The sequence below is a fragment of the Streptomyces sp. NPDC001843 genome, from assembly GCF_042891955.1.
GTDB lineage: Bacteria > Actinomycetota > Actinomycetes > Streptomycetales > Streptomycetaceae > Streptomyces.
In genome coordinates this window covers 1-92,196 of record NZ_JBIATQ010000023.1, presented here as the reverse complement: position 1 = coordinate 92,196, position 92,196 = coordinate 1, and the positions used below count along the sequence as shown (strand labels likewise).

The window sequence follows — 92,196 nt, the reverse complement described above, 5'->3', positions numbered from 1 at the left end:
TGGTCACACTGGCGGCGACGCCACCAACACCGAGCCCGGATCAGCCATTACCGCCGCCGCGGCCACCGACCCCCGTAACTGCGGCTGCAGTATTAACCGGTTGAGATATCGAGGCCGGACGGGCAGACGTAGACGCAGAGCCCAGTGGATACCGAAAGGTAAGCACCCGTCGGTCGTTTGGCCGATCCAGGCGTTCGGTCCGCCAAGGACAAAGAGTGCAGGTGAGGTGAAGCGGGCAGATCGGATAGCAGAGTCTGACAGACGGGCCTCCCAAGTAGGGGCCACGCCAGCGGGACAACTCACGCAACGCGTCATTCCGAGCAGTTTCGGAAACCTGAGCGCAGCCGACGAGTAGCACCATCTGACCTGGCGTTTCGCGGAACGTTGTACGTTGACATGGCTCTGGCCTAGCTTTCCAGTCTTTCGGCGCTATTTCTTGTCTGCCGTCGGCGAACCCCTACTTACCGTCTCATGAGGGGTTGATGTGGCACGGACGCGACGCGGGAAAGGCTCGCCGCAGCATCACGACCGTCCTGGGAAACCGAGGGGAATAATTCGCCCGTTTCCACCCACCCAAATGACGAAGTCAGCGACGGCCGGCGTCGACTGGGTCGGTCCGTCACGACGAGGAGAGCAACCCGCGGCAGGGCGGTGCGCCGTTGAACGGCATTTTAGGTGGCGATGCCTCGGAGACGGCGGCCACGGACTGCGGACGAGATTCCCCGTGTGGCTGGGCCGGGCAGCGGGCAGGAACGCTCGGGCCGGCCCCATCTGCCGTGGGGCCGGCCCGTTGTCGTGCCGTGCTTTAGGACGGGGTCACAGATCGAGCAGGAAGTCGAAGTCCGTGTCCTTCGCGCCGAGCAGCCACGCCTTGGCTTCGGCCGGGGTGAAGACCTGGGGCGGACGACCAGGGTTCTGCGAGTCACCGATCAGGACGTACCCGTCCTTGACGGCGACCTGCACGCAGTTCCCGCCGCCGCCGCTGTACTTGGACACCGTCCACTCGACCGACGTGAGGTCGAACGAGGACGGGTCCGGCTTCGCTGTCACTGTTCTAGCTCCTTGATCCTTTTCTTGAGGCGCGTGCGCGTCTCGTCGGGGTCCAGCGCCCGCTCCCACAGGTTGGTGAAAGCCGCGGTGTAGCGCTGCACATCATCTTCCCCGTCGAAGTACAACGAGCTGACCATCGTCTCGACCCACACAACCTGGCGGGCGGCCTCCGGAAAGGCCATCAGGACGAACGGGCCCGCAGACCCCGGGTGCAATCCGACGGCGCCAGGCAGGATACGGATGGTGTTGCGAGGGTCTTGGGACTCCTCCAGAACTCGTTCCAATTGCCGCCTCGCCACGCTGAGGTCGTCGCCGACGATATGGAGCGCATGCTCGTCCACCAGGGCGCGAAACTCGGCGAGTGCACCCCCTCGCACCTGCTGCTGGCGGTCCATGCGGACGTCGACGAGTGCCTTGACCTCGGAGGGACGCAGATCGGGCCGCATCTGGGCGATAACCATGTAGGCGTATTCCTCGACCTGGCAGAGGCCCGGCCAGATGTCCCGTTCATAGTTGGACAGCACAGCGGCCCGGCGCTCCATCTTCAGGAAGCCCTCGAACTGCATCGGTCCCAGCAAGTGTGCGTTGCGTCGCCACAGGGCAGGACGTGGTCGACCGGCCGGAGTGGTGTCCGCCCCCAGTAGTGCCAGGATTTCTGAACTCTCGGAGTCGCTGGCCTGGTAGACCTCAAGCAGCGCTTCGATGAGATCCCGGGCCACACGTCGGCGCTGCCCTCGTTCGAGTCGGCTCAGCCCGCTCTTGTCGATCTTGACTCCGCGCCGGCGCAGCACTTCGTGGCCTGCAACGTCGCCCTGCGTGAGGTCCCGGCGTTCCCGCAAGTCCTCTAGGCGCAGGCCGACTTCACTGAGCGTCAGCGACCACGGCGTCTTCGCTTCTGGCATGGTGGCCAGTCTGACGGCTCGTCGCCCTCCCTACAAGCAATATGGTCGCGCAATTTGCTCGACCATATTGCTAACAGCTTGCCTTTGGGAGCATCCTAGCCAGGGTCACGAAGTGTGCAGCGCCCGTCGCCACGCGTGGAGGTCGCTCCGCTGCTCCGCTGTCCGCACACGCCCAGGGAGGGGCCGCCGCGATGCGTCGGACGCTGTTCAGCCTCCTGTTGAAGAAGCAGAACCTCACCACCTGGGAAGTGTTCTGCGTGCCCTACACGGCCACCGGCCGGGAGCTCGCCCGCGAGACCGGCAACCGCCGTCTCGCCACGGTCAGCCTGGGGCGTACCACGTTCGACCGATGGTCCTCCGGCAGCTGGTACGGCCGGCCCCGCGGTGAAGCGGCGCAGATCTTGGAGCGCATGTTCGGGCACCCCGTTGAGGTTCTGTTCAGCCCGGCACCGGATGCGAGCGAGTCCCGGGTGGCCGTGGGGTCGGTGGCAACGCAGATCGGATCCCGCTGGCCCAGTTCCAGCATGCTGATCCCCGCAGGCGGCCCTGCTGGGACCTGGGAGATCACCGGGCGCCACCGCCTGGACGGGACGAGCGCCGCAGTGCACCTTCTCCCGGTCATCAGGCGGGGCGAGGAAGTGAACCCCGACGACCTTGGCCAAGATGGCCAGCGCGACCTGGAGGGGTTCTTACGGCCGGCGCGCCGCGGATTCATCGTCGGTGTCGAGGAGCGACGTAGCGACCTGGACCTGTACGTCCGCGAAGCCGCGTCCGCCCGCAGGTCGGGCCGACCGGGACCGCAGTCCGCCAGAACCCTGTCAATTCCCTCGGCCTACCTCCTGGACGACCTCACGTACGGCATCATCTGGGCGCTCACTCAACTCGACGACGGCCTCCTGGCCGACGACCAAGTCCTCGACAGCGAGCGGCACCTCATCAGCACCTACCTGTCCTTACCGAGATCAGCGCCCAGCCAGTTGCTCGTAGACCTCACCGCCGCAGGCAGCAGCTGGATGGGGTCGGCATTCTGCGCCCAGCACATCCAGCAGGAGCTGGCCAACGCCACCGAGGTGCCTACCTTCTGGACACGCGAGCAGAGCGGGGAGGAAGCGGCCCCCTGGCTGTTCTTCAAACACAAGCTCGACTACCTCCAGGCGCTCACGCGCTTCCACAGTGCCTCTACGCAGACCGTCCGGGTCTTCTGCCTGCCTGAAGGTGAAGTCGCCCAGTCCGAGCGGTACGAGAGAGTCTTGCTGCTGTTGGCGATCGCGCTCATGGAACGCGTCGGTATCCGGGTGCGGGTAATACCGAAGCCGGAATACTCAGAGGTGGACGGCGTGGCCCTGGTCCCCGGTCAGCAAGCCGTTGTCGCCAACTGGGTGCGGGTTCCCGGCGGGGCGCTCTGGGCCGCCGGCAGCACGTCGACCCGGGGTGACCTACGCACGTACGCGGCAGCGTTCGCCGACGCACAGGGCAACGACGTCCTGTCGGGCGCTGCGGACTCGGCGAGCCGACTGCAGGCGCTCTCCGGCTACTTGGGCCTGGACTGGGACTGGTTGACCTCCCGTTGCCGCTCCCTGGGTGAGTACGGTGTCGCCGGACTCGTTCGACCGCGTAGCCGCCTGCTGACGGTGAACGCGCTGGATGAGACCCTGCTCTTCCTCGGCAAGCTCACGTCCGACCAATGAGACCTGTCCACGCCGCCCCCAGGCATGAAAGGCCCTTCGTGTCCTCTGCTGACCGTGATCCGCACCGCTCCGTTCTCGTCCTGGCCCTCGGCGGCACCATCGCCATGACGCCCACCGCCTCGGCGTCCGGGGTCGCGCCCACTCTGACCGGCTCCGATCTCGTTGCCGCCGTGCCTGGCCTCCAGGACACCGCGGTCACCGCGGAGGACTTCCGGAAACTGCCCGGTGCGTCCCTGACGACCAGCGACATCGTCGACCTGGTGGGCCGGCTGGAGCAGGCCGATCGTGAAGGCGTCGACGGGATCGTGGTCACCCAGGGCACCGACACCCTGGAGGAGACCGCGTTCCTGACCGACCTCTACTACCGGGGCAGCGCGCCGGTGGTCTTCACCGGGGCCATGCGCAGCGCCGCGTCAGCGGGGGCCGATGGTCCGGCGAACCTCCTGGCCGCCGTGCAGACCGCCACGTGTGCAACGGCACGGGAACAAGGCGTCCTTGTCGTCCTGGGTGACGAGATCCATGCCGCCCGGCACGTTCGGAAGATGCACACGACCAGTCCGGCCGCCTTCGGTTCCCCGGCGACCGGCCCGCTCGGCCGTCTGGTGGAGGGAAGAGCGCGGCTCCAGCGCGCCCTGAAGAGGACCGGAGCCGTCCCGCTGCCGCTCGGCGCCCCGGGCACCCCGGCCGAGGTGGAGGTCGTCACCGCGTCCCTGGGCAGCAGCGGGATCCTGCTGGAGGGGCTGGAGGGCAAGGTCTCCGGGCTGGTCGTGGCCGCCTTCGGTGCCGGCCACGTCCCCCGGACGTGGGTTCCCCGGCTGGAAGCGCTGGCGGCTGCGATGCCCGTCGTCCTCGCGTCGCGCATCGGCACCGGGCCCGTCCTTACCTCGACCTACGCCTTCCCCGGCTCCGAGAGCGACCTGTTGGCCCGGGGCCTGGTCTCCGCTGGCACGCTCGACCCGTACAAGGCCCGCCTGCTCCTGGTCGCCCACCTGGCCGCAGGTACACCGCGCTCGGAGATCGCCAAGGTCTTCCTCGACTACTCCTGATCCTGCCCCAACCAGCACGAAGGACGCCCCCGACCATGCGCTTCGCCCAGGTCCATTCCGGTCGGCAGTTTATTCTCGCCCTCGACCATGGGGAGGACCTCCTCGACGGACTCACGCGGTTCTGTGAAGACCAGGACATTCGCTCCGGATACATCCCGACGTTCGTCGGCGGGTTCCGCTCTGCGCGCCTGGTGGGCTCCTGTGAGCCCCTCGCTGACCCCGAGGCCCCCCTGTGGGAGGAGATCACCGTCGAGACGCTCGAGGCGCTCGGTGGCGGGACGCTCGCGTGGGATCTGGAGAATGACTGCCTGGCACCTCATATTCACGTCGCGGCCGGCATCAAGGGCGCGTCGGCCGACGGGCGGGTGTCTCACCTGCTCGGCGCGAAGGTGCAGTTCATCTGCGAGATCCCCATCGTCGAAGTCGTCGGCGACGTGGCGGGCCCGGCGCTGACGCGGCGCCGCGATCCGAACCTGTACGACGTCCCTCTCCTCGGCTTCGGCACGGCCAGCTGAGGGGGTCGTCTGCTGCCGGACCGGCAGCGGGCCCGAGCGCAACAGGCCCTGAAGGTGCTGGACGACGGGATTCCGCCCTACCTCCGCAACGGGGTGCCCTGCTGAACGGGGACGGATGCGCGCCCGCCTCGGCTGGTCACCTCCACGGAGAGGCTGCGGTCCTCGGTAGGGCTCACGGTGCTTCGGATGCGGCGGAAGACCTCCTCGATCACCGTCAGGTCTTTGGTGCACAGGGGCTGGCCGAGAGAGTCAAAGTACCGGCCTACTTGTTGCCGATCGCCCACGCCGACGATCACCACTGCGTTCTGCACCTGGTGAAGGATGAACCGTAAGGCCACCCGCAGCAGGGCATCAGCGGACGAGCCAAACCGCTCGGACAGTACGGCGAGGCCGTGCGTGATAGCCGATGTCTGCGCCTGCGTCCGGTCGTCCGCCAGGCTCTCCGTCCGCGGGCGGCGGCCGGCGAGGACGCCGTTGGCCAGCGGAGAGGCGATCAGCAGGCCGACGCCGCGTCGGGCGGTGAAGGCGCCAAGGTCCTCGCCGTCTCCGAGGTCGGCCAGCGGGAGCAAGCCGCTCGCCTGCGTCCAGACCACGTCGGGGCGGATCTGGTCGAAGAGGTCCAGGAAGCGGCCGATAAGACGGGCCGAGGAGCGGCCATCCGGGCCGCGCAGACCGATCGCTCGTATCTGGCCCAGATCCCGTAGCACGCGCATCTGCTCGACGACGGGGCCGAGGTAGCGGTCGCTGTTGCCGAAGTCGTACGACTCAAGGGTGTAGACGGCGAGTTCGTCGAGGTAGAGGTTCTCTAGAGTCTGTTCGAGCTGGTGCCGCAGGCGAGGACCGGCGTATGGGTGGGGAGCAGAGCCCCGGACTCGGCCGACCGTGCTGGACACCCGCACGTTGTGGCCCGGGTTCTCCTTGAGGATCTTGCCGATGAGCCGCTCGGCGTGGCCGTACCGGTGGCTGTCTGCCGTGTCGATGAGTTCCACACCGGACTCCACGGCGCGGCGCAGCCCGTCGAGCAGTTGCGCGTCGTCCGGCTGAACGGCGGTCGGGGCCCACCGGGAGGTGCCTGTGCCGATGCCCAGAGGGCCCAGGAACAAGTCCCGGGCCACGGGGCGGTGGGTGAGATCGTTCGGCAGCATCAGTATGTGTCACCCGCTCGATGCAGAAAGACCGCGACGACTCGTTTCCCCGCGTCGTCATACTGAACCCGCCAGGCACTTGCCAGTGCGTTCACCAGAAACAAGCCTCTCCCGTTCACATCGTCATCGTCGGCCCGTACCGGATTCCGTGGCACCGCGGCCGTGTCCCGGCCGCCGTCGCGGACCTGGACAACCGTCCCCCACGGGTACAGATCGAGGGAGATGCCGAGAGCCTCTCCGGCGTGCTCGAGGGCGTTGCCCACCAGTTCGTCGGCGACCAGCACCACGTCGTCCTTGTACTCCTCGTCGGGGGTCTCCGTGAGCGCGCTGCGGACTATGCGGCGGGCGGCGCTCTGCGGCGCGTCGAGGCCGCGGAGGTCGAGCGCGGCATGCTTCACGGCGCCGCCGGCGGCGCGACCTCGGCCGCGTGCCAAGGCCGTACTGGTGGGACCAAGCACGGGATCACTCCTCGCTGCGTTCGCGATGCCGGACTGGCAAGTCCTGGTGAATACCGTGGCCCATCACGCAGCGCTGGCGACAGCGAAAACGGCCCCCCACTTCTCCCCACTTCGTCGCCGGGCTCGCGAACTTACCGAGGCGGGACGACAGTCACAGAGAAAAGGATCCGCCCAAAGGATCGGTCTTTACGCAGCTCCCCCGGCACACTGCGACCACGAACAAGGCGCCCTTTGCACCCGATTCCGACCGCGTGCTGACGCCAATAGGAGTGCTGAGAGCGGCTTTTAGCTGCCAGAACGCAAATGGGGGGACCCTTCAGCCCCACTATCCCACCCGCGAGCGCTTTTATCACCGTTCACGCATTTCAGTCAAGCACTTCCAGTGAAGTGGGGTGAAGTGGGGGCGGCGCGGCCGACCTCCAGCGGTGGGCCCTCACACAAGCCTCGACACACTGACTAATGACCGAATTCACCCCTTTTGCCTGCGGGGCCAGTGACGCGTGGGCGAAATCCCGACTGTGTTCGCCGATGTCGAAGTGGGGAGAAGTGGGGGTCCGTTTTCGCTACCGACAACGCCCCCAAGGGGCAACGCTATTCACAGGTTCACGCAACGCCAGGCACACGTAATTCGGCTGGACAGCACCACCTGCCCGCCCGTTGTCTGCCGCGGCGAGGGCTTCCCCCGGCGGCAGCCGATCCCTTCCCTTCTCAACCCCCGTGCCATCCCCACGCAGCACCGCTTCCCCCAAGGATTCGCTATGTGCCAGCACAAGCCCGCCTGCCCCTCCGCCCAGGCCACGGACCGCGAGGCCGCCACCATGGTCTCGGCGCACCCGGACCAGGGCTGGTCGCTTCTGTGCAACGGCGTGGTGCTCTTCGATGACATCGCCGAGATCCTTCCCGACGGGAAGATCGTCGCCCCTCGTCGAGTGACCGGCGCCGTGGCGTGTGCCGCCGCATGACCAGCCATCGGTATATGCAGGGTGGCCTTCCGGTGCCGTACGTGACCGCGTGGACCGCGGAGACGCACACGGTGCCCACCGTGGTCCTGCACCGCACCAGGCAAGGAATCGGCTACGCGGACGAAATGCCGTACGACCGCGACATGGAAGGCGTGCTGTGGATCCGGCAGGCCATCGCTCCGGGGTCTGGCAGGGCATTGTTCCCGACCATCCACGCTCTGCGCCAGCGGCGGGCGATCAGCCGAATGCTGTGTCAGGTGTGCGGCACCGACACCCTGGAGCAGGACCCGGAGCGGCAGTTGTTCCTCCTCAAGGACGTCGGCCGGCCGGTGGGCAAGGGAGAGCTGACCACCGCCGCACCGGTCTGCCCGCCGTGCGCGCTCATCGCGGTCAGGCACTGCCCGCATCTGCGCAAGCACGTCGCGGCCTGGGTCGAGCGGCCGGTGAACTGGGGAGTCACGGGCATTCCGTATGACCGACGCACTCTGCTGCCCGTTCCCGGCGACGACCTCGCCATGGTCGCCTACGACGACCCCGCGATCCGCTGGCTCGTGGCCACACGTCAGGTGCTGTCGCTCGAAGGCTGTACCGCCGTGGACCTGAGTGACCTGAGCGCGACAGGCGGTGCCCGATGACCGAGGTATCGACGTGCCCCTCCCCCGGTATCCGGCTGCGCTCGCCGGGACTTCGGCCCCGTCCGCCCCGTGCACCGCCGTTGGCGTCGGACGAGCCGCACATCACCCCCTGCTACCCACCCGCGCTCCCTGCCCCCGCAGGCATCGGGGCGCCCGCACCTACTGAGACGGATATTCCATGGCTGGGCGTATCGAGGACTACGCACTCATCGGGGACATGCAGACCGCCGCCCTGGTATGTCGGGACGGCAGCGTGGACTGGTTGTGCCTGCCCCGCTTCGACTCCCCGTCGGTCTTCGCCGGGCTGCTCGGCACCACGGAGAACGGCTTCTGGCGTCTGGGACCGGCCTGCGCCGACGGGGTGAAACCGCCGACCGCCGACCGGCGGGACTACGACGGGGACTCGCTGATCCTCCGCTCGGAGTGGGACACCCTCCAGGGCACCGTACGCGTCACGGATTTCATGCCGCCGCGGGACGGCGCCCCTCAGCTGGTCCGGATCGTCGAGGGCCTAAGCGGCCAGGTGAAGATGCGCTCCGCGCTGCGGATGCGGTTCTCCTACGGCCGCGTGACGCCGTGGGTGAACCAAGTCGGTACCCGCACCGCGGCCGTGGCCGGGCCCGACTCGGTCTGGCTCGACGCCTCAGTGGCCTCGCGGGGTGAAGACCGCACGACATATTCCGACTTCAGCGTTCGGGCCGGCGAGCGAATCGCCTTCACCATCAGCTGGCAGCCCTCCCACAAGGGCGAGCCCCCGCTCCCGGAGCCGCATTCGGCGCTGGAGACGACCGCCGAATTCTGGCGCGAGTGGGTCGGCCAGTGCACGTACAGCGGTCCGTACCGCGATGCGGTGGTCCGCTCGCTGATCACACTGAAGGCGCTCACCTACGCCCCGACCGGCGGGATCGTTGCCGCCCCGACCACCTCCCTGCCGGAGGAGATCGGCGGGGTGCGGAACTGGGACTACCGGTACACCTGGCTGCGGGATGCGGCCATCACGCTCTCCTCGATGTTGCGCACCGGCTACCGCGAGGAGGCGCGCGCTTGGCGGGACTGGCTGCTGCGGGCGGTGGCCGGGGACCCGGAGAACCTACAGATCATGTACGGCATCGCCGGCGAGCGCGAGCTCGCCGAGGCGGAGCTGGATTGGCTGAACGGGTACGAGGGCTCTACCCCGGTCCGTATCGGCAACGGAGCTGCCGGCCAACTCCAGTTGGACGTCTACGGCGAGACCGTCGAGGCACTGCACCTGGCCGAGGAGGCAGGGCTGGCGCCGAACGACCACACGGCTGCCCTGCAACTCAAGATGATCGCCTACCTGCAGGACCACTGGAGGGAGCCGGACGAGGGCATCTGGGAGATTCGCGGCCCGCGTCGGCACTTCGTCCACTCCAAGGTGATGGCCTGGGTCGCCGTCGACCGCACCATCAAGCTGATCGAGGCCGGGCGCGCGGTCGGGCCGCTCCAGCAGTGGCGCGAGCTGCGGGATGACATCCACCGGGACGTCTGCGAGAAGGGCTTCGACCAGGAGCGGAACACGTTCACCCAGGCGTACGGCTGCCGCGAGCTGGACGCCTCGTTGTTACTGATCCCCCAGGTCGGCTTCCTGCCGCCCGAGGACAAACGCGTCATCGGCACGGTCGAGGCGATCCAGCGGGAACTGTCGACCAAGGACGGGTTCATCCTGCGGTACCGCACCGCCGGCCCGAAGGCGGGTCTGGACGGGCTGTCCGGTGACGAGGGCGCCTTCCTGGCCTGCTCCTTCTGGATGGCCGACGACCTCGCCATGATCGGCCGCATCGACGAGGCGCAACAGCTGTTCGAGAAGCTCTTGGCCCTGCGCAACGACCTGGGATTGCTCGCCGAGGAGTGGGACCCGCGGCTCAAGCGCCAGGTTGGGAACTTCCCTCAGGCGTTCAGTCACGTGCCGTTGATCGACACGGCGCTGCGGCTTCAGCGCGCCCGTTCTCTTGCGGAGGCGGCATGAACCCGCAAAATCCGAGGGTTTTCGATCTGTTCCGCGCCTGCGCCGGCCCCGAACTGAGGCTGTTCCCCGTGGGTGCCCGCTTCGAGGTCCTCACACTGCCCGAGGGCGCTGTCCGGGCGGTGATCGGAGTGCTGGCCCACCACGAACCGCATCCGGTCGGTGCGGCCATCGCCGCCGACGGCGGGTGGAGCCTGCTGCTCCCGCCCGGCTCCCACTGGGAGGTGTGGCCGCCCGGAGCGAAATACCAGAACACGGGCTCGTTGGTGGTGCCGCCGGTGATCGGAACCCAGAACGGCTCGCCGCGGTGGGCGAGGTTAGGCAACGCGGCCGGACGCGCATTCACGGCCCCGCTCCTTCTGAGTCTGGCACTGGCCGCGATCAGCGCGCGCGAGGAAAACGACAGCGGTCCGGCGACGGTGCCGCCCCGCGTTCCGACACCCGAACTCGTATGAGGACCTCCTGATGACCGCCTCGATACAGGACGCCGCGCTTGCCCTGCTCGCGCCGGGCTTCGTCTGCGCGACCGTTGCCGCCGTCCGCTACCGCCGGACAGCACACAGCCACGGCACCGACAAGACCGAACTGGAGGAGGTCCTCCAACGAGCGCAGAGCCTTTCCGCTCTGCGGGACCAGGAGATACAGCACCTGGCCACGCACAGGCTTCCCGCGCTGGCCGGGGAGCTATGGGGCGGCTCCGGTGGCGACGCTGGGCAGCCGCTCCACCCTGAGCTGGCTGGCACCGTGTTCGCCCAGGCCGAGAAAGAGATCCTTCAATACTTCGGCACCCTTGCGGAGCAGGCGTCCACTCGCGCGGAGCAGGCTGCCCAGGCTGCCGTGCAGTCCGTGACACGAGCGCTCCAGGCGCTGGTGTACGAGCAGCAGCGGGCGATCAGCTCGATGATCGACCATCACGACGACGAGAAGGTCCTGGCCGACGCCTACGAGATCGACCACGCCTGCAGTCAGCTCGCCCGCAAGGCCCAGATCGTCGGTCTCCTGGTCGGCGCGTGGCCGGGACGACAGCGGGACGACACCCCGTTGCTGGACGTCGTGCGCGGGGCCGAGTCGCGCATCAAGGATTACCGCCGGGTGCGGATCACCGGGGAGCCCACTGAGTACGTCGGCAGCACCGTCGTCGAGCCGGTCGTCCTGGCCGTGGCCGAACTCCTGGACAACGCCGCCCGCAACTCGCAGCCGGGAACGACCGTGGAGGTGTACTTCGTCCACGCGCACAACGGCGTCAGCATCGTCATCGACGACGCCGGCATCGGGCTGACCCCGGAAACCCGCGCTGACGCCGCGCGGCTGCTGACCGGGAAGGAACCAGTACGCCTGACGCAGCTGCGCAACCCGCCCCGGCTCGGGTTCCTCGGCATCGGCGCGCTCGCCGAGCGCTACGGCTTCCACGTCTCCGTGGCACAGCAGTCCGACCACGGCGGCGTGCGCGCGATCGTCCACCTCCACCGCGGCCTCCTCGTGCCCGCCCCGGCACCGGCCGCACCGCAAGCGCAACTGCAGACGCCGCAGCCGAACACCGGCTTTGCCCCTTCCGGCTCTTCCCCGCACCCGCCGGAGGCTCCCCAGAACAGCGGCGCGTATCCAGTGGCCCACGACGGCCTGCCCATGCGCCGCCGCGCCAAGCGTGCGCACGGCCAGCCCGCCACCCAGCCTGCCAGCCAGCCGCCAACCGACGGCGGACGCAACCTCGCCGCGTTCATCCGCGGCACACGAGCTCCCCACAAGAACCCCGACGAGGAGAACACCCAGTGAGCGCCACTTCCGCACCCTCCGCTGACCTGAGCTGGATCCTGGACGAGCTCGTCAACGTGCCGCACACCCGGCACGCGGTGCTGCTGTCCGCCGACGGCCTGCTGACCGCCGCCTCCTCCGGCGTCGACCGGGAGTTGGGCGAGACAGTCGCCGCGATCGCCTCGGGCATGCAGTCCCTCAGCCGCGCGGGGGCCGCCTTCGCCAGCGGTGACCCCAACTCACCGTGGGAGCAGACGCTGACGCAGTTCGGTAACTCCTTCCTCGTCCTCATGGCCGCGGGCGACGGCAGTTACCTGGCCGTCGGCGCCGACCGGGACGCGGACATCGCGGATGTCTCCTACCGCATGCTCAAGACGATCGACCGCGTCGGTCAGACCCTGGCAATCGCGCCGCGGCAGGACCGGACCGGCAGCGCGTGAACGGGCCCCGAGCCGGCGGCGGAGACCGGCTGGTCCGGGCCTACGTGGTCACCGGTGGCCGAACCGCCGCCGCGCGCAACCACTTCGACCACATCACCCTGATCAGCCTCTCCGCCTCCTCCCCCCAACTCGACCGCACCCGACTGACCCCCGAGCACCGGGGCGCTCTGGACCTGCTGTCCGTCAGCGCCTACTCGGTCGCCGAACTCGGGGCGCACCTGGTCCTGCCGCTGAGCGTGATACGGATCCTGCTGGCCGACCTCATGGAGTCCGGCCACATCACCACCCAACGACAGATCACCCACACCACTGGGCTCGACATCAAGCTCCTGGAGGACGTCCTTGCCGGGCTCCAACGCCTCTGACACCCGGGTGGCGCCGCCCCTGCGCGGCAACGAGCGCACAGCGAAGCTCCTGATCGCCGGCCACTTCGGCGCGGGCAAGACCACGCTCGTCCAGACCCTCTCCCAGATCACCCCGCTCAGCACCGAGGAGGTGATGACCAGCGCCGGCGTCGGCACCGACCACACCGACCTGCCGGGCAAGACCAAGACAACCGTCGCCATGGACTTCGGCCGGCTCTCGCTCAGCGACGACCTCGTGCTCTACCTGTTCGGCGCCCCCGGCCAGAAGCGGTTCTTCCCTGTCCTGCGGGACCTGTCCTTCGGCTCGCTCGGCGCGCTGGTCCTTACCGACACACGCCGCCTGACCGACACCTACCCGATCCTGGAGCTGATCGAGGGCCTCGCGCTGCCGTACGCCATCGCCGTCAACGCCTTCGACGACGCCCCGGTCCACACCGACGAGCGACTGCGTGAGGTCATGGACCTCGAGCCCTCGACACCGCTGGTGACGTGCGACGCGCGCGACAGACGCAGCTCCACCGACGCACTGATCGTCCTGATGCGCCACCTATTGTCCCTCGCCCCGGAGGCATCCCGTTGACCACGCCCCAGCCCGCATCCGGCCGCTGCCCCGCGCACGCCGGCGAGGCCGCCCGGCCCGACCGCCCCTTCCAGCCGCTGCCGATCTACGGTCCCGAGTTCAACGCCGACCCCCACGCCACCTACGCGCTGCTGCGCGCCCAGGGCCCGATCGCCCCGGTGGAGATCTCCCCCGGCGTGTGGGGCTACCTGACCACCACCTACCGCTCGGCGCTGTACCTCCTGCGCAACACGCCGAACCGGTTCGCGAAGAACCCCCGCCACTGGCAGGCGCTGGCCAATGGCCAGGTCCCGCCCGACAGCCCGGCGCTGATGATGATGCAGCCGCGCGACAACGCGCTGTGGATGGACGGCCATGATCACGCGCGGCTGCGCCACGCGATCACGGGGAGCCTGGCCCGCGTCGACACCCACGCCCTGGCGGCCACCGTCACCCAGATCGCCGACCAGCTCATAGACGCCTTCGCCCCGACCGGTGTCTGCGACCTGGTCGCCCAGTACGCGGACCCGCTGCCGATGCTGACGATGATCGAGGTGTTCGGCAGCCCGCCCGAGATCGGCCGACGCATCACCACCGCCATCGCCCGCCTGTTCGACACTGACCAGGACGCCGCGACGGCCAACGCCGACCTGGAAAACGCCTGCCTGGCCCTAACCCATCTAAAACGCGGAGCACCCCAGCGGGACATCACCAGCTGGCTGATCGAGGCCAGTCTCAGCGACGAGGAGATGGTGCAGACGATCCTGCTGGTCATCGGGGCGGCCACCACCCCGAGCAGCAACCTGATCACGAACGCCGTCCAGCGGATCATCACCAACCCCCGGTTCGCCGGCAGCGTCCACGACGGCGTCCAGCCCGTCTCCGACGCCCTCGACGAAGTCCTGTGGACCGACCCCCCGGTCTCCAACTACAGCCCGCTGTACACGCTGGGCCAACAAACCTTCGAGGGCATGGTGCTCCAGCCCGGTTACCCCATCCTCGTCAGTTTCGCCGCGGCCAACGGCGACCCTTCCCTCAACCTCGCCCCCACCTCCTACGCCGGCAACCGCGGGCACCTCGCCTTCAGCGCCGGCGTCCACGCCTGCCCCGCCCCCGACCTCGCCCGGATCATCGCGGAGACCGCCATCGAGCGCGCGCTCGACCGCCTGCCGCACCTAGCCCTGGCCACCACCCAGTTGATCCGCCGCCCCGGCACATTCCACTCCGGCTTCACCGCTCTGCCCGTCCGCTTCCAGCCCGCAGCAGCCCTCGCCCCGACCGGAAGGTGACCGACATGACCGCGCAGACGCCCGCCCGCTGCCCGTACCGGATCGACGGAGCCGGCACCGACATCCACGCCGAGGCCACCACCCTGCGCGCCCTCGGGCCGGCCACCCACGTCGAACTGCCCGGCGATGTGGCGGCCTGGAGCGTGACCGACCCCGACCTGATCCGACGGCTGCTCACCCACCCCGACATCTCCAAGGACGCCCACCGGCACTGGCCCGCGTTCATCAACGGGGAGATACCCGCCGACTGGCCGCTGCGGGTCTGGGTCGAGGTCCGCAACGCCCTGAGCGCTTACGGCAGCGAGCACACCCGTCTGCGCCGGCCGCTGGCGGCCGCGTTCAACCCGCGCCGGGTCCGCGCCCTTCGCCCGCAGATCACCTCGATCACCCGCCAGCTCCTGGACGAGCTCAGCGACACTGCCCCGGACGAGGTCGTCGACCTGCGGGCCCGCTTCGCCTGGCGGCTGCCGCTGCTCGTCGTCAACGTGATGCTCGGCGTCCCCGAGGAGCTCCACGACGGCTTCCGGGCCGCGATCGGTGCCCTGTTCGACACCTCCCGCAACGAGCAGGAGGCCGCCGCCGCGTATGCGGAGACGTACCGGCTGCTGAACCTGCTGGTGGAGACCAAGGGCAAGCAGCCGGACGACGACGTGACCTCCACGCTGATTGCCAACCATGACAGCGGGACGCTCAGCCGCCAGGAACTCCTGGACAGTCACATGCTGGTCATCGGCGCCGGTCACGAGACCACCGTCAACCTCCTCGACCACGCCGTGGCCAACCTGCTCACCCACCCCGACCAGCACGCCCTGATCGCCTCCGGCAAGGCGGCCTGGGAGCAGGCCATCGAGGAGACGCTGCGGCACCAGGCGCCCATCGCCAGCATCATCATGCGGTTCCCCACCCGCGACATCGAGGACGAGCCGACCGGCCTGACCTTCCGGCAGGGGGACGCCATCGTCATCAACTACGCCGCAGGCGGCCGCGATCCGCATGTCCACGGCGTCAGCGCCGACGCCTTCGACATCACCCGCACCACCGCACGGGAGCACCTGGCGTTCGGCCACGGCCCACACTTCTGCCCCGGCGCGCCGTTGGCCCGGCTGGAGGCCGCCATCGCGCTGCCCATGCTCTTCGACTCCTACCCGGACCTGCGCCTGGCCGTCGATCCGGAGGAGCTGAAGCCGCTGTCCTCCTTCATCTCCAACGGCCACCGGCATCTCCCCGTCCGCCTTCGACCCACGGCCGATTCCTGACCACTCACCCCACCACCACGGCCTGTGGCCGGAAGGGAAGACGCATGGCTGCCACCCTGCGCTCACTAACCGAGTTGACTACCTTGACGCCCACCGAGAGGCGCGTCGCCGAGGAGATCGCGGCCGGTCTCAGCAACCCAGGAGGCCGCCGCCGAACTCGGGATGCAGTCCGGCACCCTGGGCCGGCACGTCATGAGCATCGGCCTCAAGTTCGGCGTCAGCTCCCGTCCGGCCAAGGTCCACGCGGCGCTGGCCAGCGGCCAGGCCCCCGCTCCGGAAGCGCCGGACACCGTCCCGGCCTTCACCGAGGACGAACTGCTCCTGGTCCGCGGGGTCGCCACCAAATCGGATAGCGACGAGATGGCCGCAGCCGCACGCATCGCCCCGGCCTTGGTGACGACCCGCATCCGCCACCTCGCCGTCAAAGCCGGCGCGCTCAACTCCAGCCACCTAGTGGGCATGGCCCACGCCTGGCAGCTCCTGCACTCCGCGACGACCCCCAAGCCGGACACCTCGGCCTCGCCTTCCCCGCCATGCTGCCGGACCATCGCGCCTCCGGAGGTACGCAGTGACGACGCCCGACCAGCACCAGCCGCAGCGGCCCGACCGCGCCCAGACCCTGATCCAGCGCGCTGAGGCCGCCAGTAAGAACCGGCGGACCGCCCGTTCCACCGCCGCGACGCAGCAGGGGCTGGCGGGGGCCGGCGCCGCGATGCTCACGGACCAGGCCAACACCCAGGTGCTTGAGCGGATCGTGGGCGCCCACGGGTGGCCCGGCCGCAGCCTCGTCGGCGAGGAGGCTGCGCGGGCCGCGCTGACGCTCGCGCTGAACGCCGATCAAGACCCCCGTGCCCAGAATGGATTCCTCCGCGCGGTCCATGAGGCCGCCCGGCAACGCGAGGTGAGTGCGAGCCAATGGGCGCGCTTGTACGACCGGTGCCTGGCGCGCGACGGGAAACTGCAGGTCTACGGCACGCAGCACCGCCGTCGGCCCGACGGAGAGCTGGAGCTCTACCCGGTCCAGGACCGCGATCAGCTCGACGTCCGGCGTGCACAGGTCGGGCTGCTTCCCCACGCAGAGCAGTTCCGGCTGCTGCGCGAACGCCTGGCGGGCGGGAGCGGTTCGTTACCGGTCCCGGTACCGGAGCACGACGAGGACCTCGCCTTGGCCGGGAGTAATCCGTGAGCAGGGCCAGCGGCTGCAGCCGACTCGCACGGGCTCCGCCCCAGGGAGCCGCTGAACGCACGGAACCCAGCTGGTACCACTTCGATCTTTTCCCTGACTCCACCGGGATGGGGCGGCGCGATGATGAGTCCGAGATCAGAGAAGGCGGAGCGCAACGAGGTCTTACTCAAGCATCTGGAGACGCTGGACTGGTCGATCAGCGGCTTCGCACGCCGGATCGCCGCACGCTGTGAGGCGATCCGTTTGCCCTACGCAGTGGCCACTAGCACCGTCTCTCGGTGGTGTAAGGGCGCGACGCCCGGCGAGGACCTCGCAGCCGCCGCGTGCCATGTACTGTCGGCAGCGCTGCACCGGGTAGTGACGCCGGAGAGCTTAGGTTGGCCGTCCGACACCGGCCTGGTCGCGGCGCAGTCGTTGGAATACCTGGACGTTCCCAACGCCGTACGCATGCTGTCGAAGCTGTGGGCCCTGGACGCCATGCGCCGGCGCAGCGTGGTCAAGAGCGCGTTCTCACCGAGCGTGTTTGGTCCCGCGTCGCGCGAGGCGCTCGTGATGCCGGCGGACGCCGCCATCGGTGGCCACGGGCAGCACAGGGTCACCGCAGCGGATATCGACCTGCTTGACGAGCAGACTCGGTTGTACGGCAAGCTGGACTCCCAACACGGCGGGGGCAAGTTCCGCAGTGTGTTCGCGTCGATGATGGACACGCACGCAACACCGATGTTGAACGGGAGCTTCTCCGCACGGACCGGTCGCCGACTGTACGGCAGCGTGGTGGACGCGGTTCTTGCGATGGCCTCGATGGCCTACGACGATCAGCTCCCCGGTTTGGCGCAGCGCTACGACCTTCAGGCGATGCGGCTGGCACAGGCGATCGGCGACCGCGCCCGCATCACTCGGGTCCACATCCACCAAGCCCGGCTGGCGGCAACGCAGGGCGGGCAGGCGGATGTGCTCGCTCACGCGCGCAGTGCTGTGCTGGCGGCCGAGGGAGCGCCTCCCCTCGTCAGGGCCTATGCGTGCGTGACCGAAGCTCGAGCATGGGCGCTGAACGGACAGCCGGATCAGGTCGTGGCGGCGGTGAAGCGGGCCCGCGAGTTCTTCGCCCGCGCGCAGAGCAGCACCGGTCCGGCCTGGCTGGAGTGGTTCGACTTCCGTGAGCTGGAGGGACAGACGGCGTGGGCGTTTGCCGTTGCCGGGCTGGCCGAACAGGGGGCGCAGGCCCTGAAGGAGGCGTCGGTCCTTTCATCGGACCGGACACGCGACATGGTGGAGCTCCTGATTACCGAGGCCGAACTGGCGCGGCTGCGCGGCGACTCGGCCGAGCACGCGGCTGTGGCGAAGCGCGCCTCCCAGGCGTCCAAGCATCTGATGAGCCGTCGGCTCTCCGAGCGGCTCGACCGCCTGAAGGCAGGCGAGCCGCTGCGAGGCTTCTGACCACCTCGGCCCGCACTGGAGACACATCCGTACGCCGGGGACCGAGGCCGCCGTGTCGTGGCCCGGCGCTGCTCCGGAGCACGCCGACACAGGACGCTGGACAGCCTGCTGGAAAAAGCTCGTGTCCAGTCCGGATGCCCATGATCTGGCGGTCCGAGGCCAGTTGGGACTACGCGGCGCGGAAGCGCTTAATTACGCTCGTCGTCGGTGGTCTGCGTGACCGCGTGCTGGGGGAAGTCTCAGCCGCCTGCACTGTCGGGCCAGGTGATCTTGGCAGTGATCTCGCACGGCGGCCGTTCAGCGAAAGCGCCGGACGGACACCGGGTACCGACGTACAGCCAGCCCAGAAGCTGCTCCCTGTCGGCGACGCCGAGGTACTTGCGGACCTGGGGCGCCTGGACTGCGGACCCAGTGCGCCAGATCGACGCCCAGCCGTAGCCGTGCAAGAGCAGCGACAGTGTGGTGACCATGCCCGTGGTGGCGGCCAGTTGCTCCCATTCGGGAATTTTCGAATGGTCGGGCACAGGGCAGTGGACGACAGACAGGAGCAACGGGGCGCGCAGGGGCTTCGTGGCGGCACGCCGGGCCTGCTCCGGCGAGGCGGCGGCTTCGGCGAGCACGTCACCGAGTCGGGCCCGCTCGTTCCCGGTCACCGCGACCAGCCTCCGCGGGCGAAGTCGCCCGTGGTCCGGTGCGGTGGCCGCGGCCTGGATGAGTCGCTCCAGGTCGTGGCGGCCAGGCGCGGGCTCGGTCAGTCGGGGGGCGCTGCGCCGGGTGAGGACCGCTTCCAGAACCGGGTTCGGGGGCTGGGTCATCCGGCCACCTCCCGGGTGGGGTCACGCTCGGGATCGTCGTGCGCTCCCGGCGGGGTCATCCTCGGGTCGTCGCTGGCCACGCGCCTGAGTATCGGGGCGGTGGCCGCGGTAGTGATGACGGTCATGACCACCAGGAGGGTGAACAGCGCCTCGCTGATGACACCGCTCTGGAGGCCGATGCCGAGCACGACGAATTCGGTTAGGCCGCGGCAGTTCATGAGCGTGCCAACAGCGGCCGACCAGCGCCAGTCGGAGCCGGTGAGTCGGGCTGCGCCAGCCGTGCCGCCCCACTTGCCGATGACGGCGACCGCGAGGATCGCCGCTCCCCAGCCCCACTGTCCGGCTGGCAGCGTGGAGAAGTCGGTGTGCAGGCCGGTGTCGACGAAGAATAGCGGCAGCAGGAGCGGCAGAAGGACGGCGCGGAAGCGCGCAGCGCTGCGCTCGACGGCCGGGAGTCCACGAGGTGCGGTGACGCCGAACAGGAAGGCGCCGAAGGCGGCGTGCACGCCGATCTGGTCGGTGGTGTAGGCGCTGAGGCACAGTCCGGCGAAGAGCAGGACCAGGACGAGGTCGTCGGAGGTTCGGCTGGCGCGTTCGAGCAGTGCGCGCAGCAGGGGGCGCAGGACGACGGTGAGGCCAGCAGCGAAAATGACGGTCAGGGCGAGGGTGGTCAAAGCCGACAGGACGGTGCCAGAGGTGGACAGGGCGACGACGGTGGTGAGCAGGCACCAGGCGAGGGCGTCGTCGGTGGCGGCGCAGGCCAGAGCGAAGGCGCCCAAGGGCGTGGTCTCCAGGCCGCGGTCGGCGAGGATCCGTGCGAGGACCGGGAATGCGGTAATGCTCAGGGCGACGGCGACGAACAGGGTGAACGGCAGTCGTCCGACGCCGTAGGGCGCGAAGTGCGGGTAGAGGGCGGAGGCCAGCGCGGCGCCGAGGGCCATGGGGAGCAGGACCCCGCTGAGGCTGACTGCGGCAACCGAGCCTCGGGTGGTGCCCAGGCTGCGGAGGTCGAGTTCCAGTCCAATCAGGAAGAGGAACGCCAAGAGGCCGAGGTTGCCCAGGGCGGAGGCGATGGGCAGGACCGAGGGAGGCAGGATGTGGTGCTGGACGCTGGGTGCGAGCCAGCCGAGCAGTGAGGGGCCGAGCAGGATCCCTGCCAGGATTTCGCCGATGACCGGCGGCTGGCCGAGCAGCCTGACGGCGCGCCCGCCTGCCTGGCAGGCGAGGACCACGACCGGGACGGCGAGGAGCACAGGCAGCAGCGGGTCGGACACGGCAGCTCCAGGAGTCGGGGCGGATGGCCGCACCGCGGCCAGGCGGGGAGAGAGCGGATCAGGCGCGGATAAACGGCAGGGTGGTGCAGCGAAGCGAGCCGGGGATCCGGGTGACCTCGGAGTAATCGACGGTGAGGACCTCGAGTCCGCGCGCGGCGAGCTGCGCTGCGATGCGGTCGCTGCCGGCGGCGACGATCACGGTGCCCGGCGCGATCGCCAGGACGTTGGCCTGGACGGCACGGGCCTCGTCGTTGGTGACGTCGATCAGGTCAAAATGCTGCTCGAACCAGTGCAGTTCGGCGGGGGGGAAGACGCTGCGGTGGATAAGCGCGGTGCCGGGAGCGACGATCGTGAAGTGGTCGTCCAGGTGGACGATACCGTTGACGGCGAAGTGCACCGGGCGGACCTCGCGCGCGACCCCGTGGTGGGCCAGCGCCCGCTGCAGCGCCCTCACGCCCGTGGGGGACGTCTCCTCGCTGAGGCCGACCAGGACGGTGCCGGTATGCAGGATGACGTCACCGCCCTCGATGGTGCCCTCGTCCAGGTGGGCAACGTGCGTGGCGTCGTCCAGGAGCGGGGCCAGCGCGTTGGCCTCGGGAACGCGGTGCGCGGAGTTCAGGCGTGCCAGGACGATGACGTGATCGATGACGAAGGCGATGTCGCGGGGGTAGTGCTGGACCGGACAGCCCGGCGACTGGTCGAGGAGGGTCACCTCCGTGCCGCGGCTGCGCAGCAGGCCGATCAGGGTGTCCTGCTGGGTGCGGACGGTGGCCGGGGCGTACGGCCTCCAGGAGCTGGTGGTCTTCTGGCGGGTCAGGACGGGATGGACTTCGGGGCCGTCGAGGTCGGGGGTGACGTCGCCGGCATAGCGCATGGCAACATGGCGCAGGGCGCCGTACTCGCTGGTGGCATGCGGAGTGAGCACGATGAGTTCTCCTGGGCCGGATGCTGGACGGGTCGGACGGCGGAGCCGGACGCGGCGCAGACAGTCCCAGGCAGGACGGGTCCCGGGGGCTGGCAGGTCAGGGCTGCCGGCCCCCGGAGGTCTCGCGGGTGTCAGCCGACGGGGCTGTTCTGAGTGTCCGGGACTTGAGGCAGCCAGTGCACGGCGTCGTCGCGGAAGGACTGGTTCACGGGGACGAGGTCGGCTCCGCTGGTGTCGTCCAGGGCCGTGACGACGATGCCGAGCTCCGGGACGTCGCTGTCGATCGCCGCGAGGCGGCTGCCGCAGTGGGGGCAGAAGCCGCGCTGGGCCTCGCCCTCGAACGTCTCGAACCAGGTCGGCTCGATCCCGTTGGTCCACGTGACATCGTCCGTTGCGAAGCCAGCCCACCACATCATCGGGCCGCCGCCGAGCTTCTGGCAGTGCGGACAGCTGCACGTGTGCGGGTAGACGGCCTTGCCCTTGACGGTGAATCGGATCCGCCCGCACAGGCATCCGCCGGAGCGCTCTTGTACGGCGGCGACGATGTCGGGGGTGGCGTTCATCAGTTCATCTCCCAGGCACGGTGGGTGAGTTGAGCCCACCAGTGTGTCATCCCCTCGGTGATCGTCAGGAAGCCGTCCATCGCCTGGGGCAGCTCGACATGGAAGAGTTCACTCTCCTTGATGAACCGGGCCAGGCCCTCAATGTGTGCGGCCTCGACGCTCAGGCCGCCGACCTGGGCGGCCTCGTGCCCCTCGTCGAGGTGGAGCTCGTAGTAGTAGTGCAGGGCCTTCAGCTCGCTGCCGCTGCCCTGGCCGGTCAGCTCGCCGTAGCGGTTGGTGATGTCCCGCAGGATCTCGGTCTCGGCGATCGCCACGGCCTCGGTCGCGTAGTAGGCGCCGGCGATGAAGCTGGGCATGTGCGAGCCGACCATCCACTGGTGGAGGTTGACCAGCGTCTCGGTCTCGCGGGCGGGCACGTGGCCGTTGACGAGGAGCCCGAGGTCGGACAAAAGCGCGTTGGTGTACAGAACGTAGTGCGCGGGAACCTTGCCGCGCTCGCCGCCCTCCTCCAGGTGGTTGCGGCGCAGCTCGTGCGCGAGCTCGGGGCAGAAGCCCTCCACGCCGGTGGCGGCCGCCTTGAGGAACTGGGCGTTGTAGCGGGCGAACACCGAGAGCTCCTCGATGTACATCCGGGCCTGACGTACGTTGAGGTCGGCGGCGCCGACCTTCTCGGCGATCTTCCCGTAGGCCCAGTCGATCATGGGAGCCAGGTGCGCGGTGACCAGGGCATCGCCGGAGGTGAATTTGCCGAGCAGGGTGCCGTTGACGGCGCTCTGCGTCTCGGGGTTGGCCTTGAGGTAAGCCTGGATGAGGCTGTTGTCGGGGGTCATTTCTCGGTGTCCTCTGTGTCGGCGGGGCGGGGCGTCAAGTGCAGGCCGCCGGTGGCTCCCAGGGTCCGGACGGCCGCGAGTAGTTCCGGGCTGTCGGGCAGGGTGATCGCGGCGCCGTCGTTGAGCGCGGTGACGGTGTCCTGGTCCAGGGCCGCGACGTCGAGGGCGATGCCCGTCTGGTGGCCGCGCAGCAGGACGTGATGGGTGTCGTCGCCGCTGTTGAGGATGGTCACCTGGTAGGGGGCGATCAGGGTGATCTCGGCGCCGGGCGCCACCTGCTGGGGGTCGAAGGCTTCCGCGGCTTCTTGGCGGGCGAGGTCGCCCTCGACCAGTTCCCAGCCGCCGTTGCTGAGCAGTGTGGCCCACCGCTGTTCGGCGTGCTCGCGGGACGCCCCGCGGACGCGGTCGGCGGCGATGTGCAGGAGCTCGCGGCCGACGCCAGCCAGCCGGTCGGTGACGGAGCCGGGACCCGCGGCCACGTCAGCCATCGCGGAGGGTTCATTGAGCGCGTCGTCGGGTCCGTCGCCGGCCAGCTCGGCGAGGACGTCCGGGATGATGCGGCTCTGCAGGATCTGCGCGTATGGGTAGGTGTACAGCGGCATCGCCACCGAAACGGAGAAGGTGTCCTGGGTGCCGACGTGGAAGACCCTGCGGGGCAGGAACAGGGCATCGCCTGGCTCCAGCAGGAAGTGCTCGGCCTCCTCCAGCAGCGCGCGGTAGTCGCCGTAGGTGGGCTGTTTACCGCCGGTGAGCTTCTCGTACTGCTCGGCGGGCCAGCAGTAGAAGTTCTTGGCGTTGGGGCCGAGGTGGACGAGGAAGGCGTCCTCGTAGCCCTCGTGGATCCCGAACGCGGTCCCGCTGTAGTTGCCGACGAAGGCGACTTGTTCAGCGCCGCCCAGCGGCAGGCCCCACCCATCGATGACGCTCTTCAAGAAGGTGCCGAGGCCGGCGGCGAGGGCGGGGCTGACGGTCTCCAGGTTGTTGATGACCAGGGAGAACCGCTCGGCGGCGGCGAGGTCCTGCATCCACGGCACGAAGGCGTCCACGCCCCCGTCCCAGGAAGGGGCGGTCAGCGCCTGGGGCAGGAGGTCGTCGCGTCGTTCCTCGCCGACATAGACACGCGCGTGCGCCTTGATGCCGGTGCCGTCAGCATGGGCCCCGCGGATGGCTTCGAATCCCGCTAGGACGTCGTCCGGGCTGGCCGCGGTGGCGGGGATGATGCCTTTGAAAAGGAAGGGCGTGGTCCGTCCCGTGGTGTGGTCGGGGAAGGTGCCGGTCCAGAATGCCTGGTCGGGCGGCCAGGGGTAGGCAGTGTCCATCAAGAAGCTCCTGACGTCGGGGGCTGTCGTGATCGGGGCGGGAGAAGAGGCTCGGTGACTAGGCGCCAGGGTCAGCTGAGGTAGTCCTCGGGGCCGCCGCGGCGGACGGTGTCCAACGTGAAGCAGTGGAACCCGCCGCCGAACAGGCGCCGGTGGCGGTGGCGGACCGGGACGACGGTGAATCCGTGTCGCTCCAGAACCGTGATCAGCTCCGGGTAAAGGGAGTTGACGACAACCGTGTCCTCGTCAACGGACAGCAGGTTGATGTCCATGTACCGGCTGCCGATGGGGATGACGAAGCCGAGGCCGGTGTAGTCCGGGAAGTTCCTGTCGTCGGTCTCCGGGGCGTAGATCACGTCCCAGGACTGCATTGCCTCGGGCAGGTACTTGAGGTATTCCGGCGAGCGCAGCAGCATCAGGCCGGGGCGTAGCGGGACTAGGACGCTGTCAATGTGGTTGTCGGCCATGGCATCCAGGCGGTGGAACCGCAGGTTGCGGACGTTGTCCCGCAGCCAGCGCAGTGCAAGTTCGTGGTTGTGGTTGGCGACGTTGACCAGGACGTCGCGGCCCAGCCGCATGCACTGCGCGCCGTCGAAGACCATCTCCAGGCCCAGGCCCTCGATGCTGCTGGCCGTCTCGCCGTCGGTGGCACGGCTGACGTCCAGGCCCTGGCGGGTGAAGTAGCTGGTGTCCAGGGAGTCGCTGGCAAGGGCGGGCCGCGGCATGCTCAGCCAGTTCGCTCCGGCCTCGTAGTAGCGGTAGAAGGTTGGCTTGAGCAGGTCGTTCTCGAAGATGCGGGCGCGGATGTGGGGTGCGGTCTCCACGATGGTGTTGCCGAGAATGATGGTCTGGTCGCGGACGTTGAGGGGTGGGGTAGCCCTCGCGTCCCAGTGCGGGGAGCGGATGTCGACGTCCTTGCCCGGGACGGCGGGTCGCAGGACGTTCACCCCGCAGCCGGTCAAGGCGTTGGCCAGGCCGGAGATGTCCTCGCTGAGCTCGTCGGTCAGCTGTGAGGGGATCGGCAGGAGTTCCTCCCCCGAGGGGGTGGTGTGCCGGCCGAAGACGGGGGCGACGTTGTCGTAGAAGAACAGCCGCCACGAGGGTTCCGTGTGGTGGGCGTTGTAGTGGTCGGCGCGGCCGAGGACGACTTCTTCGAGCCGGGTGAACTCGTCGAAGCTGTTCAGGGCCGGCGGCGGGACGGAGGTGGGCTGGGGCATGGTGGGCCGCCTCCTCGGCGGCGGGCGACGGCGCGACCCTGTACTGGCGCGCGCGTGCGTCCCGGAGGGTCGGTGCCGTACGGGCTTGTGTGGGCGTGTTCGGGGCCGGGGTCAAGCGGCCGAGGCGTGCTGGTGCGGGGTGCAGGCGGCTTCGGGTGCGGGATGCAGCCGGGCGATGATGTCCTCAATGACGCACGGCTGGTCGGGAGTGGAGCGCCGGCGGAAGAAGTAGCCGGAGCACCAGGGCACTTCGCCGAAGCGCGACAGACGCTGCGCGGTGAGGGCGCGGGCCGCGGGCAGGCGCCGCCAGGGGATCTGCGGGCACCAGTGGTGGATGGGGTGGAACATGTCGTCGAGGTGGCCGCCGAGCAGGTGCCGGGTGAGCCAGTGTGAGGTCCAGCCGCGGGTTTGCAGGAGGACGTCGTCGTTCTCGATCAGCCCGGCGTGGTTGCCGAGGTCGGTGATCCAGGTGACGACGGGCCGCACCAGGACGAGGGGGAGCAGCCAGTAGAGCAGGAAGTACGGAACGCCGTCCACGGGCCACAGCGCGGCGACGACGCCCGCCCACAGCACGGCCCGGGCGGCCAGGGCCCGCCAGGTCTCCCCCGGTGCGCGGGTGACCAGGGTCAGCACCGCGGTCTTCGGCAGCCTCCACAGGGCGTTGCGCACGATGACCCGCAGGACGAAGGAGCGGCGGCTGGGCGCCTGGCCCGCAGCGCGGATGTTGCCTGCGCGGTAGGACTGAAACATCGGGTCGTCGCCGGAACCAAGCTTGGCGTGGTGCACGTAGTGGCTGCTGCGGTAGGGCTCGAAGCCCTCGCCGAGCAGGCCGGTCAGGATGTAGCCGATGGCCCGGTTGCCGCGGCGGGTGGCCATGAGCTTGGAATGCACGCACTCGTGCCCGAGGTTGGACAGGTGGCGCTGGCGCACCCCGATGTAGCAGACGGCGAGCAGGGGGCCGACGACGTGACCGATGAGGTGGCCGGTGATCGCCGCGGCGGCGATCGCGACGAGGTCCCATGCGACGTCCCACAGACCGATGGTCGGGCGTCCACAGAGCTTCTCCAGGTCGGCGATGAGCTGCTGCCCGAGGGCCTTGCGGACGGGGCCGGAGGCTCCAGTGCCGTTGCGGGTCCTGCTGGCCGCGGGGCTGCCCATCAGGTCCTCCAGTCGGATGCGTTGCGGGTGGGGATGTGCCGGGCTCCGACGCGCCCGCAGTCGGACAGTGCACTGGCGACCTGCCGTGGGCGGGCGCGCCGGAGCCGGACGAGGGGTGGCTCAGCCGCAGGTCAGGCCGCGATGAGGGCGCTGTCGGGGCGCATCCCGGCCTTGAGCACGGGGGCGTCAGGACGCATCCCGAGCTTCAGCTCCGGGGCGTCCGGGCGCATGCCCGACTTCAGCGCGGGGGCGTCGGGACGCATCCCGAGCTTCAGCACGGCCGCGTCGGGACGCATCCCGGCCTTCAGCACGGCCGCGTCGGGACGCATCCCGAGCTTCAGCACGGAGGCGTCCGGGCGCATGCCGGCCTTCAGGCCGGTGTCCGGGGTCATTCCGGCGGTAGCGGTCATCTAGTTCTCCCTCTTCGGTCGCGGGTGATCCGCGAATCCGGGTGATCGGGCTGTGGAACTGCCGGGCCGCGGGTCCGGTGAGGTGCTGAACCATCGGCTCGGCACGCCATTGGCGCAGGCGCACGCCGGTGGAGAAGGTCGCGCCGGAGCACGTCTTGTCCATCTGCGGATGAGCGTTGCGTGGCGCGGTCGCGCTGGGCGCTTGGCCAGTCACGCTAGGGCTGCGCCGAAGAGAGCCGCAACGGCTCTGGGCGTTGCGCCGGTTGCACGGGACCGTTGCGTGCCCGTTGCGCGCACATCCTGCTTGAGCTGCGAAAAAGCCGAAGTCTGGTCCTGAATGGGCGGCAGATCAGCCCTGTTGGACCCGGCAGGGCCGGTGGAAGGGCTTCTACTGCTCGCGTCGGCGCGACTAGTTTGTGGCCCCGCCGAGAAGCCACGCACTAGATCGCCGTGGGCCCGGCTTCCCTCCAACTGCCGTCGGAATAACCGACCTTGAGGAGCGCCCGTGCTCAACCCCGTCGTCATGAAGTCGGACCTGCTGTTCAGCCTGCGGGACACGCTCCGCGCGGCTGCCTTCGTCGAGGTGGTCACCCCGACACTGCGGAGGGCCGACCTCGGCCCGGGGCGTCGTCTACCGGTGCACCATGACGGCGGGCGGTTCCTGCGGGCGATGATCGGCCCGGCACTGCGGGTGAACTTGGAGCACCACCGGCGGGTCTTCGAGATCGGCCCATGCTTCCGGCCCGAGAAGCCGGACGAGCTCCACGCGCCCGAGTTCCAGATGCTCGACCTCTACGCCGCCGACGAGGACTTCGACTTCCTCATGGCGCTCGCCGAGAAGCTGATCGGCCCGCACATCCCCTACACCCCCCAGCGGGTCTCCGTCGCCGGCCACATCCGCGACCACTTCGGCATCGACCTTCGCGGTGAACCCCTCGGTGACCTGCCCGCGCAGATGGCCGCGCACCTGGGCATGGGCAGCGACGTGCCGTTCAAGACAGTGCTCGGGCAGTTCGTGGAGCGCGAGCTGGAGACCCAGAGCACTGGCGCCGCGCTGTTCCTCACCGAGTACCCGGTCGGCGGGGACGAGCCGTGCGCCCGCCTCACACCGGGCACGGCCGCCGTCCTCAACCGCTTCGAGCTCCTGGTCGACGGCGTCGAAGTCGTCCACGGCTACGAGGACGAGCCCGACCGTGCCGAGTTCGTCGAACGGGCCCGTGCGGTCGACCTGTACGACGACGAGCAGGCCCTGGTATGGAAGGCGATCGACGCCGGGCGGGCGCCGGCCAGCAGCGTTGGGCTCGGCATCGGCATCGAGCGGCTTTGCATGGCCGCCTCTGGCATCAAGGACGTCACCGTCTTCCAGCAGTCGTCCCAGTTCTGATCACCGACACGACCGTCCGGAAAGAAGCCGCGATGTCCCTCTCGCTGCACCCGCTCGACGAGAGCGGCTTCGGCGCCGTCGTCGACTGCAACCTCGCGACCGACGCCGAAGACCTCGCGCCCCAGATGGCGCGGGCCCTGCACCAGTACCGGCTGCTGATCGTGCCCCGCCAGCACCTGACCCACGCCGATCTCACGACCGTCGCCTCCTGTTTCGGGGCGGTGGACACCAGCGTCGACCGCCGGTACGCCGTCGGCGGCTTCCCCGGCCTGACCGTCATCAGCAACATCGTCGAGAACGGCGAGCACATCGGCATCTACGACGGGGACAACGAGGAGGAGTGGCACGCCGACAACAGCTTCAAGCCCGAGCTGACCTCCGCTACCCTGCTGTACTCGGTCATCACCCCCGAGCAGAGCGGTGAGACCCGCTTCGCCGACGCGACCCGCGCCTACGCTGCCCTTCCCCCGGCGATGCGGCAGCGGATCGAGGGGATGCGCGCGGTGCACTCCATCGAGCAGCTCCGTGTCCTGCAGAGCCAGGCCAGCGGCGGCCAATCGTCGGTCGCGGCCGGAAGTCTCGCTGGTCACCCGGAGGTTGAGCACCCGCTCGTCCTGACCCACCCGATCACCGGTGCCCGCTCGCTGCTGCTCGGCTCCATGGTGATCAGCGGCATCACCGGACTCCCCGAGAAGGAGAGCCGCACCCTGATCGGAAAACTGCTGGAGCACACGACCAGCGCGCCGTACGTCTACAGCCACCGCTGGAGCCAGGGTGACCTGGTCGTGTGGGACAACCTCGCCACCCTGCACACAGCCTCCCCCTGCGACAGCTCCCGCCAGCGCCGACTGCTGTACCGCGCCGCCGTCCGATAGCCGAAAGCCTCGTGTTCACACCGCCGGATGACCCGCGGCGAGAACACGAGGGATGCCCCCGTAGCCAGCCCTAGGGTTTGCCCATGACCGTGAAGGTTCCCCTGAAAGAGACCGCCCTCAACGCCGAGCGCATCGAACGCATCGGCCGCGAAGTCCATTCGGCCTGCCCCGAGTTCGACGCAGACAGCTTCGTGAAGTCGGTGACGGCCGACCTTCCCCGGCTGGAGCTCAGTGGCCGGATCGCCCGCACCAGCGAGGGCCTGCACGCCCACCTTCCGGTCACCGGCCCCGACGCGCTCGACATCCTGCTGCGCTCCCTCCCCCCGACGCCCGAGGCCGCCGGCGTGACCAACGACTTCGGCCTGCACATCTACTCGCCCCACTCCGACTACGTCTCCCGCTACCTGCGTACCTCTGAGCACCTGGACCAGGCGCTCGCCGCTCTGGCCCGCATGACCGGGTACTTCTCCGCCGAGCTCCCGGTGCGGCACTTTCTCGCCGACTTCCCCGACGAGACAATGAAGGCCGTCGGCGCGTGGACCCGCGACGAGGACTTCCGGGTGCGCAGACTGGCGAGCGAGGCTACCCGGCCCCTGCTGCCCTGGGCCCCACGGATCCAGCTGCCTGTCGACGCGGCACTGCCCGTCCTCGATCAGCTCTACGACGACGCTCACCTCTATGTCCGCACCTCCGTCGCCAACCACCTCAGCGACATCGCCGCTAGCCAGCCCGACCTCGTGCTGACCACCCTTCAGCGGTGGAAGCAGTCGGGCCGACTCGCAGACGAGCACTTCGCCTTCATCGCTCGGGGCGCCCTGCGCAACCGGCTGAAGGAGGGCTGGCCGCCCGCCTACGCCGTCCTCGGCTACGCCCACGACGCGCCCATCGCGGTCACCCCACTCGTCCTGGAGCACACCGAACTCCGCGACGGCGACACCCTGAACTTCTCCGCGGCTCTCACCGCCACCGCCACCGCACCAGTCCACGTGATGATCGTGATCGCCACCACGGGGCAGAACGGCCAGCCGCGGGAGAAGGTCTCCTTCCTTCGCCGTGCCACGGCCGAAGCCGGCCAGGAACTGCAGCTCGCCAGGGCGCACCCGCTGCGCTCGACCGCACGGTGGAAGTTCTCACCGGGCTCCTACTCCCTCGCCCTCCAGGTCAACGGCCGCCGCTTCCCCTCCGTCGCCTTCACCGTCCTCAACACCTGACACCCGCCCGTCTGCTCTGAACACCCACCGCACAGCCGCCGCGAACTTCCGCCGCGGCCAGGTGCGTGCTGTCCGCAACCCCCTGATGGAGTGAACCGCCCTGATCGAACGAGTTTGAGTCGCGACCACCCAGAGCCCGCCCGCCCTGCCCCTGGCATTAGAACTCGGGTTCACCAAATGCCCTCCGATCAGGCCGTGACGGGACCAGGTCCAGCGCGTTTTTAGAGCATCAGTGCCACACCGACGCCCAGACGGAGGAACACGCCATGCATCCCACCCCTGCCCCCTTGCAGCAGCCTCCCGGAATCGAACGGCGACCCGGCGTGATCACGCACAGCGTTGACGACAAGCCCAGCTCAGCACGTCCCGATACGGGGTGGGCGGCATGAGTGAGCCGACCGATGCATCACCCGACAGTGTTCCGGGACCGCGCACCACCCCCGCAGCGTCCCCCTCCGCGCCGTCCGCCAGAACGCGCACACCCTCACCGGCGGGCACTTCGGCCGCGCCAGCTCCCGAGCCGCAGATGCGGTACGTCGACCTCACCGGCAGCCGCGAGGCAGCCGGCCGCTCAATCCGGATGCGCGACATGGCCCACCGCCTGCCGCAACTGGTGCGCCGTTCGCTGGCTCTCGCCTGGCGCGTCGACCGACGAGCGACCGTCGGCCTCCTGCTCTGCCAGACCGTCACCGGCGTGATGCAGGCCCTGGGCCTGGTCGCCATCGCCGGCACCATGACCGCCCTGCTGCGCAGCGGAGACGTCTACCACCGACTCCTTCAGGCGTGGCCCTCCGTCGCCCTGCTCGCCGGTGCCGCCGGCGTGCGCGCGCTCCTCGGAATCACCGTCAACTGGCTGTCCTCCCGGCTGGGCCCACTGATGTCACGCGAGGCCGAGCAGATGCTGCTGACCGGATGCGCCGAGGTCGAGCTGTGCGCGTACGACGACCCCGACTTCAACCGTGACCGGGAAGCCGCCGACCGCGGCGCCCAGGTCACCGGCGACCTGATCAACGAGGGCCAGGACCTGATCGCGTCGGGCGCCAGCTTCCTCGCCGGGGCGATCGTGCTGACCGGCGTGCACTGGCTCCTTCTCCCGCTCCTCGTCGCAGCCAGCCTGCCGCAGGCCCTGGCCCAGGTGAGCGCTGCGCGCGTCCGGTACCTGGCGAACCTCCGCAGCAACGGCGACAACCGCATGCTGTCGGTGCTGCGCTGGCACATCTACACCAAGGACGCCGCCGACCAGATCCGCGCCGGCACCATGGCCGACTTCCTGTCCGGCCGGTACCGGCACACGGTCGCCAGGATCAACCGCGAGGACCGGGCCGCGGCCGACAAGGGCGCCCGGATGTCCCTGGTCGGCGCGGTGTGCGGAGGGCTGGGGTCGGCGGTGGTGTGGGCGGCCGTCGTGTGGCTGCTCGCGACCGGCCGGATCACCGTCGGGCATGCCGGGACAGCCGTCTTCGCCCTGCAGACGGTAGGCATGTCGGTCCGCGGTTTGGTGGCCGTCGGTGCGCGCGCCGTGCGGACCGGGCTGTACATGGACGACTGGAGCGGCTTCCTCGACAAGGCGGGCGGCTTCCGCATGCGCCGGGGTCCGCACCGCCCTGAGCCACCGGAGACGATCGAGGTCAAGTCGGTCACCCACCGGTACGCCGGCAAGGACCGCGACGCGCTGTCCGACGTCTCCCTCACCTTACGTCGGGGCGAGGTCACCGCGCTGGTGGGCTTCAACGGCTCGGGCAAGTCGACGCTGTCGAAGCTGGTCAGCGGCCTCTACCTGCCCACAGGCGGGCAGGTGCTGTGGGACGGCGTCCCCACCGGCGACTGCGACCCGCATGCTCTGTGGCAGCAGGTCGCCCTCGTGCCACAGGACTACGCCCACTGGCCACTGACCGTGCGCGAGAACGTGACCCAGGGACAGCCCACCGCGCGCGGCGACGCGGCGGTCCGCGAGGCGTGCGAGGCGGCCGACGCCGACGAAGTCGTCGACAAGCTCGGCGCCGGCTTGGACACCCTCCTGGCCCGCGAGTGGCTCAACGGAGAGGAATTGAGCGGCGGCCAATGGCAGCGCATCGCCCTGGCGAGGGCGTTCTTCCGCCAAGCCGGTCTGCTGGTCCTCGACGAGCCGACGGCCAACCTCGACCCCCGCGCCGAGTACCGCATCTTCCAGCGGCTGCGCAACCTCGCCCAGGACCGGGCGGTGTTGCTGGTGACCCACCGCATCACCAACGTCGCCATCGCCGACCGCATCGTGGTCCTCGACGACGGCAAAATCGTCCAGGAGGGCACCTACGCCCAGCTCTCCCAACAGCCGGGCCTGTTCCAGCAGTTGCTGTCCTACCAGATCACATCCGAGCCCGACGGCGCGAAGCGCGAGACCCCCGCATGAGCGACCCCGGCGCCACCTCAGTACGCCCCGCCAAAGCAGCCACACCCACTGCCGCGAACGACCCCGCCCTCCCATGCCGTCCCGAGGTGATGACGTGCCACTCACCCGTTCCCACATCCGCGCGACCACCGAGGCGTACCTGGCCCGGCATCCACACGAGCGGGAGTCCCTGGCCGGGCTGTTGTCCCTCCTGGACGGAGCCGACGCCCCGGCCAGCCGTGCCACGCTCCCCGGTCACGTCACCTGCAGCGCGGCGATCATCGACCGGGAACAACGCGTCCTGCACATCGGCCACAAGGCCACGGGGCTGCTCCTCACTCCGGGCGGCCATGTCGAGGACGACCGGACGCTTCTGGCCGCGGCGCTGCGGGAAGTGTGCGAGGAGACCGGCATCCAGCCGGGCGACCTGTGCCTGACCCCGCAGTTCCTCGGCGCTCCGATCGACATCGATGTCCACGACATCGACGCCAACCCCGCCAAGGGCGAAGGCTCCCACCAGCACTTCGACTTCCGCTTCGTCTTCTACCTCGTCCCCGAGCAGCACCCCCAGCTCACCTCGCAGGATGATGAGGTCGCCGGCGCCCGGTGGCTCGAGTTCGCCGACGTCAGGTCCCCGACCTTGCGTGCCAAGCTCCTGGACGCCCAGGCCAAGGGCCTCGACGGGCGGCCAGAGCCCGTCAACGCCTCCGCGCTGATCCACGACGGCCACGGCAGATACCTGCTTCACCTGCGGGACCAGCGTGAAGGCATCTGGGCCCCGGGCACGTTCGCTCTCCTCGGCGGCGGCCGTACGGCGGAGGACATCAGCCTGGAGGCGACCTTGCGGCGGGAGCTCGCCGAAGAGGTCCCGGGCCTGGAGGTGAATGGCCTCACGGCGTATGCCCTGGAGGAGGCGACGAGCGTCGACGGCCTCGCGGTGCCGATCCAGGTCTTCGTGGGCCGCTGGAGCGGTGATCCGGAGACGGTGGATCTGCAAGAAGGCGTGTTGCTGCGGTGGTTCACCCCGGACACGCTGGAGCAGTTGCACCTGAGCCCGGGTCTCGGTGACCTGGTCCGCCGGCACGCGGCAGAGCATCCCGCCAGCAGTCCGCCGGCCACGGCCCGGCTGCTGCGTGACGAAGCGCCGCAGGGGACCGAGCTCCACATCGTGGGTGTCCACCTCTACCTGGAGGACAACCACGGCCGGATCCTCCTCGGTCTGCGCCACCCCGACTCGTCATACGCGGGCAATACGTGGCACTTCCTGGCCGGGCACTGCGAGCGGGAAGAAGCGATCAGCTGCCTGATTCGGGAGGCTCAGGAGGAAGCGGGGCTGATCATCGTGCCAGGCGACGTCGAGCTCGTGCACCTCGTCCACCTCGTGGACTCGCCGTCCGCCCGCCCCCGTATCGGCCTCGTCTTCCGGGCCCGCACCTGGTCCGGCACCCCGGCCGTCCTGGAGCCCGACCGGTGCGTGGAGTGGCGGTGGTGGAATCCCAAGGATCTCCCGGCCGCCGTCGTGCCCTACACCCGCCAGGCGATCGACGGAGTGCTCGCCGGGCGCTTGTACTCGCAGATGGGGTGGGACAGGCGATGATGGCCCTGGACGCGAGCCCAGCCACGGCCGGCCGGACACCAGGGCGAGCAGGATGGCTGGCCGACAGCAACCCACCTTCGGCTGCCGAGGTGAATCCGGTCGACGCGCGGGCAGCGATGGTCGCCGAGCTTGAGAATAAGAACGAGCTACGGCCCGGGCCGGTGCGCGACGCTCTGCTCACGCTGCCCCGCGAGGTACTGATGCCACAGGCGTACGTGCGGCGCAGCACCCCGGGTGAGGAGCCGCCGCGGTGGGACCTGCTGGACTGGTCGGCGCCGCAGGACCGTCCCGAGCTGCTCGGGCTGCTGTACGGCGGGGCCAGTGTGCTCGTCCAGCACGACGGTGAGCCCCTGATGGGCCGGGTGCGCGGGACGCGGTCGGGGGCGTCGATCACGTCGATGTCGACGGTGATGAGTCTGACCGCCTCGCTGCTGGAGGAGCTGGATCTGCACCCGGGTCAGCGGGTGTTGGATGTCGGGACGGGCGCGGGGGTGACCGCCGCGGTGGCCTGCCAGGTCTGCGGCGACCAGGAGGTGGTCACCCTCGACCGGGACCGACACCTCACCGACGCGGCCAGGGTCCGGCTGGCCGACCTGGACTTCCGACCGGAGGTGGTGTGCGGGGCCGGCGAACAGGGTCTACCGGGGCGGAAGTTCGACCGCGTTTTCGTGTCGTACACGGTGGGGCGTGTGCCGGCGGCGCTCGTCAAGCAGCTCGCCCCCGGCGGCAAACTGCTGGCGCACGTCACCAGCGCGTCACCGTCGTGGCCCGCCCTCGCCATCGTGGAGCGCAACGACGGCGGGCAGATCACCGGAGAGCTGCGGGCGGTGGAGTTCGCCCACCGAGCCGGGCACGGCATGGACCGGATCTGGCTCAGCGAGGACTTCCGGCAACGCATCGCCACCGAGCCGGGCACCTGGACACAGCGGAGCATGCTGGCGCCGCCCGCGGACACCGACCGGGGCCTGTGGCTGGCCGCAGACCACCTGCTCGGGGGGCTGGTGCGCGACTTCGGCGCCGAGCACCTGTCCATCGGCGCGCCCGCCTGCGGATCCTGGCTACGGGTGGAGCCGGTGAGGCGCTCTCGTTGGAACGTCACCACCCACGGTCCGCGCGACATCTGGAAGGAACTCCAGGACCTGGCCGTCCGGTGGCAGGCGGCCGGCAGCCCCAGCCGCTACCGCCTCCTCTTCGAGCCGGACGGTGGCCAGCGGGCCGCATCCGCGTGCGGCCGTCTGTCCTGGCGCCTTCCCACCCGCCGTGCGCTCGACGAGGGAGCATCCGCGTGACCTATCCCGACGATCCCTCCCGGCGTCCTGGTGATGCGCGGTGAGCGGCGGGCAGCGGCACACCGAACCGGTGGACGTCCATCTGATCTTGCGGCGGGAGAGCGCGGCAGGTCCGGAGGTTCTGTTGTCGCGGCGGGCCGGCCAGGTGTACGCCGCCGGCCTGTGGCACCTGCCGAGCGTTCACTAGGCAAATCACATGTCGAGTTTTGACTTGTCGAGTTTCGCACCGCGAGCGTACCCGGTTCCTACTTCTGGCAGCAGGAGGCCAGCGTTCCGCAATGGACACCTCTGACGATGTGCTCATGTTGGGCGACGTCCTACTCGGGATGTGGTCCGCCCGGGACCGGCTCCTGAAGGCAGGACTGGCGACAGACAGGGGCGACCCGATCAGCGGCCTGGCACAGTCGCTCACCGCCGCAGCCCTCTGGCCGCGCGAGTCGGTGGCTTCGGCCTACGGCCGAGCTAGAGCGGTGCGTACGGGGTTCGACGAGTCCGGGAAGTTCGGTCCGGCCGTAGGCGGATGGAACGGCACCACGAGCTCGCTGGGCATCGACTTGGCCGTGCCCTGGGCCTCCATCGCTCAGCGAGTGCCAGCCCTTTCTGCGTTCGCACGCCAGCGCCGCGGCGAGCGGTGGGCGTGGAACGCCAACGCCAGCACAGCTCCGTTAGCAGTTGCCGAGGGACCACTGGCGGACCGGTACTCCGGGCTGGCCAGGCTACGAGTCAGGGCTCGCTTCGCTCCTCACGCACCAGACGAGAGTTCCCTGGAGGCCACGAGGTTCAAGGACGTCCGTGGCGAGACGGCTCCCCTGAATGATCTGCACATCTTTGTTCTTTTCGCCCGAGTGGACGAGGAGTACAACGACCTCCGGGACGCCAACTTCGTGTGGACAGCCGTCATCTTCACGGACGAGTGCTTGAACAGCATGGCACGCGAGATCGGCTCAGACGTGCTCCGCTGGCGGCAGATCCACACCCGGTGGGATTGCCTGCCGCGCGGCGCTCACGACGCTACTGGGCTGCTTCGGGCTGTCCGCATTCCCGGCTGGTCAAGAGCGGGTTGAACCCCTGGCGAGCCAACAGCCAGCCGGTATCGGGGGATGTAGCGGCTGGCAGGCCGACGAGGCGCCGTACCGCGGCGAGCCCGTCGGCGGTGCCTTGCCAGTGGTAGGTGAGGGCATCGGCTCCGGCATGGCGGAGACGGAGCGCAGGGCCGTGGCGTCTTCCGTCCACTCGCCGGTGGCGGCCGGGCCTCTTTCAGGGCGCCACAGGTATGCGTTCGGAGTTCGCGCAGCTCAGAAGCAGTCGTGACGACCGTAGCGCGCGCAAACCGACCACCGCTCCTCGTGTCGTTTCCATGCCCTCGCGTCGGGCTTTCCATCGGAACGGTGGATGGGCTCGCACCTGCCCTGGCTGCTGATGTTTCCATGCCCTCGCGTCGGGCTTTCCGTCGGAACGGAGGTATTGGTCTTCAGGGAACAGGAATACCAACAACTGAGTTTCCATGCCCTCGTGCCGGGCTTTCCGCCGGAACAGCGACAATCCGAAGTGCACCGTGTGTCACCGTTTCCATGCCCTCGCGTCGGGCTTTCCGTCGGAACGAGCGCTGGAACAACGTGCCCGACCCCGCCTACGTTTCCATGCCCTCGCGTCGGGCTTTTCAGTGGAACACTACGGCGTCAAGGGCATGAAGTGGGGTGTCCGGTTTCCATGCCCTTACGTCGGGCTTTCTCTCGGAACGCATCGTGGTCTGGAGTGGGAGTACGTTGCAGTTCCTTCATTTCCATGCCCTCGCGTCGGGCCTTCTGTCGGAACAACCTCGCTAGATGCGACGTTGCCTGGCTGTTGCGTTTTCCATGCCCTCGTGTCGGGCTTTCCATCGGAACGAGGGCCGTTCTTCATCTGCTGGATCTCGCGGTGGGAGGGTTTCCATGCCCTTGTGTCGGGCTTTCCGTCGGAACGTGGTGGTTGTAGTCCTATTCCAGTTGTCTGGAATGTTTCCATGCCCTTGTGTCGGGCTTTCCGTCGGAACCCTTCTCTCGCTACAGCGTTCCTGACCTGCGGTGATGATGCCCGTTGCGCGGGATCGGGCGCCAGCGGTTCAGACGAGGTGTGGCGTGGGTCATTCGACCGTCTCGCGTTGTCGTTGGCCTGGTGAAACAGGTTGCGCGGGAATCGGGGTCCGGGGTGGTTGGCGGGTGAGGGCGGTTACGGTCACCTGGGTGTGGCCGCAGCCGTGGGTGGTCTGGGCGCCGATGCCGGCGGTGTGGGCGTAGAGGCTGAGGGCGGTGAAGGTGGCGGTGGTGGCGGGTGGTGGGGTGCCGGTGAGGGTGAAGGTGCTGTGGCCTGTGTAGCCGATCCGGGGGGCGATCGTGGTGAGTTGGACGGGCTGGGTGGCGATGTCGTGGGCGCTGAGGGCGAGATGGTTGCGCATCTCGCGTAGGGCGGTGTCGGGGATGTTCAGATGGGGTGGGGCGTAGGCATTCCAGCGGCGGGCGAGGCTGCCGTAAATGAGGTGGGGGTCGGGGAGGGGGTACTGGGTGCCGTTGCGGGAGAAGTAAGTGGGGGTAACGGCGTGGAGTTCGGCGTGGGTGGCGGGGCCGGTGGCGAGGAGGGCCTCGTAGGGGGCGTGTTCGGCCGCAGCTTCGGCGATGGTGAAGTGCTGGGAGCCGAGGCGGAGTTCGCGTCCTTCGGTGAGAGTTTCGCCGAGGTGGCGTGTGTCGTCGAGCCAGCCGATACGTAGAACGGCGGTCTGTGGTTCGGGGGCCGCGAAGAGCGGGGAGACCGACCAGGGCTTGTTTGCCGCACTGTGGTCGTGTCTCGGTTCCTCCAGCAGGGTGCAGGCCAGGCCGTGGAGTTGGGCGGGGGTGACCTCGCGCCGGGCGGGGCGTGCGGCGCGGAGGGTGAGGTGCCAGAGCGTGGGCATCGGGTTACGTGTCCTGGTCCTGCGGGGAACGGGGGCGGGGAAGGGCGTTGACGGTGGTCTTCAGGTCCTCCATCGCCTGCGTGTTCTGGTGGGAGGTCGCGCTGCGACGGATCGTGTGGAACCACGTGGGGACGGTCGGGTCGTTGTTTCGGAGTTCGAAGATCTTGTCTTGGACGTTTCGGCAGTCGTCCCGGGTGGCCGGATGGCCGGTCACGTGGCTCCGGATGAGTGCCTGGATGGTGTGTTCCAGCTCGTTCTTGTTCTTCCGTGCGGCGCGGTGTGCCTGTGGCAGTTCGGCCAGGTCCAGGAAGGCGGGGACCAGGGGGGCGAAGAGTTGGAGGGCGAAGGCGGTGAGCGAGAGGTCCATTAGGTAGCCCTGCAGGACAGCCAGGGCGATCAGGGCGATGAGCAGCCCGGTGAGGAAGCGCGCGTAGCCCTGGTGGTTCCTGCGTCCCCAGAGGAGATTCTGGGCCTGGCAGGAGAGGGCGTCGACCGGCCAGGGGACGGCGGGGACGTTCTCGTACCACTTGTAGTCGCGGTCGACGCGGGGCCGGGGTGCGGCGGCGTCGATCTCCCGTTGGACCGCTTGCCGGTCTCCGGCCAGGACCGTGTCCCAGGGGAGGTCGAAGAGCTGGGTGTCGTAAAGCTCCTGGTAGGCGGTCGCCTTCGCGCGCAGGGACTTCTCGCGACGCTTGAGGTAGGTGCGCGCGACGATGAGCCAGAGAGCGGCGGCGACGGCGAGGTACAACGCCGCGCCGGGGAGGAGGAGGGTGAACGCGGGGGCCAGGACGGCGAGTCCGATTGTCCCGATGGTGCGGTTCAGGCGGGTGGCGTCGGCTTGGTTGTGGGTGAGGCGGGCTGCCGCGCGCAGTTCGACGAGGTCTTCCTCGTCCTGCCGCTGGGGAATGGGTGAGGGGGCGGGGGACGGTTCGGCGGTGGCCGTCATCGGCGTGTGCCCCTTCCGTACGGGGGCCGCTTCGGGGAGCGGCCCCGGTTGTTCTTCTTCTCGGGGTGGAGGGGAAGCAGGGGGGCGTTCCACAGGGGGAGGCTGCGTCCTCTGCCTGGTTTGATCTCTCTGTCTTCCACTTGTTCGTTGGAGACGAACCAGGCGTAGGACTTCCCCTCGGGGTCCGGGGGCACACCCATAGCGTCACCGTCATACACCCGCGGGTAGTGCACGGCGACCTCCTCATTTCCCTGGGCGACCTTGCGGAACGCCGTGAGATGTTCGCCGGTGCCGGCCTGCGTGACGGCGTCCTCAAAGGCGCGGAAGGCGCGTTCCAGGGCCTCGCCTTGGCCGGTGGGGGTGGTGTCGGCGGCGGGGTCGAGGTCGCGGTAGGTCTCGCTCCACTGGCCCCCGGTGCGCAGGTCGGTGGCGTCGGGTCCGGCGAGTTCCAGGCGGACGCTGCCGAAGCCGAGGGGTTTGCCGTAGCCGAGGCGGTGGTGGTGGCCTTCGGGGAGGCGGAGGAGCCAGAGAAGGGCGCCGAGTTCGGTGTCGGTGAGGTTGGTGACGCCGATGGTGAAGGTGAAGGCAGAGCCGGGCGGGATCCAGCCGCGGATGCTGCGGTTCTGGTTGTCGCGCTGGGGTTTTCCGTCCTTGTCGGGTCGGCGGTACTCCTGGAAGCGGCCGGTCGGGTCTGGGGTCTGTGTGGCGTCCGTGAGGGGGTTGTCCCAGTAGGTGTCCGGGAGGCCGCGGTGATGCCAGTACGCCTTGCGTCCGCGCAGTGTCTGCCCGGGGATGTACCAACGGGCGCGTTCCAGGCGGTCCTGCAGCGCGGCGGGGGCGTCCGTGTGGGTGCCGAGGTAGAAGCGTCCCTGCTGGGGTTTGGGCTGGCCGAGGATCGGAAGGGGAAGACCGGGATCGCCGAAGTCCTCAGGGGTCACACCGCCTTCGGGGGTGACCGGGCCGATGCGGAGCTGGCCTCGATGGGCTCCCGGGCCGGCGGGGGCGACCCAGCCGAAGACGCGGTCGGCCGGGGAAAGGGCGTCACGTGCGGGGGCAGGGCGCAGGGTGGGGTGGAGGAGCTGTTCAGGGTCGGCGGCGAAGAGGTCGCGGGCGATCTGTACGGGGTAGAGGCCCTTGATCCTCGTGCCGTTTTCCACCCAGGCGTAGCACAGGGCCTTCGGTCCCAGTCCGAGGTAGGCGTCGTCGTATTGGTGGGGGCTCCAGGCTGTCTCGCCGATCTTCGGGCCAAGGTATTCGTACGGTTCCGCCTTGTCGCCGCGCTTGTTGCGTCGCTCGTTGATGTCGGCGTGCCGGTGGGCGGCCCGGTAGTCGGCGACGACCTGACGCCACTGGTCGGCGAGTTCGGGCTTGAGAGGGTGGGGGCGGGGGGCCTCGCGGTCGGTGAAGAAGACGCGTTCGTCGTGCTTGTTGTTGATGTTCTGGTTGGTGACGCACACCCAGCCGCGGATCGTCTTCGTCTCGCCGGTGGGCTTGTGTCGGGCCGTTTCCCGCCCGGCGGACGCCGACGTCCGGGTCTGCGGGAGCGGGGTGCCGGCGCGGGCGATCGTGCGAACCTGCCAGAAGTCGAAGTTGTGGCTCCCGTCCTTGGTGAAATGCTCTACGCGTTCGACCAGGGCGGTGACCTCGTCGCCGTGGCACGGTGCTGTCCCGTCGGGGTAGGAGACCGCCGGCGTGAGGTAGCGGGGCAGCCAGGCCGCGTGGAGCGGGCCCGCGGCAAGACTGCCCCCGCTGCCGGGCGGTGTGTCGCCCGGCAGCAGGATCACCTGGGTGCCGTCGTCGGAGATCCGGGCGGGCACCATCTTCTGGCTCGCACTGGCCGGCATGCGGTAGCCGAGGCGGTCGCGGTGGCCGGTGAAGACGCCCATACGGGAGTTGGTGACGGCCTCGTAGGCCGCACGGAGCATGCCCTTGACCGAGGTGGCGGGGAGGTGGACGGTACCGGAGCGCAGCAGGACGGGGTGGCTGAAGTGGTCGTTCGTCCCCGGGACCGGTTCGGCGCGGGAGGGGTCGAGCAGGAGCAGAGGGGTGACGGTGGTGAGGCGTACCCGCAGGGTGCCCGTCCAGTGTCCGGGTCGGAGGCGGTCGTGGCCCGCCGGCGCGCGGTCGCCCAGGTGGGGGTCGACCGTGTTCCGGGGGGTGGCGGGGAGGAAGGTGTAGGGATTGATGAACTGGCGGGGGGCGACCTTCTTCGGCGGGGGTGGTGCCTGGGGTGCTCCATACGGGCGCAGGTCGTGGATCCGGCTCTTGTGCCAGCGGAACTCCACGCGCATGCCGTCGAGTTGCCCAGGCTCGCGGTCGCGGAGTTCCTCGGCCAGGTCGTAGGGGTGTTTCACCGGGCGGCGGCGGCCCTTCTCCTCCTCGACGGTCACCGTCAGTTTGCCGGTGTCGGCGTTCCAGGTGAGGGTTCCGGTGCGGTGCTGTCCCTCAGACATGGTCGTCCTCCTGCATGTCGGACGGGACGGTTTCGATGCGTAGGAGGCGTTCCTCGCTGACGTGGGCGTTGCCGTGGCGGGGGTCGGTGGAGACGTATTCGCGGGTGACGAGACATAGCCGCCGGTCGGCGTCGGGCCGGGGGTGGGGGACGGTGAGGGTGCCGATACGGGGGGTGTGCAGCACCGTCCACTCCTCGTCGCCGCCCGCGGGGCGGCCCCACAGCAGGTAGTGGGCCGCGAGGACGGCCGTGGCGGGCAGGGGGGCGACGGGTTCGGGGAAGGCGTCGGGAAGGAGGGTCTCGTCCTCGGTGAGGAGGACCGCGCGTCCGCGGTCGCCGCTGTCGCACAGCCAGCGCAGTTCCCGTTCGCCGTCGAAGACGCGGGCTTCGAAGACGGTGGACAGGTCGTACGGGTCGGCCTGGAGGGTCCGGCAGCGGCCCTCGGTGACATGGGCGACGGTGTGCGCGTGCGGGGTGGAGAGCAGGGCGACGGCGGTGGGGAAGGCGGTGGCGGTGAGGGCTTCGGCCAGGGTGACGCCCTGGGCGGCGCGGGCGTGGAGCGTGGTCATCACAGCGTTCCGTCGAGGTAGGCGCGCCAGGTGTGGGTGAGGTCCTTGGCGCGGGGGCCGGTGAGGAAGTCGGCGAGTTCCACGGGGTCGGGGTCGGTGGGAAGGGTGAGGGTGATGCGGTGGACGGTGATGTCGCCGAGGCCCCGGTTGGTGGCATAGCCGAGGGAGATACGGCCGGCTTCCAGGTCGCGCAGGAGGAACATGAACAGGGCCTGGGCTGCGTGCTGGTGGTCGGCGTCGCGCAGGGCGAGGCGGTCGAGGTCGACGGTGAGGGTGAGGGGCCGCCAGGTCAGGCCGTGGGGTTCCAGGACGCTGTAGAGGCGCCCGTCTGCGGCGCCTCCGGTCCAGCGGTCGACGGCCACGTGATCAGCGCGTTCCAGGCCGTACGGGAGCAGCGCCGTCAGATGCGCGGTGCTGCCATCCTCGCCAGGTGGGTCGTAGACCCGCTGCCAGTCGGCGGCGGGGATGGTCTGCTCGGTGGTGCAGTCGTCGACGGTCAGCGCGCCGATGCCGCCCGGTCCGGTGTCGGGTGCCGTGCCGAACAGCAGTCGGATCGCGGGGAGTTGGTCGAGCTGCCGGCGGAAGGCGGCAGCGCGGTCGGGGACGCCGGCTCCGGGTTCCGCGGTGGGGGCGTCCAGGGCGCGGGCGGTGCGTTCGATCCGTTCGGCGTGGGAGCGCAAGGCGCCCTTGAGGGCGGAGCCCGGCAGGGCGAGCGCGACCCGGTCGGGTGCGGTGGCCGTGGCCAGGGGGACGGCGTCCACGGTGAACCCGTCGGTGCCGGAGCGCACCATGACGGGGGCGGACGGGCTCCAGTCGACGTGGACGCGCAGCAGCCCGTCGGCCGGTGCCTTCTCCTTCGCCCAGTCGGTGCGGGGCCAGGGGGTGCCGCCTCCCGGGGCGGTCAGGGCCTGGAGGAGACCGTTCGGGGTGGAGAGGTCCTGTTCATGGACGTCGGTGTGGTCCTCGACCAGGGCCAGCTGTCCCAGGCCACGGGTCCTGGCGGCGCCGATCCGCAGCCGTCCCTCACGCAGGAGCGCCAGGAGGTGTCGTACGACCGCCCGGTCGTCGGCCAGCTGTGCTGTGGTGGAGCCGAGGTCCAGCTCCAGGCGCAGGAAGGTCCCCTGGGGAACGACGGTGCGGCTGTGGAGGATGCCGGGGGCGGCGGTGCCGGTGTGGCGGTCGATGCCCACGGAGTGGCGCCGCTCCAGGCGGGCGGTCGGCAGTGGTGCGGCGGTCTGTGCGTCGTCGGTGAGGTCGGTGGTGGTGGCGAGGAGGCTGTCGTGGACGACGAAGCGGCTGACCGTGCCTTCCTGGGTGCCGGGTTCGGCATAGCCCCACAGGCTGTTGGCCCGCTCGCCGCGGGGTCCGCCGTCGGGCCCGGACGCTGGGTGGAGGAGGGTCCGCAGGGCGCCGGCGAGGCTCGTACCGGGAACGTAGGGGCGGCCCTGTCCGTCGATGGCGACCGTGAGAGCGCCGTTGGGGTCGCCTCCGGCGCCGCCCACGTGGAGCGGGGCGAGGGCCTGGAGCCAGCCGCGTACCCGCAGCCGATGGGTCGTCGGCCGGGTCACGCGGGCCCCTCCTTGTCCTCGGTGGCACGGCGGTGGGCGGTGAGGCAGTCCTCCACCAGGGTGCGGACGGCCTCGCCCCACATCCGCTCGCGCAGGGCGGCCGTACGTTCCCCGAGCGCCGCCTGGTCTCTGCGGGCGGTCAGTTCTCCCTCGGGAAGAGCGAGAAGGTCCCAGACGCGGCCGTGGGTGGTCAGGAGCTGTTCGACCGCTTCGGTCACGGCGGGCGGCCAGGGCTTCTTGCGGTCCACTCCGCGCGTCTGCTTCAGCCGTGCGAGCCAGTGCCCCACCCGTACACCGCCGGGCCCGTCGAGGTCGGCTACGAGGGTGAGCAGCGCGCCGAGCTGGGTGGCGGGCACGGAGCCGTGGCCCGCGCCCAGGACGTCCGTACGCCCCTTCGGTTCGGCGGCGAGAGCCTCGCAGTGGCGGCGGATCGCGGCACGCCAGGCGCCTTCCTCGACGACCGCCAGGACCGTGTCGTCCTCGGCCGTGAGCTCGGCGCCCGGAGCGGCCGGGGCGGTCTCGGGTGCGGGGGCCTCGACGTCCACCGTCGGCACGTCCAGAAGCGGGTCCTCGATACGGAGCTGGCCGAAGCCCTCCGCACGGCGCAGCCCGATGCCGGAGAGCTCGACCCGGTGCACGTCCTCGGCAGTGACGGTGCCGGCCGTGATGGTGAAGGTCAGGCAGCTTCCGGCCCTCAGCCCGAGCAGGCTGGCACGCGGCAGTCCCCAGCGGCTGTGCCAGGGGTCGGACCGCTGCGGTTCGGCCGCCCGCTCCTCCGGTACGGGGCGCAGCTCGGCCCCCAGCGCCCGTCCGAGCACGACGGCGAGGTCCGCCGGGTCGGTGCTGGGGCGCAGCCTGCTGTCGGTGACTAGAGCCGGGGAGAGCAGCCACACCCGCAGCCTGCCCTGCGGCACGGGCCGGGGCACGGTTGCCGGGGACATGGTGACGCGATGGGCGGTCACGTCCGTGAGTCCATATCCGTCCTTGCGGGCGCGTCCAAGCCGCCACTCCCCCTCCAGGCGGCGTTCCCAGTCCTGCGGCAGCAGACCGCGCGGCGCACGGACTTCGGCACGCAGCACGGTGCCGGCGGCGATCGCCTCGTACGTGTACAGGCCGCCGACCTCTTCGGTGGGGCGCTGGTGCTCGTCGAGGACGGTGTTGTGGGTGTGCTCGCTGCGAGGGCAGTCGGCAACCGTCAGTGCGGCCCCGGGCGTGTACGGGGCGGCCCAGTCCTCCTCGTACGGGAGGCCGCCCGAGGCTTCCGCGTCGAGGAGACGGTTGGTGGCACAGGTACGGTCGGCTTTGGTATGGGTGAGGACCAAGGGCACCGGCAGACCGCGCTGCCCGGCCACCTCCACAGTGGCGTCCGTGACAACCAGGCTTCCGTCGCGGGCCGCCCGGGCGGGGTGCGGGCCGCCGAGCCGGCGCAGCACCTCGGGCAGCAGAATCCCGCCGGGAATCCAGCCGGAACTGCGCACGCTGTTGCCCACCGTACGGGCGTGGGCGATCAGCGGGCGGCGCAGGACGAGCCGCAGTTCGGCCACCTCCCACGCGGTGACAGCCTCTCGGGCCCCGAGGACGGCCGGGGTGGCCGATTCGGCAGGGCGGGGTGGGAGCGGTGGGCTGGGGTCGCCGAGCAGGCCGAGGCCGACGTCCACTCCGGTGAAGTCGATCCGGCAGCGGCCCGCGCCGCGCCGCCGCTTGCCGCCCAGGCTCTCCACCAGCCGGGCGCCGGCCGCCAGCAGGGCGGCGGCGCAGCCACGCCGGTGTGCGTCCAGGTCCTCGAAGCCGGTGAGCTCGGCCCGGCCCACGAGGCGTACACCGCCACGCGCCACCTCCTCGAAGCGCAGCATCCCCTCCTCCACGCGCCCGGTGCGCGGGTCGACGGCCACACCGGGCTTGAGGAACACCGCCGCCGCGCGCAGCCCGTGACGCTCCGGCCCACGAAGGGCGGCGACGGCGGCGGGCGGATAGTGCAGGCTGTCGACCTGGAGGGCCGCCGGCCGCGGAGCACCCTCACCGGCCGAGGGAAGCACCCCTCGCGCCTCCAGAGCAGGCTGGCTGCCGAAGAGATACTCCACCCACGCGTGCCACGGCCCCGGCATCTCGTTGTCCAGCGCGTGGGCGGCGGCCTCGCAGCCGTCGCGCCAGACACCGGCGAGGGTCTTGGCGGGGATGTACGGCAGATCGTCGGCGTCGCGCTGCACACTGCGGTCGACCAGGCCGTGGCGGCCTGCCCCGGAGCCGATGTGCCAGTCGCCGAGCATGGTCACGGTGACCGTCAGCCCGGTCATCGGCTCACTCCGTGCACGTCGAACGCTCCGGCGGATAGGAAACGCTCGGCATCCATCGCATCCAACAACCCTGTGGTCCAAGGATCTTCCTCGGAAGGGCGCCAGAACAGACTGTCCCGGCCCCCTAGAAGATCCTCGAGTCCCTGGTGGCTGTAGCGGGCACGCAGGTTGCCCAGGCGACCGTCCGCCACCTCACGCCCCTGGAACAGCGCCTCCCGCAGCTCATGGAGCTGAGACACCGGAAGCCGTCGCTCCCCCTCCTCACCCCGGGCCGCCACCGCACCCACCCGACGCAGCAGATCGCCCCAACGGCGGCCCTCCACCCACGCCGGCTCCGCACCGAGGTCGCTGACCACGTACGGTTGGGCGGTTAGACGCACCTTTTCGGGACCGGCGACAGTCTGCAGCAGACGGATACGGGCCAGATCGGCGCCGGAACTGTCGTACAGCACATGGAAGGAGAGCGCCGAGCACGGCACCCCGGGCACCTGGTCCTTGACCTGCTTGGCCTCCTTGGCCATCAGGTCGTAGGCGAGGGTGTGAGCGACGGCGAACGGGAAGTGCGCCTTGACGATCGCCACCCCCGCACAGGCCGACAGCCCCGGGCCCTTTCCCCTGCGTGCCAGCGCGCCGGCGATCTGCGGGGAACCGGCCGTGTGCCGTTCGAACGCGCGTAGGTACGCGGTGGTGAACGGCAGCGCCCACGAGCCCTCGCAGACCGCCACCAGATCGTCACCGCCCAAGATCAACGGCAGCACCGGGACCGGCCCCTCGGCCCCCTGCCCCAGGCCCGCGCCCTGCTCCCGCAGGCCGTCCACCGCCTCCGCGAACGCCGCCCGCGCAGCATCCTGCACGGCTGCCGAGAACGAACGGAGGGTGTCGGCGTAGCAGCGGTTGCCGGGATCTGTGACGCAGGCGTCCAAACGGCCGAACACATCGCCCAGGCCGTTGCCGTCGGTGTAGACGACCCCGACCCACTCCGCCTTCTCCGCCAGATGCTGTACGACACGCTTGAGCGCCCGCGGCTCGGTACCCGCCAACGCCGCAAGCCGACCCAGCCCGTCGCCCTCATCCTCCTTGCCGTACGCCCGCCACTTGGCGAGGCTCTCCGCCGAACGCGGCTCCCGCTCACCAGGATGCAGACGGCTGAGGGACGCGGCGGGCAGACCGGTGGAAGCGCACTCGTCGACCATCGGCAGCCGCAGGAACCGGGCATCCGGACCAGGCAGGGAGGTACGGACCGGCTCCAGCGCACGCTGGGCCTCACGCAACGCCTCGTGCAGCGCACCAGGCGTGACCCAGTCGAAAGGCTCCCCGACCACGCCGGTCACCTCCAGCCCCGGGGCCTGCCGAAGCGCCGCCAACGTCACATCGGTCACCAGAGCGCGAGCCTGCTCCGCGCCCCGCACCAGGACCTTGGCGGTGCCGGCGCCGGTCTCCAGCAACTCGACCGGGTGCGCCTCGATCCGCCACTCCGGGGTGAAACCGGGGTGAAGACGCCCGAGAGCCTCCCCCACCCAGCGACGGTCGAGGTACGTGATCAGCTCGGAGGCACCCGCGATCTCCCGGCGCTTATTGGTCACGGAGAGGAAGCGCGTGATGTTCCACGCCTCCAGCACTACCAAGTGCACGGACGCAGCCTCGGCCATGTGGACGACTCCCCCACCACTCACACACGACGCATCGTCAGATCACACAACTACCCCACGCCCGAGTACGGTTGCAAGCCGACCCGAAGCTCTCGGAGCACGCAGCGCGTGCCGCAGCAGCGACCGCGCCGAACGGACCGTCACCGCTCTTACCCGCGAGATACGCCGATTCCTGTATTCCCGCGCGAGGCGTTGCCGCAGCTCAGCACCCCTACGAGGCCGCCAAGTGATCCACGTCATACTCCTCTCGAACCGCTGGCATCCCATCCTGCGCAACGGGCACCATCGCGGCGGGTCAGGATCCTCCGATTAGGGGAAGGGTTCCGACGGAAAGCCCGACGCGAGGGCATGGAAACACCCCTTTCAAGGGTGTTTGGTGGATCACGAATGTGTTCCGACGGAAAGCCCGACGCGAGGGCATGGATACCGCCAGTTGTGCGGTCACCACCTGCACACGACGAGGTCAACCGGAGAGCCATGGCTGAGCAGGCAGTTGGCGTACTCATGCCAGGGTGCAGAGCTCCAGTACCGCCACGACGTCCTCGACGGCTCACCCGGCCGGCCACGGCCGCCCGGATCCGTCACGAGTTCGCCCACGTCCTGAACGCGCCCGCCGGACGGACCGGTGAACTCGTCGCACTCGCCCAGCTCCTCCAGGTCGCCGGTCGCGGGGGCCACCCGGACCTCGCTCCCCACCTCGCCCGCCACGCCGAGCACCTCACCGGCACCCCCGTCCCCGTACCATGACCGCCCCGGAGGTCCCCGTGCTGCCCAGCCTGCTTGCCGTCTTCGCACACCCGGACGACGAGTCCCTCCTCGCGGGGGGCGTCCTCGCCCAGCATGCCGCGAACGGGGCCCGCACGGCGGTCGTCACCGCCACCTGGGCCCCCGACAGCCGACGAGCTCCCGAACTCGCCGACGCCCTCACCGTCCTGGGCGCCGGCACCCCGCGTCTGCTCGGCTACAACGACGCCCGCAACCCCGAGGCCGCCCCCGGCCGGCCCCGGCTCGTCGACGCTCCCCTCGACGAAGCAGTCGGCCACCTCGTCGCCAACATCCGCGACTTCCGACCCGACATCGTCATCGGACACGACGCCCTCGGTCAACTGACCGGCCACCCCGACCACGTGCGCACCCACCAGATCACCCTGCTTGCCGTCGAAGCCGCTGGCCTCGGCCACCTATATCCCGAAGCGGGACCGCCCTGGCAGCCGACCGCGCTGTACGCCGCCACGCACCCCGAGTCCGGCGTCGGCCTGCTCCGCCCGCTGCTCGAACGGGTGGGCAAGAGCGTCCTTGCCGTACCGGACTCGTACGTGACCACCAGCGTCGACGTCACCCCCTGGGCCGACGTGAAGTGGCGCGCCATCCTCGCGCACCGCGGCGAGGTCGCGCACGAACGGCCCCTGCCCGGCATCCTCGCCCGCCTTCCCGAAGCCGACCGCAGCCGGATCATCCAGACAGAGCATTTCACCCGCCTCACCCCCGGCCCCACGGAGGGCGACCCAGCCCAGCTGACCACCTGAACCCCCCGTGCTCGCTACCCCTTCACCGCCCTCCAGCAAGCACTCACCGATCGGAGAGTGAGCGGCGGGCGATGGTAGCCAGTCCGGCAATGCCGATGGCGTAGAACCCATGCACGGTAAGTGCAGCGTGCTCGTCTCGTCACAGTCACGTAGTCATCGTCAGCCCGCCCCGGACGCCGAGGCGGGCGCACGTCGAGGGCTGAGACCCCTTCAGGACCAGAGCAGTTGACATGCCGAGAGGCCGAACGTCGCGACCCCGAAGCCTGCAGCCAGAGCGATCGTCAACCGTGCCTCACGAGTGGAGTGCCTGAGAGCGGCGTGCGCCAGGACCCCGGCGAGCATGGATGCCAGTGCTATCGACAGGATCCAAGGGGCCTTGTTGCTCATTGCGGTCTACCCTTCGACAGAGGGTGACCGGTGAGGAGCGGGCAGCTCTCAACCGAGCCACCCATACGGATGGAGGTTGAGACCTGCGGAGCAGCGCTCAGTCGGAGAACAGGAATCACCGGCCTCGCCGTCGATCGAGTCCTCGTTGCTCGCGGGGGGAGGCAGGGTTTGCTTTCCGGTCAAGGGCTTACTGCTCCAAGCCCTTGGCCAACGCGGCACTAGGCCGCGCGCATTCCAGGGTGAGCATAGCGCGGTTGGTCCACGACTGTCTCTGTTGCGAAGACCCTGCCTCTCTTGCCGGGGCGAGCCCTCTTGTTGCTCAACTTGATCGTCCAGCAGGCCGAAGAGAGGCGCCTCGTCGATGACGTTGCCGTAGGACACCGCCTGTTTGCCGATCACCACAGCCTCCAGCTCGGGAAACGCTTCTGCGACGGTCTCAGGGACGCAGTTGGCGACACGGAACTCGTATCCGCGTGCAGCACCTCCACCGGGCATAGCCTCACGTTGAGCCGGGCTGTCCCAACGGACATCACCCGCAACGAGTGGGCCCGCCGTTCCTGAGGCTTCGTGACTCCTTACGCGTCCGGCTGGGCTGTCGCGGCTCCGAACGCTTCCGCGGTACCGCCTTCGGCCTGGGACGAGGGAGTGTCGACGAAGCTGTAGGGCGGCAGCGGTCCGTTGACCCGCAGTTCGAGGTGCGGATGCTCCCCGCGGAATTCGTCGACTGCGGCCAGGAATCGCTCCGCTGAACCGTGGTCCACCAGGAAGGAGACGTTGGCCAGCCAGCCTGTGCTCTGCGGACCGGCGCTCACCGCCTCGGCCATCGGCTGAAGCGCCTGCTGAAGCAGCTCCGCGTCCCTCGCCTCGCGTGCCTGGACGGCGGCGGCGATCATCTCCCCGAGCCGGATCTTCTCTTCCTGCGTGCCGCCACCGGCCTCGCGGTTCGCTTCCGCCAGGGACCGGATGTCGTCGTGGTCGGCCATGATCAGGCGGAGCACGGCCTCTTCGTCGTGGTTGGCCTTGATGTTGTACTCCGCTGTGCCGTCCAGTGCCCGCAGCCGCTCGAGGAAGTGCTCCGCTCGTTCGGCGAGCACCCGGGTCACCGTGTCGTTGTCCGGGGAGGCGCTGCCGAAGCGCATCGGCAGGACCACGCCGCCCGCTCCGGCTTCGTGAAGTACGCGCTGGTGGGCGAGCAGATCACGGCGCTTGGGCCGCAGCTGATCGGGGGCGTCACTGACGATCGCGGCCAGCTCGCCCTGGCACAGCACGCGTACCGGCCGCGGAGGGTCTCCGATGCCCTCCAGATCCTGGCGGAGGGGGGAGTGTGAGGCGCGGATGATCCCGTACACGTAGATGCTCATCTCTCATTCCCCTCTCTCGCGCGGGCCCGGTCACCCTGACGCTCGCGGCCCACGTGACGTGCCTGCTGGAAGGCGCCGGAGGTCGTCTCCTCGCCGTCGGGCAGGGCTCCCTTGGTCTTGCCGCGGGCGCCGGACTCCGTGAGCTGTCCCGTGAGCTCGGTGAGCCCGGCCGGCTTGCGCGGCCCCGCTTCCAGGTCGAGGCGGTTGCACGCCTCGGCGAAGCGGAGGTAGGTGTCCACGCTGGCGACGACGATCCGTATGTCGATCTTGAGTATCTCGATACCGAGGAGGGAGACCCGCACGTACGCGTCGATCACCAACCCGCGGTCGAGAATGAGTTCCAGTACGTCGTAGAGGCCGCTGGAACCGCCTCCGCCGCCCTGCTGTGTCGCGACGGTCATCGCGACCAACCCCTTGTTCGTCTGCCTCTGCGCGGTCCCGTCGACGCTGTCCCTCGCTGCGACGCAGGCTTCCGCGGTCGAGTAGCCGCCACCACCTGCGACCAAACGCACGTACCAGCGGGTCAAACCCCGCAGCACCGCGCACCGCGTACTGCGGGCTGCGGGCTGCGGGCTGCGGGCTGCGGGCTGCGGGCTGCGGGCTGCGATCAGACCACGCGGCCCGCCCTGAACGCGTCTGTTGGGGGTACTCGCGCGCCCATCAGATGGTCGGGCACATGAGACAGCCCGGCCTGGAGGAACTCAGAGGGACGGGAGGTGACCGCCGTGTCGAGCACGCAGTCGCACCATGCCGGGCCCGGCCAGAGCACGGACCGCTCCGGCCAGGAGCCGGTGGGCGAGCTGGTGCAGCGCGCCTCGCAGCAGCTGACTGAGCTGGTGCGCGGCGAACTGCGCCTGGCGCAGGCGGAGATGAAGGAGAAGGGCAAGCACTACGGCAAGGGCGGCGGCCTGTTCGGCGGCGCCAGCGTGGTCGGCTACCTGATGGCGCAGGCACTGGTCGCCACCGTGATCGCCGCCCTAGCGGTGGCGCTGCCGGTGTGGGCAGCCGGGCTGATCGTCACCGCGGTGCTGGGTGTGATCGCCGCCGCGATGGCCATGAGTGGAAAGAAGCAGGTCGACCAGGCCGCGCCGCCCACGCCCGAGCAGACGGTCGAGAACGTGAAGGCCGACGTGGCCGAGATCAAGGAGAGCGCACACCGATGACCCAGCCGCCTCACGACGAACCCACCGCCTCCAGCCCCGAGGAACTGCGCGAGCAGGTCGAGCAGACCCGTACCGAGCTTGGAGAGACGGTCGAGGCGCTCGCAGCGAAGACCGACGTCAAGGCGCGCGCCCAGGACAAGGCCGCCGAGGTCAAGGAGCAGGCCACCGCGAAGGCCGGCGAGCTGAAGGAGCAGGCCACGGTCAAGGCCGGGGAACTGAAGGCAAAGGCCACTGACCTGGCACACCAGGCGCAGGACAAGCTGCCCGACCCGGTCAAGGACAAAGCCGCCCAGGCCGCCGAGCAGGCCCGGGCCAAGGTCGCCCAGGCCGGCCAGCTGTGGGAGGAGAAGGCGCCCGAGCCGGTGCGGGAGAAGACCGCCCAGGGGGCGCAGCTGGCGCGTGACAACCGCAAGGTGCTGCTGGCGGCAGCGGGTGTGGCCGTCGTGGTGTGGCTGGCCTGCCGCCGCCGGAAGGGGTGAGCCGGGTGAAGGGATCGAAGATCGCCTACAAGCCAGTCGGACTCGCCCTCGGCGCCGTCAGCGGCATGACCGCGGGAGCGCTGTTCAAGCAGACGTGGAAGATGCTCGGCCACGACGAGGACGCCCCCGACGCCACCGACGAAGAGCGCTCCTGGCGCGAGGTGCTCCTCGCCGCCACGCTCCAGGGCGCGATCTTCGCCGGAGTCAAAGCGGCCGTCGACCGCGCCGGCGCCACCGCCGTCCGCCGCCTGACTGGAACCTGGCCAGGCTGACGCGCATGAGGAGGCGGGAGGGCCGGTAGGACACGAATGCCAGCCCTCTCCTGCCCGGCCAGTACCCGTACAAAGGACACTCACAGTCATGACCGATCAGCATGCGGCTGCCGCGCTGACCGCCGCAGCAGTCATCGCCACGATCTTGGTCGCCCGGGCAGTCGTCCTACACCAGGGCGATCGAAGGCGCGTTGCGCGCGTAGCAAACCTCGTGCGCCCTCGCACCGCACCTCGCGCCGACAAGACCGCGTCGTCTGCGGACGCGCTCTCGGACGCCCCCTCCTGCGCCGTGCGAGCGGCTGAACAGCACGTCCACCACTGCTGGCAGCAACTCCAGACACGCGCCGACCCATCCCAGTGACCCACCGTGGGCGCACTCGGCGCGAGCACGCAGGGGTTGGCGGATGGCGGCACATACGAGCGATAGCGCTGGGCGTGGGCGTACCGGTGTACCGTCAGCGTCAGCTGTCATGGTTCCGAAGTACCGGTCGCCCGTGAGCGTGCGCACGGGCGTTTCCGCTGTTCAGAGTGTCTGAGGACCAAGGCGATCACCTCCGGTTCCCGCGCGGTGCGGGAACCGATTTCCAGTCCCCTTGGAGGGCAGTATGGCCAGCGGAACCGTCAAGTGGTTCAACTCGGAAAAGGGCTTCGGCTTCATCGAGCAGGACGGCGGTGGCCCCGATGTCTTCGCTCACTACTCCAACATCGCCAGTTCCGGCTTCCGTGAGCTCCAGGAAGGCCAGAAGGTGAACTTCGACGTCACCCAGGGCCAGAAGGGCCCGCAGGCAGAGAACATCACCCCCGCCTGAACGGCTTGCGTCTCCACGGCACCCGCCCGCCACCTCGCTGGGCGGTTGCTGTGCGTTTGCGGTGGCCTCTCGGCAGAGCACCAACGGCTCCCCAGGCGGACGGTTGCCGTCGCGCGCTCACCGCGCACGATGGGGCTGCGCCACCGCCCCTACTGGACCCGGCGACGCGGTTACCGGCCCCGCACCTCGGCGAGTCGGTGTGGATCGAGTACGCCTACACCGTCAGCAACACCAAGTGGAGTCTCTGGTTCCAGTTCGCCGTGCACCTGCCCACCGAGCACTTGGAGGTGGACCTGGCCTTCTCGACCGCGCTTGGTCCGGTGGTGTGAAGAGGCGGTGACGTACTACGGCGACTAAAAGATCATTTACCCCATGGTCCGATCACGCCCACGGCCATCTCTCCGAGCAGGGGCGCCATGTATTCGGCTACAGCGAGCAGGGTCTGGTCCGCATAGGTCGGTCCCACGAGCTGGACCCCGATCGGGAGGCCGTTTGCGTTTCGAGCGATGGGTACGACGAGACTGGGCAGGCCCACGTGGCTGGTGAGGTTGGCCCAGCCGGTCTGGTCGAAGAAGCTCCGTTCGACGCCGTCCACTATGAGAGAGCGGCGCCCAGCCGGAATTGCCGCGGTGGGAGCTGCGGGGGTAATGAGGACGTCGTGCCGGGCGTCGGCGAAGAAGCGATGCCACGTCTCACGAAGCCGGAGGCGCTCCTCGTTGGCGCGGAGCCACGCGCGGTGTGTCTGCGTTCGGTGGCGGAGGAAGGCGGCCCGTGGGCTCGCGTCGTCCTTGTGCAGTTCACGTGCCGCCGCGAGTTCGGCAGCGCCAGCGTCGTCGTCGGTGGCGGCCGTCGCCGTTGCGTGGAGGAGCTGCTCGAAGAGGCGGAGAGAATCAGCGAAGCCGACCGGTCCCGCAGTGGGGCGGACGCTCACGCCGGCGGAAGCCAGCGTCCGTTCAAGGGCGACGAGAGCATCGGCGGTGTCGCGGTCGACGGGGCAGCTCGTGTCCTCCGCCCACACCGCCACGCGGAGCTGGTCCGCCTCGCGCCGTGTCGTGGGCAGCGTGACACTCCAGGGGTTGTTCTCCTCGGGTGCCGGTGTCGTCAGCGCGGCGAGGAGCAGGTCGAGATCCCGAGGGTGGCGGGCCAAGGGACCGGGGGTGACCATGTCGCTGCTGGTGATCCACCCCGGCGGGCGCGGGATGTGGCCGCGGGCCGGGACGAGTCCGTGCGTGGGACGCAAGCCGTAGACCCCGCAGTAGTGAGCGGGGAGTCGGAGGGAGCCGGCGAGGTCGCTGCCGAGGTCGGCGGGGGTCAGGTGGGAAGCGACTGCGGCGGCGGGTCCGCCGGAGGAGCCGCCGGCGGTGCGCTGAGGGTTGTGCGGGTTGAGCGTGGAGCCGAACAGGGTGTTGTCGGTGTGCAGGTCCTGGCAGTACGCCGGGGTGTTGGTCTTACCCATGATCACGGCGCCTTGGTGGCGGAGCCGGGCGACCGCGTCGGCGTCGCGTACGGGTACGTGATCCGTCAGCTCTTCGGCACCGCTGGTGGTGCGCAGCCCGGCCGTCTCGAAGCTGTCCTTGATCGTGAGGGGGAGGCCGTCGAGGATGCCCTTCCCCTCCCTACGGGCGCGGCGTTCGTCGGCCGCGTGCGCGGCGGCTCGGGCCGCGCTGTCGTCGCGGGTGACGACGGCGTTCACGTGGCTCGCGTCGATCCGGGCGAGGTGGAGGTCGAGCAGCTCGCGGCTGGAGATCTCGCGGCGGTCCAGGGCCTGGAGTTGGACGTGGGCGGGCTGGTGGGTGAGGTCGGTCGTCATGCGGAGACTCGCTCAGGATGGAGGGCTCGTGTGGGCTGACTGGGCAGGTGGCGCGCGATATCGAGGAGAGCGTCGATGTCGTCCATGGGCCGACTGGTCTGGCGTTCGGAGTCCGCGAATTCGGTGAGTTGGACGGGCGCCGGGCGGGCGCCTTCCGCCCGGGCAGCTATTCCGGCGAGGATCTGGTCGGCCGTGACGGCCGCAGACAGCTCCTGGCCGTGAAGTCCTCGGGCCCGGTGGTGGGCTTCACTGGCCTCGCGGACAGCGGCATGGAGGTATTGGCGGATGACGAACCGGCCATCCCGGATCTCGACTGCTCGGCGGTAGAGCCGGATCGAGATGCGGCGGAAGCGACGCCTCTGGGCCGGGTCGACTCGGTCGATCGGCAGCTCGATCTCGGGCGCTTCGCTGTAGAACGCCAGCCACAGGGGGCGCAGGCCGTAGTAGCTGCGGTACTGCTTGATCCGGTACTGGACGCTCTGAGCTTGGTCGCTGATGGTGGGCACGAGCCAGCCGATAAGCGTGAGCATGGCGCCGACATCGCCGCAGGTCCAGGCGAAACCCTCCCATTCAGCGAGGGAGGCGTCGAAGGCGCTAGCGATCACGTTGCCGATGCGGACCGCGCTGTATCCGAGCGTGACGGTTGCCCCGAGGGCGACGATGCCCAGACCGAGGCGGACGGACCCACGAGCGCTGCGGCGGGCCAGGCGCCAGCAGGCGCGGGCGAGGAACAGCTCCCCGATGGTGTAGGCCGTGACATACAGGGTGAGGTACGCGGCGTACCAGTCGTCATGCGCGTAGTACAGGGTGAAGTCGATCGGATGCGGTGCGCTGGGCGTCAGCAGGGCGAACAGCACCAGCAGCCCTGCGACCACCGCGCAGCCGGCCCCGAGCCACCTGCGACTCCACCGGCGGGCGACTTCGGGCGGGGAACTCCAGTGGGTGAGCACCACCTGTTGGCAGGCCAGGAGCGCGACCACGCAGCCCTGTGCGAGGGGCACGGAGAGGTTGACGGTGCCGAGCACGCGGTCGAGACAGGTCCACATCGGCGTGATGGAGAACAGGAACGACAGCCCTGACAGCAAGAAGACGGCAGCCAGCGCGGTTGAGGCGGGGTCCCTGCGCCGAGTCGGCACGTCACGCAGGAGGCAGAGGAAGCCGAGCGTCGCAACGACGAGGCTGATCGGGTGGAGGAGATCCTTCACTGCCGTGCCTCCCGCCGGCGCAGCAACGTGTGCGTGACCCGGTCCTGGACCGCGTCACCGGAGGACTCGTCGCTCCGCAGCCAGCGGTCGATGATTTGCCGCTGGAGCAGCGAGGCGAGAAGTTCCGTGTCCCGCTCCTCGGCTTCGTCGTACTTGGTGCGTCCCAGCATCATCTGCACCGTGGCTGGGTCCACGCTGGTGATGAAGGCCGGGGCCAGCGCGGACACCGGGCGGCTTTCGTGGTGGCCGAGCAGCAGGTGGCTGAACTCGTGGGCGATGATGTGGTCTTGATGCATAGGGCTGGTCCGCGGGTCGTAGAACACATGGACCGCACTCTCCGTGACAGCACATGCCCCGCACACCGAGGGCGCCTGCTCCCGGGGCTCTAGAACCACCGTCCGCCCCGTGCGGCGAGAGACCTCGTCACATAGATCGCGAATGTTGGTGACTTGCGGAAGGTTGAGCTCGGCCAGGAGGTCAGGCTGGCGCCGCCTGCGTGCAGACCACATTGCATTTCCTTGATCATTTACTGAACTGAAGTCTCTTACGCGCCAGTTGAGGGTGGCAAGCCTTCTGATTTCCGGACGCTCTCGACGACCCCGAGGACGGCATCCTTCCCGTCAGCGGACACGTCGGAGAGACGGAGAAGAACGTTCTTGATCTTCGCGTCGCGAAGCAGGGCGAGCAACTCAAGCTCCTGCACGGTCTTTTCAGCGACCACGTCGTCGAACCAATAGGCAGGATCGACTCCGAAAAAGGCTGCGAGCGCTTCGAGGTGACGCTTCGTCGGATTATCCCGTTGCCCCGTCCGCAGGAGCCACAGGTACTGGCCCGACACGGTACCGAGCCCACGCTTCTCCATCAGCTCGGCCACTTCAGCGTTGCTGTAAGGGCCTCGATCGGGCGGGTGCACCGTGTCGAACAGGCGGTTTAGGCGATCCATGAGCCCCTTGGGGCTCACCTGACCTTCGGTCACTCTTTCATGATCCTTTCCCGGGCGGGCTTCGTCGTCACTTCGACCACCCTACCCCGCCATAAACACCAGTTTGACGTGTCGATCACCTGTGTGGAAAGTTCTTCCCCACCAGCACGTTTCCACCTGGCGCGTACCGCCCGCTTCAGGTCGGCCTGTCCGTTTTACCGGCAGGAGCATGCGGGCGGCGTGGCACAAGCTGCAATCACCCAGCGAGAACGTTACGTCTGGCACATAAGGCTTTGATTTTCGACCGGAAAGCGCGGAGACGACCGTGGAGACCCCTCAACCACATCGCATTTCCGCTGCGAGAAATATCAGACACCCGCTCCAATTCGGACACAATGACACGTTCTCGGCGTTCGAGGCAACCGCGGCAACGGTGCGCATCGATGCGAGGGCGCACCCTGCCAGGTCCTTCATGGACGGCTGTAGCGCACGATCATTCGGTTACTCACTGCAACCAGTACAGAGTTTAAGAACCAAGTCTGGATCTTGACACGGGTCCGTGCGTATGTTCGTCGTCCCCGGGCAGCCCGCCTGCGGCGACGAACGTGAGGAGAGCGCGAGCACAGACCGGACCACGAAGGTCCACAAAACAGCGACGGCGCCCGAGAGCGGTAACTCGCGGACGCCGAACGCTAAGCGGCGTACCCGCCCCGGCAAGGGCGGAGATTGCCCACCATCACCACGCTGAGTCCTTCCGAGGGGCGCGTCAGCGTGACAACACTGCAAAGGGGAGTATCGCATGCCTCCTGCCCTGCGCAAAAGGCCCTTCCGCCTGGCCTGCGCGGCAGCCACCTCTGCCTCGGCGCCTCAGCGCCCCGAGCCGGACCGCACCATCCTGGCCCCGGCGAGCCGCCGGACCCGTCCACTCGTCGGGAGCGGCCGATGAGCAGCGAAGCCCGCGAGTGGGTGTGGGAGCACAGCTCCAGTCGAGGGGCCGCGCGCCTGGTCCTGCTGTCGATCGCCGACCGGGTGGCCGACGATCAGTGCATCTCCTGGGCCTCGCTGTCCAGCCTGGCCAAGCGCACCCGCGCCTCGGTCTCCACGGTCCGCGAAGCCGTCGAGCGCCTGCTCGTGGCCGGCGAGCTGGAACAGCTCGATGACCTCGTAGGGCCGCAGCGCAGCACGGTCTACCGCCTGCCCCTCGCCGCCAAAGCGGTTGCCCAGGCCCAGCGCGAGGAGCAGGAGGACAGCGACACGGCGACGGCAGACGAGCCCGCCGGCCCCGCGAAGCTCCGGCTCTCGGCTCTGCGGCGGTACGGAATCCGCCCGCGTGAGGTGCCGGAATCCCCCGCGAGGGTCCGGAAACCGGCAGTATCGGAAACCGGCAGGTCGAGGCGGAAACCGGCACAGCGACGTACCGGCCACCGGCACAGCGATGTACCGGCTACCGGCACACAGAACCGTAGTGAACCTGATTTGAACCGGAGGTACAGCAGTAGTGGTGCTGCCGTCCTCTCGGCTGCCGAGTGGGAGGTCGACCCCGCCACCCACACCTGGGCCCGCCAGCAGGGACACCTCGACCGCCTCAGCGAGCAGGGTCTGCGGGCGGCCGACGCGAAGTGGCGTGCCCACCGGGCGGGCCATGCTCCGAGGCCGGCGGAAGCCTGGGCTGCCGACTGGCGCTCCTGGGTCGCTCGCGAGCACGCCCCCAGTCGCCCGAACCTCTACGCCGTGCCCGGCAAGAACACCGCCGCATCGGGGGGCATGACGCGGACGGAGGCCCACACCGCCGCCCTGTTGGCCGCCCTCGACGAGCCGACCGGAACGGAGGGCTGACTGTGGACCGCCGCGAAATCGCCGCCCTGCTGGCCTACATCGGCCGACTCGACCCCCGCACCATCCGCACCGACCAGGGGGAGGCGCGCGACCAACTCGCCCAGTGGCACGAGCTGCTCGGCGACGTGCCGATGGCCACCCCGCACGGCTGGGACGTCCGCGTCGCCGCCCGCCAGCACATCCGCACCTCGCCGTACCAGATCCTGCCCGTGGACCTGGCCCGTCCCTGGGAGAGCTACCGGCGCGACCGCCTGGCGAGGCACTCCGACCCCATGCCGTCAGCCGACCCCGACGACCAGACCGCCTGGACCGCCGAGCTGGCCAGCACCCGCCGCGCCGTCGCCGCCGGTACCGCCCAGCCCGCGCAGGCCAGAGCGATCACCAGCGGTCGCGACGGAGTCGACCCGAAACTGGAGGCGCGGCTGCGGGAGATCGGTTCCTGCATACCGCCCGCCGCCCGCGCAGCCCTCACGCCCTACCGGCCCGCCCGCGCAGCCCGTGAGGCCGCTGTCGCGCAGGGACTGCCCGATGCCCTGAGCGTGCGGTGCGAATGGTGCCTGTCCCAGCCTGGCGAGCCGTGCCGCCGCCGGAGGATCAGCCCCGACGGCGGAGCCCGCGCAACCGCCCCGCGTGCCACCCCGCACCCCGGCCGCCTCGACCTCGCCGCCGCCCAGCAGGCCCAGCACACCGAGCAGGTCCAGCAGCCCGCCCCGGCCTGACCGGCGCTCCCGGCGCGTGCACCCCGCCCGCTGCACCGCCACCCGACACCCCCGTCCCGCACCGGCTGCGGCGCACGCCCACGCGCCGCAGTCGGCACCCGACGCCGCACCCGCCGAGCACCGCGCCGCCCGGTCGGCGCGGCAGCACATCGGAGACCCGCCTTGCGCCACATCACCACCCACGACGCGCCGGCCACCGGCCTGCGCGGCATCGGAGACACCAGCTGGCACACCCGCGGAGCGTGCCACGGCATGGACGTCGAGGACGCCGACGCCGTGTTCTTCCCCGGGCCCCGGGATCACGAGGAGATCGCGGAGGCGAAGGAGCTGTGCGGCTGGTGCCCCGTACGCCGCGAGTGCCTGGACTTCGCCCTGGAGAACGTCCTCAAGGAGGGCGTCTGGGGCGGTTTCACCGAAGCCGAGCGGCGCCCGTTGCATGACGGCCTGCACCAGCGCCTGGACTACCGGCGCGTGACCGCCTTCTTCCAGGGGCGCGACGTGCACCTGACCGAGGCCGAGCGGCAGGTCGTCATCGACCACGCCTACGTCCGGGGCTGGCGGCCCGACCGGCTCGCCGCCGCCCTGCAGATCAGCCACAAGCACGCCCGCGACCTGCTCCGGCAGGCCGCCAACAAGGTCCTCGACCGCGACCGCAACTACGGCGTGCCCGGCCCAAGGAAGAAGCGGAAGAAGCCCTCCAAGGCCAAGGGCACGCCCGCGCCCGCAGCTCCCGGCACTCAGCAGCCGGCAGGCCGCCCTGCGGCGTTGGCCCCGGCGCACGCCCCTCTCGGAAAGGCAGCATGACCCGCCCCGTCCCAGCCTTCGGTGCTACTTCGGACCTCCCTCTCCTCCTCGCCGCCGTCGTGCCCGCCGCCCTCGCGCTCGTGCTGACCGCCTGGACCATCCGGCGCAGGGGAACCCGCTCGCAGAAACCGCTCGGCGGCCCGGCGGTCAAGGTCGCCGCCGTCGCCGCCCTCGGCTGCACCGCCTACAGCGCCGACACGAGTTGGCGCTTCGCCGCCGACTACCTCGACATGGCCGGCACCGCCGAGCGAGCCGGAATGTTCGCCGCAGCCGAACTCGCCCTGTTCGCCACCGCGCTGATGGCACGGCAGAACCTCGCCGTCCAGGGCGCTCCCGGCCTGCCGGGCACGCTGGTATGGGTGATCACCACAGTGCAGGTGATCCCCGCCTACGCCGAGAGCGGACCCATCGGCGGCACGGTCCGCGCCTTCGTCGGACCGGTCATGGCGGCGATGCTGTGGCACCTGGCCATGGGCATCGAACTACGCCTGCGCACCCCCGGCGCCGCCTCGAACGGACTGATCGCCGTCCTGGGACGGGAGGCACGCGAACGGCTGCTGTCCCGCCTGGGCATCGCCGCGCGAGACCGCGACGCCGCGCAGATCACCCGGGACCGGGCCACCGCCCGTGCGATCACCCTTGCCGCCTGCCTCGCCGAGCGCACACCCGAACAGCAGCGCAACCGTCGCGGCCGACGGCTTACCCGACGCCTGTCGAAAGCGGTCGGCAGGGCCTCGGTCGGCACCGACCCCCTACAGCGGGCACATCTGCTCGACCAGCTCGCCGCCCGGCGACACGCGCTCGCGCTCGCCACGGTCCCGCTCCCTTCTCCCTGGTCCCCTCCGCACAGCAGCGCATCGGCGGCCACGGTCCCCGCACAGCCGACATCGAATGTGCCGGTCCCCGTCCCCGGTCCCGACGGTTCCGACGAGCCGGTCCCGGACCGGGGACCGAGGACTGCTCGGGGACCGGTCCCCGAGGAGGCGGACCCGGAAGCCAAGGTCGGCGCGGGGACCGAGGGCGACGAAACGGGAACGACCGCGGGGACCAAGCTGCCTGAAGACGGCGCGGTCCCGGGGACCGAACCCGCCGATCCAGAAGCCGCAGCGGCCACGAGGACCGACCGCAAAGCGCAAGAAGTAGCAGCTCAGGTCCCAGATTCTCGTCGGGGACCGGGCCTCGCGCAGTCGGGGACCGAGAGCACCGAGGACCGAGGACCGACCGCCCCCGCGTCCGGGACCGAGACCACCCAGGACCGAGGACCGACCGCCCCCGCGTCCGGGACCGAGACCACCCAGGACCGAGGACACAAGGTCCCACTCCGCCGGAAGCCGGCCAGGAAGTCCCGGACGAAGACCAAGGACAAGCGTGCCGGGTCCCGCTCTCCGCAAACGGAGCGCCCGGCACGCGAGCTGGGCGAGTCCGAGCGCCAGCTTGTCCACGAGGTGCGCCCCTACGTTCCCGCCCTTCTCGAACGGGACGGCAACGGAACGATCACCCGGGTGCAGCTGCGCGAAATCATCCGCCGCCAGGGCCTGACGGGTGTCGGGAACGACCGACTCGGCCTCGTCCTCCAGGAGCTGCGGAACGAGGACACCACGACGACGAGGAGCACCGCCCGATGAGGACCTGCCACCAGTTCGACACCGTCCGCGCGGAGTACGAGCGAGAGATCGGATTCATGCTCGCTCACTCCGAGCGGCACGCGGGCAGGCCGGCGGCGAAGTCCAGTGCGAAGCAAGCTGCCTCGGCGAAACAGCGGATGGCTCGCGCGCTCAACAGCCACGTCGGGCGCTGCCCCGAGTGCGGCTGAACCGGAAAAGCACCAGCTCAAATCCCCTATCCGTAACAGGTGGCCCGGCTCCGTGCCGGGCCACCGCATCCCTTGGAGTACGCAGTGATTCCGCGTCCCCCTCGTTCATCCAAACCCACCGTCACCAAGGCCGATGCCTGGGCCGACGTACTGGTCCGCCGGCGCCTCCTGTTCGCCGCCGTCCTCACGCCGACCGGCCAGTGGCTCGTCCAGGACCGCCCCGACAACCCCGTCCGCGTCCTCGCGGGCCCAGCCGATCTCCTCGCGCTGGCCGCGACCATCCAGCAGCACACCCGCTCCACGAGGCCCGAAGCCCGATGAGAAACGCACGCAAGAACGGCACCAACCCGGAACCTGAGTCCGAATCCAACTCGGTCTCGACGCGAGCAAGTTGGGGCGGAAGCGTAGCTTCCGCCGAACCCGCCCCCGAGGGGGCGGGAGTGGACCTGCACCGGGGGGCGCAGGTCCTTCAGGCTTCGACCGGGGGCGGATCGAAGCCTGGGCAGGAGGAGAAGCAGATTGAGCCGCGCGCCCCCCGACAGCGCACTCCTCGTGCCCGCCAGCGTCCGCGCCAGTCACCCGAGAAGAAGCGCCTGCACCAGCCCAACACACGTTTCAACGACGATGAGTTCGCCTTGATCAAGTCCGCCGCCGCCCAGTGCAATCTGTCCGTCGCCGGATTCCTCGCCCGCTCCGCGCTCGCCGCCGCCCGCGACCTCGACCGCACCAGTGCCGAGATCGCCGACGAACGCGAAGTGATCACAGCCCTGTTCGACAGCAGGCGTCGGCTGGGCTGGGCCGGCAGCAACCTCAACCAGGCAGTCAAGGCGCTCAACTCCGGTGCAGACGTCCCTCAGCTCGAAGCGGCCGTCGCCGCCGTACGGCGGGCCGCCGACACCGCGCACGAAGCCGCCACACGGCTGATCGAGCACCACGGCTCATGATCCCCAGCGTCAACCCGTCCGGTTCGGACACCAGAGGTCTCCTCTACTACCTCTACGAGACCGGCAAGTACGAGGACCACACCGACCCTCACCTCGTCGCTTCCTTCGACGGCATGTCCCCCGACCCCGGCCGCGACCCGAAGGCCACCCTCAAGGACCTCCAGCAGCTCCTGGACCAGCCCGTGATGGCCCTCGCCAAGCACGCGCGCCCGACCAAGCACGTATGGCACACCTCCGTACGCGCCGACCCCGGCGACCGGATCCTGTCCGACGAGGAGTGGGCCGACATCGCCCGCCGCATCGTCGCTGCCACCGGCATCGACTCCGGCGACGGACAGCCCGGCTGCCGCTGGGCAGCCGTACGCCACGCCGACGACCACATCCACATCGTCGCCACCCTCGTCACCGAGGACGGCCACCGCCCCGACGACTTCCGCTCCGGCGCTCGCGCCCAGGCCGAAGCCCGGCTCATCGAGAAAGAACTCGGTCTCCACCAGGTCGCGCCGGGCGACGGCACAGCCGCACAGCGGCCCACGAGCGCCGAGCGCCATAAGGCCGAACGGCAGGGCCGCGAGCGCACCGCCCGCGAGGAACTGCGCGAAACCGTGCGACGCGCGGTGGCCGGGGCGAGTTGCGACGAGGAGTTCTTCGACCGGCTCGCCGCTGCCGGCCTCCTGATCCGCAAGCGTGCTGCGCCCTCCGGCGACCTGCTCGGATACAAGGTCGCCCTGCCCGACGACCTGAACAAGGACGGCGAGCCGGTGTTCTATCCCGGCGCGCGCCTGGCCCCCGACCTGTCGCTGCCCCGCATCCGCGAGCGCTGGGCCGGTGAGGCCCAGGACGTTCCGGCTGCCCGGCGGGAGGATGCGATCCGTACGGGGCCGGGCAGTCCGGCCGCCGCGCGCCGCGGGACGGCTTCGGCCGTGTGGCAAGCGGTCCTCGTCGTCGAGCACGGCGAGGACGCGGTCGCCGCCGCCCACATCGCAGCGGCCGGCGAAGTCCTGGATGCCCTCGCGAAGACGTCCGCAGCCCACACCCGCCGCGAACTGCTCGACGCCGCAACAGCTTTCGAACGGGCCTCGCGCTCTCACGTCCGCGCCGTACGCGGGCACGATCGAGCCCTGCGGCAGGCCGCCCGCGACCTCGTCCAGGGCGGCCCGGCCCTCGGCCGCGGCGAGGACGGAGCCACCACGGCGATGGCCATCGACATGCTGTTCTTCCTGATCACCGCCGCCGCGCACTGGCACGCCCGGAAGGGACACGCCCAGCAGGCCGAGGCTGCCACCCGAGCCGCCGAGCACCTGCGCACCGCCTACCAGGCCGCCTCCGCCCAGCCCCTCGGCGTGCTCTACCAGCGTGGCCGACGTCTGAGCCGGCCGATGCTCCAGCGGCAGAAGGTGCTGCTGCGCGAGGCGCTGCCGGAGCTGGCCGAGCAGATCCTCGCCGAGCCCGGCTGGTACGCCCTGGCGGGGACCCTCGCGGAAGCCGAAGCCGCCGGCCACGACCCGGCCGCTCTCCTGTCCGACGCTGCCGGACGGCGCGAACTCGGCACCGCAGACTCCGTCAGCGACGTGCTCGTGTGGCGGATGCGGCGGACCGCCAACCTACCCGCCGACGCCTCCCACCCTCCCGAGACCATCACCGCAGAGAGCCGGTCCGCAGCACGTGGGATAGCGAACAGGCCCTCCGCGCCCGGCAGGAGGCGCAGCGGAGAGGAGACCTCGCGGCAGCCCCGGTAAGCCCGCCGGATGCCGGCACGCGGCCTCAGCACATCACCACGAGAAGGGACAGCGTCACCGCTCCGCTCGCAATCCACATGGTCGTACGCCACATCGAACCTCGGTGGCGACCAGGTCCGATGCAGATGCGGTCGGCATCCGTGCACCCGCAGGACGGACGGACATGGCGCAAGTGGGGCCCGTCGAGCCAGTAGGCGTCGCGAAGTTGAGCGGTCGTGGGAGACGACGACGTGTGATCGGGCACACCGTGGCAACGCAGCCGCGCCGTACCGAGACACGCATCGTAGCCAACTCGTCATCTGGGCAGTTGAGATCCACGAGTACCCCTGCTGACCTGGCCGGAGGTGACTGTGGACTTTGTGAATTGAAACCGCCGGGTGCCGTGGGGCACGATCATGAAGCGCGCATGACGAGGTGACGAGGCAGAGGAGGACGCCAGGGTGTTTCAGCGGATACGCCGCCGGGCCAAGGAGCCGAGCGAAGCTCAGAGGCGGTTCGCCGAGCTGCACGCACGGCTGCAGGGCCAGGTCCCGCCCGGCTTCGGAGTGCCCGCGTCTGAGCCGCAGCCCGCCGAACCGGCCGCCGTCGTGGACGACTTCCTTCCGCCGGAACTGCGCGTGCCGAGCCACGACCAAGTCGAGGGCAAGATGATGCCGTGGAAGCAGCCCCTCGTCCTCGAAGGCGAGATGGTCGCCTGTGCCGAGTGCGGTGCGTACCGGGACTGGCTCATCCTCTCCACGCGTGGCGAGATCTGGCTGCGCTGCCGGGCAGGCCACCAGCAGCAGGAGACCCGCATCGACACCGCCTGGTACAACCGGCACTCTGGGCCGGCGGACGCGACGCACGCCACGTTCGAGGACTGCTTGCGCCACCTCGGGCACTGACCACCACTCCTACGACCCACCGGGCCCGCGGGCCCGTACTGACCACCCGTCGCCTAGCACCAAGGGGTCAGTTCCGTCATGCGCGTTCGCGTCGCCACCACCGCCCTCGGCATCACCGCCGCCCTCCTCGCCCTGCCCGCCTGCTCCACCGACACCACCGGGGCCAAGCACCGACCCCCCTCCGCCGCCCGGACGGGAAAGCCGTCCGACGCCGTCCAGAAGCCGGCCGCGCTCTCCTCAGCCGCACTCGAAACCCGCCTGCTCGACCAGAGCGACCTCGGCAGCGGCTACCTGCTCAAGCCGGAGCGTCCGTCCCAGCACGACGACGTCACCGTCATCGGCTGCCCGGCCCTGAGCGAGCTGGGCGGCGACGCGGCGACCGGCGGCACGCCCGCCTTCCCGCACAAGGCGAAGTCGGACTTCACCTACGGCGGCAGCTCCTCGGAGATCTCCGAGGAGCTGTACAGCGACAGCCCGAAGAAGCTCTCCGACGGCATCGATCGGATCTTCGACGCCATGACCGGCTGCCCGACCTATCAGGTCGTCGCGGGCGGCACCCCGATCGACGTCGCCTCGCAGAAGCTGCCCACGCCCCACTCCGGCGGTGACGAGCAGTGGAGCCAGCTCCTGACGTTCACCGCCGGGGGGCGAAGCAGCGTGCTCAAGCAGACCGCGATCCGCGAGGGCAGCCTGCTGCTGATCGTCTCCGGCTCCTCGGCCCTCGTCGACCGCCACCTCGACAAGGCCCTCGACAGGCCACGGTAACGAGCTGACCCGCCCGCGTGCCCCGGCGCTGCTGCCTCCGACCACCATGGGTCGGGGGCAGCAGCGCGTTACTGACTGATGCGCTGAGCGGCGCGAGCGGCTTGGCCCGTTACCCTGATGGGGCTTCGCGATTTCGGCTCTGTCCGCAGTTCCGTGCAGGCGTAGGTCAGCGACGGGAAGAAACTATCTGTCCCTCGTGTCCGTACCGTCGCGATCAATGCGCTCGGGGACGTAGGGACATTGGCCGGCTGTCTTGCGATGATCGATGGTTCGGCCGATTTACGCCTGGAACTCAGTGAGGTCGATGGCGTGAACGCGCAGAGGGTAGCCGTACACCGGGTGCACCGTCTCCCGCTCGGGCGCCATGCCGAGCTTGCGGATGACGTTCTCGGAGGCGTTGTCCCCCACCCGGTTGATGCTGATGACGCGGTCCAGGCCGCGGTCCTGAAGCGCGAACTCCAGCGTGGCGTGCGCAGCTTCGGACGCGTACCCCTGGTCCCAGAACTGTGAACCCAGCCGCCAGCTGATCGCCACGGCGGGCATCACCTCCGGCAGGAACTCGGGCACGGACAGTCCCGTGAAGCCGATCAGTTCGCCCGAGGCCAGCAGCTCGACGGCGAAGAGCCCGAAGCCCTCCTCGTCCCACTCCTCCTCCCATCGCTCGATGGCCTCGGCCGTCTGGTCCAGGTCGCGCACCGCGCCGTCGTCGATCCAGCGCATGACCCGTGGGTCCGCGTTGATGTCCGTCATTGGCACGAGGTCGTCGTTGTGCCAGCTACGGAGGAGGAGACGGGGTGTGCGGATCTCGGTCATGCGCCCATCCTCCAGGAAGCAAACGCCTCATCGGTAATCCGGCGCCCGCCGCGCTGCCGCTCCGGAAACACAAGGCGCCAAGCAGCCTGCTGCCAGATTCGTAGGTCCCCATCAACCCGAGGCACGGACCTGGCCTGGCTGTACGTAGAGCATGTTCGGGTTGTGACTGTGCGGCCCATAGCCGCTGGAGGCGTTCACGAGCAGGCCTCGCCCGGGGGAACCTGCCAATTCCAGGACCATGCGTCCTGCTCCCGCCCGGTGTCGCACCAGGTCACGACGGCTTTTGAGCCACGGCGGCCGTACTGGTAGCCCTGCGTCACCTGAAGGAGTTGCCTGCCCGGAGCCAGTGCTGCTGGAATGCCTGCCACTGCGCCGCGAGGGCAACCGTGCGATTGCAGCGTGAACGGACCGTCAACGTGATCGTCACGGCGACGATGAGAGCGATGACCATAAAGGCGCCGGGGCCGGGGTGCATTGCCGCATCCTGCATCGTTCCGCCACAGGGCGGCAAACGCTCCTGGGCATCGAAGACCAAACGGCCACTTCACCCAAGAAGCAAGAAGGTCCGGCACCCCGAACTGGGAGGGTGCCGGACTGGGATCGTCGAGAGATACGCGCGGGATGCTAGATGGCCGGCGCGCGCAGAAGGCGCTCCTGGGTGGCCTCGGGCAGCACCCGCCGCAGGACCGGTGCGGTCGAGCTGAGGGAGGCGGCGAAGGCGGCGACGAGATCGTGCGGGACGCTGGCGGCGAACGATGCCGCCCACAGACACGGTGCGCCGAGCACGGGCTCAGCCCACGCCTGCCATCCGGCTGGCCCCGCCTCGTCGTCCTCGGCGGACAGGGCACGCGGGTCGGCGTCCTGGATGAGGGGCGGGACCTCGCCGAGGCTGAAGTGCGAGGTGAACGTCGGGTCCGTCGCAGCCGCCTGGGGCTGGTCGATGTCGCGGAACCATCCGTGGGCGGCGACAGCGTCGAGGACCAGCTCGGATCCGGCGAGGTGCGCGGTGGGCTGGTCGCTTGCGTCGAGCGCGACGAGGAAATCGGCCACCGCCTCGCCGGGAACGTCGCGGGTGAAATAGGCCGACCACTGGGCGACCGGGCTGCTCGCCTCCTCTCGGGCGGAGATCTGCCAGGCGATCGGCAGCTCGCCCAGGTGGAACGGCTCGTCCGCCAGGTTCCACTGGGCCCATCGCAGGGCGTCGGGGCTGATGTGCAGGACGGTGCTGCGCAGGACCTGGCGGTCCTCCGGGGCCTCGCCCGGCTCGTGCCGTCCGCGGACGATCGTCAGGCTCATCCAGCCCAGGCCGGTGAGCGCGTCGGCGACGACGTCGTAGAGGCGCCCATCATCACCAGCCAGGTGCCGAGGGCCGACCCAGAACGCAGGCTGGCCGCCGCACGGCGTGGACGAGTCGGGCGGGAAGTCGGGGTACAGGGGCGCCTCCAAGGGCTCGGTGCGTATCTAGTTGCCGCCGGCGCGGCGGCGGTGGCGGCGCGGGGGTGCCTTAATTGGGCACTGCCACGTCAGCTCGATGGCGACCTCCGGTGCCAGGTGTCCTAGCTGTGCGTCCTCGTCACGCCCTTCAGCGAGGTAGACGACGGTCCGGCCGGTCTCGTCGACCGACTGCAGGACCTGCGTCAAGCGGTGGGCCATCGGGAAGAACGGATTCATGGCCTGGCGGACCGGAGCATTCGGGTCGCAGCCGGACAGCAGGTCGATGAGATCGCCGACGGTCATCTCCGGGGACATCACGAACAGCCTCCAGGGGTGCGGGGAAACGGGGCGGTGGAGGGGGCCGCCGTTCGGACGGCCAGCTCGCTCACAGGGCGGGCATTATCTATCGACGTCCGCACCGTCAGAGGCGGCGTGAGGTCTCCAGCACGCGCGCTACGGCGGCGGCGACGATGTCGGCCGGCGTCTCGGTATCGAACGACAGGTGATAGCCGCGGATCTTGGCGGTGCCGGTGACGGCAATCTTCCATCCCTCGCCATCCGTACCGGGGCGGCCGAGCGGGAACCAGCCGAGGTAGAACCTGCCGTCCTTGCTGCTGACGTGCACGTCCGCGCGATCATCGACGATCAGGTGGAAGTCCTCGGCGGAGAACTGGTCCATCACCACAGTCGGCTGGCCGGGGCCGAGCTGCCACTCCCGCTGTCGCAGGGCTTCGACGGTGGTGGAGAAACCGGGGCTCGCAGCGGCTGCGGTCACGGGCAATCACCTCTCTGACCTGGGGTTTCTTGCAAGGTCGTCTACGTTGACATGCCCCCGCTCTCGTTGGCCAGCCGTTCCGGGATCTTTCCTGTCTGCCCCCGGCGAACTGCTGTCCTCTCACATCCAACCGAGGCATTTGACAGCGAATCCAGTCGTCTTGACTTCTAGTGACGCCCGGCAAAAATGCGCAAATTCTTCACTCTGTACTTCGACGCCACCGGGACCGAGCTCTTGGCGTGCAGCGGTGTCAAACGCTCTCCGAGCCCCAGCACGAAGGACTCCATCGAGCCCTGAAGTGATCCGCATACGCGAGGAGCAGGTCGTGGAGGCAGGCAATGCCGACTCATCTCGACTGCGGCCAGGTATTGCGGGACAAGCCAGGGTGATCAACTGCTCGGGGCAACAGAATCTTTGCCCTCGATGCGATCCAACTGGCGTGGCTTCAGGGGGGGCGGCCGGCGAACGTCGGCCTCCGATCGGCCCCGGCGCCGTGGCCACGGGACGAGGGCCGGAGTGCCGGTCGGGACTATGCGGCGCCCGAGCCGTGGGAAGTCCAGCGACGCTGAGGAATGCTCCAGATCATCACTGTCCCGGCCGGCAGCGGCCCGAGCTCGACGCGGAACATCTGGTGGACGGCTTCCTTGCGGTCCGTGCGTGGCGGCGCGTCGTTCGTGTACTGGAAGCCCTTGCCGAGGTTCGCGCCGTCGCTCGGCTCTTCGACTATGGAGAACCTGCCGTCGTGCATGGCGGACAGGCTCTCCAGAATCTGCAGGAACCGGGCTTCCGCGTCGGGCTCGTTCTCTCGGCGGCTGCGCATGTGCCGGGAGAGGTCGGCGAGCGCTTTGACGCTCACGACCACGTCCCTGACCATCCGGAGGTAGTACTCGCTCTCGTCCTGCCATCCACCCAGCGGCGCGTACTGGCGCACGTCCACTTCCAGGGAGGAGGTCAGCGTCAGGACCTCGTCGATCTCCTCGTCGCTGAGCCCCTCCAGGTTCAGCTTGAGAACCGGCCGGTCAGTCATGTGATCCACCTTCCCGCGCCTGGGCGCTGTGTCTCGTCCAACTGCGCGGATCGTCCCCGCAACCCCGGCCTACAGCCCGGTGTACGCCCACCCTGCCCAGAACTCCGGGGCCGCATACGGCACGGACTCCGGGTCCTCGCCACCGAGCTCTGGGCGGAGCTTCTTGTAATAGGCACCATCAGAGACACCCAGCAAGGTCTTTACGGTTGCGGTCCGCAGCCAGCGTTGTGCGCCTGCAAGGGCTTCCGGACCGTTGAGGCCACTCCTGAGGTTCGAGTGGAACTCATGCAGCAGGAGTGCCGCCGCACGCGTGTCGCACTCCCACTGCACGGCGACGACGGCGCCCGCCCCCGCCTGTGTCAGCGCTCCCGGAATCCCGATGGCCTCGTCGTGGAGCAGGAGGTCACCGATGTGGCTCTCACAGGCCAACAATGCGATGAGGCGTGCGCGGACCGGCCCGGAGACGATCATGTCCCGAACGGTGACTTTGTCGTCTTTCGCGAAGAGATAGCTGTCGAGGGCGTCGCGTTCGGAGGCATTTCCGTGGCAGCACACCTGAACGATGCCTGCTTTGCACAGTGTTGCAGAGAGATCTTCCCTGCCGGCACTTTTGTCAGGTTGCTTGTCGTCGCCGCGCTCCCTCGGTTTCTGGCAGTAGCCATTCGGGCCGGAGAGCAGGTCTTCAACGAGGACGCGTCCCAGTGGCAACTTCGGCAAGGGCTTGCAGCTCGTGTCGGTGACGTAGGCGCCGCTGAGCGGCTGATGCCGGAGGGATTCGCGATGGTGTTCTGCCGCATGCCGGAGCATGCGCGCGTTCGCCGCGTAACGGACCCCTTGAAGGTTCGGGAGAGCGTCCAGGAGGGCGGCGTGGACGGGCAGAACGGATATCTTCCCCACGGGAATAAGGTTGATGATTCGGCGGGAGCCGCCCTTCGTGAGTTCGCCGGCGAGCTTGGCGGCCAACGGCTCGAGGCCGGCACGGAGCACTTCCAGCGCGTTCTGCACCGCACCGGCGCGTGATGCACGTTTCGACATGGCCAGAACTTGTTCGTCGAGTTCTTCCGTCTTCAGCTGCGGGAGCTGGACGCTTTGCGCCCCTTCGCCGGGCGTGACGATGACTGCGTAGCCCTGCTCCTTCGCGGAGGCAAGGTAGATCAGCGGGCCGTGCTCGGCGGTGGAGCGGATGGTCTCGAAGGGGATCAGGGTGTGCTTCGCCGAGGGCATGAGCTTGTCAGCTGCTTGTTCGGCACGCCACAACGCGTTGTGCGCTTCCTCCCGCTGGGAGCGGATCAGGTCGGCGGGAGACCGATGCGCGGCGGGGGCGCCGGGTGCCTCGATGCGGGTCAGGTCCTGCCGGAGCACGGCGGAAAGCTCCTGCTGGGCCTTGAGCAGGTCCCGCGCGGCAGCCGCTCCGGCCGCACCACGGCGTCGCAGTTCGGACAGCCTCGGAGCGTCCGTTCCGCGGAGCATGCGACTGAGCAGGATGGCACGGACGTGTTCAAGTACCTGGACGGCTTCCTGCGGCCGCTCCGCGCACAACATCCAGTAGGCGGCCTCGGCCGCGACGTTCTGCCCGGCGGTCAGGTGCGCTGTGCGCATGTCGACGCGGGTGGGGACTTCCAGGCAGAGCATGAGCACGAGGTGGCGGAAGGCATCGGCAGCGTCGTCGGGCCCACCGTGGTGCTCGGCTGCGTCGGCCCATGTCCGGGCTGCCCCGATCCGGCCGATGGTGTTCGTCCGCGCCGCGGACAGTGCGGCCTTCCGAGCGGCCTCTACGATGGCGCGCGACATGTTGCGGCGGTTCAACGGCCGGCCCCCGGTTCGTGCTCGTCTTCGGCGTTGAGGTGGATGAATTCGAGGGTCACAGTGAGAAGGGAGCTGAAGGCCGTGTCGATGTGCGCTCCCGGTGTAGCCGGCGGTTGCTCGCACAGCCGCCGGGCGTAATCAAGGTCGCGGTCCGGGTCACTCCCGCCGGCCATCGGGCGGAACGTGCAGGGCTTGCTGTGCCACAGCGCCCGACGGACCAAGCACCTGGCCAGAGCGAGCCTTGAAATGTCCTCCGTGCCGGGGATCGCGCGCCTCCAGACGTCCTCCACGGCGAGAACAGCGTGACCGAGGCTGTCGGCGGCATCCTGCATGGTGAACTCCCAACCACCGGGCCGCAGCTCCACCGGTGTCCCGCTCCAGTCCGTGCGGGAGTCCGTCCCGTCCGCCGTCGGCAACTCGAAGTCGTCTCTGATGAGGACCAACTCGGACCGAGCGCTCTCATACTTGACGACTCTCTGGGCCCAGGCGCCCGTCCCCTCGGGCGAGTTCTCGGCCGCGCACGCGAATGCCTTGAAGGCCGCTGCCAACCACGCCGCCTCTTGTGTACCCAGCTGTTCGGTCTTCTTGAGCTCATTACCCTCGGCCAACTGCCGTGACTCGTTGGCACGTTCGGCCAGAAAGTGCCAGTGGTCGCCCTCGAACTCGAAGACCGCCGGCCACAGCGGGGGATAGTTGCCAGCCGCCTGCTTGAGGTACTCCAGGATCTCCGGGAAGCTGTCGGTGTCTCCCGTGCGCTCCCGTGCGGCGGCCATCAAGTCACCCAGTAGGGTCGCCACCAGAGCTCTGCTGTCCGGGGAGCCATCGGCCTCGGCAGCGGCCAGCGCTTCCTCCACGACCTGGCAAGCTTCGGTAGCAGCATCCCAGGACTCGTCCTCAAGGCTGTGCATCGTCAGCGAGGTGGCTAGGTTGGCCAGCGCGACTTGGCGCTGGACATCGTTCCGGGCGGCCTTGGACGCTCGTCGTGCCGCGGCCGCCGCTGCCGCCCCGGCCGCGGGTGATGCCACGGACACCAGCCCGAGCCGCATGAGCAACTCGTCCAACTTGGACACGTACCACCTCCGATAGCTGACGAGGGCGGCGACGAAGGCCCCACTGCCGATCGCCGCCGTGGTGCGTACGCCTGCGCCGAACACCCATGCCGCGTCGAGGCCGACCAGGACTGCGACGACCGCGGCCCAGCTGGCCGCCACCGTGCGCGCCCGACACGGCCCGGAGTACCAGAGGTGCTTGACGTGGACGAAGACCGTGACGACGCACCAGGCCATCCACAGGCCGGCCACCGAGACCAGAACGTCGCGACGCCCGCTGGGCACTCCAGCCAGCAGCAGGGCGAACCACAGTGCTCCCAGAGCCCCGACGCCTGCCCCCAAGAACCTCAGAACGGCCTGGACGTGCCCTACCACCGGCCCCTTCAGCGCAGTCATCACGATCATTCCCCCCTCGGGCGGCACTCCGGCCCTGCCACGCACTCTTGGAGCCGGAGGCCCTCAACGGAACACAAGGGCGAGCACCAGCCAGGCGATGAGCAGCGCGAAGTAGGCGACTCCGAGGCGCCAGTAAGCCCACCACACCGCGCCCAGACGGAAGTTCTGCTGCCACTGCTGCGGCGGGACGATGCCTGAGGCTCGGCAGTTGCCGCACACCGACGCGAACCGCAGCACGGACCGCACATGCACTCCGTAACCCTCGCAGTCCGTACAGGCGTGGGGCAGGTAGCGCGGACGGATTTGGTAGCGCTCCCAGGTGAACCTCGCGTTGGCCAGCGGGTCACAGGCCAGGATCACGGCGGGAAGGAGTAACAAGAGCATGATCAGGGCCGCGAAGCCGGCCGCGGGAGGCGAGTGCGGGCACTGCGCATCAGCGGTCTCGAAGTCGGAGAACCCGGCGCGGGTGGCCGCTTCGATCGGTCCGGACAGCCAGTCGGGGTAGCCGCCGAGCAGTCCACCGGACATGGACGCGATCGGGGATGTTATCGACCACAACCCGTTCAGCAGCGGATTCCGCCCCAGGGTGAGCACATCGAGCCCGGTGCCGACGACCAGCACCTCGAACGCTGATCCCAGGACGCGATCCGTGGTGCGGGCTGCCGGAGCCAGGGGCAGCGCGCGGGTGCGCTCCCGTAGGCGCCCGCCTACGTTGAGGGCACGGTTGACCGCCATCACCAGGCAGAAGGCGGTCAGGAAGAGCGCGACGAATCCGACGCTCGTCACCTGGTACCGGTCGCACGTGCTCGCAGCGTGCTGCTGGTCGGCGTAGTAGCCGGTGAGGCGGGCACACAGGGGCAGGAGGAGCAGCAGGGCGATCTTGGCGGGGAGACGCGCGATGAACCCGTCGTCGAACCCGCGGACTCCCGCGCGCGCGATGGCGTAGAAAGGGACGATCCCGAACAGGATCAGGCTGGCGAGAGTCTCCACGGGCCCCCCTTCGCCCACTGACGTGACTGCAATGGGCCTGCCCCTCCACGACAGCGCACGAACACGGGTGGGGGTACGCCCGTGCGAAAACAGGGGCATCGGAGTACTCGCAGGCGCGCGGGCGCGGATGACGCGCCCCGTCTCTCGCAGCTTCGCCACGCCGGCCGGTCCTCCACGACAGCCCTGTGTCCCGCAGGACGCCGTTGCCGGCGGTGCATCACGCCCTTGGAGTCGTCCGGCAAGCCTCGAAGGGGCCTCGGCTGATCACCGATCAGCGACACAGCTGCTGATTCCGCAGCCATGTCGTTCGGATCGGGCGGTCACCTGATCCGGTGACCGGCCGCGTCCTCGTGCGTGTAGTAGCGGTAGAACATCGCCATGAACACGGGCGCGGCGGTCGTCAGGGCCAGGACCGTAGACGCCAGCACGGTGTGGCCACGGCCGCTCAGGCTGTACAGGAACCCGGCCGCGACGCCGGTGAGGGCCGCCCACAGGAAGGCGTGCACCTCGCGCCGCACGTGGGCCCCGAGGTACTGCACGCCCATGCACTGGGCGAAGGATCACCCGCTCGTCAGGTTCCACGAGCGCGAGCAGCGCGGGCCGCAGATCCGGATCAAGGTCCACGGCCTTCTTCCGGCCGCCACCGGCCTTGCGTACCCGGTCCAGAGGCTCCTCGCCGGCCTCCAGCTCGTCCACACCCTTGCGGACCGTCGTCTCGCTGACCTGGGCCGCCCGTGCGACCGCCCGGATACCACCATGTCCCAGGATCCTGGCCTCGGCCCCCATCAGTAGCCGCCGCTGCCGCTCGTCCAAATGCGGGAACAACACCTCGAACTTCACAGCGAGTTGGCCACGGAACTCGTCGGAGGCGCTCATACCACAACAACGAGCCCACATCACGGGAAGCAACACCTTGATTCTCTGCGAGCCCTTAGCTTGGTGAGCTTGCGGTGACACATGAATGTCGCGGCGATGACAGTGAAGGCGAGGAAGTGTTCCGGCTTCCCGCTCCTAGCGGCGGTGGAGGCGTGGGCACGTGCTGGTTGGAGCCGCGAACGAACGCTCGACGCAGTGCGAGCCAGGGACCCGCGGCAACAGCAGAGCTCACGGAATGTAGTCAGCCTCCTAATTGGCAGGCGACCTATCGCCCGTCGCGGCCCCCTCCTCAAGAAGATCGAGCCGATACGGCCTCACCATCTGATCAACGGCTTCCCTGGAAAGCATTATGCTCAAGGACGATTCCTAAGACTGACACCGCCGTGCCATCCCACTCGCGGGCTGGGTCTTCGGAACATGGCCCGCCCATAGAGCTGTTGGTGATGGGCTTCCGTTTCGACAACCGGGCTCACCATGGCTGGAGCGGGGAGCCAGCGGCGTCCAACCCGTAGCGCAGGGCATCCTTCCAGCGGGTATCGCCTCGCAGGAGGCGTGACTGGGCGAGGTTGTGGAGGCTGTGGATGTCCCCGGCGTCGAGCGCTGCGCGGAAGAGGCGCTCCGCGCCGTCGTGGTTGCCAGCCACCTGTCGCCAGCCGCCCATGATGATGAGGGCACCGGTGTCACCAGTGGCGAGGGCGGCGCGATAAAGCTTCTCGGCACCCTTCTTGTCACCGGCCATTTCGCGCCAGCGCGCCAGTTCCGTCAGCGCGTTGACGTCACCCTTCGCAGCGGCTTCGTGGGCCAGTTTCTCGGCCCCTTCGGCGTCACCGTCATCCTCTCGCCACCGCATGAGAACAGTGCGTGCCGTGACATCCCCGGCTTGCGCAGACACGCTGTAGTAGTACTCGGCAGCGGCTCGGTCTCCAGCCTCCTCCCAACGGCGAGCCGTCGCGTTGAGACCCTGGGTGTCCCGAGCCTCCATCGCCGCCTGGGCATTGCGCTCGCTGCCAGTTCGGTCTCCAGCGAACACCCGGATCTCGGCCAGGAGGGCGAAGGCCCTAGTGTCTCCGGCATCTGCCGCCATCCTGGCGAGCTGATCGGCGCTCTGCCGGATGTGCCTCCCCCACTGGAGCTCGTCGGAGCCCGACAGGTTTCTCGTGTACGTCAGCCTGTCCAATAGTCCTCTGGCCAAGCTTAGAGCCACGCCGGGATAGCCGTTCTCGACGGCTTCGCGTGCCAGGCGCACTGCACGACGGTCTTCGTCGTAGCGCGTGAATTCGCGCCAGGCCAGTTCCTGGAGCACATCGGTGTCCCCGTTCGCGACTGCGGCCACGGCGAGGCGCTCCGCCATCTCCAGAGCGTCTGCAGGAAGTTGGGGGGAACCACGGCGGCTGCGGAATCCCTCATGTGCCTCAAGTGCACGCTGTTCCAAAGCATCTAGGTGGCGCAGGGCTGCCTTGGCCCGCGCACGGGCCTGACTCGGGTGCCCTGTGTCTTTCACTGCCGAGGGAATAGTGACCAGATCGGCTGCTTCTTGGAGCCGTCTGGCGGCATCATGGTCATCCCTTGTTTTTCGTGAGTGGGCGAGCGAGCGCAGGCCCTGAGGATCACCGGCGGCTGCGGCCCTGAAGGCGAACTCTTCTGCGCTGCGTACGTCCTGGACCTCTTCGCACAGTTGCGCCAGCGTTACCAGCACCGTGTCGTCACCCGCCTCAGCGGCGGCACGGTACAGGCGTTCTGCATAGGCGAGGTCACCGCTGGCGTCCTGAACCTGGGCCATTGCCCTGAGCGGACGGGTGTCTCCGGCCTCCGCCGCGAGGCGGGCCAATTTCTCGGCGGATTCCGTGTCTCCGGCCTCTGCTCGATCGCGGACCAGAGCTGTGATGGCCTGCGTGTCCCCGTGCTCCGCGCCCGCTCGTGCCGAGGCCTCGGCTCCTTGGGCATCGCCCAACTTCTCGCGCAATCTGACCAGCTCACTGTGCACACGGTGGTTCCCGGCCCGGGCCGCGGCCTCGTACAGCGAAAGCGCGTGCTGAAACCGTGCTCTGCGATAGGCGGCGTGGCCGAGCACGCCGAGATCTTGAGGGCTCTGCACGTGGCGGACGGCCGCGTCCCAGAAGGTGGCAGGCGGGGAGACGGTGCGGCGGGCGGCGCGGCCCAGCTGTTCGAGGTAATCGGCCAAGCGGTAAGTGGGCTCGGCGCCGGATTCGCGGGGCACCGGCAGGGGGACCAGGGGACCGGGGACGCCATTGCAGGGTTCGGTGCAGTAGACGAACGCCTCGTCCGCTGCGCCGTCGCCATCCGGTGGCAGGTAGCCCGCGTCGCGGTATCCCTGCGCGGCCTCTGTCAGGAGGCGGCAGGGAAGGGCAGGGGCGTGACCGAGGCGCCGGTAGTCCATGGCCGCCTCAATCAACGTGGCGGCTGCCCGGGGCGCGTTGCGATAGCGGGAGAGTAACTCGGGCACCCCGGCGAGATATTGAGTGATCTGCCCGTTGGCAGCTCCGGTCAGTGCGAGTGCCAGGCGGGGGTCGTCCGCCGATGCGCCGCGGGCGGCTTCGAGGTCCTCGTCGGTGAAGGCTGACGGGATGGACACATGGAAGCCGACGCCGGTGAGCAGTTCCCGCTGCTGGGCGAACGGATCAGGAACGCCTGGTGCGGGCCGAACGGTGAGCGGCGCCCAGAAGTCCGGCCACATGGTGGCCACCACGAGGATCGGCGCCTGATTAGGGGCTGCGAGAGCAGTGCGCAGTTTCGCCGTGATGCGCTCCGCCACGTCAGGGACAGTCTTGAGGAACAGGTAGTGCTGGGCGTCGTTAAGCCAGACCACGGTCCGGGGCGGGATCCGCGCGATCCCGTCCATGGCTGCTTGCGGCCGCGTGGGGTCGTAGGGATGCCACACGGTCCATTCGTCCGGGAGTTGCCGCACCGCTTCCCATGCAGCCCTGGTCTTACCCGTCGACGAGCCACCGACGAGGGTCACAAGGGTGCTTTGCCCCTCCACGGCACGGTCGACCACCGCCCGCAGTTGTGCGTCGTGGTCGCGTATGACGTAAGTCGGCAGCCGGGGCAGTCGCTCCTCTCCGGGGACCTCGATGGCCCGGTGCACCTCCAGTCGGAACGGGTCGAGCGATCGCACCGGCGTTCCCTCCGGCGGCTTTGTCGAGCCGTACCGGTTAGGGGCGCTCTCGATGTGGACTTGGTGGATGTAGGCGGTGCCGGCGGCAAAGGCTCCAGGCGCGCTAGCCGCGATGTGCCCCGGGGAGGAGAGTCCGGTCAGGCCGGCGAGGCCGGACCGGACCCCGTAGGGTTTGCGAGCGGGTTCCCGAAATTCTGGACGCCCGCTGCGTATCCGTGGTTCTCGGCATGAATGTGTACATCACCGGCCACAGCCAGACCCGCCGTCCCTGCGCTGGCACTGCCGCGTGTACGTCGAGTGATGTCGTCGGCCCACGCCTGTACCTGGGCGGCGATGTGCTGCCGTTCCTCTGCCCTCACATGACACAGGAAATCGAGGAAGCGCTCCCTCCAAGCGTCGGCCACGACACCCCGCTGATCATCGGCGCCCGCCTCGGGCGCCCCGGCGATCACGGCTGCGGCGGACGCATCCAGGCGCTCCAGCTCGGCCTGTATGGCGACCTCGTCGTTCCGTCCCAGCCAGCGGGCCGTCGTCGCACGCACTGTGGCCCACAGCTCCGTTCCGGCCGAGGAAGCCACAGCCGTGCCTGCGGCGGCAGCCGCCGCTGTCAACGCATCCGAAAGCATCCATCCCCTCCCACCCCTTCGGAACGGTGCGACTCTTCCCCTTCGTAAGGGAGTTGAACCATCCAACGACTGGGCCGGCATCGCTAGGGCGTGGGGGAACCGTGTCCTGGTTCTCCGGTTGCCGAAGCCTCCACCGCCGCTACGTGCGGAAGCCGGAACACTTCCTCGCCTTGACTGCCATCGCCGCGACACCATGTGTCACCGCAACGCCACATCACCCGTTCGGGTGACCGGAAAGTCATCCCGCTGCGGCGGTTGAGGCCGCCCCGGGAAGATCGGCGACCGTGGCACGGGTGCCGATGGGTCTTGACGAGCTGGTTGAGCGCTGGACTCTGCCAAAGGACGATTTTCGATCAGTAGCCAGGGTGCCCAGGACGAGCCGGACGGCCACTCCCCAACAACTTACGGAGACCCGATGGACCCGGAAGCACTCAACGACCTCGTCCAGACCGGAGGCGCAGCGATCGTCGCGGCCATGGTCACCGATGCCTGGCAGGCTGCCCGTGTCCGGACCGTGCGGCTCTTCCAGCGCGGTGGCCGTGACCCGCAGGAGATTGAAGCCCAGCTGGACCGCAGCGTCGCGCGCGTGACGCGTGAAGGGACCGAAGCTGCTCGTGTGGACCAGGTCACCCGGTGGCGGGACGACCTGGAAGACCTTCTGAGCGAATCCCCGGAGGTTTCGAACGACCTCCGGGCTCTGGTCCGTGAGGTCAAGGCGCAGCTGCCGCCAGTCCAGCAGCAATGGGTGCAGCACATCACCGCATCCGCTGGAGGGGCCACTTCCCAGGGCGTCATGTTCGGCAACATCATCAACCACTCCGACAGCCCCTCGGAAACCGCCGCTACGGGCAGCGGGGCGGGCAGCGCCGCCGAGGATAGGCAGGGCAGGAGAGCGTGAGCGCAACAGACGGCCCTCAGCCGCAGTTCGTACAAAACGTTACGGCTGTCAATGGGTTCGCCTACGGTGCGATCGGCGCTGACATCCACGTTTTCGGCGACGGCTCACCGGTCTACCTGCTCAAGAACTGGCAACCCGCCGTCCCCGCCGACCCTGCGTGGCTCCGCGAGCTGCCGAGCCGGATGCTCAATTCCCGCTTCGAAGTGGTGCCGTTCACCGGCCGGGAGACCGAGCTCGCCGAGCTGAGGGCCTGGCGGGACGGCGGACCGCGGCTCGCCGCGCGCTGGATCCACGCCCCCGGCGGGCAGGGCAAAACCCGCCTGGCGGCCCGGTTCGCCGACGAGACCCAGGACGGCGGCTGGCGGGTGGTCACCGCCGTTCACGGTCCCGGCTCCGTCCAGCCGCCGCCCGGTAGCCAGGACCTGACCCTGAACGGGCACGGCGGGGTGCTCCTCGTCGTCGACTACGCGGACCGTTGGCCGCTCACCCACCTCACCTGGCTCTTCAGCGACGCCCTGTTGCACCAGGACCTGCCAACGCGGATCCTGCTGCTCGCCCGTACCGCCGACGCCTGGCCTGCCGTCCGCGCCTCGCTCGCCAATCACCGGGCCACTGCCTCCAGTAGAGCCCTCGATGCCCCACCCGACGGACCCGCCATGTACCGGGCGGCCCGGGACGCCTTTGCCGTACGGTATGGGGCCCCAGTCGGCTCCGTCCCGGGCTCGGCGCCGTCGTACGAGCTGACCCTCGCCCTCCACATGGCCGCGCTCGTCGTCGTCGATGCCCAGGTGCACGGCCGTCGCGCTCCCACCGACCTGGCCGAACTCACTGTCTACCTGTTGGATCGGGAGCACCTGCACTGGGCCACACTGCACGCCCGTGGCGATGCCGGCGCCACTCCGCCCGCAGCCATGAACAAGGCCGTCTTCGCCGCTGCCCTGACCGGAGCAGCCGACCGCACGCACGGCATCGAGGTAGTACGTGAGCTACGGCTCGGTACCCCCGTCGACCGCGTCCTCGACGATCACGCCCACTGCTACCCGTCCGCGCGGGACGGCGGGGGCACCGTCCTCGAACCGCTATATCCGGACCGCCTCGCCGAGGATTTCCTCGCCCTCACCCTCCCCGGTCACCAGGCCGACTACCCGGCCATGGGATGGGCCGAGGAGGTCATTGGCGCGCTCCTCGGCCGGCACGCCGGCCGGGGCGTCACCTTCCTGGCCGCCGCCGCACAGCGTTGGCCGCACGTCGGGCCTCATCACCTCTACCCGATCCTCGCGACCGCGCCGGGCCTCGCGCTCGCCGCCGGGAGCGCCGCTCTCAGCGCTCTCGCTGCCCTGGACGACGTCCCCCTCCGGCTGCTCGCCGCCGTTGAAGAGCGGTTCCCCGTCGGCCGCCACGTCGAGTTGGACGCCGGGATGGCGGCCGTGACCCGGCGGCTCGTCACCGAACTGCTCGCCCTGGACGACAGCCCCGTCTCCCGCGCCGTCGGCTGCCAACACCTGAGCACCCGCCTCCTGAACGCTGGGCTCGACGCCGAGGCCCTGGAGGTCGCCCAACGGGGGGTGATCGCCGCGCGGGAGCTCGATGACGATGTCCCGGTGCTCGCTGCTGCCTTGGGCCGACTCGGCGACTGCCTCGCCCACAATGGGCGGCCGGCCGAGGCCCTGCGGGCCACCGAGGAGGCCGCTGCCCTCGCCGAGGCCGAGCGTGCCCGGCATGAGCCTCTCTACGCCGGCATCCTCGCGGACCTCGCCGTGCGGCTTGCGGAGACCGGCCAGCACCAGGACGCCCTGGAGGTTGGCGAACGCGCGGCGATGGCCTTGCGCCGGCTCTCCGCCGCCGACCCCGCCCACAAGCCGCGACTGGCCGACGCCCTGCACGCTCACGGGCGCCAGCTCTCCCACCAAGGGCTTCAGACCGAGTCCGTCGCAGTCTCCCGCGAGGCACTTTCCCTCCGGCTTTCACTCGCCGAACAGGACGCGGCGGGGCACGAGCCCGGCCTCGCCGCCTCCCTCCTCACCCTTTCCGCGCAGTTGGCCAGGGAGGGACGGAGAGCGGAGGCTCTGGCGTGCTCTCAGCAAGCGGTGGAAAGCATGCGCGCCCTGGCCCGGGCCGACCCCACCGCCCACGACGCCGGTCTTGCACACGCCCTGAAGGTCCTCGGCGCCGACCTGGCCGAGACGGGACAGCTGATGGAAGGGATAGACACGACAGCCGAATCCATCGCCGTCTGGCGCCGCCTCGCCCGGGACAACCCAGCCGCCCACTCCGCCGAACTCTCGAAGTCTCTCTCCAACCTCGCCCTCCTCCGCCTTTCCGCGGACCCGCCGACCCAGGCACTGCCCGCCGCCGCGGAAGCCGTCCAGCTCATGCAACTCCGCCACGCCGATGCGCCCGAGCTTCATCGGGCCGACCTCGGCCGGTGCCTGTCGATCCTGGCCGTCTGCCTGGACGCGACCGGCCGCCGGCAGGAACGCATCGAGGCGGCTGTCGGCGCCGTCAGGCAGTACGAGGCCGCGTGGAAGGCCGACCCGGTGCGGTACGCCTTCGACCTCGCACGGGTCCTCCACCAGATGGGCCGGTACCTGGCGGACGACGAGCGCTGGGCGGACGCGCTCGGCCCGCTGGAAGGCGGGCTCGCCCTGGCGGAGGCGTACGTGCACGTGGACCCGGCCACGTACGCACCCCTCATCTCCGAGTTGCGCACGGCGCTCGACCACTGCCGGCGGCGGATACGGCAACCATGGTGGAGACGACGAGGCCAGCGCCCCCGGGGGTGACACCCGCGACTCTGTCCTCGCGACCGCGTACGGTACGGCGGGTGCTGAGGTCGGTGGTGCCGGGCGAGCAGGCGTTGACCCGGCAGCCGGTCATGAGCCGGGTGATTGCCCCACATGCGAGTACGGCCGCCAGGCCGTACCCGGGCCATGGGGGAACCAGCGTCACTCGATCCATGACCAGCAGCGCTGAGCCGACGTAATCCAGTTAAAGGACTCCTTGATCGGTCGGGGGAGGTCAGCGGGTGCGGCCGACGACTGGGGTAGCCGGCTGGGTGGGAGTGCTGCGCGGGGTACGGCCAACCGCGCGCCCGGGTGTGGACGCGGCCCAGGCGCCCGGGAACCAGACGGCGGTGTACTGCTCGATGGCGTCGCGCAGCCCGGTGGTGACGGCCCCGTCCCACGGCGGGCGGCCGGGGCGGTGATAGGTGTCGAAGGTGCCGTACTGCTTCGTGTTGGGGCGGGTGTTGGTGGCTTCATCGCGGCGATGGAAGGTCCCGTGGTCCACGAAGCTGAGCACCACTGCGTCGATCTCGCCGCGTTCCGGGTGAACGACGGCGACACGCAGCCCTCCATACGTGTCCGCGTGGATCGTGCGGGTGAAGTCGATTCGCATCCGCAGCGGTGCATCGGGGATCGGGACAGCGAAGTAGGTGTTGCCAACGACGGTGTGGTCGTGGAAGGGAAGGCACAGCTCGGTGAAGAACTCGGCGGCTTGCAGGGACAAGAGAGGCTCCGGTCGAGGTCTGGCTGGTCCTAGCGGCGCGGGCCGGGCAGGGCCGGTCGGCTGGTGGTGCTCCAGCGCGGAACGCTGGCTGCGGGCAGCGCAGCCGGACGGCGGTATGCGACGGCCCGTTGCACGTCGAGCGGAGTGGGAGCCGGCGGGCCGGGCGGGAGGATCGGGGTGAGCTGGGCCATCCCCTTGATGTAACTGGAGGTCACCGCGCGCCACCGGGGCAGGGGTGCCGGATCGGCGACGCACTCGGTGACGGCGGTGAGCAGGGCGACAGGGGTGTCGGTGCTGGCCGTGGCGTACCAGATAGGCCGGTCGACGGACTTGCCTGCCCACAGCTGCCAGCGGGCGTCCCGTGTGGTCAGTTCGGCTTCCGGATCGAGGGCGCCGGTGGTGAACTCCATGCCGGCGAGCCCGTCCGGGGCTTGGACCGCAAAGACGCCCCAGCGCGGACGGTCGATCTCCCAGCCCTGCTTCAGAAGCGGCACGACCGCGAGGAAGGGATCGTGTTCGTCGATGCCGGAGACCGGCCGGGCAAGGTAAGCATCCGGCCCCTGCTCGTACGCCGTGGCCAGGACGGTGGTGAACGCCTGGACAAGCTCGGTGGGGACGCGGTCGTTGAAGCAGACGCCCCACGCCGGCGACCCGAAGGAGTCCTTGTAGGCGTTGATGCGCCAGAGTCCGTCGTCCTCGCCTTCGGGCAGGTAGCCCAGGCGCACGCGCCGGTCAGGAGCGCTCACGTACACGTTGGAGTCCTCGTCGTACCGCAGGTCCCAGCCAAGTTCGAGCAACGGGGCGAGGGCGGGGTCGCCGGTTCCGGTGGTGGAGGCGAGGTGGCGCGGGGAGACGTAGACGTCGCCGTCGATCTCGTGGTGCGAATCGGGCTGTGGTTTCATCGGTCCGCCCTCGTGGTGACGGTGATCTCGTCGGCGGCGGTGTCGAGGCATTCGGTGACCTCGGCGGTGGTGCGGCCGGTAACGATGTAGAACCCGGCCCGGGCGGTGAACAGGTCGCCGTCGGGCGGCAGGACGAGCTGGTCGCCGATCTCGCGGATCCACTGCACCTGGCGCAGCCAGGGGGTGTGGGCGGCGAAGGGCTGGTTGATGTGCCGCGCGGTTAGGGTGCCGGAGGCGTCCGGGTAGAGCATGCGGATGCCGGCAGCCCCGTTGCGGGTCGGGGTGAGGTCCGGCGCTCGGCCGCAGGCGAGATCGGCGGCGGCCCGGGGCAGGTCGATGCCGGTGGCGAGACGGACGAGGTGACCGATCATGTCGCCGCCGATGCGCGCGTTGACCTCGATCAGCCTGGGCCGGCCGTCCACCAGGCGCAGCTCGACGTGCTGCACGCCGTCGGTGATCCCCAGGGCCTTGACCGCAGCAGCGGCGGCTGGGGCGACCTGGGCCAGGAGCGGGTCGGAGGCATCGACGGTGTGCCCGGTCTCGGCGAAGTACGGTGCGGGGCCCAGGTGCTTGCGGGTCACGGCGACGGCCGTGGTCACGCCGCGGTGGGTGACGCATTCGACCGAGAATTCCGGCCCGTCGAGGTACTCCTCGACCAGGACGCCGGTGTCCTCGCGGCTGCGGTTCGCCCCGGCCGAGGCGAATGCGAACGCGGCGGGCAGTTCTTCGGGCTGGTTGACGCGGATCACGCCGATGCTGCCCGCGAAAGCCGCCGGCTTGATGACCGCCGGCAGGCCGAGGGTCATCGTCGCCAGGCCGGCCTCCAGCAGGGTCCGCGCCTTCATCGAGGCGGCCGAGGGCACGCCGTGGCGGGCGAACAGGGTGCGTGCGGTGGCCTTGTTGCGGCAGGCCCGCATCACCTCGACGGACGTCGCGGACAGACCGAGCGCGCGGGCGAGGCGGGCGGTGGGGACGAGGTGCCACTCGTCCCAGGTGACCACGCCGGCAAGGTCGTGGCGCTCGGCCAGCGCCCGGCCGCCGGAGAGCAGCGCTGCGTGGTCGCTCAGGTCGACGACGGCGTGGTCGACGATGAACGGCTTCTCCCACGACGGCTCGGTGCCGGTGAGCAGGACGACGTCGTACGCGGCGGCCACCTGCTCCAGACAGTAGCCGCGATAGGTCTCGTCTCCGGGAGAAACGACGAGCACGAGGGGACGAGCGGACAAGAAGGGGTTCTCCGTATCGGTGGACGGCAGGGCGAGAGAAGAGAGGGGCGTCTCAGGCGGCACGGCGGCGGCGCAGCTCGAACGCCGCAGCCCAGTGCGGGTGTGCACTGATCAGGCGGCGGGCGTAGAGGGCGGTGTAGTTGTTGTTCAACCCGGCGATCCCGTGAGGGAGCTGCCGGCGCAGGTCCTCGAACAGGTCCTTCAAGCTGACCCGAGTAGCGCTGGCGGCCAGACGGCGGGCGGCCATGCTCTCCAGGGCCCGGTAGACGTGCGGGTTGCGGGCGTCGAAGGCGTGGTACTGCTCGGTGATGGTGCGACCGGCCGCGCGGTGCGATCCGAGGGCGGCGATGGACATGACGTTCTCCACAGGGTGGGGGCGCAGCAGGTTCAGGCGCGCAGGGCGGGATCAGTGCGCAGGCGGGCGAAGGTGCAGAACAGCCCCAGGGCCTGCAGCGCGGCGCAGACGGTGATGACGTGGCCCAGCGCGTCGGGTGGGGTGAGCGCGGTGAGCACGCCGGTGACGGGGAAGGGCAGCAGGAGGATGAGGATCGTCGCCGACAGGGTGCTGCCGAACTTCTCCGGAGGGATCAGACGGGAGCGGAGGGTGCGTAGGACGACCGTCATGCCGCCTTCGCCCGCCATGAGGACCGCGACCAAGACGAGGTAGGACCGGTAGTCGGGGGCCTGGGCAGCGGCGAGACAGCCGAGCGAGGAGACGGCGGCGCAGGCGGCGCCAACCGGCCACAGGCCGAGGCGGTCGAGCGCGAACCGGCAGAGCGTGACGCTGAGGAGCGTCGCTGCGGCAGCGGCGGACCAGACCAGGCCGACAGCGGTGGTGGACTGTCCGAAATGCTTGACGACGATCACGGGGCCGGCCGCTTGGAAGAGGCCGGTGGCCAGGTTGGACAAGGTAAGCCCGGTCACGAGCCAGCCGAGCGCGGGCAGCGAGCGGATGGTGCGCCACCCGGTGAGCAGTCCGGCGCCGGACTGCCCCTTCGGCACACGGGCCGGTGCCACGGGCGAGGGCGGGGTGCGCAGGGCGAGCAGCGCGGCAAGCAGCGAGAGCATGGTGATCACCGCGAGCATCGACGGCGGCCCGGCAAGCACGAGCACTCCGGCGAGCGCCGGACCGGCCAGGGTCGCCGTCTGGTCGATGCCGAGCAGGACAGCCTGGACACGGTGGGCCCGCCGTCCTGCTCGGCGTCCGGCGGCGGCACCCGCGGTCTCGGCCGCGATATAGCTGAACTCGGTGAGCACGCCGGTCGTCGCCGCCAGCACCATCACGGTCGCGCTCGCCACGGTGCCGGACGGGTGGAGATGGAGCAGGACCGCGCCGGCGGCGAGAGCCAGCGCCCTCCCCAGGGAGGCCAGGTGGAAGACCACCGCGGCACCGCGCCGGTCAACGACCGATCCGGCCCACCCAAACGCAGCAAGCCGCGGGATCCACTCCAGGGTGAAGGCGGCGCCCGTCAGCGCGGCGGATCGCGTCGTGGCCAGGACGAGCAGCGGGATGCCGTAGGTGGACATCGCGAACGCCAACGCGTCCGCCGTGCGCGGCAGGTAGATGCTGCGCATCAGCCCGCCCGTGTGGCGTGCGTGCCGGGGTGTGACCGTTGCGTTCACGCGACCGGCTCAGGCTCAGACGCCCTGGCCACTTGGGGGTTGTCGGCCAGCCACTGGATCAGGAGCGTGCGGGGACGAGCCAGTCCCGCCTCGGCTCCGTCGATCAGCGGGGAGGGAGCATCGGCTCGCTCGGCGGTGAGCGATGGTGCCAACACGTCGAGGACGTGCCGGATACGGCTGCTGAACTCGCAGACGGGGGCCGGGACGGCGTGACGCCGGGCCCAGCGGGCCATCGCGTCGTACAAATCTGCCAACTCCACCCCGGAATCGGTCAGTTGCAGACCGGCACCGGGCGCGACCCGGACGAGACCGTAGGCGCGGGCCGTGTCGGAAGCACTCCGCAGTTGGTGCGTGGAGAGGTCGGGCAGGATGCCGGCCAGGCGTCGCGGCGGTATGGCGCCGTTGTCGTCGATCTCGGTGACCAGGCGGACCAGGGGGCGCGAGACGAGGAGTTCGACAGCGCGGTGCACTTCGGCAGAGCTGTAGAGGGTGCTCATCGGCGCGGGCCTCCCGCCGGGATGGCTGCCTTCGGGCGGGCGGTCGTGGCGTGCGAGAAGAGATCGCGGTTGTGCCACGCCGGAGAGGACTGGGGCGTCCGAGCGGGTGGGAGCGCCGCGGGGGCCGGCCGTGACTGGCTGCTGCCCCACGGCCTTTGCGCGGGCTTCGCCTGCGGGTTCCCCCAGACCGGGTGTTGGGACGCCTGGTCAAGGGGCTGCCCGGCGGACCAGGCGGACAGGGTGCCGAGAACGGGGCTCAGGCCGTCGCCTGCTGCGGAGAGCCGGTAGGGCCGGCTGGTGCCCTTGGTGTCGACGAGACCGTCGGCGACCAGCTGCCGCAGCGGCGGGTAGATATTGCTCCAGTCGCTGCTGGGCATCACGATCCGGGCCAGGGCCCGCCCGCTGACCTCCTGGCGGGACTTGAGCACCCACAGGATGGCGGCGGCGTGACGCCGGGTGAGCAGGGTGAGGCTGTCCTCGATCTGATCGATCGCGGGCAGCGGGCGGTCCGCCTTCTCCAGGTGTTCCTCGGCCCAGGTGACGATCATCGGCAGGACCGGCAGCAGGGCGACACCACGGTTGGTGTGGCCGTAGGTCACGTGCCGTGAGGTGTGTTCGGTGCGTTCGACGAGTCCGGCGTCGCACAGCGCCTTGAGCTTGGGGTGGAGTTGGCCGCTCTGCAGCCAGGACACCTTGGCCGCCAGCTCGCTGTAGCGCAGCGGCGGGCCGGAGAGGGCCAGGAGGATCCTCACGTTCCAGCGCGGGGTGATCATGGCCAGGGCCTCGGTGACCCGGGCGATGTCGGCGTCGGTGTCAGGGGGCAGAGCGGTGATGGCCAAGGAAGGAACTCCTGGGTGAATGAAAGGGGGATGGCCTGCGGGTCAGCGGCAGTGCGCCACTCTCTGCGCCGCAAGAGGCGGAGCTGGAGCAGGCGGCGAGGGAGTCGGCGGGGCCGGCGTCGGGGCCGGAATGCGGGCCAGGCTTTGCAGGACGGCGGCGACCGATTTGGCCTGGACCTCGCGGACGGCGACGGCTTCGGCGAGGCGGCGTGCACCGTCGAGGAGGTGGGAGACCTCGTGCGGGCCGATCTGCCGCTCGGAGTGGATGAGCCGGGCGAGGTGGTCGCGGTGGAAGTCGATGCTGCGCTCCGCGAGGGCGAGATCGTCGTGCATGCCGAGCAAGGCGGAGAGCATGCCGGGCGGCTGGTCCTGGGCGTGGGCTTCGAGGTCGGCGAGCGGTGCGCCGTACAGGTCCTCGATCCGTCCGGCTATGTCGGCGGACGTGGTGTGGGGCAATCGGGGGCTTTCACGGTCGGCGGGCCCGGGCCGCCCCGGCACGCGGGGGTGCCGGGGCGGCGGACGGGTGCAGGGTTGCGGTGGTCCTGAGCGGTGCCGTGCGGACGGGCCGGGCCTGCTGCGCAGGCGGCGGCACGGTGCGCAGCAGCTCGCCGAGGGCGGCGCGGTAGCCGTCGCGGGCCTCCAGTGCCGCGTCCAGCCACTGTGCGTCGAAGCGGAGCCTGTCGGCCGACAGTTCGCTCATGTTGCGGTCGGGATCCATGTCGGCGTGTACGCGGTCGCGGACGCGGGCGACCTGCTCCTCGGTGAGTGCCAGGAAGGACCGCAGTTCCAGGGCCCGGACGAGCGCGGGCGAGGCATCGTGGCCGGCAGCCGCCTCGTACAGTTCGGGTACCGGCTTCCCGAAGACCTTCTGCAGGTCACCGTCCATGGTGCTGGCCTTGTCCCGGCTCATCGGGCGGCCCTCGTCGACCGCCACGCCGTCGGTGCGGCTGTACTCGCAGGCCGGTTGGGGGCGCTGGTCTGCACCGCCGGCCCGGTGCGGGGCCGAAGACGGGCGAGTCGCTCTGCGGCGAGGTCCTTCTTCCCCGGGGCGTCCGGGTCGAGGAGCCATCGCACGACCAAGGCCCGGCCGTCGCGGGCGGTGACGGCCGCGTTCACCCGGTGAGCGAGGCCCATCGTCGGGTCGTCGACCTCGCTGGGCTGGATATGCAGTGCAGCGAGCAGGTCGTCCTCCGCTCGCTCCAGCACGGACTGGGCCTCGACGAGAAGGCCGTGCCACTTGACGACGTCGGTGGCTTCAGGGTTCGCGGTCGGCGCGGCGGCGACCGCGGCCTTCAACTGGTCCATGCCCATGTCGAAGCGCGCTTCGATCCGTTCGGTGAGCACGCCCACGACATCCGCAGAATCCTCGGATATGCCGTCGGACAAAAGGATCTCCTGTTCTGGAAGGCCGATGCCTAGGGAATGTGACGGGCGCGCCCGAACCTGGCGGATCGGCCGCTTACCGGGACGTGCTGAAGTCCGGTCAGTCCAGGCACATACGGACGTCGCGGTAGACGTACGTGCCGGAGACCCAGCCCTTCACGCCGGTCGTCTTGTCCGTGATGTAGACCCAGTTGCCGTTCTTCTTGGAGACGGTGAACTTGTGGCTCTTGTAGAGCAAGCCGAGCGCCGTGGACTTCGAGCTGGCTTTGGATCGGATGGTCACGGCCTTGGCGTGCACTTCGTACGGCAGCGGCGGGAGGGACGAGCAGCTGCGAGCGGGGAGAGCGGAGGCTGCGGTCGGTGCCGCGTTGGCGGTGGTGGCGGACAGCACCGGCAGAGCGAGTGCGCCGAGCATCGCGGCGGATATGGCAATTCGGGTGGAGCGCATGCGGAAGGAACCTCCGTGAAGGCGTGGGGAAATGTAGGGAAGGGCGCCGCGGGGTTGTCGTTGTCCCGGCGGCTGTATAAGAGTCCGGAGAATCGCCGGTTTGGCTAATACTGCAGCCGCAGTTACGGGGGTCGGTGGCCGCGGCGGCGGTAATGGCTGATCCGGGCTCGGTGTTGGTGGCGTCGCCGCCAGTGTGACC

Annotated in this window: 91 protein-coding genes and 2 pseudogenes; 42 read left to right on the top strand and 51 right to left on the bottom strand. The window is 69.7% G+C overall.

The window, feature by feature from the left end; translation table 11 throughout:
* Nucleotides 1–816: 816 nt before the first annotated feature.
* Together ACFYZQ_RS37445 and ACFYZQ_RS37440 are read right to left on the bottom strand one after the other, a co-directional pair.
* A complete protein-coding gene (locus ACFYZQ_RS37445; protein ID WP_355910715.1) occupies nt 817–1,050 on the bottom strand; it encodes a DUF397 domain-containing protein in 234 nt (77 codons plus the stop codon).
* Entirely contained in the window at nt 1,047–1,952 is a 906-nt protein-coding gene (locus ACFYZQ_RS37440) for a helix-turn-helix domain-containing protein (RefSeq protein WP_389158079.1), read from the bottom strand. The genes ACFYZQ_RS37445 and ACFYZQ_RS37440 overlap by 4 nt, the downstream gene beginning before the upstream one ends.
* Nucleotides 1,953–2,143: 191 nt before the next feature.
* Between ACFYZQ_RS37440 and ACFYZQ_RS37435 the strand changes: the two genes are divergently transcribed.
* From ACFYZQ_RS37435 to ACFYZQ_RS37425, 3 genes are read left to right on the top strand one after another with little or no spacing between them, the layout of a single operon-like run.
* Nucleotides 2,144–3,640 (top strand): hypothetical protein, encoded by a 1,497-nt coding sequence (locus ACFYZQ_RS37435; RefSeq protein WP_389158076.1) that lies wholly within the window; start codon nt 2,144–2,146, stop codon nt 3,638–3,640.
* A 38-nt stretch (nt 3,641–3,678) separates the two neighbouring features.
* Nucleotides 3,679–4,686 (top strand): asparaginase, encoded by a 1,008-nt coding sequence (locus ACFYZQ_RS37430; protein WP_389158073.1) that lies wholly within the window; start codon nt 3,679–3,681, stop codon nt 4,684–4,686.
* A gap of 35 nt (nt 4,687–4,721) precedes the next feature.
* Nucleotides 4,722–5,201 carry a PPC domain-containing DNA-binding protein gene (locus ACFYZQ_RS37425; protein ID WP_389158070.1) on the top strand — a complete coding sequence of 160 codons (480 nt, stop codon included), beginning with the start codon at nt 4,722–4,724 and terminating at the stop codon, nt 5,199–5,201.
* A gap of 77 nt (nt 5,202–5,278) precedes the next feature.
* On the opposite strand, the gene ACFYZQ_RS37420 is transcribed toward ACFYZQ_RS37425, so the two are convergent.
* A complete protein-coding gene (locus ACFYZQ_RS37420) occupies nt 5,279–6,346 on the bottom strand; it encodes an aldo/keto reductase (protein WP_389158067.1) in 1,068 nt (355 codons plus the stop codon).
* Nucleotides 6,346–6,744: an ATP-binding protein gene (locus ACFYZQ_RS37415; protein ID WP_389158064.1), complete on the bottom strand. Its 399-nt coding sequence runs from the start codon at nt 6,742–6,744 to the stop codon at nt 6,346–6,348. Before ACFYZQ_RS37415 ends, ACFYZQ_RS37420 begins: the two co-directional genes overlap by 1 nt.
* Before the next feature lie 818 nt (nt 6,745–7,562).
* Between ACFYZQ_RS37415 and ACFYZQ_RS37410 the strand changes: the two genes are divergently transcribed.
* From ACFYZQ_RS37410 to ACFYZQ_RS37350, 13 genes are all read left to right on the top strand, one after another.
* Nucleotides 7,563–7,766: a DUF5999 family protein gene (locus ACFYZQ_RS37410; protein ID WP_389158061.1), complete on the top strand. Its 204-nt coding sequence runs from the start codon at nt 7,563–7,565 to the stop codon at nt 7,764–7,766.
* Complete coding sequence (locus tag ACFYZQ_RS37405) at nt 7,763–8,401, top strand: hypothetical protein (RefSeq protein ID WP_389158058.1); 639 nt, start codon at nt 7,763–7,765, stop codon at nt 8,399–8,401. Before ACFYZQ_RS37410 ends, ACFYZQ_RS37405 begins: the two co-directional genes overlap by 4 nt.
* Nucleotides 8,402–8,579: 178 nt before the next feature.
* Nucleotides 8,580–10,388, top strand: a complete 1,809-nt coding sequence (locus ACFYZQ_RS37400) for a glycoside hydrolase family 15 protein (protein WP_389158055.1) — start codon at nt 8,580–8,582, stop codon at nt 10,386–10,388.
* On the top strand, nt 10,385–10,840 hold the full coding sequence (locus tag ACFYZQ_RS37395) for a hypothetical protein (RefSeq protein ID WP_389158052.1): 456 nt from the start codon (nt 10,385–10,387) through the stop codon (nt 10,838–10,840). Before ACFYZQ_RS37400 ends, ACFYZQ_RS37395 begins: the two co-directional genes overlap by 4 nt.
* A gap of 10 nt (nt 10,841–10,850) precedes the next feature.
* Nucleotides 10,851–12,158 carry an ATP-binding protein gene (locus ACFYZQ_RS37390; RefSeq protein ID WP_389158049.1) on the top strand — a complete coding sequence of 436 codons (1,308 nt, stop codon included), beginning with the start codon at nt 10,851–10,853 and terminating at the stop codon, nt 12,156–12,158.
* Nucleotides 12,155–12,577: a roadblock/LC7 domain-containing protein gene (locus ACFYZQ_RS37385; RefSeq protein WP_389158047.1), complete on the top strand. Its 423-nt coding sequence runs from the start codon at nt 12,155–12,157 to the stop codon at nt 12,575–12,577. The genes ACFYZQ_RS37390 and ACFYZQ_RS37385 overlap by 4 nt, the downstream gene beginning before the upstream one ends.
* On the top strand, nt 12,574–12,942 hold the full coding sequence (locus ACFYZQ_RS37380; protein WP_389158044.1) for a DUF742 domain-containing protein: 369 nt from the start codon (nt 12,574–12,576) through the stop codon (nt 12,940–12,942). Before ACFYZQ_RS37385 ends, ACFYZQ_RS37380 begins: the two co-directional genes overlap by 4 nt.
* Nucleotides 12,920–13,522 (top strand): ATP/GTP-binding protein, encoded by a 603-nt coding sequence (locus ACFYZQ_RS37375; RefSeq protein ID WP_389158041.1) that lies wholly within the window; start codon nt 12,920–12,922, stop codon nt 13,520–13,522. The genes ACFYZQ_RS37380 and ACFYZQ_RS37375 overlap by 23 nt, the downstream gene beginning before the upstream one ends.
* On the top strand, nt 13,519–14,790 hold the full coding sequence (locus ACFYZQ_RS37370; RefSeq protein ID WP_389158038.1) for a cytochrome P450: 1,272 nt from the start codon (nt 13,519–13,521) through the stop codon (nt 14,788–14,790). Before ACFYZQ_RS37375 ends, ACFYZQ_RS37370 begins: the two co-directional genes overlap by 4 nt.
* Before the next feature lie 5 nt (nt 14,791–14,795).
* Nucleotides 14,796–16,046, top strand: coding sequence for a cytochrome P450 (locus ACFYZQ_RS37365; protein ID WP_389158035.1), 1,251 nt, complete (start codon nt 14,796–14,798; stop codon nt 16,044–16,046).
* A gap of 192 nt (nt 16,047–16,238) precedes the next feature.
* Nucleotides 16,239–16,682 (top strand): hypothetical protein, encoded by a 444-nt coding sequence (locus ACFYZQ_RS37360; protein ID WP_389158032.1) that lies wholly within the window; start codon nt 16,239–16,241, stop codon nt 16,680–16,682.
* Complete coding sequence (locus ACFYZQ_RS37355; RefSeq protein WP_389158029.1) at nt 16,615–17,232, top strand: DUF6624 domain-containing protein; 618 nt, start codon at nt 16,615–16,617, stop codon at nt 17,230–17,232. Before ACFYZQ_RS37360 ends, ACFYZQ_RS37355 begins: the two co-directional genes overlap by 68 nt.
* Before the next feature lie 120 nt (nt 17,233–17,352).
* A complete protein-coding gene (locus tag ACFYZQ_RS37350; protein WP_389158027.1) occupies nt 17,353–18,669 on the top strand; it encodes a transcriptional regulator in 1,317 nt (438 codons plus the stop codon).
* Between the two features lie 239 nt (nt 18,670–18,908).
* On the opposite strand, the gene ACFYZQ_RS37345 is transcribed toward ACFYZQ_RS37350, so the two are convergent.
* The 9 genes from ACFYZQ_RS37345 to ACFYZQ_RS37305 all read right to left on the bottom strand — a co-directional run bounded on the left by ACFYZQ_RS37345 (nt 18,909) and on the right by ACFYZQ_RS37305 (nt 27,180).
* Nucleotides 18,909–19,484: a nitroreductase gene (locus ACFYZQ_RS37345; protein ID WP_389158025.1), complete on the bottom strand. Its 576-nt coding sequence runs from the start codon at nt 19,482–19,484 to the stop codon at nt 18,909–18,911.
* The gene (locus ACFYZQ_RS37340) at nt 19,481–20,758 is read right to left on the bottom strand and encodes a cation:proton antiporter (protein WP_389158023.1); all 1,278 of its coding nucleotides are present in this window, start codon (nt 20,756–20,758) and stop codon (nt 19,481–19,483) included. The genes ACFYZQ_RS37345 and ACFYZQ_RS37340 overlap by 4 nt, the downstream gene beginning before the upstream one ends.
* Nucleotides 20,759–20,816: 58 nt before the next feature.
* Nucleotides 20,817–21,683 (bottom strand): dimethylarginine dimethylaminohydrolase family protein, encoded by an 867-nt coding sequence (locus ACFYZQ_RS37335; RefSeq protein WP_389158020.1) that lies wholly within the window; start codon nt 21,681–21,683, stop codon nt 20,817–20,819.
* A gap of 131 nt (nt 21,684–21,814) precedes the next feature.
* Nucleotides 21,815–22,246, bottom strand: a complete 432-nt coding sequence (locus tag ACFYZQ_RS37330; protein ID WP_351960010.1) for a GFA family protein — start codon at nt 22,244–22,246, stop codon at nt 21,815–21,817.
* Nucleotides 22,246–23,076, bottom strand: a complete 831-nt coding sequence (locus ACFYZQ_RS37325) for a DUF3865 domain-containing protein (protein WP_389158017.1) — start codon at nt 23,074–23,076, stop codon at nt 22,246–22,248. Before ACFYZQ_RS37325 ends, ACFYZQ_RS37330 begins: the two co-directional genes overlap by 1 nt.
* Nucleotides 23,073–24,395: a JmjC domain-containing protein gene (locus tag ACFYZQ_RS37320; RefSeq protein WP_389158014.1), complete on the bottom strand. Its 1,323-nt coding sequence runs from the start codon at nt 24,393–24,395 to the stop codon at nt 23,073–23,075. The genes ACFYZQ_RS37325 and ACFYZQ_RS37320 overlap by 4 nt, the downstream gene beginning before the upstream one ends.
* A gap of 71 nt (nt 24,396–24,466) precedes the next feature.
* Complete coding sequence (locus tag ACFYZQ_RS37315) at nt 24,467–25,612, bottom strand: inosamine-phosphate amidinotransferase 1 (RefSeq protein WP_389158011.1); 1,146 nt, start codon at nt 25,610–25,612, stop codon at nt 24,467–24,469.
* Between the two features lie 111 nt (nt 25,613–25,723).
* A complete protein-coding gene (locus ACFYZQ_RS37310; protein WP_389158008.1) occupies nt 25,724–26,770 on the bottom strand; it encodes a fatty acid desaturase family protein in 1,047 nt (348 codons plus the stop codon).
* Between the two features lie 131 nt (nt 26,771–26,901).
* Nucleotides 26,902–27,180 (bottom strand): hypothetical protein, encoded by a 279-nt coding sequence (locus tag ACFYZQ_RS37305; RefSeq protein WP_389158005.1) that lies wholly within the window; start codon nt 27,178–27,180, stop codon nt 26,902–26,904.
* A 505-nt stretch (nt 27,181–27,685) separates the two neighbouring features.
* Between ACFYZQ_RS37305 and ACFYZQ_RS37300 the strand changes: the two genes are divergently transcribed.
* From ACFYZQ_RS37300 to ACFYZQ_RS37265, 8 genes and pseudogenes are all read left to right on the top strand, one after another.
* Nucleotides 27,686–28,564, top strand: a complete 879-nt coding sequence (locus ACFYZQ_RS37300) for an amino acid--tRNA ligase-related protein (protein WP_389158002.1) — start codon at nt 27,686–27,688, stop codon at nt 28,562–28,564.
* Nucleotides 28,565–28,596: 32 nt separating this feature from the next.
* Nucleotides 28,597–29,439 (top strand): TauD/TfdA dioxygenase family protein, encoded by an 843-nt coding sequence (locus ACFYZQ_RS37295; RefSeq protein WP_389157995.1) that lies wholly within the window; start codon nt 28,597–28,599, stop codon nt 29,437–29,439.
* Nucleotides 29,440–29,522: 83 nt separating this feature from the next.
* The gene (locus ACFYZQ_RS37290) at nt 29,523–30,650 is read left to right on the top strand and encodes a hypothetical protein (RefSeq protein WP_389157993.1); all 1,128 of its coding nucleotides are present in this window, start codon (nt 29,523–29,525) and stop codon (nt 30,648–30,650) included.
* Between the two features lie 526 nt (nt 30,651–31,176).
* Nucleotides 31,177–33,039, top strand: coding sequence for an ABC transporter ATP-binding protein (locus tag ACFYZQ_RS37285; protein WP_389157990.1), 1,863 nt, complete (start codon nt 31,177–31,179; stop codon nt 33,037–33,039).
* Between the two features lie 94 nt (nt 33,040–33,133).
* Nucleotides 33,134–34,615 carry an NUDIX domain-containing protein gene (locus ACFYZQ_RS37280; RefSeq protein ID WP_389157987.1) on the top strand — a complete coding sequence of 494 codons (1,482 nt, stop codon included), beginning with the start codon at nt 33,134–33,136 and terminating at the stop codon, nt 34,613–34,615.
* A gap of 89 nt (nt 34,616–34,704) precedes the next feature.
* On the top strand, nt 34,705–35,904 hold the full coding sequence (locus ACFYZQ_RS37275) for a protein-L-isoaspartate O-methyltransferase (RefSeq protein ID WP_389157985.1): 1,200 nt from the start codon (nt 34,705–34,707) through the stop codon (nt 35,902–35,904).
* 40 nt (nt 35,905–35,944) lie between these two features.
* Nucleotides 35,945–36,088, top strand: a pseudogene (locus ACFYZQ_RS37270) (NUDIX hydrolase); the annotation flags it as partial.
* 94 nt (nt 36,089–36,182) lie between these two features.
* On the top strand, nt 36,183–36,968 hold the full coding sequence (locus ACFYZQ_RS37265) for a hypothetical protein (protein WP_389157982.1): 786 nt from the start codon (nt 36,183–36,185) through the stop codon (nt 36,966–36,968).
* Nucleotides 36,969–38,026: 1,058 nt separating this feature from the next.
* On the opposite strand, the gene cas6 is transcribed toward ACFYZQ_RS37265, so the two are convergent.
* From cas6 to ACFYZQ_RS37225, 8 genes are all read right to left on the bottom strand, one after another.
* On the bottom strand, nt 38,027–38,830 hold the full coding sequence (gene cas6, locus ACFYZQ_RS37260; RefSeq protein ID WP_389157979.1) for a CRISPR system precrRNA processing endoribonuclease RAMP protein Cas6: 804 nt from the start codon (nt 38,828–38,830) through the stop codon (nt 38,027–38,029).
* Nucleotides 38,831–38,834: 4 nt separating this feature from the next.
* Nucleotides 38,835–39,776 carry an S-4TM family putative pore-forming effector gene (locus ACFYZQ_RS37255; RefSeq protein ID WP_389157976.1) on the bottom strand — a complete coding sequence of 314 codons (942 nt, stop codon included), beginning with the start codon at nt 39,774–39,776 and terminating at the stop codon, nt 38,835–38,837.
* Nucleotides 39,773–42,229 carry a TIGR03986 family CRISPR-associated RAMP protein gene (locus ACFYZQ_RS37250; protein ID WP_389157973.1) on the bottom strand — a complete coding sequence of 819 codons (2,457 nt, stop codon included), beginning with the start codon at nt 42,227–42,229 and terminating at the stop codon, nt 39,773–39,775. The genes ACFYZQ_RS37255 and ACFYZQ_RS37250 overlap by 4 nt, the downstream gene beginning before the upstream one ends.
* Nucleotides 42,222–42,797 (bottom strand): CRISPR-associated protein Csx19, encoded by a 576-nt coding sequence (gene csx19, locus ACFYZQ_RS37245; RefSeq protein ID WP_389157971.1) that lies wholly within the window; start codon nt 42,795–42,797, stop codon nt 42,222–42,224. Before csx19 ends, ACFYZQ_RS37250 begins: the two co-directional genes overlap by 8 nt.
* Nucleotides 42,797–44,365 (bottom strand): RAMP superfamily CRISPR-associated protein, encoded by a 1,569-nt coding sequence (locus tag ACFYZQ_RS37240; RefSeq protein WP_389157968.1) that lies wholly within the window; start codon nt 44,363–44,365, stop codon nt 42,797–42,799. The genes csx19 and ACFYZQ_RS37240 overlap by 1 nt, the downstream gene beginning before the upstream one ends.
* On the bottom strand, nt 44,362–46,659 hold the full coding sequence (locus tag ACFYZQ_RS37235) for an RAMP superfamily CRISPR-associated protein (RefSeq protein WP_389157965.1): 2,298 nt from the start codon (nt 46,657–46,659) through the stop codon (nt 44,362–44,364). The genes ACFYZQ_RS37240 and ACFYZQ_RS37235 overlap by 4 nt, the downstream gene beginning before the upstream one ends.
* Nucleotides 46,656–48,308 carry a hypothetical protein gene (locus tag ACFYZQ_RS37230; RefSeq protein ID WP_389157962.1) on the bottom strand — a complete coding sequence of 551 codons (1,653 nt, stop codon included), beginning with the start codon at nt 48,306–48,308 and terminating at the stop codon, nt 46,656–46,658. Before ACFYZQ_RS37230 ends, ACFYZQ_RS37235 begins: the two co-directional genes overlap by 4 nt.
* Nucleotides 48,309–48,749: 441 nt before the next feature.
* Nucleotides 48,750–49,016 carry a hypothetical protein gene (locus ACFYZQ_RS37225; RefSeq protein ID WP_389157959.1) on the bottom strand — a complete coding sequence of 89 codons (267 nt, stop codon included), beginning with the start codon at nt 49,014–49,016 and terminating at the stop codon, nt 48,750–48,752.
* 35 nt (nt 49,017–49,051) lie between these two features.
* Here ACFYZQ_RS37225 and ACFYZQ_RS37220 point away from each other — a divergent pair, with 35 nt between their 5' ends.
* Entirely contained in the window at nt 49,052–49,834 is a 783-nt protein-coding gene (locus ACFYZQ_RS37220) for a PIG-L deacetylase family protein (RefSeq protein ID WP_389157956.1), read from the top strand.
* Between the two features lie 962 nt (nt 49,835–50,796).
* Here ACFYZQ_RS37220 and ACFYZQ_RS37215 read toward each other — a convergent pair.
* Nucleotides 50,797–51,582: a GvpL/GvpF family gas vesicle protein gene (locus ACFYZQ_RS37215; RefSeq protein WP_389157954.1), complete on the bottom strand. Its 786-nt coding sequence runs from the start codon at nt 51,580–51,582 to the stop codon at nt 50,797–50,799.
* On the bottom strand, nt 51,579–51,983 hold the full coding sequence (gvpJ, locus tag ACFYZQ_RS37210; RefSeq protein ID WP_389157951.1) for a gas vesicle protein GvpJ: 405 nt from the start codon (nt 51,981–51,983) through the stop codon (nt 51,579–51,581). The genes ACFYZQ_RS37215 and gvpJ overlap by 4 nt, the downstream gene beginning before the upstream one ends.
* 390 nt (nt 51,984–52,373) lie before the next feature.
* On the opposite strand from gvpJ, the gene ACFYZQ_RS37205 reads away from it, so the two are divergent.
* The 5 genes from ACFYZQ_RS37205 to ACFYZQ_RS37185 all read left to right on the top strand — a co-directional run bounded on the left by ACFYZQ_RS37205 (nt 52,374) and on the right by ACFYZQ_RS37185 (nt 54,634).
* Nucleotides 52,374–52,745, top strand: a complete 372-nt coding sequence (locus tag ACFYZQ_RS37205) for a phage holin family protein (protein ID WP_389158083.1) — start codon at nt 52,374–52,376, stop codon at nt 52,743–52,745.
* Entirely contained in the window at nt 52,742–53,224 is a 483-nt protein-coding gene (locus tag ACFYZQ_RS37200) for a DUF3618 domain-containing protein (RefSeq protein ID WP_389157949.1), read from the top strand. The genes ACFYZQ_RS37205 and ACFYZQ_RS37200 overlap by 4 nt, the downstream gene beginning before the upstream one ends.
* A gap of 5 nt (nt 53,225–53,229) precedes the next feature.
* Complete coding sequence (locus ACFYZQ_RS37195) at nt 53,230–53,496, top strand: DUF4235 domain-containing protein (RefSeq protein WP_389157946.1); 267 nt, start codon at nt 53,230–53,232, stop codon at nt 53,494–53,496.
* 605 nt (nt 53,497–54,101) lie between these two features.
* Entirely contained in the window at nt 54,102–54,305 is a 204-nt protein-coding gene (locus ACFYZQ_RS37190) for a cold-shock protein (protein WP_010982331.1), read from the top strand.
* Nucleotides 54,306–54,502: 197 nt separating this feature from the next.
* Nucleotides 54,503–54,634: a hypothetical protein gene (locus ACFYZQ_RS37185; RefSeq protein WP_389157943.1), complete on the top strand. Its 132-nt coding sequence runs from the start codon at nt 54,503–54,505 to the stop codon at nt 54,632–54,634.
* A gap of 32 nt (nt 54,635–54,666) precedes the next feature.
* On the opposite strand, the gene ACFYZQ_RS37180 is transcribed toward ACFYZQ_RS37185, so the two are convergent.
* The 4 genes from ACFYZQ_RS37180 to ACFYZQ_RS37165 all read right to left on the bottom strand — a co-directional run bounded on the left by ACFYZQ_RS37180 (nt 54,667) and on the right by ACFYZQ_RS37165 (nt 58,296).
* Entirely contained in the window at nt 54,667–56,115 is a 1,449-nt protein-coding gene (locus tag ACFYZQ_RS37180) for an amidase family protein (protein ID WP_389157940.1), read from the bottom strand.
* Nucleotides 56,112–57,320 (bottom strand): MAB_1171c family putative transporter, encoded by a 1,209-nt coding sequence (locus ACFYZQ_RS37175; protein WP_389157937.1) that lies wholly within the window; start codon nt 57,318–57,320, stop codon nt 56,112–56,114. Before ACFYZQ_RS37175 ends, ACFYZQ_RS37180 begins: the two co-directional genes overlap by 4 nt.
* Nucleotides 57,317–57,616: a secondary metabolite protein gene (locus tag ACFYZQ_RS37170; protein ID WP_389157934.1), complete on the bottom strand. Its 300-nt coding sequence runs from the start codon at nt 57,614–57,616 to the stop codon at nt 57,317–57,319. Before ACFYZQ_RS37170 ends, ACFYZQ_RS37175 begins: the two co-directional genes overlap by 4 nt.
* Before the next feature lie 248 nt (nt 57,617–57,864).
* Nucleotides 57,865–58,296 carry an XRE family transcriptional regulator gene (locus ACFYZQ_RS37165; protein WP_389157932.1) on the bottom strand — a complete coding sequence of 144 codons (432 nt, stop codon included), beginning with the start codon at nt 58,294–58,296 and terminating at the stop codon, nt 57,865–57,867.
* A gap of 888 nt (nt 58,297–59,184) precedes the next feature.
* Between ACFYZQ_RS37165 and ACFYZQ_RS37160 the strand changes: the two genes are divergently transcribed.
* The 10 genes from ACFYZQ_RS37160 (at nt 59,185) to ACFYZQ_RS37115 (ending at nt 67,746) form a co-directional block, all read left to right on the top strand.
* A complete protein-coding gene (locus ACFYZQ_RS37160; protein WP_389157930.1) occupies nt 59,185–60,078 on the top strand; it encodes a helix-turn-helix domain-containing protein in 894 nt (297 codons plus the stop codon).
* Between the two features lie 2 nt (nt 60,079–60,080).
* Nucleotides 60,081–60,797 (top strand): hypothetical protein, encoded by a 717-nt coding sequence (locus tag ACFYZQ_RS37155; protein ID WP_389157928.1) that lies wholly within the window; start codon nt 60,081–60,083, stop codon nt 60,795–60,797.
* A gap of 162 nt (nt 60,798–60,959) precedes the next feature.
* Entirely contained in the window at nt 60,960–61,601 is a 642-nt protein-coding gene (locus tag ACFYZQ_RS37150; protein ID WP_389157925.1) for a WhiB family transcriptional regulator, read from the top strand.
* Nucleotides 61,598–63,226 (top strand): hypothetical protein, encoded by a 1,629-nt coding sequence (locus ACFYZQ_RS37145; protein WP_389157922.1) that lies wholly within the window; start codon nt 61,598–61,600, stop codon nt 63,224–63,226. The genes ACFYZQ_RS37150 and ACFYZQ_RS37145 overlap by 4 nt, the downstream gene beginning before the upstream one ends.
* Nucleotides 63,223–63,414: a hypothetical protein gene (locus ACFYZQ_RS37140; RefSeq protein WP_389157920.1), complete on the top strand. Its 192-nt coding sequence runs from the start codon at nt 63,223–63,225 to the stop codon at nt 63,412–63,414. The genes ACFYZQ_RS37145 and ACFYZQ_RS37140 overlap by 4 nt, the downstream gene beginning before the upstream one ends.
* Before the next feature lie 84 nt (nt 63,415–63,498).
* Nucleotides 63,499–63,735: a hypothetical protein gene (locus ACFYZQ_RS37135; RefSeq protein WP_389157917.1), complete on the top strand. Its 237-nt coding sequence runs from the start codon at nt 63,499–63,501 to the stop codon at nt 63,733–63,735.
* A 314-nt stretch (nt 63,736–64,049) separates the two neighbouring features.
* A complete protein-coding gene (locus tag ACFYZQ_RS37130; protein ID WP_067230957.1) occupies nt 64,050–64,358 on the top strand; it encodes a mobilization protein in 309 nt (102 codons plus the stop codon).
* Complete coding sequence (locus ACFYZQ_RS37125; RefSeq protein ID WP_389157914.1) at nt 64,355–66,097, top strand: relaxase/mobilization nuclease domain-containing protein; 1,743 nt, start codon at nt 64,355–64,357, stop codon at nt 66,095–66,097. The genes ACFYZQ_RS37130 and ACFYZQ_RS37125 overlap by 4 nt, the downstream gene beginning before the upstream one ends.
* Before the next feature lie 440 nt (nt 66,098–66,537).
* The gene (locus ACFYZQ_RS37120) at nt 66,538–66,981 is read left to right on the top strand and encodes a hypothetical protein (protein WP_389157911.1); all 444 of its coding nucleotides are present in this window, start codon (nt 66,538–66,540) and stop codon (nt 66,979–66,981) included.
* A 78-nt stretch (nt 66,982–67,059) separates the two neighbouring features.
* Entirely contained in the window at nt 67,060–67,746 is a 687-nt protein-coding gene (locus ACFYZQ_RS37115) for a hypothetical protein (RefSeq protein WP_389157909.1), read from the top strand.
* Nucleotides 67,747–68,025: 279 nt separating this feature from the next.
* Here ACFYZQ_RS37115 and ACFYZQ_RS37110 read toward each other — a convergent pair whose 3' ends face one another.
* From ACFYZQ_RS37110 to ACFYZQ_RS37050, 13 genes and pseudogenes are all read right to left on the bottom strand, one after another.
* Nucleotides 68,026–68,559: a GNAT family N-acetyltransferase gene (locus tag ACFYZQ_RS37110; RefSeq protein ID WP_389157907.1), complete on the bottom strand. Its 534-nt coding sequence runs from the start codon at nt 68,557–68,559 to the stop codon at nt 68,026–68,028.
* 316 nt (nt 68,560–68,875) lie between these two features.
* Nucleotides 68,876–69,094: a hypothetical protein gene (locus ACFYZQ_RS37105; RefSeq protein WP_389157904.1), complete on the bottom strand. Its 219-nt coding sequence runs from the start codon at nt 69,092–69,094 to the stop codon at nt 68,876–68,878.
* A gap of 89 nt (nt 69,095–69,183) precedes the next feature.
* Complete coding sequence (locus ACFYZQ_RS37100) at nt 69,184–70,005, bottom strand: DUF317 domain-containing protein (protein WP_389157902.1); 822 nt, start codon at nt 70,003–70,005, stop codon at nt 69,184–69,186.
* A gap of 15 nt (nt 70,006–70,020) precedes the next feature.
* Entirely contained in the window at nt 70,021–70,311 is a 291-nt protein-coding gene (locus tag ACFYZQ_RS37095) for a hypothetical protein (RefSeq protein ID WP_389157900.1), read from the bottom strand.
* Between the two features lie 103 nt (nt 70,312–70,414).
* Nucleotides 70,415–70,768 carry a DUF317 domain-containing protein gene (locus ACFYZQ_RS37090; RefSeq protein WP_389157897.1) on the bottom strand — a complete coding sequence of 118 codons (354 nt, stop codon included), beginning with the start codon at nt 70,766–70,768 and terminating at the stop codon, nt 70,415–70,417.
* Nucleotides 70,769–71,297: 529 nt separating this feature from the next.
* Complete coding sequence (locus tag ACFYZQ_RS37085) at nt 71,298–71,795, bottom strand: hypothetical protein (RefSeq protein ID WP_389157894.1); 498 nt, start codon at nt 71,793–71,795, stop codon at nt 71,298–71,300.
* A 69-nt stretch (nt 71,796–71,864) separates the two neighbouring features.
* The gene (locus ACFYZQ_RS37080) at nt 71,865–73,601 is read right to left on the bottom strand and encodes a CHAT domain-containing protein (RefSeq protein WP_389157892.1); all 1,737 of its coding nucleotides are present in this window, start codon (nt 73,599–73,601) and stop codon (nt 71,865–71,867) included.
* The gene (locus ACFYZQ_RS37075) at nt 73,598–75,046 is read right to left on the bottom strand and encodes a hypothetical protein (RefSeq protein ID WP_389157889.1); all 1,449 of its coding nucleotides are present in this window, start codon (nt 75,044–75,046) and stop codon (nt 73,598–73,600) included. Before ACFYZQ_RS37075 ends, ACFYZQ_RS37080 begins: the two co-directional genes overlap by 4 nt.
* Nucleotides 75,047–75,109: 63 nt before the next feature.
* Nucleotides 75,110–76,036, bottom strand: coding sequence for a hypothetical protein (locus tag ACFYZQ_RS37070; protein WP_389157886.1), 927 nt, complete (start codon nt 76,034–76,036; stop codon nt 75,110–75,112).
* 320 nt (nt 76,037–76,356) lie between these two features.
* A complete protein-coding gene (locus ACFYZQ_RS37065; RefSeq protein WP_389158086.1) occupies nt 76,357–76,581 on the bottom strand; it encodes a hypothetical protein in 225 nt (74 codons plus the stop codon).
* 19 nt (nt 76,582–76,600) lie between these two features.
* A pseudogene (locus tag ACFYZQ_RS37060) lies at nt 76,601–76,912 on the bottom strand (ISAzo13 family transposase); the annotation flags it as partial.
* A gap of 469 nt (nt 76,913–77,381) precedes the next feature.
* Nucleotides 77,382–80,048 (bottom strand): hypothetical protein, encoded by a 2,667-nt coding sequence (locus ACFYZQ_RS37055; protein WP_389157883.1) that lies wholly within the window; start codon nt 80,046–80,048, stop codon nt 77,382–77,384.
* 137 nt (nt 80,049–80,185) lie between these two features.
* Nucleotides 80,186–80,674, bottom strand: a complete 489-nt coding sequence (locus ACFYZQ_RS37050) for a hypothetical protein (RefSeq protein WP_389157881.1) — start codon at nt 80,672–80,674, stop codon at nt 80,186–80,188.
* 415 nt (nt 80,675–81,089) lie between these two features.
* On the opposite strand from ACFYZQ_RS37050, the gene ACFYZQ_RS37045 reads away from it, so the two are divergent.
* Both ACFYZQ_RS37045 and ACFYZQ_RS37040 read left to right on the top strand, forming a co-directional pair.
* The gene (locus tag ACFYZQ_RS37045; RefSeq protein ID WP_389157878.1) at nt 81,090–81,572 is read left to right on the top strand and encodes a hypothetical protein; all 483 of its coding nucleotides are present in this window, start codon (nt 81,090–81,092) and stop codon (nt 81,570–81,572) included.
* Nucleotides 81,569–84,355 carry a tetratricopeptide repeat protein gene (locus tag ACFYZQ_RS37040; protein WP_389157875.1) on the top strand — a complete coding sequence of 929 codons (2,787 nt, stop codon included), beginning with the start codon at nt 81,569–81,571 and terminating at the stop codon, nt 84,353–84,355. The genes ACFYZQ_RS37045 and ACFYZQ_RS37040 overlap by 4 nt, the downstream gene beginning before the upstream one ends.
* Before the next feature lie 235 nt (nt 84,356–84,590).
* Here ACFYZQ_RS37040 and ACFYZQ_RS37035 read toward each other — a convergent pair whose 3' ends face one another.
* The 11 genes from ACFYZQ_RS37035 to ACFYZQ_RS36985 all read right to left on the bottom strand — a co-directional run bounded on the left by ACFYZQ_RS37035 (nt 84,591) and on the right by ACFYZQ_RS36985 (nt 91,997).
* Nucleotides 84,591–85,079, bottom strand: coding sequence for a hypothetical protein (locus ACFYZQ_RS37035; RefSeq protein ID WP_389157872.1), 489 nt, complete (start codon nt 85,077–85,079; stop codon nt 84,591–84,593).
* Nucleotides 85,080–85,108: 29 nt separating this feature from the next.
* Nucleotides 85,109–85,981 carry a DUF317 domain-containing protein gene (locus tag ACFYZQ_RS37030; protein ID WP_389157869.1) on the bottom strand — a complete coding sequence of 291 codons (873 nt, stop codon included), beginning with the start codon at nt 85,979–85,981 and terminating at the stop codon, nt 85,109–85,111.
* Nucleotides 85,978–87,207, bottom strand: a complete 1,230-nt coding sequence (locus tag ACFYZQ_RS37025; protein WP_389157866.1) for an ATP-grasp domain-containing protein — start codon at nt 87,205–87,207, stop codon at nt 85,978–85,980. The genes ACFYZQ_RS37030 and ACFYZQ_RS37025 overlap by 4 nt, the downstream gene beginning before the upstream one ends.
* 52 nt (nt 87,208–87,259) lie before the next feature.
* Entirely contained in the window at nt 87,260–87,562 is a 303-nt protein-coding gene (locus tag ACFYZQ_RS37020) for a hypothetical protein (protein ID WP_389157863.1), read from the bottom strand.
* Nucleotides 87,563–87,594: 32 nt separating this feature from the next.
* Nucleotides 87,595–88,782, bottom strand: a complete 1,188-nt coding sequence (locus ACFYZQ_RS37015) for an MFS transporter (protein WP_389157860.1) — start codon at nt 88,780–88,782, stop codon at nt 87,595–87,597.
* Between the two features lie 44 nt (nt 88,783–88,826).
* The gene (locus ACFYZQ_RS37010) at nt 88,827–89,327 is read right to left on the bottom strand and encodes a regulator (protein WP_389157858.1); all 501 of its coding nucleotides are present in this window, start codon (nt 89,325–89,327) and stop codon (nt 88,827–88,829) included.
* Nucleotides 89,324–90,166: a winged helix-turn-helix transcriptional regulator gene (locus ACFYZQ_RS37005; protein ID WP_389157856.1), complete on the bottom strand. Its 843-nt coding sequence runs from the start codon at nt 90,164–90,166 to the stop codon at nt 89,324–89,326. The genes ACFYZQ_RS37010 and ACFYZQ_RS37005 overlap by 4 nt, the downstream gene beginning before the upstream one ends.
* A gap of 42 nt (nt 90,167–90,208) precedes the next feature.
* Entirely contained in the window at nt 90,209–90,622 is a 414-nt protein-coding gene (locus tag ACFYZQ_RS37000; protein ID WP_389157854.1) for a hypothetical protein, read from the bottom strand.
* A 10-nt stretch (nt 90,623–90,632) separates the two neighbouring features.
* Nucleotides 90,633–91,076: a hypothetical protein gene (locus tag ACFYZQ_RS36995; protein WP_389157852.1), complete on the bottom strand. Its 444-nt coding sequence runs from the start codon at nt 91,074–91,076 to the stop codon at nt 90,633–90,635.
* A complete protein-coding gene (locus ACFYZQ_RS36990; protein WP_389157849.1) occupies nt 91,073–91,552 on the bottom strand; it encodes a hypothetical protein in 480 nt (159 codons plus the stop codon). The genes ACFYZQ_RS36995 and ACFYZQ_RS36990 overlap by 4 nt, the downstream gene beginning before the upstream one ends.
* A gap of 97 nt (nt 91,553–91,649) precedes the next feature.
* On the bottom strand, nt 91,650–91,997 hold the full coding sequence (locus tag ACFYZQ_RS36985; RefSeq protein ID WP_389157846.1) for an SH3 domain-containing protein: 348 nt from the start codon (nt 91,995–91,997) through the stop codon (nt 91,650–91,652).
* Nucleotides 91,998–92,196: the final 199 nt, after the last annotated feature.

What these genes read in the sequence shown, in the direction of transcription:
- ACFYZQ_RS37440 (WP_389158079.1), bottom strand. Translation starts at nt 1,952, where the DNA reads ATGCCAGAAGCGAAGACGCCGTGGTCGCTGACGCTCAGTGAAGTCGGC.
- ACFYZQ_RS37435 (WP_389158076.1), top strand. Translation starts at nt 2,144, where the DNA reads ATGCGTCGGACGCTGTTCAGCCTCCTGTTGAAGAAGCAGAACCTCACC.
- ACFYZQ_RS37425 (WP_389158070.1), top strand. Translation starts at nt 4,722, where the DNA reads ATGCGCTTCGCCCAGGTCCATTCCGGTCGGCAGTTTATTCTCGCCCTC.
- ACFYZQ_RS37420 (WP_389158067.1), bottom strand. Translation starts at nt 6,346, where the DNA reads ATGCTGCCGAACGATCTCACCCACCGCCCCGTGGCCCGGGACTTGTTC.
- ACFYZQ_RS37410 (WP_389158061.1), top strand. Translation starts at nt 7,563, where the DNA reads ATGTGCCAGCACAAGCCCGCCTGCCCCTCCGCCCAGGCCACGGACCGC.
- ACFYZQ_RS37405 (WP_389158058.1), top strand. Translation starts at nt 7,763, where the DNA reads ATGACCAGCCATCGGTATATGCAGGGTGGCCTTCCGGTGCCGTACGTG.
- ACFYZQ_RS37400 (WP_389158055.1), top strand. Translation starts at nt 8,580, where the DNA reads ATGGCTGGGCGTATCGAGGACTACGCACTCATCGGGGACATGCAGACC.
- ACFYZQ_RS37395 (WP_389158052.1), top strand. Translation starts at nt 10,385, where the DNA reads ATGAACCCGCAAAATCCGAGGGTTTTCGATCTGTTCCGCGCCTGCGCC.
- ACFYZQ_RS37390 (WP_389158049.1), top strand. Translation starts at nt 10,851, where the DNA reads ATGACCGCCTCGATACAGGACGCCGCGCTTGCCCTGCTCGCGCCGGGC.
- ACFYZQ_RS37365 (WP_389158035.1), top strand. Translation starts at nt 14,796, where the DNA reads ATGACCGCGCAGACGCCCGCCCGCTGCCCGTACCGGATCGACGGAGCC.
- ACFYZQ_RS37360 (WP_389158032.1), top strand. Translation starts at nt 16,239, where the DNA reads ATGAGCATCGGCCTCAAGTTCGGCGTCAGCTCCCGTCCGGCCAAGGTC.
- ACFYZQ_RS37350 (WP_389158027.1), top strand. Translation starts at nt 17,353, where the DNA reads ATGATGAGTCCGAGATCAGAGAAGGCGGAGCGCAACGAGGTCTTACTC.
- ACFYZQ_RS37345 (WP_389158025.1), bottom strand. Translation starts at nt 19,484, where the DNA reads ATGACCCAGCCCCCGAACCCGGTTCTGGAAGCGGTCCTCACCCGGCGC.
- ACFYZQ_RS37330 (WP_351960010.1), bottom strand. Translation starts at nt 22,246, where the DNA reads ATGAACGCCACCCCCGACATCGTCGCCGCCGTACAAGAGCGCTCCGGC.
- ACFYZQ_RS37325 (WP_389158017.1), bottom strand. Translation starts at nt 23,076, where the DNA reads ATGACCCCCGACAACAGCCTCATCCAGGCTTACCTCAAGGCCAACCCC.
- ACFYZQ_RS37320 (WP_389158014.1), bottom strand. Translation starts at nt 24,395, where the DNA reads ATGGACACTGCCTACCCCTGGCCGCCCGACCAGGCATTCTGGACCGGC.
- ACFYZQ_RS37315 (WP_389158011.1), bottom strand. Translation starts at nt 25,612, where the DNA reads ATGCCCCAGCCCACCTCCGTCCCGCCGCCGGCCCTGAACAGCTTCGAC.
- ACFYZQ_RS37310 (WP_389158008.1), bottom strand. Translation starts at nt 26,770, where the DNA reads ATGGGCAGCCCCGCGGCCAGCAGGACCCGCAACGGCACTGGAGCCTCC.
- ACFYZQ_RS37305 (WP_389158005.1), bottom strand. Translation starts at nt 27,180, where the DNA reads ATGACCGCTACCGCCGGAATGACCCCGGACACCGGCCTGAAGGCCGGC.
- ACFYZQ_RS37295 (WP_389157995.1), top strand. Translation starts at nt 28,597, where the DNA reads ATGTCCCTCTCGCTGCACCCGCTCGACGAGAGCGGCTTCGGCGCCGTC.
- ACFYZQ_RS37290 (WP_389157993.1), top strand. Translation starts at nt 29,523, where the DNA reads ATGACCGTGAAGGTTCCCCTGAAAGAGACCGCCCTCAACGCCGAGCGC.
- ACFYZQ_RS37285 (WP_389157990.1), top strand. Translation starts at nt 31,177, where the DNA reads ATGCGGTACGTCGACCTCACCGGCAGCCGCGAGGCAGCCGGCCGCTCA.
- ACFYZQ_RS37265 (WP_389157982.1), top strand. Translation starts at nt 36,183, where the DNA reads ATGGACACCTCTGACGATGTGCTCATGTTGGGCGACGTCCTACTCGGG.
- cas6 (WP_389157979.1), bottom strand. Translation starts at nt 38,830, where the DNA reads ATGCCCACGCTCTGGCACCTCACCCTCCGCGCCGCACGCCCCGCCCGG.
- ACFYZQ_RS37255 (WP_389157976.1), bottom strand. Translation starts at nt 39,776, where the DNA reads ATGACGGCCACCGCCGAACCGTCCCCCGCCCCCTCACCCATTCCCCAG.
- ACFYZQ_RS37250 (WP_389157973.1), bottom strand. Translation starts at nt 42,229, where the DNA reads ATGTCTGAGGGACAGCACCGCACCGGAACCCTCACCTGGAACGCCGAC.
- csx19 (WP_389157971.1), bottom strand. Translation starts at nt 42,797, where the DNA reads ATGACCACGCTCCACGCCCGCGCCGCCCAGGGCGTCACCCTGGCCGAA.
- ACFYZQ_RS37235 (WP_389157965.1), bottom strand. Translation starts at nt 46,659, where the DNA reads ATGACCGGGCTGACGGTCACCGTGACCATGCTCGGCGACTGGCACATC.
- ACFYZQ_RS37230 (WP_389157962.1), bottom strand. Translation starts at nt 48,308, where the DNA reads ATGGCCGAGGCTGCGTCCGTGCACTTGGTAGTGCTGGAGGCGTGGAAC.
- ACFYZQ_RS37220 (WP_389157956.1), top strand. Translation starts at nt 49,052, where the DNA reads ATGACCGCCCCGGAGGTCCCCGTGCTGCCCAGCCTGCTTGCCGTCTTC.
- ACFYZQ_RS37215 (WP_389157954.1), bottom strand. Translation starts at nt 51,582, where the DNA reads ATGAGCATCTACGTGTACGGGATCATCCGCGCCTCACACTCCCCCCTC.
- gvpJ (WP_389157951.1), bottom strand. Translation starts at nt 51,983, where the DNA reads ATGACCGTCGCGACACAGCAGGGCGGCGGAGGCGGTTCCAGCGGCCTC.
- ACFYZQ_RS37200 (WP_389157949.1), top strand. Translation starts at nt 52,742, where the DNA reads ATGACCCAGCCGCCTCACGACGAACCCACCGCCTCCAGCCCCGAGGAA.
- ACFYZQ_RS37190 (WP_010982331.1), top strand. Translation starts at nt 54,102, where the DNA reads ATGGCCAGCGGAACCGTCAAGTGGTTCAACTCGGAAAAGGGCTTCGGC.
- ACFYZQ_RS37180 (WP_389157940.1), bottom strand. Translation starts at nt 56,115, where the DNA reads ATGACGACCGACCTCACCCACCAGCCCGCCCACGTCCAACTCCAGGCC.
- ACFYZQ_RS37170 (WP_389157934.1), bottom strand. Translation starts at nt 57,616, where the DNA reads ATGCATCAAGACCACATCATCGCCCACGAGTTCAGCCACCTGCTGCTC.
- ACFYZQ_RS37160 (WP_389157930.1), top strand. Translation starts at nt 59,185, where the DNA reads ATGAGCAGCGAAGCCCGCGAGTGGGTGTGGGAGCACAGCTCCAGTCGA.
- ACFYZQ_RS37145 (WP_389157922.1), top strand. Translation starts at nt 61,598, where the DNA reads ATGACCCGCCCCGTCCCAGCCTTCGGTGCTACTTCGGACCTCCCTCTC.
- ACFYZQ_RS37140 (WP_389157920.1), top strand. Translation starts at nt 63,223, where the DNA reads ATGAGGACCTGCCACCAGTTCGACACCGTCCGCGCGGAGTACGAGCGA.
- ACFYZQ_RS37125 (WP_389157914.1), top strand. Translation starts at nt 64,355, where the DNA reads ATGATCCCCAGCGTCAACCCGTCCGGTTCGGACACCAGAGGTCTCCTC.
- ACFYZQ_RS37115 (WP_389157909.1), top strand. Translation starts at nt 67,060, where the DNA reads ATGCGCGTTCGCGTCGCCACCACCGCCCTCGGCATCACCGCCGCCCTC.
- ACFYZQ_RS37110 (WP_389157907.1), bottom strand. Translation starts at nt 68,559, where the DNA reads ATGACCGAGATCCGCACACCCCGTCTCCTCCTCCGTAGCTGGCACAAC.
- ACFYZQ_RS37085 (WP_389157894.1), bottom strand. Translation starts at nt 71,795, where the DNA reads ATGACTGACCGGCCGGTTCTCAAGCTGAACCTGGAGGGGCTCAGCGAC.
- ACFYZQ_RS37075 (WP_389157889.1), bottom strand. Translation starts at nt 75,046, where the DNA reads ATGACTGCGCTGAAGGGGCCGGTGGTAGGGCACGTCCAGGCCGTTCTG.
- ACFYZQ_RS37065 (WP_389158086.1), bottom strand. Translation starts at nt 76,581, where the DNA reads ATGGGCGTGCAGTACCTCGGGGCCCACGTGCGGCGCGAGGTGCACGCC.
- ACFYZQ_RS37050 (WP_389157881.1), bottom strand. Translation starts at nt 80,674, where the DNA reads ATGCTTTCGGATGCGTTGACAGCGGCGGCTGCCGCCGCAGGCACGGCT.
- ACFYZQ_RS37045 (WP_389157878.1), top strand. Translation starts at nt 81,090, where the DNA reads ATGGACCCGGAAGCACTCAACGACCTCGTCCAGACCGGAGGCGCAGCG.
- ACFYZQ_RS37030 (WP_389157869.1), bottom strand. Translation starts at nt 85,981, where the DNA reads ATGAAACCACAGCCCGATTCGCACCACGAGATCGACGGCGACGTCTAC.
- ACFYZQ_RS37020 (WP_389157863.1), bottom strand. Translation starts at nt 87,562, where the DNA reads ATGTCCATCGCCGCCCTCGGATCGCACCGCGCGGCCGGTCGCACCATC.
- ACFYZQ_RS37015 (WP_389157860.1), bottom strand. Translation starts at nt 88,782, where the DNA reads ATGCGCAGCATCTACCTGCCGCGCACGGCGGACGCGTTGGCGTTCGCG.
- ACFYZQ_RS37010 (WP_389157858.1), bottom strand. Translation starts at nt 89,327, where the DNA reads ATGAGCACCCTCTACAGCTCTGCCGAAGTGCACCGCGCTGTCGAACTC.
- ACFYZQ_RS36995 (WP_389157852.1), bottom strand. Translation starts at nt 91,076, where the DNA reads ATGAGCCGGGACAAGGCCAGCACCATGGACGGTGACCTGCAGAAGGTC.
- ACFYZQ_RS36985 (WP_389157846.1), bottom strand. Translation starts at nt 91,997, where the DNA reads ATGCGCTCCACCCGAATTGCCATATCCGCCGCGATGCTCGGCGCACTC.